Below are 111,258 nucleotides of genomic sequence, written 5' to 3'. Positions count from 1 at the left end.
GCCCGCATGGCGCTGACTGTAACTGGAATGGGCGGGTTGGCAATGATCGGTGGCATGCTGATCCTTGGTCAGATTGTCGGCAGCTATGACCTCAGCGTGATCTTGCAGAACCGCGAATTGATCCAAAGCTCGCCGCTGTATCTGCCAGCGTTGTTGTTGATCCTGCTTGGCTGTTTCACCAAGTCCGCACAGTTTCCGTTCCATTTCTGGCTGCCGCACGCCATGGCCGCGCCCACGCCGGTCTCTGCCTATCTGCACTCTGCCACCATGGTCAAAGCCGGGATTTTCCTGATGGCCCGGATGTGGCCTGTGCTCGCGGGCACGCCAGAGTGGTTCTTGATCGTCACCACGGCAGGCCTGATCACCATGGTTCTGGGTGCGGTGATCGCGCTCTTTAAACATGATCTGAAGGCGCTGCTGGCCTTTTCCACGGTCAGCCATCTGGGCCTGATCACCATGCTTTTGGGCACCGGCACTGCCTTTGGCGCCATGGCGGCGGTGTTCCATATTCTCAACCACGCCACGTTCAAAGCCGCGCTGTTTATGTCCGCCGGGATCATTGATCACGAGACCCATACCCGCGACATTCGCAGGCTGGGCGGGCTGCGCCATTTGATGCCTGTGACCTTTGTTATTGCCACGCTGGCGGCCCTGTCGATGGCGGGCATTCCCCTGCTGAACGGGTTCCTGTCCAAAGAAATGATGCTGGAAGAGGCGACGCATACCGCGTTGTTCAACACACCATGGCTGGTGCCAGCGCTGGCAACGGTTGGATCGCTGTTCTCTGCGGCCTATTGTTTCCGCCTGATCGGCCATACTTTCCTTGGTCCAAAGCGCGACGATTATCCCAGTGCGCCCCATGATCCCGGCCCTGGCCTGTGGCTGCCGCCTGCCATCTTAGTGGTGTTGGTCGTGGCCATCGGAGTAGCACCGTTTCTGGCGGAGCCGCTGGTCAAACTTGTGACCTCTGCCGTTCTGGGTGATGCTGCTGCCCTGCCCAAGGCGCATCTGAAGATCTGGCACGGGCTGACGCCGCCGCTCTATATGTCGGTTGTCGCGGTGCTGGGTGGTCTCATTCTTCTGATGCTTTACCGCCCGGCCTTGCGCCTGTGGGATGCCGCGCCCCGGCCCGAAGCCAAAACGATCTTTGACGCAACCATCGCAAGCGCGGTTTCGCTTGCACGCGGCATCATTCACCCGCTGCACAACGGCGCGTTTTCGCGGTATGCGGCCCTTATGGTCGTGACCGTCATCGCCGCGGGCTATCATGCATGGTCGACCGGCACATTGGGCGCGGCCACCCGTACCGTGCAACCTGCTGGCGCGGTTGAGATTGCCGGTTGGGTGATGCTGGTCGCGGCGACGGGTGGCTTGGTGTTCCTGCATCGCAATCGTCTGCTGGCACTGATCCTGATCGGCATTGTCGGCCTGATGGTTTCGGTCGGCTTTGTGTTCTTCAGCGCACCGGATCTGGCCATGACCCAGATCACGGTTGAGGTTGTCTCCATCATCCTGCTGTTGCTGGCGTTGAATTTCCTGCCCAACCGCACCCCGGTTGAAAGCACGGTCCTGCGCCGCACCCGCGACGCCCTTGTGGCCATCGCGGGCGGCCTGGCGACACTGGCGATGTCTTATCATTTCCTACTGCGAGAGGCTGTCACCTCGCCGATCTCCGAATATCACCTCGCCAATTCCTACAAGGGCGGCGGCGGCACCAATGTGGTGAACGTGATCTTGGTGGATTTTCGGGGCTTTGACACCTTTGGCGAGATTATCGTGCTGGGGATTGCCGCCTTGCTGATTTATGCACTGACCGAAACGTTGCTGGATGGCCCCGTCCGGGCGCGGCTGTTGAACCGCACACCGGATCAACCCCGCGCGGGCGATATGCATCCTACGATGATGGTGGTCCTGACCCGCGTGATGATGCCCGTGGTCCTGATGGTGGGCTTCTACATCTTCTGGCGCGGCCACAATGAGCCGGGCGGCGGGTTTATTGCCGGGCTCGTGGTCTCCATCGCGGTGGTGATGCAATATATGGCCAGCGGTTTTTCCTGGACCTCGGCGCGGCTGCGCTATCCCTATCACGGAGTGATTGGCGCGGGCGTTCTGACGGCGGGCCTGACCGGGATCGGATCGTGGTTTGTCGGCAAGCCGTTCCTGACGTCCGATTTCACCTATGTGCGCATTCCGCCCTTTGAGAAATTTGAATTGGCCACAGCGGCCCTGTTCGATCTGGGCGTATTCCTAGCCGTTGTGGGCGCGGTCATGTTGTCGCTGGAAAGCTTCTCAAGACTGGCACGGCGCGCCGATGCCCAAGACAGCGAACACCCGATGGATATTGACCCTTCGCGCGATCCCGCAGACGTCACCAACCCCGCGAAAGAAGGAGCATAACATGGAACTTCTTGTTGCCTCCGCCATCGGCATTCTGACCGCTGCGGGTATCTATCTGGTGCTGCGTTTGCGCAGCTTTCCTGTGATCATCGGTATGTCCCTGCTGACCTATGCCGTGAACGTCTTTTTGTTTGCCTCGGGCCGGTTGACCGTTGGCGCACCGCCAATCCTGGGCGATGCCGCCAGCTATACCGATCCGTTGCCGCAGGCGCTTGTCCTCACCGCGATTGTGATCTCCTTTGGGATGACCGCCGTTGTGGTGATGATTGCGCTGGGGGCGTATCTGGGCGCCGATGACGATCACGTAGACGATCAAGCCCCGCCCGAAGCGGACCTCAAAGCGGAGGACGCGACATGACCCATTGGATCATTGCCCCCGTTGTCCTGCCCGCGCTGCTGGCCCCGTTCATCGTGCTGGCGGCACGCTATCACATTGGCATCCAGCGGGTGTTTTCTGTGGCGGGGGTGCTGTCGCTGATCGCGATTGCCGCCGGGCTGGCGTGGCAGGCCTCAGACGGGACGATCATCCTCTACCAGCTCAGCGATTGGGCCGCGCCCTTTGGCATTGTGCTGGTCGGCGACCGGCTTTCGACACTGATGATCTTGCTCACGGCAGTACTGGCACTGTTTGTGATCCTCTATGCTATCGGATCAGGCTGGGACAAACGCGGGTGGCATTTTCACGCGCTCTTCCAGTTTCAGCTGATGGGGATCATGGGTGCCTTTCTGACCGGCGACGTCTTTAACCTGTTTGTGTTTTTCGAAGTGTTGCTGATCGCTTCCTACGGGCTGATGATCCATGGGGGCGGCAACCTGCGCCTGCGGGCTGGGGTGCAATATGTGCTGTTCAACCTGCTTGGCTCGACCCTGTTCCTCTTTGCCCTTGGCGCGATTTATGCCGAAACCGGAACCCTCAATATGGCCGATCTGGCCCAACGTGTTGCGCTGGTTGATCCCGCAGAATCCGTTGGTATCCGCATTGCCTCGGTGATGTTGCTGCTGGTGTTCGCGATCAAGGCGGCGGTCGTGCCGCTGCACTTCTGGCTCCCTTCAAGCTATGCCGAGGCACCCGCCCCCGTTGCCGCCCTGTTTGCGATCATGACGAAGGTTGGCGCCTATGCGATTATCCGGGTCTATACCATGGTCTTTGCCCCTGATCTGGATGTCACGGCGGGCCTGCATGGGCTGTGGCTGTTGCCCGCTGCGCTGGTCTCGCTGGCGCTGGGGATGATCGGCGTGCTGGCGGCCCGCAAGCTGGACCGGTTGGTGGCCTTTGCGGTGATCGGGTCGATGGGGATGGTGATGATCTCCATCTCGTTGTTCAGTCAGGCGGGCATTGCCGCTGCGCTGTATTACATCGTGCATTCGACATTGGCGGCAGCGGCGTTGTTCCTGATCTGCGATCTGGTGCGCGCGGGCCGCGCCCATCTGAACCTCACAGCAGCGCCGCCTGTCTCGGGTGCCGCGTTGACCGCTGCACTGTTCTTTGTCGCGGCAATTGCGATGACGGGCCTGCCGCCTCTGTCAGGTTTTGTTGGCAAGCTGATGATCCTCGATGCCGCCTTTGACACGCCATTGGCGGTCTGGACCTGGGCGATCATCCTGTCCGCGAGCCTGATCAGCGTGGTCGGTTTTGCCCGCGCGGGCAGCGTCCTGTTCTGGAAAGCCAGCGCCGAAACCCTGCCCGAGCACGAAGGTCAACTGCCCAGCCCGCGCCCAAGCGTGCTGTCCTATGCCGCAGTGGGCGGGCTGCTGTCGCTACTAATCTTGCACACGGTTTTTGCCGGACCGGCCTATCGCTATGCCGATGCCACCGCCAAACAGCTGTTTGATCCAGCGCCCTACATTAGCAAGGTATTGGGCACACCGGGCAAGTTGAGCACACCGAAGGAGGGCCATTAACATGCTGATGCGCGCCTATCGCTGGCTGTTTCCACATCCGTTGTTGACGCTGCTTCTGGCGTTGATCTGGATCCTACTGCAAAATGAGTTTTCTGCCGGTATGGCCGTCTTTGGCCTGATCCTTGGTGTTCTGATCCCGCGTCTGACTGCTGTGTGGTGGCCGGACCGTCCGGTACGGTTTCACCTTGGCAATATGGCGACCTACCTGATCATTGTTCTGTGGGACATTCTGGTGGCCAATGTGCAGGTGGCATGGATCGTCCTGACGAAACCCAACTCAAAACTGCGGCCTGCCTGGATCATTATCCCGCTTGAGCTGCGCCAGCCCGAGGCGATCTCGGTTCTGGCCGGCACGATCACCCTGACCCCCGGCACCGTCTCCGCTGATCTGTCCGACGAAGGGCACAGCCTGCTGGTCCATGTGCTGCACACCGACGATCCTGACAGTGTCCGGGACGAGATCAAAGACCGCTATGAGCGCCGCCTGAAGGAGATTTTCTGATGGAAACCGCGATGCAATTCATGGATGCCGCCTTGGTCATCGCTTTTGTGCTGGTGGCCTTGTCGCAGGTCCTGTCGATGGTGCGCCTTGTCATTGGACCAAGCACAGGCGATCGCATACTGGCGCTGGATACGATGGTGGTGAACGCCATCGGCTTGATCATCCTGCTGGGTATTTCCCAAGGCAGCCGGATCTACTTTGAGGTGGCCTTGATCATCGCCATGCTCGGCTTTGTCTCAACCGTTGCTTATGCGCGGTTCGTCCTGCGGGGGGATATCATCGAATGACACTTGAAGTGATCGGAATATACGCCGTTGGCATTTGCCTGTTGATCGGCGCGGCCTTTGCCCTGATCGGGACCATTGGCCTGCTCAAGTTCAACGATTCCATGACCCGCCTGCATGCGCCGACCAAGGTTGGAACCATCGGCATTGGCGCATTGCTGTTGGCCTCAATGATCCACAGCTATGTCTTTGCCGAAGGGTCACTGCATGAATTGCTGATCATGGCGTTTCTGTTTGTGACTGCGCCAATTTCGGCCAACTTCATCGCCAAGGTGAACATCCACAAACGTACTTGCGACACGCCCCCCGCACCGCCTCAGGACGACACATGGTCCACGCTCAACGTGCCAGAGGCCGACCGCGAGATCGCCAAGGCAGACTGATCGGTAGGCCCGGCAGCAGCCCGGCCCACCCTTTGCCTGCTGTTTACCGGGGTGCCATGCGGATCGCGCCATCAAGGCGGATCACTTCACCGTTCAGCATCGGGTTGTCCAGAATGTGACACACCAGTTTGGCGTATTCCGCAGGCTGGCCAAGGCGGGACGGGAACGGCACCTGTGCGCCGAGTGAATCCTGCACATCTTGCGGCAACCCTTCCAGAAGCGGCGTCAGGAACAGGCCCGGTGCAATGGTGCAAACCCGCACGCCCTTGTCCGCCAGATCACGCGCCATTGGCAGGGTCATACCCACAATACCGCCCTTGGAGGCGGCATAGGCCACCTGCCCCACCTGCCCTTCATAGGCCGCAACGGAGGCCGTGTTGATGATCACACCGCGCTGGCCGTCAGGGGCCATCGGTTCGGCCCCGACCATGCCCGCTGCCGCCTCGGAAGCACATTGGAACGATCCGATCAGGTTGATGCCGATCACCTTGGAAAACAGCCCCGCATCATGGGCCTCGCCGCGCGACACGGTCTTGGCCGCCGGGCCGATCCCTGCGCAATTGACCAACACACGCGGCGCGCCCAATTGTTCCGTCACAGCGGCAAAGCCCGCCTTGACGCTGGCCGCATCCGACACATCAACCTTTTGAAAGATCCCGCCCAGCTCGGCAGCTTTGGCCTGCCCCTGCTCTTCGTTCAGATCAAAGATCGCGACCTTCAGGCCAGCATCCGCCAGACCCTTTGCGCTGGCCGCGCCGAGACCTGACGCGCCACCGGTAACAACCGCCACTGCATTTGCCCAGTTTTCCATATTCATACTCTCCTTGCTTTGCCGATGTTGTGTGGCCCTGTGCCGCCAAAAGCAAGAGCAAGCCCTACCGCCGCGACAATAAGGACGCCAATCCAAGGATCGCGGAAACCACGATCAACAGCAGCGATACCGCATTCAGCACGGGCGTTGACCCCTGTTTAAGCCGGTCAAACATCGTCACCGTCAGCGGCGCATCCGATCCAACAAGCATCAGCGTTGTGTTGAAATTTTCAAAGCTCATCAGCACCGCCACAACCGCCGCCGCAATCATCGCAGGCAGCAGGAACGGCAGCGTCACCTGACGGATCGCGCCCCATTTGGTCGCGCCAAGGTTCAGCGCGGCCTCCTCCAGCGATGTGTCAAATTTCTGCAACCGGGCAGAGATCACCAGTGTTGCAAAGGTGGTGATAAAGGAAAACTGCCCGAGGATGACTAGGATCAAACCGGGGCGCAGCCCGTCAAACCACAGGCCCGTTGCCTCTTCCAGAGTGTTGGCGATACTGCTTGAGAACACGAGGATCGAAATCCCGAGAATGATCCCCGGAATGATCAGTGGCAGCAGCATCAGGATATAGAGAAAATCCTTGCCCGCAAAATCATGCCGCACAAACAAGAAGGCATTGCAGGTCCCCACAAGAACCGCCAGCCCCGACACCCAAACTGCAACAAAGGCCGACGTGCCAATGGACCGCAAAATGGGTCGCTCATGAAACACACCCAGACGCGGCGCTTCGGTGCCAAAGAACCAGTCCCATGTGAACCCGTCCCATGGCAACGAGGGAAAGACGCTGTCGTTAAAAGCAAAGACACAGACCGTGATCAGTGGCAGCGCAAGATAGACAAAGAACAGCGTCACATAGGCCCGGTAAGTCCATTTGAAACCCGACGATTGTGGAATACCCGTGATCATCTCAGCGCCCCATCGTCTTGCCCAGCGATTGGCCGGACAGTTTCAATGCCAAGAACACAATCAGCGAGGACAGCCCCAACAAAAGGAAGCCAAAGGCTGATCCCAGCTCCCAGTTAAAGCGGGTGATAAACTGATCATAAATCAGCCCCGTGAACCAAAGGCTGTCTTTCCCGCCCAACAGGATCGGCGTCAGATAATTACCCAGGGACAACATGAAAACCACGATACAGCCTGACACGATACCGGGCATGGCATGGGGGATCACGATCTCGCGCAGGATGCTAAAGCTGCTGCCGCCAAGGTCATAGCCGGCCTCGATCAGGCTGTCATCGAGGCTGTCCAGCGTGGTCACCAAAGGCACCACCATGAACAGCATCGACGTATAGACCAGCCCCGTCATGATCGCGGCATCGTTATATAGAAACTCAACCGGGCCAGCCAACACGCCGATATATTGCAGGAATGACGACAAAACTCCGGTCTCGCGCAGCAGGATCATCCAGCCGAACGTGCGCACCAGCTCGCTCACCCAAAAGGGGATCAAACACATCAGAAACAGCGTTGTTTTGGTCCGGCCCCGTGTCAGTTTGGCAATGTAGTAGGCCACCGGAAAACCGATCAGCAGGGTCAAAACAGTTGCGGTGATCGACATATAGGCGGTGCGGGCAAAGGTGTTCCAATAGAGTGGCTCGTTAAAGAACACCGCATAATTGGCAAGGCTGGTCTCATACTGCCGGATACCGACCTTTTCCTGCAAAGACACCAGAAACATGCCCACATGCGGCAATACAATCAGCGTCATCAGCCAGATCGCGAGCGGGGCCATCAGCAGGATCAGCCCAAGGCGGGATTTATCCGAGGCCATCACCCGGCGGCCTGTCTGTAACAACGTGTCTGGTCAGGCTCCCACCCGAAAAAGATCGGATCGCCCTTGGACAGATCACGGAACTCGCTGGTCTGCGGCAAGGCCACGCTCATCTCGCTGCCCGTGGCGCTGTCACGCAGGATCAGCTGGCTGTTGGCACCGTTGAATAACACGCTTTCTACCGTGCCGTTGCCGGTGTTGCCCAGATTGCCAATGTCCTCTTGGCGGCGCGACAAACGCACCGCTTCGGGGCGGACAAACACCTGTGTCATGTCGCCCTCTTTCAAACCTTCACCCGCATCAACGCCCTGCAACGCGACCCCATCACGGGTCAGCAGTTGCAAGCTGCCCGCACCTGCCACCTGCACCTTGGCCTGATACTTGTTTGCCTCACCGACAAACCCGGCGACAAAGGCTGTCGTGGGGTGATAATAGAGTTCTCGTGCGGTGCCGACCTGTTCAAATACACCGTGGTTCATCACCGCGATCTGGTCGCTCATCACCAGAGCCTCGGATTGGTCATGGGTGATATAGACAAAGGTTGTGTTGAACTCTGATTGCAGCTTTTTCAGCTCAATCTTCATATGCTCGCGCAGTTTCAGATCCAACGCGCCCAATGGTTCGTCCAAGAGCAGCACATCGGGTTCCAGCACCATACAGCGGGCAATCGCCACACGCTGTTTCTGGCCGCCAGACAGGGAATCCACCGGCCTGTCCGCCACGCCGCCAAGGCCGACGCGTTCCAAAACACGTTCAACCTGTTTCTTGATATCCACCTTGTTCACGCCGCGTTGGCGCAGGCCAAAGCCGACATTCGCGCCGATGCTCATCATCGGGAACAGCGCCAGATGTTGAAACACCATGGACACGGGCCGCTTGTTTGGCGGCACGTTCAGCATGCTCTTGCCCTTGATCAACAGATCGCCGCCGCTGGGCGCCTGAAACCCCGCGATCATCCGCAACAGCGTTGTCTTGCCACAACCGGACGGGCCAAGAATGGAAAAGAACGTGCCGGGCGGCACGTCAAAGCTCACCTCTTTCACGGCCTGAAAATCATCAAAACTCTTTGAGATCGCACGGCATTCAAGATCAGCGTTATCAGGCATCAATTGGGTCTTTCACACATTGAAGTGGAGCGCGAAAATCGCGCTCCAACCATTGTTTTGCCAGTTTGGCTTACTTGGCCGCGTTGATCCGGTCCAATGTGGCACCTTCCAGCGCCTCAAGACCCGCAGGCACCGCAGGATACCATTTGATGTTGTCGATTGCCTCTTGCGGGAAGCTGGCCTGATACTTGGCCTTCAGCGCATCTGCCACACCGGCATCACCACCTTGAGACGCGGTAAAGTTGCCCGCCGCTGTGGTGATCATCGCGGCAATCTCGGGCTGCATCACAAAGTTGATCCAGGCATAGGCGGCATCATCTGCGCGGCCACGTGCGGGCATTGCGAAGGTGTCGATCCAACCTAGCGCACCGGCCTTGGGCGCAACAAAAGTGATGTCGGCGTTATCATCATTCAACTGCCATCCGCCTGTGTCCCACGCCATTGACGCGGTCACTTCGCCGGAACGCAGCAGGTTCTTGATCTCGTCACCGCCGCCCCAATAGGTTTTGACGTTGGATTTACAGTCGATCAACTGGGCCTCAACCTTGTCGAGGATCGCTTGATACGCATCGGCATCCGCATAAGCGGCAAAGGGGTCCATGCCCATGGAGAAGGCAAAACCGATCAGCGTTGGACGCTTCAAACGGTAAGACACCTTGCCTGCAACGGATGGATCACACAGGTCCATGTAGTCTTGCACCTGACCCGCCATCGCAGTGTTCACCACCAGACCGGAGGTGCCCCAAACGTGCGGCACGCCATAAACCTCGCCATCGACCATGGTGTTGCCCTTGGTCGCGGTCAGCATGGACGGGATGAACTGGCTGGTGTCGATCTTGGACATATCCAGTGGCTTGTAGATGCCAAATTCTGCCTGTGCACCGGCAATCCGGTCTTGGCTCGGCTGGGCCAGATCAAAGCCGCCGCCATTGGTTGCACGCAGCTTGGCAACCATTTCTTCGTTGTTGGATTTGGTCACCTCAACCGTGTGGCCGGTTTCCGCCTCGAACTTGGCAACCACGTCTTCGGGCGCATATCCGCCCCATGTCAGCAGGCGCAGCGTGTCTGCCTGCGCCGAAAATGTCGTCAGCGCCAGCGCAGCGCCGGTCGCAAATAATACAGTCGATTTCATGTCACTCTCCCGTGGACGCAAATTGATTTTGCATTGGATGTTGGCGCATCAGCCCCACATGGTCGCCACCAACATGGCATATTGGTAGGGACAGTCCGGGCAAAGGACAACTCTTTTCGAATTGTTTTTTGTCCCGAAGGTCAAATTTTTTGTTACAGTTTTGTGACGATAAACGATTTTAATTCAATAACTTACCCGCTCATTCGCGCACAAACAGTTGTTCCTCTGGAAGCTTTCGACGGGTGCCGCACAGGCCTGCACAACGTCAAATTGCGGGCAAACTGGCGCAAGAATCTGCACCCGTTTCACCCGTCAAGGACTTCAAAAATCAAGTTAAATTCGGTTGGCCTGCCATCCCCCATGTCGCAAAGAGACAACAGGTGGGATCACAGCACCTTCTTCTGACGCAGGATCGCATCATGGTTTTTACAAAAGTTTGGCGGCTCATCCGCAACGGGATGACGGGCCAGCCAAGCCTGGCAATCGGCCTCGCTGTCGCAGGCGCAGCAATTCTGGACGCTGGCGCGAATATCCTTTTGTGTGGTCGGCCAAGCGGACCCTTCGCCAAGAGCCGCACCCGTGGACTGAAGCATCCGGCGGCGCAAGCGCATCCGGTCCTCGAATTTCTCGATTGTCATCTCTGAAAACTGCAATGCCATCACGGTTCCTCCATGCGCCCTCAAAGGGACATTAACATAGAGATTGGGCCCGGCATTTGATCTGGAACAAATCCGGGGCCGTCGAAAAGGTGACCGATATTCCGCGCTCAGGCGACTTCAGCGGCCTTTTCGCGGGTACCGGATAGCCAAGCGCCCAATGCGCCCACCTCTGGCGCAACCTGCACCGCCAAACCTTCGGAGAACTCCAAAAACGCCTCTCGGTTCAGGGCATTGACGCCCGCAATGACCGGAATATCCTGCGCCAGCGCGGTTGCAATGACGCTGCGCATACCGCGGCCCGAGGCCTCGTGCTTGCCGAACTTGTTGATAATCAACACATCAACATCCGCGCCCAATCGCGCCGACACTTCGCCTACAGCGGTCTCCAGCGCGGCGGGGTCCAACCGGCATCCCTTGGCCTCAGCCCCCAGCGATTGCGAAATGCGGATCACCGGACCATCAGGCAGAACCTGCACATCCATATCGCAGGGGTGACACGTTTCGCGCTCAGAATTGATCTGAACGATCCCGGCGGTTTTCATCCCTTTCGCAGCCAGTTCGTCGGCCAAGCTGGCCAACAGCAAGTCGAGGTCGCCTTTGTGTTCGGTGATAGTATAGGCAAGGTTCATCATCATCAGCCTTCAAATGGTAAGAATTCCAACATGCTGCCCAAAGGCAGCTCTTTCACGTCGCCGGGCAGGCGCACCAGACCGTCACAGCCGACAAGCGGCGCCAGTTGTGCAGAATGCACCTGAGGGCCCAAGTGTACAACCTCACGGCCCTGATCATCCCGGCCAACAATCGTGGCCGGGCGGTATTCGCAACGACCAATTTTGTGCTGCAACGGCGTATCGGCCCGCACCAATCGGGCCGTGCGCAGGCCGTCCGTCGCGCCAGACAAACGATGGCACAACGGTTTCGCAAACAAGGTCCAAATGACAAAGGCCGCCACGGGGTTGCCCGGCAGACCAAGGAACAAGGCCTGCCCGATGCGCCCGAAAGACAACGGCTTGCCCGGCTTGATCGCGACGCCAGCAAATTTCAGTTGTCCGCCTGCCTGAACGATTGCGGCATGCACATGATCCTCTTCGCCCACCGACACGCCGCCCGTGGTGATCACAAGATCGGCAATTTCCGAAGCGTCCACCATGGCGGCCGCCAGCGCTTGTTTGGTGTCAGGGCATTCACTTTGATGCACCAGTTCCGCACCAATGGCCGCAACGGCAGATTTCAACATTGGCCCGTTCACGTCATAGATCTGACCCGGGTCGAGGGTCTCTCCGGCGCGGGCCAACTCTGACCCCGTGCAGATCACAGCGATACGCAGCTTGCGAACCACCTGCACCTTGGCCAGCCCCGCGCCAGTGATCGCGGCCAGCTCGCGGGTGGTGATCACCTGCCCTGCGGGCACGATCACATCGCCAAGTGCCACGTCCTCTCCGGCGCGGCGAATGTTCTGGCCCTCGCTGGGTGCGCGGTCAAAAACGGCCATCCCGCCGTCCAGCTGCACTTGTTCCTGCATCACCACCGTATCGGCACCCGCCGGGATCGGTGCGCCCGTGAAAATGCGCGTACATGTGCCCGGCTCTAGGGGGGCTTGTGCCGCCTGCCCCGCCGCGATCCGCTGGACCACGGGCAAACGGAAAGGCCCCTCCTGCGGGCAATCGTCCCGGCGCAGGGCGTAACCATCCATGGCCGAATTGTCGAAAGGCGGCATCATGATCTGCGCCTGCACATCCCGTCCCAGAACCCGGCCAAGCGTCTCATCAACTGGCAATTCTTCAAGCTCGAAAATGCGGTCCGTGGCCTGCCGGATCTGCTGCAAGGCCTCTGACACAGGCAGCAATGATTTGGTCTGCGGCGCGTCTTCACAGCCGCAGCCGGGCAGTTCAAGTATCTCGTGTTTTGTCATGTCGCGCCCTTTCAGCAGCGCCCAAACGGCCAATCGAGCGACCATCGGTCAGCCCGCATGATACCCACCTCCGGGCAAGCCGCGCCGGTCCAGCATATGCTCAAGCATCTGGCGCAGGTCCGTTGTCATCAATCGCGCCCGTGCCAGTGGCAGCAAGATCGCGTTCTCTAAAATCAGATGGCGGCGTTTCTTGTCTGCAAATCCGCGCAGCACCGCCCGCTCGTCCCTCGTCAGATCAGACCTTTGCGCGTGCAGGCCATCCAGAATGACCAGACAGGATTTGGCGCCTTCCAAATGGCTGGCATGATCTTTGCTAAGCCTGTCCAAAGTCTTGTCCACCTGGTCTTCCGGCTCGCATCTTTTGCGCAGCATCGGAAATAGGTCTTCCTCTTCGTCGGCAATATGCGCCGACAGTTCCCTGCGCAGAAATCCGCGGGTTTGTTCCAGATCCACAGGTTCCCGCGAGGGTTTTCCAGACAACCGGTCCAGCACGGCACAAATATGCCGCAGCCGATAGTGATCTTCATTAATCAGGTCGAGCGGACTGCCAAGCCGGGCCATTTCAGCCGGGCTTAACCAGTCTCCCCTCTGGGAAGGATTGAGGCGCATATTCATCTCCCTTCCAACCGTCAAAATGCCTTTAGGTCGATCCCCACAATTTCCGCCGCATCGGTCAGACGTTGGGTCAGGGCCTGCACTTCGTGAACCCAGGCGTTCTTTTCCATCGCTGCGCGTAACTTGGGCGCAACCGCATCGAAGGGCAGCACGGCACCTTCGGCCACAGCGTCCATTCGCACGATGTGAAAACCAAACCGCGAGGCCACGGGGTCTGCGGTGATCTCACCTTCGCTCAGATCGCGCAGTGCGGCCTCAAACTCCGGTACGGTATCTCCGGGTGACAACTGCCCCAAAAGGCCGCCGTTCTGGGCAGAGGAACAATCGCTGTCGTTCTTGGCGAGGCGGCCAAAGCATTTGGGATCGGCCAAGACCTGCTCGGTCAGCGCCGCCGCTTTGGTCAGGGCCTTGCCGCGGGCCTCGTCATCTGACGGGTCCGCAGCGACCAGAATATGCGACACTTCCCAAAGCGGCGGGGCGCGGTAACGGTCCGGGTCTTTGCTCCAGACCGCGCGCACTTCGTCCTCGGTGGGCGGTGCGACCTTGATCGCGGCATCAATAACACCGCGGATCAGTGCCTCTTCTTGGGTTTCCACAAGTCCGTCGCCCATGCTGCGCGGGGTCTCAACCACGCCCAGCTTTCCAGCCTCTTGCAGCAGCACCTCGCGGACGATCAACGCCCGCGCCGCCTGCCGCCATGCCAGACCCGGCTTGTTCTTTGGCGCGTTGTGGTTCTGTGCCTCTGCCGCGATTGCGGCAGAAGCGATTGTAACACCGTTGACGATCACATCAGGGAAAAGCGCTTTGGTCATCACTTGGCCCCTTCATTGCGTGCTGGCAGCGGGGTCTGACGGCGCGAGCGCACCACCTGATAACCGGGACGCCACAGGTAACGGATCGGGGCGGACACCATGTGAACCAGCCGTGTGAACGGGAACAGCAAGGTGATCAGCAGGCCAAGGAAGATATGCGCCTTGTAGAGCCAATGCACATCCACAACCATCGCCCAGGCGTTGAGGTTCAGCAGAACCACACTTTGCGACCAGGTCATAAAGCGCACCATTTCCGCGCCATCCATGTGTTGCAGCGTCAGGAAGATGGTGCCGATACCGATCAACAATTGCAGCCAGATCAGCGCCAGTATGCCAATATCAGCAAAGCTGGAGTGGCGGCGAATGCGCGGATCGGTCAATCGGCGGTGCAACAGAATGGTCGCACCGATCAGCGCGATCACACCTGCAATGCCGCCAATGATAACAGCCATCCACTGCTTGAGCGCATAGGGAATGCCAAGCGTGTCGAGAATCCAGACCGGTGTAAACAGACCCGCAAGGTGGCCAAAGAACACTGTCAGAATGCCGACGTGAAACAACACTGATCCCAGGATCAGCTGTTTGCGCCGCAAAAGCTGGCTAGAGGAAGATTTCCAGGTGAACGGATCACGCTCGTACCGTGCGATACACCCCACAACCAGCACGGTCAGCGCGATGTAGGGCATGATCCCAAAGATGAAGTAGTCTAAGTCAAAGTTGGTAAACATATCTGTGATCCCCTTACTTGGCCGCGGCTTGCGGCGCTGGGTTTATCGGTGTGTCCATCTGTGCAAGCATATCGCGCACCTGCGGGCAGCCGGCGTTTGGATCAGGACCAAAGGTCACTTCGGATTCTTCCCAAACCTCGTCCAGCGCCTTGAGATCGGTTGGATCATCATCAGGCTGGGCCAGCATCGCCTCGACCACCTCTTTGTTGGCCTTGGCACCCGCGATCTGAATGAGCGCTGCAAAAACCGCCGCATAGGGGCTTTCGCGCCGCTCAAGACGGGCTTGCAGGGCCTCAAAGATATGCGCCGCATCGCTCAGCGTTTCGCGCACTTCGCTGGATGGACGGGTCGACAGAAACTCTAGCAGAACCGGCAGATGGTCCGGCAGTTCTGATGTGGCCGGATCAAACCCTGCATCGCGGTAGGTTTCGATCAGCGAAACCATCGCGCCGCCCCGGTCGCGGCTTTCGCCGTGAACATGTTCAAACAGGTTCAACGACAAAGTCCGCGAGCGGTCGAAGAGCAGAACAAACTGCTCTTCGAGGTCATAGATGTCGCGCCCGGCTAGCCCCTCAACCAGCGGGCGCAACGCCCGACGTGCTGCTGCTGTCAAACGCGTATCCGAGGCAAGGACGCCTCCGATCTCGGACATCGCATGCTGCAGCTCGCGCGTCGGGTAGCTCAGAAGTAGGGAAAAGGATTTGAGTGTACGGTCCATTTTACTGCACCTCCTGTGGCATTTTCAGCGGTTTCTTGGAGCCGCCAAAAAGCGATCCTTTGGAGATACCGGTGGAACAGCCGTTGCCATCAGTGAACCCGCAACCACCCTTGAGATCATAGGCCTCTTCGACCTGTTCACGGTGGGTTGTTGGGATCACAAAACGATCCTCATAATCGGCCAAGGCCATGATTTTATACATGTCTTCGATCATCCGCGGCTCAAGGCCCACACGTTTGGCGATGCCTTCGTCGATCACGCCATCCACAGTTTTGGACCGCATGTAAGACCGCATGGCCATCATCCGTTCCAGCGCGGTGACAACCGGGGCTTCGTCCCCTGCGGTCAGCATGTTGGCGAGGTATTTCACCGGAATGCGCAGGGATTGGACGTCCGGCATTGCGCCGTCCATGCCAATTTTGCCCGCTTCGGCCGCGTTCTGGATCGGTGAGAGCGGCGGGATGTACCAAACCATTGGCAGCGTGCGATATTCTGGGTGCAGCGGGAACGCTACTTTCCATTCCATCGCCATTTTCCAGATCGGGCTTTCTTTCGCACCTTTGATCCAGTCTTCCGGCACACCATCGCGGCGGGCCGCTGCGATCACTTCGGGATCGCTCGGGTCAAGGAACACGTCCAACTGTGCATCATAAAGGTCGGTCTCGGCAGGCACATTCGCCGCCTGTTCGATCTTGTCCGCATCATAAAGCATGACACCCAGATAACGAATGCGCCCAACGCAGGTTTCCGAACATACGGTCGGGTTGCCGCTTTCGATCCGGGGATAGCACAGGGTGCATTTCTCGGATTTGCCGGACTGCCAGTTGTAGTAGATCTTTTTGTAAGGACAGCCGGACACGCACATGCGCCAGCCGCGGCATTTCTCTTGGTCAATCAGAACGATGCCGTCTTCTTCACGTTTGTAGATCGCACCGGACGGGCAGGATGCCGCGCAGGCCGGGTTCAGACAGTGTTCACACAGACGGGGCAAATACATCATGAATGTATTTTCATATTCCCCGTAGATCTCCTTCTGGATGCCTTCGAAGTTGTAGTCTTCGCTGCGCTTGGCAAATTCACCGCCAAGGATTTCTTCCCAGTTTGGACCTTTTTCGATCTTCTCCATCCGTTCGCCGGTGATCTTGGACCGTGGGCGCGCGGTTGGGAACGCCGTCATTTCAGGCGCCGATTTCAAGTGGTCATAGTCGAAATCGAACGGTTCATAATAGTCGTCGATTTCCGGCAGATCCGGATTGCCAAAGATGTTGGCCAAGATCCGCCATTTGCTGCCCTGCTTGGGCTGCAATTTACCGGATTTGGTCCGTTCCCAGCCACCTTTCCAACGCGCCTGGTTTTCCCAGTCGGTTGGATAGCCGGTACCCGGTTTGGTTTCGACGTTGTTGAACCATGCGTATTCAACACCATCGCGGCTGGTCCAGACGTTTTTGCAGGTAACGGAGCATGTGTGGCACCCGATACATTTGTCCAGGTTCAGCACCATGCCGATTTGTGCGCGAACTCTCATTCTGCTGCCTCCACTTTGGCGGGTGTATCGAGCCAGTCGACCTTCCGCATTTTTCTGACGATGACGAATTCATCCCGGTTCGATCCAACGGTGCCGTAATAGTTAAAGCCGTAGGATTGATGGGCATAACCGCCGATCATATGGGTTGGTTTGAGCGTGGTGCGGGTCACCGAATTGTGGATGCCGCCACGGTTGCCGGTCTTTTCAGAGCCGGGCGTGTTCACGATCTTTTCCTGCGCGTGGTACATAAAGAGCGTACCGTCTTTCATGCGCTGGCTGACAACCGCACGGGCCGTAAGCGCCCCGTTGGTGTTGTAAACCTCGACCCAATCGTTATCCGCAATCCCCGCTTTGGCCGCATCGACCTCGGACAGCCAGACCACCGGACCACCCCGGTTGAGCGTAAGCATCAACAGGTTGTCCGAATAGGTGGAGTGGATGCCCCATTTCTGGTGGGGGGTGATGAAGTTGAGCACAAGGCTGTCACCATCATCCATCACATCGCTGTTGATGGTCTTCAGATCGACCGGTGGGCGGTAGGTTGTGAACCCTTCGCCAAAGGCACGCATCCACAGGTGATCTTGATACAGCTGCTGACGGCCCGTCAGGGTGCGCCATGGGATCAGCTCATGCACGTTGGTATAGCCTGCGTTGTAGCAGACATGTTCACTTTCGATGCCGGACCATGTGGGCGAGCTGATGATTTTGCGCGGCTGTGCGGCAATATCACGGAAGCGGATTTTCTCGTCTTCCTTCGGCAGCGCCAGATGTCTGTGGTCAATGCCGGTGGCTTTGCCCAACTGTTCCCAGGCTTTCACAGCCACTTCGCCATTGGTTTCCGGGGCCAGCATCAAGATGACCTCGGTGGCATCAATGTCTGTCACCAGTTTCGGACAACCCTTGGCAGGGCCATCTTCCCACTCGCCGTTGAGTTCCCGCAGATGCTGCACCTCAACTTCGGTGTTCCAGTTGATGCCTTTGCCGCCATTGCCCAGCTTATCAAGCAGCGGACCAACAGCCACAAACCGGTCATAGATCGCGGTATAATCCCGCTCAACCGGCACATAGTTTGGTGCGGTCTTGCCGGGGATCAGTTCGCATTCGTCTTTCTTCCAGTCGCGGACCTGATCCTGTGCAATCTCTGCCGGTGTGTCGTGCAGGATTGGCAGGGCAACCACATCGGTTTCCTTGCCCAGGACCTCCGGTGCAACCTCCTGGAACTTCTTGGCAATCGCCTTGAAGATTTCCCAGTCCGATTTGCTTTCGTAAGCCGGATCAACCGCCGCCTGAAGCGGGTGGATGAACGGGTGCATATCCGATGTGTTCAGGTCGTTCTTTTCGTACCAGCTTGCTGTGGGCAGAACGATGTCGGAATAAACCGCTGTGGTGCTCATCCGGAAGTCGATGCAGACCAAGAGGTCCAGTTTGCCCTCGGGCGCTTCTTCATGCCACTTGGCTTCGGCTGGCATTTGGCCGCCCTCAACACCAAGGTCATGCCCCAGCACACCATGGTCGGTGCCAAGCAGGTGCTTGAGGAAATACTCGTGGCCTTTACCCGAAGACCCCAGCAGGTTGGAGCGCCAGATAAACAGGTTACGTGGCCAGTTTTCGGGCGCATCAGGATCTTCGCAAGACATTTCCAGATCGCCGGACTTCAGCTGCTCTGCGATGTAGTCCTTGATCTCTTTGCCAGCCGCCTTGGCCGCTTTGGTCACTTCGAGCGGGTTGGTCTTGAGCTGCGGTGCCGATGGCAACCAGCCCATACGCTCAGCACGGATGTTGTAGTCAATCAGATTGACGTTCCAATCGCCCTCAGGCGCGGTTGGCGACAGGATCTCATCCGCCGTCAGTGTCTCATAACGCCACTGATCGGTATGGGCATACCATGCCGAGGTTGAGTTCATGTGACGCGGTGGACGGTTCCAATCCAGCGCAAAGGCCAGTGGCTGCCAGCCGGTTTGCGGGCGCAGTTTTTCCTGGCCCACATAGTGGCTCCAGCCACCGCCCGACTGACCGATACAACCACACATCACCAACATGTTGATAATGCCGCGATAGTTCATATCCATGTGATACCAGTGGTTCAGACCGGCACCGAGGATGACCATGGATTTACCATTGGTCTTTTCGGCATTGGTGGCAAACTCACGGGCAACCGCAACGATCTTGTCGGCAGAAACACCGGTGATCCGTTCGGCCCATGCAGGGGTGTAGGGTTTGTCGTCAGCAAAGTCTTTGGTGACCCAATCGCCGCCCAGACCGCGATCAAGGCCGTAGTTGGCGCAGAAAAGGTCAAACACGGTCGCAACCTGTACATCGCCGTCTGCCGTTTTCACGGTTTTCACAGGGATGTTGTGGGTCATGACATCGGGGAAGTCGCACTGTGCAAAGTTTTCAGTGGCTTGACCGCCAAAGTAGGGGAAATCAACGCCAACAACTTTGTCGTGGTCCTCTTCGAGCACCAGCGAGGTCATCAAGTCGGTGTCTTTGCCGCTTGCACGTTCCTCAAGGTTCCATTCGCCGTCTTCGCCCCAGCGATAGCCGACCGAACCGTTTGGCGCGACCAGACCGGCCTTGCGATCCAGCGCGACAGTCTTCCATTCGGGGTTGTTGTCTTCGCCCAGTTTGCCGTCCAGATCATCAGCCCGCAGGAAGCGGCCCGGCACGAAACGCCCGTCTTTCTCTTCCAGCTTCACCAGCATTGGGAAGTCAGAGTATTTGCGGGTGTAATCTTCGAAGTACTCGGCCTGACGGTCGAGGTGATATTCGCGCAGGATCACGTGGGCCATGGCCATGGCCAACGCGCTGTCGGTACCCTGTTTCGGGGCGAGCCAGACATCGCCAAACTTGGCCGCCTCAGAATAGTCGGGACAGATGACGGCGGATTTGGTGCCGCGATAGCGTGCCTCGGTGTAGAAGTGCGCATCCGGCGTCCGTGTCTGCGGCACGTTGGAGCCCCAAAGCAGCAAGAAGCCAGCATTGTACCAATCGGCACTTTCCGGCACGTCGGTCTGTTCGCCCCATGTCATCGGAGAGGCAGGTGGCAAATCGCAATACCAGTCATAGAAGGACATGCAGACGCCCCCCATCAGGCTCAGATACCGTGAACCGGCGGCATAGCTGACCATCGACATCGCCGGAATGGGCGAGAAGCCGAAGACGCGGTCAGGGCCATAGGTTTTCGCCGTATAGGCGTTGGCAGTCGCGATGATTTCGGTGCTTTCATCCCATGTTGCGCGGACAAAACCGCCCTTGCCACGGGATTTGACATAATTGGCCCGCAGGATCGGGTCATTCTGAAGCTTGGTCCAGGCCTCGATCGGGGTCATGGTCTTGCGCATTTCGCGCCAGACTTTCAAAAGCTTGCCGCGGATCAGCGGGTTCTTCACCCGGTTCGCGGAATACAGATACCAGCTGTAGGATGCGCCACGCGCACAGCCACGCGGTTCGTGGTTGGGCAGGCCCGCACGGGTGCGCGGATAATCCGTCTGCTGGGTTTCCCATGTGACGATCCCGGATTTGACGTAGATCTTCCAGCTACAAGAGCCGGTGCAGTTCACACCATGGGTCGAGCGCACGATTTTGTCGTGGCGCCAGCGGTTGCGATAGGTCTCTTCCCAATCGCGGTTCTCGCGGGTCACTTGCCCGTGGCCGTTCGAGAATTTTTCCAGTTCTTTCGACTGGAGAAAGTTCAATCTGTCGAGCAGGTGGCTCATCTTGCTAGCTCCTCTCCTGAGGTATCGTTAAGGGGGGATGGGTCTGCGCCGGAAGGCCGGCGCAAACCGTCAATCGCTTGGGTTTATGGGTTCTTCACGTAGGCGCCGGGGCGCAGGTAGAACCACCAGTTGATCGCGATGCAGACCGCATAGAAGACAGCGAAGCCATACAGAGCGTATTCTGGCGATCCGGCCTTGAGCTGTTCACCAAACACTTTGGGGATGATGAATGCGCCGTAGGCGGCCACAGCAGCGGTCCAACCCAGCGCAGGACCGGCCTGCTCTTTGTCGAACACCACAGCGATGGTGCGGAAGGTGGACCCGTTGCCGATGCCTGTGGCGGCGAACAAGATCAGGAACAGGCCCAGGAAGGGGTAGAAATACTGTTCAGGAGTTGCCGACGCATAGGCCTGCTGGATGAAGTAGGCGACGCCGAGTGCAGAGGCGACCATCACGATCGAAATCCACTGTGTTACCCGCGCACCGCCCAGTTTGTCGGCCATCATGCCGCCAATTGGCCGGATCAAGGCGCCGATGAATGGGCCCATCCAAGCGAACATCAAGGCCGATGGGCCGTTGGGGTTCACGGTGTCGTGGGTCAGCAAGCCGTCTACTTCGAGGTGGCTGAAACCGAACACAACCTTGATGGTCAGTGCCAGCGCGGCGGAGTAGCCGATAAAGCTGCCGAAGGTCATGGTATAGATGACAGTCATCGCCCATGTGTGCTTGTTGCCAAAGATCCGGTACTGACGCGACAAGTTTTGACCCACCGCACCGGGGATCATTTTCAAACCCAGAACGGTCAGCGCAATCACGATAGGCAGCACGATCCATTTGGACACCATGAAGCCAGAGCCGCCAACAGTGGCAGGCAGCAAAAGCCACAGACCAAAGGCCGCAGTGACAAAGCCGATGAACAACATGCCCGAGATGGTGGCAAACGCGCCAACAGGGTTCGGAATGTCAGGCGAGACGTGTTCGTCGCGGATGTTGTTCATACCGAACCAGCCAAGGAAGGCCAGCGGCACAAGGAACAGCAACCAAACAAAACCAGCATTGTGGATGAATGTTTCGGTACCCGCAGGGATTTTCCCGATGAGCGTGCCGGAGGTGTTCACCAAAGTCCGGCTTTCGCCGCCAAACAGACCAAACGTCATCACCAGCGGGATGAGGATTTGCATGGTGGTCACACCAAAGTTACCCAGACCCGCGTTCATACCCAGCGCATAGCCCTGCACCTTTTTGGGGTAGAAAAAGCTGATATTCGACATCGAAGACGAGAAGTTACCGCCACCGATACCCGACAAGAACGCCAGGATCTGGAAGTGCCAGAGCGGCGTATCAGGGTTTTGCAGCGCAAACCCCGCACCGACCGCCGGGATCATCAAAAGGGCGGTGGTGAAAAAGATGGTATTCCGTCCACCCGCGATACGGATAAAGAACGTGGATGGGATACGCAGGGTCGCCCCTGTCAGACCGGCAATCGCGGCCAGTGTAAACAGCTCGGACTTTTCAAAGCCAAAGCCAAGGTTGATCATCTGAACGGTGATGATGCCCCAGTACAGCCAGACCGCAAAGCCGCAGAGCAAGCTGGGGATCGAAATCCACAGGTTGCGCGTGGCAATCGCCTTGCCGGTGGAGGACCAATAGCCTTCGTCCTCGATGTTCCAGTTTCTTAGATCTTGTCCCACTTGATACCTCCAAGATGAGCGTGATGGCGGGCCGATGTTGGCCCGCCGTATTCAGTGATTAATCGGCGGCCGGTGCCTGGCCCTCTTTGCGGGCAATGGCGGCAACGCCTTCTTCGAGCGCGGCATTGGCCTTGGCGGCACGGGCACGCAGTGTGTCGATATTGGCGGCGGCAAAGTTGGCCCGCTCTTCATCTTCCTGCCGGGTCGAGAACCGGACAAAGAAGGCCATGAAGGATGCGCAGGTCACGATGATACCAAGAATAAAGAACGCCTCGGACCAGTCGATTGTGTTCTTGAACAGGAAGCCCGCCAGAACCGCGCCGGCGTTGCCGCCCGCGCCCACAACACCGGCCACAGCGCCCAATGCCTTTTTGTTGATGAATGGCACCACCGAATAGGTCGCCCCTTCGGCCATCTGAGTGAACAGCGAGAAGACGATCAGCGCTGGCAGCGCCAGAAACAGAACGCTCATCTGGCTGAACATCATCAGCGCCAGACCTTCACAGAAGATACAGACAAACAGCCAGAACGCGCGGCCACGCAGGCCCCAAAGCGATCCGAAGTTGTCGCCGAAGATCCCGCCAAGGGTCCGTGCAAACATGTTCATCAGACCAAAGGACGCGGCCACCAGACCGGCGGTCACAAGTGTCAGGTCAAAGTAATCCATGAAGTAAAGCGCGGCGACGTTGTTGACCGTCAGTTCGATACCAAAGCAGGCACCGTAGATGACAAACAAAACCCAGACGCGCGGATCGGCCAGTGCGGCCATATAGTTGCCGGTGACTTTCTTTTTCTCACCCATGCGGCCTTGGGCACGCAGATCATCAAAGTTGCCGTCAGGCGCATCCTGCGTGAGGAAGTAATAGGCGATACCGGTGACAAAGATGATCGCACCAACAACCATCATCGACGCACGCCAGCCAACGGCCTCTGAGAAGCCAAAGCCGATCACGAACACCGAGAACAACAGCGGCATCACAAACTGTGTCACACCGCCGCCAAGGTTGCCCCAGCCCGCCGAAGTGGCGTTGGCCTGCCCGACTACGTTGGGCGCGAACATAACAGATGTGTGGTATTGGGTGATCACAAAGGATGCACCGATACAGCCGATCAGAACCCGGAACAAAAGGAATGTTTCAAAGGTCTGAGCCAGACCAATCCCCATCACCGGAAGCGACCCAAGGAGCAGCAACCATGTGTAGGATTTCCTTGGCCCGATCCGATCGCAGAGCCAGCCGATGAACAGCCGCGCAAAGATCGTCGCGGACACCGAACCAATAATGGCCCAACCGATCTGATCCTTGGTCAGCTGCAATTCATCGCGCACAACCGACATCAGCGGCGCGATACCAAACCATGCAAAGAAGCACGAGAAGAACGCAAACCACGTCATGTGGAACGTTCTGATCTGCACCATCTTTACGTTAAAGAAATTGCCCCAAAGACTTGTGGCCTTGTTTTGAAGCTCCATTGGTCTCTCCTTCCGATCCCCAGACAGGCCCGTATTGGCCGTCCTGAGCTGCTTTTGGAGGAACCTGTGCCCTTTCAAGGGAGCCGGTTTTGATCTGGATCAAGTCTTTAACAAATTGGGCCGAAACAAGGCATTCTCAGAAATTTGTCAGTCGCGGCGGTGTATCACGCAAATTCGCTGATCAAAGAATTTCCGGAATGGGTTTGACATATATCAAGTAGACGGATGATAACTGTCCGAACTTCGCTTGGGTGAACATTGACTATGAATGAGTCGGAAACCACGGATATTCGGGCTTTGCCGATCTTTGCCGAGATGGCCGACGAGAACTTTGAATCGCTCATGCGCGGTTCTTACGTCCAGAATTTCCCGCCCCAGATCGAACTGATTTCCGAAGGCGAGCCAAGCGATTTTTTGCATGTGATCATCTCTGGCGCGGTCGAATTGTTTGCCAGCTGGAACGACCGCGAATCCACGATGGCCATTGTTCGGCCGGTTTCGACCTTCATCCTGGCCGCAACGATCAAAGATGCGCCTTACCTGATGTCGGCCCGCACATTGGAGAAAAGCCGCATCGTCTTGCTGCCCTCCACCGACGTGCGGCAGATCTACGATATCGACAACGGATTTTCGCGGGCCTTGGTGACGGAGCTTGCACAATGTTACCGCGGTGTCGTCAAGAACAGCAAAGACCTCAAACTGCGCACCTCGATTGAGCGGTTGGCAAATTACCTGCTCAAACAGCACAGCCGCGCCAACGGAAATTGTGCTTTTGAGCTGAACATCGAGAAGCGCAAAATTGCCTCACAAATGGGGATGACGCCTGAAAACCTGTCTCGTGCCATCAAAGCGCTGAAGCCCTATGGCGTAACGGTGACCGGGACCAACGTGCATATCGCCGATGCCGATGATCTGGCCTCGCTGGCCAAACCTGATCCGTTGATCGATGATCCGCTGAGTTAAACCGCCGTCTTTTGACAGAATTGCAAAGCCCCATTCAAAACCTTAATGTCCGGCTGTGGCACATTCCTTAATTCATAAGCTCCTTTGAAGTCCGTCCGGCTACGCCTTTTGACACTGGCTTTGCTGCCGATGGTCGTGCTGATGCCGCTGATGCTGCTTCTGGGCATGAACCGCTGGACGTCGGAATATGACAACATCCTGATTGCCAATGTAGCCAGCGACCTGCGCATCGCTGAGCAATATCTGGGCCGGATCTTGGACGGCACCGGCACCAATATGACCGGGATCACCGAATCCGCTGAGTTTCTGGCAGAGCTGGATCAGAACCCAACCCAACTGGCCGCGTTTCTGGGGGCCAAGCAGCGCGCACACCAGCTGGATTTTCTTTACTACCTTCCACCGGATCAAATCGCCGGACCGGCGCACCAGTGGCCTGTGATCGCATCGGCCAAACGGGGCCGTCCTGCCACCGCGATCGATATATTCTCAGCTGCGGATCTACGCGCCCTGCCCGGCGATCTGGCCACCCGTGCGCGCGTGCCGCTGATTGAAACCCAAGCCGCCGTGCCCACCACCCGCACGGTTGAGGACCGCGGCATGGTTGTTCACACCGCCAGCCCCGTGGGCCAAGACGGCAATCGCGGTATTCTGGTCGGCGGCATCCTGTTGAACCGGAACCTGGGTTTCATTGATACAATCAACGCATTGGTCTACCTCAATGCCGCCACCGGGGGCGACCGGCAAGGCACCGCGACCCTGTTTCTGGAGGACGTCCGGGTTTCAACCAACGTGCGCCTTTTTGAAGATGTCCGCGCCCTGGGCACGCGGGTCTCTGCCGTGGTTCGGGGTAAAGTGCTGGATGATGGCAAGACATGGCTCGACCGCGCCTTTGTGGTGAATGATTGGTATATTTCCGGCTATCTGCCGATCTCCGACAGCTTTGGCGAACGGGTTGGCATGCTTTATGTGGGTTTCCTTGAGGCGCCTTTTGTCGCCGCGAAACAGCAGGCCTATCTGGTGCTGTTTATCGCATTTCTGCTGCTTCTTGCGGTGTCGATCCCGTTTTTCCTGCGCATGGCCAAGGGGATCTTTTCGCCGCTCGAACGCATGATCCAGACCATGACGCGGGTCGAAAAGGGCGATCTGAATGCGCGCAACGGTGATGTGGGGTCAAACGATGAGATTGGCCTTGTCGCCAGCCATCTCGATACCCTGCTCAATCAGGTTCAAGAACGAGACCAAGCGTTGCGGTCCTGGGCGGATGAGCTGAATGAACGGGTCGAGGATCGCACCGCCGAGTTGAAAGAAGCCAACTACAAGCTGGAGGAAACCTTCAAACAGTTGGTGATGTCGGAAAAGCTGGCCTCGATTGGCGAGATCACCGCAGGTGTCGCCCATGAGATCAACAACCCCGTTGCGGTGATCCAGGGCAATGTCGATGTGATCCGCCAAACCCTCGACACACGCGCCGAAGAGGTGGCGACCGAGCTGTCTTTGATAGACCGGCAGGTGCAGCGGATCGGGGCCATCGTTGGCAAGCTGTTGCAGTTTGCCCGCCCCAGTGAGTTCAGCAGTTCTGAGGAAACCGTGGATATCGGCCGCGTCACCGAAGACAGTCTTGTTCTGATCGGGCACACGCTGTCCAACACCCAGATCACTGTTGAAACAGATCTTATCGCAGCACCGTCAGTTCGGATCGACGAGGGGGAGTTGCAACAGGTGATTGTGAATCTGCTGGTGAATGCCGTGCAAGCGATGGAACAAGATGGCAGGCTGACGGTCTCGCTGTTTCCCGAAGAATTTGAAGGCAAGGCAGGGACTTGCCTGCAAATTGCAGACACTGGTCCGGGCATTCCGGACGAGAACCTCAACACGCTCTTTGATCCGTTTTTCACAACCAAATTGGCAGAAGGCACCGGGCTGGGCCTGTCAATCAGCCAGACATTGATCCAGCGCGCGGGCGGATTGATCCGCGTGCGCAACCGGCGCAAGCGCGGTGCGGCCTTTTCGATCTGGCTGCCCGAAGCCCCCGACGGCCTTTAACCGTCACACGCCCCAAGCCGCGCATTTGCGATCAACGGTCTTGCGTGAAACGCCCAGTCGCCGTGCTGCCTCTGCACGGTTGCCTTCACATTCATCCAGAATGTGCATGATGTGGCGCTGCATCACCAGATCAAGCGATTCAATCGCGCGGGTGCCGGTGATCTGCCCGCCCCCGGCAAACTTGTCAGGAAAGGTGCCGAGGATCACCGAGCGTTCGATCAGGTTGCGCAACTCCCGTACGTTGCCCGGCCAATCATAGCGGGCAAATTTCAGCAGCGTTTCTTCGTCCAGCTCAATCGCCGGCAGGCCCAACGTCTTGGAAAATTGCCGCAAGAACAGCGCCGCAAGCTCCGAAATATCCCCCGCGCGGTCGCGCAACGGCGGCATCTCAACCTTCATCACGTTGATACGGTGATAGAGATCGGCCCGGAACCGCCCTTCGGCGACGGCCTGATCCAGATCGGCGTTGGTGGCGAACAGGAACCGCAAGTTCAGCGGGATCTCGCGCTCTGCCCCGACGGGGCGAATGCGCTGTTCCTCCAGAACCCGCAACAAGGCGGCCTGCACCTGTTCAGGCATCTGCACCACTTCATCAAGGAAAAGCGTCCCGCCCTCGGCGTGCAGGAACAGCCCATCACTGCGGCGGTCCTGATTGTCCACCAGACCAAACAATTCCTGCGAAATCCGGTCAGGAGAGATCACCGCGCAATTCACCGCAACAAAGGGTTTGTCGGCCCTGTCCGACAGGGAATGCAGGGTCCGCGCAGCCACTTCTTTGCCTGTGCCGGTGGCGCCCGTGAACAAGACTGAGGTCGGCAAAGGCGCAAGCCGTTCCAGAATATCGCGCACTTCGCTGATCGCGGCAGAATTGCCCAAAAGCCGCCCCCGCGCATGGCTGCCTTCGCCAGCAAGCTCATGTTTGAGCAGAAAATTCTCTCGGCGCAGGTTCTGCCGGTCCAGCGCCCGAGCCGCAGCATTCAGGATCTGGTTGGCGCGAAATGGCTTCAGCACAAAGTCCGCGACGCCCGTCCGCACGGCTTTGATCGCGGTTTCCAAATCTGCATAGGCGGTGATCAAAATCGTATCGGAAAACAAGCCAACATTGCGCTGCTCGCGGACCCAATCCAGCCCGGTTTTGCCTGGCATGATGTTGTCGAGGATCACCAGATCGAAAAAACTACGATCCAAAAGCGCGGTAGCTTCGGCGGTCGAGGCCGCTTGTTCCACCCGCTTGCAACGCGGCTTGAGGATCTTCATGAGGAAATTGCGCATGCCCGGTTCGTCGTCGATCACGAGGATCGAAGCATGGGCAAGGCTTTCGCCGTATTCGTCGGTGTCGGCAGATTTCATTGGCTGTCTTTGCCCAATCTGACCGATGCGCCTGCGTTGACCTCTTCAGAGGAGAACCCGGCCCTTTCCAATCCGAAGCTGGCAACAACCGCGATCACAATGATGGCGGCGAAACTGGTGAACATCGCTTTCATGGCTTTGTCTCCTCTTTTTTGGAATAGGTCTTGAGAAACTCTATCAAATCCCGCCGGTCCTGCGGCGCGGCGATGACCTGCATCGGCATTTTCGATCCCGGAATATAGTGATCAGGCCCCAGATCGAACAATTGGTCAATTGTCGCGTCTGACCAGATGATATCCGATCCGGCCAGCGTTGGCGAATAGGGATACCCCGGCAAACGCCCGGCAGATCGGCCAAAGACCCCGTGTAACGTTGGCCCGGCCTTGCGCGAGGCCCCCGCCTCAAGCGCGTGGCAGATCGAACATTTGCGCATGAACTGCCGCTCGCCGTTGGTCATCTCACCCGCATCTTTGAGAAAGGATCGTTCCTGCCCCATCGCAGGATCAAACTGATCCATCAGCGCAATCGGCCAGCCATAGGCCACGTCATCAAGACCGCCCGCCCAGACAGCAGCCCCGTCCGGCGAAAACGCCAGCGCCCAGATCGGGCCTTGGCGTGTGGCCCGAAAATCCTGCCGGATGCGCCAGGTCTTGGTGTCCACCAGCATGATATAACCCTGCCCATCGCCCACAGCCAAAAGGCCAGTTGCGGCATGATGCACCATGGATAGGATCGGTTTTCGATCAAGCGTAAAGTCAGCCAAAGCAGCCCCGGTAACTGCATCCAGAATGCGCGTGCCACCGTCCACCGCGCCGTAAGCCAGCCAGCGGCCCTGCGGCCCCAGCGCCAGTTCATTCACACCAAATCCGTGTTTCACCAATGGCCGCGGCGGTGCGTCTTTTGTCAGGTCAAACAACAGCACTTCGCCCTTGGTGGTGGCCGAAAACAGGCTGTCGCCACCATTCCCGAACACGATATCGTTCACACCACTGTCGCGCAATTTGATGACACGGCCACTGCCCTCTGCCAGCGGCCAAAGGCCGATGGTCCCATCCCAACTAGCAGAGGCGATCATCCCTGTATCCGGCGCAATTGCCAGCGCGGTCACTTTGCCTTTGTGCTGTCCGATGATCCGGCTCTGCGCATCCTCCCAAAGCCGCACAGTGAAGTCATCCCCGGCCGAGACCACACGGCCATCTGGCAGGAACGCAACCGCATTCACCGCCGCCTCATGCCCTTCCAGCCATCGCGGGGTGCGCCCGTCCCAAAGACCAACAGAATTGTCGAAACTGGCAGTGGCCACCTGCCCCACGCCCGATACGGCAAGCCCCATAATCGGCCCGCCATGCCCTTTGAGCGTGGTAAAGCTTTGCGCCAAAGCTGAACTGGCGCAAAGCGTCACAATCAAAGACATCGTTGCAAAAAGCCGCATCGCCTATTCTGCCGGATGGGCCTTTTGCGGAGCATCATTGCCCGCCTCTTTCATCTCATCCAGCCAGATCGAGTGGTGTTGATGCGCCCAGGCTTCGTCCACCTCGCCAGTGCCCATGGCGTCATAGGCACCTTCCATCCCGACAGAGCCGATGTAGATATGCGCCAGAATGATCGCCATCAGGACAAAGGCCATGATCGCGTGCCAACCTTGGGCAAACTGCATCTCTTCCTGCGGCGACAGTAGCACCGGCAACGGCTCCATACCGACCAACCCGGGCAAGCCGAGATCATTCAGGATCGCAAAGGTTTTGGCAAAAAGCGGCAACTCATATGGAAACAGCAGTGACACACCTGAAATAGCAATCGAGGTGCCAAAAACGATCACCGACCAGAAAATCATCTTTTGCCCGGCGTTGAATTTTTTCGCAGGCGGGTGGTCCTTGCCGATGATGCCGCCAAACTGGCGTAGCCAAGTGATGTCGCTCCGGTTCGGGATATTGTGTACTACCCACATCACAAAAATCATCACCAGCCCGATGATGAACGCCCAAGCCACGTTGTTGTGGATCCACTTGGACGCATTCAGCAAGGTCGCATTCACCTCGCGGCCCAGATAGGGCGCGATAAAGACCCGCCCGAACAAGGACACCAGCCCCGTCAACCCAAGCAGGACAAACGACCCTGCCAGCAGCCAGTGACCAAAGCGTTCAACCGCCTTGAACCGGGTCACAGTGCGGCCTGTCATCTCTTCGTCAATGCGGATACGACCCCGCAGCAGATAGAACAGCACCAACGCCCCCAACGTGCCGAGCAAAAGCCAACCGCCATAGGTCCGCAAAGGCCCGTCGCGCCAGCTCAGCCATTTCATGCCGCCATCCTGTACCAGCACGCTGGCCACCTCGCCGCCCGCAGACACGCGGGTCTCGGCGGAGCCATAGCGGATCGCGCGCCAGACTTCCGGGTCGGACGTGCCGCCCAACGGGCCAAGCTGCGCCGCGCCAGCGACATCTTCCGAATTGCCGGTATCGTTGCGCATCGCGGTGTCATCCACCGGCTCGCCGCGCTGGCGGGCCAGAATATCGGCAAGGGTCTGCGCGCCGCCGGTGGCGCTGCGGTCAGGGGTTGTCTGTGCTTGGGCCGTCAGGCCAAGCATCAGGGAAAGGACGAGTGCGAGTGCCACGCGAAGCATGGGCCCACCTCCCAAATCTGAAAGGGTTAAAATCAAGGTCGGGTGGCCCGCCGGATAAGAAGACCGCGGGCCACCCTATTGGTTCAAAACCAAAGGAGCGGCTTAACCACCCTTTTGGTCGTAGGCTGTGCCCCAGCCCCATGCGCCGGAGCCAAAGCCGCGTGCGACGACGCGCTCGCGGTAGATTGCCGACACAACGTCACCGTCTCCGGCCAAAAGCGCCTTGGTCGAACACATCTCGGCGCAGATCGGCAATTTGCCTTCTGCGATCCGGTTGCGCCCGTACTTGGCAAACTCGGCGGTGGAGTGGGTTTCTTCGGGACCGCCCGCGCAGAAGGTACATTTGTCCATCTTGCCACGGCTGCCAAAGTTGCCCGCCTGCGGATACTGCGGCGCGCCAAACGGGCACGCATAGAAGCAATAGCCGCAACCGATGCACAGATCTTTGGAGTGCAACACGACGCCTTCTTCGTTCTGGTAGAAGCAATCCACCGGACAGACGGCCATACATGGTGCGTCCGAACAGTGCATGCAGGCCACCGAAAGCGAACGTTCACCCGGCTTACCGTCATTGAGGGTTACCACACGGCGGCGGTTGATCCCCCAGGGCACCTCATGCTCGTTCTTACAAGCGGTGACACAGGCGTTGCATTCAATGCAGCGTTCGGCGTCACAGAGGAACTTGGATCTTGCCATTTCTCGATCTCCTTATGCTGCGCTGATTTTGCAAAGAGTGGTCTTGGTCTCTTGCATCTGGGTTACGGAATCATAGCCATAGGTCTGGGCTGTGTTTGAACTTTCGCCCAAGACATAGGGGTCTGCACCGTCGGGGTATTTGTCCCGCAGATCCTGGCCCTGGAAATGTCCGCCAAAGTGGAACGGCATAAAGGCAACGCCTTCGCCAACCCGCTCTGTGACCATCGCCATCACCTTGACCTTGCCGCCCTCCGGCCCTTCGACCCAGACCTGTGCGCCGTCCCGCAGCCCGATGTTATTTGCATCGCGCGGGTTGATCTCGACAAACATGTCTTGCTGAAGTTCGGCCAGCCAGGGGTTGGAACGGCTTTCCTCACCGCCGCCCTCATATTCGACCAACCGGCCGGAGGTGAGGACAATCGGATATTCCTTGGAAAAGTCGTTCTTCTGGATCGAGGCATAGAGCGTCGGCAGGCGATAATCCTGACGATCCTCATAGGTCGGATAATCCGCCACCAGATCGCGCCGCGGCGTATAAAGCGGCTCGCGGTGCAACGGCACCGGATCGGGGAAGGTCCACACAACTGCACGCGCCTTGGCATTCCCGAAGGGCGCACATTCATGCATGATCGCAACCCGCTGGATCCCGCCCGAAAGGTCGGTTTTCCAGTTGGTCTTGGGACCCGCCACCGCGTCAATGGCAGCACGTTCATCATCCGTCAGGTCACTGTCCCAACCCAGATCCATCAGCATTTGCATCGTGAATTCGGGATAACCGTCCTGAATTTCCGAGTTCTTGCTGTAGACCCCTTCGGCCAAAAGGTTATCGCCATCGCGTTCCACACCAAAACGGGCACGGAATGTCAGGCCACCCTCAGACACTGGTTTGGACATGTCATACAGGTTCGGCGTGCCGGGATGGTTCATCTCGGCGGTGCCCCAACATGGCCATGGCAGACCATAGTAATCACCATCTGCCGGACCACCGATGGCCTGCAACGTGGTGCGATCAAAGGTATGCTGGTTGGCCATGTGCATCTTGAGCCGTTCCGGGCTTTGCCCGGTATAACCGATGGTCCAAAGACCGCGGTTGAACTCACGTGTGATGCTTTCGACATTGGGCGTCACATCGTCTTCCATTTCGATATTGCGGAAGAAACGATCGGACCAGCCGAACTTTTTGGCGAACATGCCCATGATCTCATGGTCTGTCTTGGATTCGAACAACGGATCCACAACCTTGTCGCGCCACTGGAAGGACCGGTTTGAGGCGGTGACAGAGCCACGCGTTTCAAATTGGGTACAGGCTGGCAGCAGGTAAACGCCATCCGTGCGATCATGCAAAACAGCAGAAACCGTTGGATAGGGGTCAACCACGACCAGCATATCCAGCTTTTCCATCGCTGTTTTCATCTCAGGACCGCGCGTCTGGCTGTTCGGGGCGTGACCCCACAGAACCATGGCCCGCACCTTGTTGGGCTGGTCCATGTTGCCTTCGTCCTCAAGAACGCCGTCAATCCAGCGCGAGACCGGAATGCCCTTGAGATTTTGCAGGCTCTTGTCCTTGCCATCGGCACCTTTAAGCGTGTCGAACTGACCCGCCAGCCATTCGGGATCTTCCTCCCAAACGCGGGCCCAGTGACCCCAAGCGCCTTTGGACAGGCCATAATAGCCCGGCAAAGTGTGGGACAGAACACCAAGGTCGGTTGCACCCTGCACGTTGTCGTGACCGCGGAAGATGTTGGTGCCGCCACCGCTTGTGCCCATGTTCCCCAGCGCCAGCTGAAGGATGCAATATGCACGGGTGTTGTTGTTGCCATTGGTATGCTGCGTGCCACCCATACACCAGATCACGGTGCCGGGGCGGTTGTTGACCAATGTCCGCGCCACACGGCGCAGCTGAGAACCCGGCGTGCCAGTGACACGTTCGACTTCTTCGGGGTTCCATTTGGCCACTTCTTCGCGGATTTGGTCCATGCCCCAAACACGGGTGCGGATGAACTCTTTGTCCTCCCAGCCGTTTTCGAAGATGTGGTAAAGCAGACCCCAAACCAACGCCACGTCCGTACCGGGACGGAACCGCACATATTCGTCGGCATGGGCCGCCGTGCGGGTAAAGCGCGGATCGCAAACGATCAGCGGTGCGTTGTTCTGTTCTTTGGCTTTCAACACGTGCAACAGCGAGACGGGATGCGCCTCCGCCGGGTTGCCACCGATGATGAAAATCGCTTTGGAATTGTGGATGTCATTGTAGGAGTTGGTCATCGCGCCATAGCCCCAGGTGTTGGCAACACCGGCAACTGTGGTCGAGTGACAAATCCGGGCCTGGTGATCCACGTTGTTGGTGCCCCAATAGGCAGCAAACTTGCGGAACAGATAGGCCTGTTCGTTGTTGTGCTTGGCCGAACCCAGCCAATAAACACTGTCAGGGCCGCTTTCTTCGCGGATGTCCATCATGCCGTCGCCGATCTCGGTGATCGCCTGTTCCCAGCTGATGCGCTTCCACTCACCGCCCTCTTTTTTCATCGGATACTTCAGACGGCGTTCGCCGTGCGCATGTTCGCGCACCGAAGCCCCTTTGGCGCAATGCGCACCAAGGTTGAACGGGCTATCCCAGCCGGGCTCTTGCCCAACCCAAACACCGTTTTGCACCTCTGCGACGACCGTACAGCCGACCGAACAATGGGTGCAGACCGATTTGATCGTTTCAACAGCCGCGCTCGCGGCGGATGCCGCGCTGGCTTGCGTCACCGTACCGCCGGTGGCGCTGATTGCGGCAAGACCACCAATGGCCAGACCGCTGCCGCGCAGGAATGCACGGCGGTCGACGGATTTCTCCGCGACGTCAGACAGGATACTTGTCCGCTGGGGGCGTCTCGCTACCCCGTTGGTCTTTTTCCTAAGCATTTAAACCTCCCTTGCTGTCCGTTTCGGACTGAGCTGGGTTAACGAAATCCGCAGGCAGTCGGGCCAATCGCAACCAGTCGCCTGTGGCAGTTCACATCGTCCGTTCCTTGTTAAAAACGGGCGCTGTCGTAGTAGGCGCGGGTGTGCGCGGTATCCTGCATCTTTTCCAATGACAGGTCGGGTTCTGCGGCCTCGGCCGCGCCCCCGGTGGCAACAACAGCAACTGCCGCAGCAGGTGCGCCGGTCGCCGCCAGCTTGAGAAAATCGCGTCGGCTTGTGGCCTCCTCGTTTTTCTTGGTCATGAGAGTCCTCCTCTCTGGTGGGTGGCGGTTGCCCGCCGAAAATGCGGGGGCTAACCCGCGCTCATCCGAAAGCCTTCGCTCTCGATTTCCATGAACACGCGGCCAACAGCGCCGACCGCAGCATAGAAAACCGAGTTTTTCGCAGCTTCCAAATCCGAATAAAAATGCCCTGCCCAAGGGGTGATGTGCCGGTTAAAGAACACCTTTTGATCGTCCAGCGGCGCAGGCGACCCAAAGCGGCCCACAACCATTGCGCCCATCAGCTCCATCAAAGACGCGATGTTGTCTTCAGGCTCATAAACATTGGGTGCGCGGCGCATTCCGCGTGCCGCCATATCGCGGCGCAGGCTGGCCAGTGGCTTTTCATTAAGAAAACCGGTCAAATAATAGCTGGCATAGGGCAACAGCTCACCCCGTCCCAAACCGATGAACAGCTTGTTGAATTCGCGTTCCACCTGCGCGGGTTTGGACAGATTGGCAATCTTGGCCAGCGCATTGATCGCGGTGCCAAGGGGGCCCTCATCGCCGCCGAGATCCGCACATTGTTCCAGCAACATTTCGCTGGGTGGTCCGGCCAAAAGCAGACCCAGGAAATTGTACAAATCGGCCCGCTGCCGGTCTTCTGGCGCGATGGTGATCTGTTCTGCTGTGGCGGTCATATCGGTCTCCTTGGTCACGCAGACACCTGCTGGGGCGTGTCGAACACAAACCGCATCCGCCGGGGCGCGGCGGCCAGTTCAGGTTCTTGTGTTTCTTCGGTTGCACTTGGCTGCGGCTCAGCTGCGGCGATCAGATCATCCTCTGGCACGGCATCCGGCACGGGTTCATCAGCCTCGGCTGGAAGCTCGTCCTCAAGCGGGGCCGGCTCGTCTGCGGCGGTTTGCTCTGCCTCGGCTTGGCGGGCCAGCTCCTCAACATGGGCGGTCATGCCCTTGCCGACCTGATAGGCGGTCTGCAAATTGCCCAGCAAAAAGGACGCATCGGTGAAATCCTCACCATAATCGACCAAGCCATCGATATTGGCCAAAACCGGATTGCTGATCCAAAGGCGGCGCAAAGCACGATCACGAATGCGGGCTGGAACGGTCTGAGCCAGAAACACCTTGAAATCATCACCTTCGTTCAATGTGTCCGGATCTGGCAGACCCAACTCTTCAAGGATCTCTGCATCGGTCTTCTCCGCCAAAGCGGCTTCTTGCACCTCGGCCTCAACCTCCAACAATGCCTGCGCATCGCCTTCGGCTTCAGCCTCAACCGCGGCCTTGCGGCGCGACCAGAAATCACTGCGGCTCATTGAAGACGCTCCTTCTTGGCCTTGCTCGGTGCGCGATAAACATCCGCCATCTGGGCAATTCGCGCATCTCCAATGCCGTCTTCGACCAGACCGATGTCTTTCTTGTCGCGGCGACGTTTTTTGAAAATCTCTTCGATGTGGAACTGCTGTGCAAAGGCTTCGACCCAGCCGATCACAACCGGCGGCATCGCGATCTTTTCCACCACGTCCTCGCCGTTGTCCGCATAATCCTGCGCCTCGTAAGGCGAGGCGGTGATCAGAACCAAATCAAAGGGCCGCGCCGGATCATCGGTTTCCCGCATCACCACATAAAGGCAAGGCACCTGTGCGCTTAGCCCATGCAGATAGGCGTCCGTTTCGGCGCCATGCAGTTCAAGCATCAGGGTTGCCGCGTGAAATTCAGTGACTTCGCCATCCTTGCGCAGGGCGGCCCAATTGGCCTCTGCCGCGCCCGGCAACACGCCAACAGCCCGCCACGACCATTTCGCCCAGCGGGTCACACCCGGTGTGCGGCGCAGCACAACGCCCATCGGCATCGTCTCATACTGTTTCGGATTGTGGATCACTTGGCCCCGGAGAATTCGATATTGCCGGTTCAGCCTGCCCTAACGTCGCTCTTGGACAAAGCGGGAATTGGGATTGGCGCAAGCTTTGATCAGATTGCGGACAATTTGGGCAATTGTGAAAGTCGGCCATAAGCCCTGCGGACTTATTGTCTATCTCGACTAAAACAATCGGAAATCAGCTCACCCAATGAAGAGCCGAATCAATCCAACTGATTCGCCCCTGATCCAGCCAAAGCACCGCCAAAAAGCCGGTTTACGGGCCAAAAGAATCATGCCTACTTAGAATGGCTTCGGGGCGCAAAACGGACCTTGAAACAGACTGGAATTGGGGCGGGAAATACATGTCTAAATCATTGATTTTATGCGATTGTGCTGGCACCCAAACCATAGACACGGAGGGTCTCAAATCGGCCACCGGCCTGCCTTGCTCAAAGGTGCATTCCGCCCTTTGTACAACCCAGTCAAATGCCGCTGCAGAGGCGATCTCGACCGGGGATGCGATTTTTTGCTGTGCCCAAGAATCGGCCCTTTTCGAAGAGCTCGCAGACAGTCTGGACGCCCCTGCCCCCGCCACCCTGGACCTGCGCGACCGGGCAGGTTGGAGCAAGGACAAGGCCCCGAAACTACCCAAAATGGCCGCGCTGGTGGCAGAGGCAACATTGCCCGCCGCAACGGCCAAGACGCTGGATGTCGTTTCTGAAGGGCTTTGCCTGATCCTTGCGCGGGATGAAACCGCGCTGCAAGTTGCCACGCAGCTTTCCCAGTATCTGAGCGTCACCGTCCTGCTGCCGGCCCCGCCAGAAGGCCTGGAAAGCCGCGATTTTGATGTTGTTGTGGGCCGCTTGAAAACCGCCAAGGGATCGTTGGGCCAATTTGACGTCACCATCGATGCACTGCAAATTCCCGATCCTGCCGGTCGCGGTGATATTGCGTTCTCTGATCCGCAAAACGGCGGGCGGTCACAATGCGATATCCTGCTGGACCTGCGCGGCGAGACACCGCTGTTCCCGGCCCATGAAAAACGCGAAGGTTACTTGCGCCCTGACCCCGGCAACCCGTTGGACGTGGCCGCATCGGTGCTTGACGCTTCCCATCTGACCGGCACCTTTGAGCAACCGCTTTATATCAAAGCCGAACCCTTGCTGTGCGCCCATTCGCGGGCGGAGCAGACCGGTTGCACGCGCTGTCTGGATGTCTGCCCAACCGGGGCGATCACGCCGGACGGCGACCATGTGACGATTGATCCGTTGGTCTGCGCGGGCTGCGGCGCTTGCGCATCGCTTTGCCCCTCCGGCGCGATAACCTATGACGCGCCGCCTGCAGATCTGACGTTCCGCCGCATTCAGACACTGGCCAAAGCCTATCTGGATGCGGGCGGGCAAGATCCGCGCCTGCTGGCCGTGAATGAAACCGGCGCCGAGATGATCCGCCTCGCCGCGCGGTACGGCAACGGCCTGCCGGCCAATGTGATCCCGCTGGAGGTCGACGCCCTCGCCACCATTGGCCATGCCGAGATGTTGGCCGCATTGGCCGCTGGGTTTGCGGAGGTGACTGTCCTGCTCACACCAAAATCAGACCGCGATGTTATAACCGGCGAAGCTGCCCTTGCCCGCGCCATGGGCGGCGACCGGATTACCCTGATGGACACCAGTGACCCTGACATGTTGTCGGATCAATTGTTCGCTGCACAAATCACCGCCAACGATGTGACCCCGCAGCGCCCCATGGGCACGCGCAGGCAAATCGCTCGCACCGCCGCAAAGGCGCTGAACCCGGAGGCGACACAGATCGCCTTGCCGGGCGATGCCCCCTACGGCGCGGTATTGGTTGATACGGATGCTTGCACGCTTTGCCTGTCTTGCATTTCTTTGTGCCCCTCAGGCGCATTGGGCGACAATCCCGACCTGCCGCAGCTGCGGTTTCAGGAGGACGCCTGTTTGCAATGCGGGCTTTGCGCCAATGTCTGCCCCGAAGATGCGATCACTTATGAGCCCCGCATGAACCTTGAAAACAGCGCCTTGGAACAGGTGATCCTGAACGAAGAAGAACCCTTTGCATGTGTGGAATGTGGGGAATTGTTTGGAGTGAAATCCACCATCGAAAAGATCACGGAAAAGTTGGCTGGCAAACATGCGATGTTCAAAACCAGTGATGCAGCGCGGATGATCCAGATGTGCGACAACTGCCGTGTGAACGCGCAATACCATGCGGAAAACAGCCCCTTTGCAGGCGCTGAACGTCCGCGCCCCAGAACCACGGCGGACTACCTTAGCAAACGCAAGGATCACTGATGATCAAGCGGCGCCCCAAGATCGGCTGGCTCCAACGCGGCCACATAGGCGATGATCGCCTCCAGATCGTCCAAGGTCAGTGCAACCGGAACGATGGGCGACGGGCGATCCACCGGGAAGGGGTCAGTGACGTCCTCGACCTGCGTAAAAGCCGGGTGCGGGTTGAGGGCAAAGAAGGCGGCAAATCGGTCCTCCCAGTTGCCCAAGCTGCGCAGCGCAAAGAAAGACGGCGTCGATCCGATGGCATTCATCCGGTCCGCCGCAACCACCACGTGACAACGCCCACACAGTCCACGCGCCTTGATCCGGCCCGCCACCGCATCCCCGTCATAGGTCGCGGCTTCGGCAGCGGCTTGGTCTTGCGACGGCAGGCTGAACAGGGCTGTACCGTCCACCTCAAAGCCTACCACGGTCCGGCGACCAACCTCAGAACCGATCCACTCGCCAAACCGCAGCGCACCGGGATGACCGCCATCCGGCACCGCAAAATGCCAGCGCTGGCCCAGCCCTTGAAAGACCGGAATGCCCTCCGTGCCAAAGCTGGCATCGGCCTGTGCGGGATCATCAACCAGATCAATACGCACCTGAGTTTTGAGGGAAAAACGCGGCAACATGTATTTCAGCACCCCGCTTTCGATCAGGGCGGGCGGCGCATAGAGGCGAAATTCCCTTTCATCTGCAATGGCTTGCCCGGCGCAGATGGCAACGGCAATCAGGGCCAGAAGGAAATGACGCAGGCGCAAAAACATATAGGATGTTAGGAACTCCTGACTTCTTTCGTCAACACCAACAGGAAAGATCAAAAAATGAGCGATGATTTCAACATGTCGATGCGCAAGTTTCTCAAGCAGGTTGGCGTGACCTCGCAGCAGGCCATCGAAGAGGCGATGCGCAGCGCGGAAACCGGCGGCAAAGAGTTCACCGCGCGGGCCGTTGTCACCATCGACGGGCTGGACATGGAACATGTCGTGACCGGCACCATCAAAGGGCAGGACTAACCCTTGAGCGTGACACGTGAGGCGGTCCTTGAGACCCTGAAAACCATCGAAGACCCCACCGGCAAAGGCGATATCGTCGCGGCCGGTGTGGTGCGGGCGTTGAACATTGACGGCGGCAATGTCCGCTTTGTGCTTGAGATTGATCCGGCCCGCGCTGAGGCCTACGGGCCGATCCGCGATCAGGCCGAGGCATTGGTCAAGGCCGTAAAAGGCGTTGAAAACCTGTCCGTTGTTCTGACCGGCCACAGCGCCCAACCTGCACCGCCCGACCTGAAACTTGGCCATAAATCCGAACCCAAAGGCCCGGAAAAAATTCCCGGGGTGAACAACATCATCGCCGTGGCCAGCGGCAAGGGCGGCGTGGGCAAATCCACTGTTTCGGCCAATCTGGCCTGCGCCTTGGCCGCGCAGGGCCGCCGTGTTGGTCTGCTTGATGCGGATGTTTACGGGCCCAGCCAGCCGCGCATGTTGGGCGTATCTGGACGGCCCGCCAGCCCTGATGGCAAGACCATTCTGCCGATGCGCAATCACGGGGTCACAATGATGTCGATTGGTCTGATGACCAATGATGATCAAGCGGTGGTCTGGCGCGGGCCGATGTTGATGGGCGCCTTGCAGCAAATGATGATGCAGGTGCAATGGGGCGCCTTGGACGTGCTGCTGGTGGATCTGCCACCCGGCACCGGCGATGTACAGATGACGCTGGCCCAAAAGGCGCAAGTAGACGGCGCGATCATTGTCTCGACACCGCAGGATGTTGCCCTGATCGACGCCCGCAAAGGCATCGACATGTTTCAGCAGTTGAACGTGCCGATTGTGGGGATGATCGAAAACATGTCCACGCATATTTGTTCCAACTGCGGGCACGAGGAACATGTCTTTGGTCATGGCGGTGTCGCGGCTGAAGCGGCCAAGTTGAATGTGCCACTGTTGGCAGAAATCCCTTTGCATCTCGATATCCGGCTGGCCGCAGATGGCGGTGCGCCGATCGTTGTCTCCGCGCCGGACAGTGCGCAGGCCAAAGGTTTTGCCGATGTGGCGCAGGCGCTTATTGCCAAAGGCATCGCATGACCGAGGTGATTTTCCCTCCTTTGATGTCTGGTCTTGCTGTCACCGGCGGTGAAGATCCGTTTCACACCGCCTGTCTGCAAGCGGCGGTGGGATGTGACGCTGGCCTTGTGGTGCACAACCTGTCGCCAGATAGCCTGAGCGCGGCCATCGTCTTTGCCCCTGAAGTGGCTTTGCAGGACGCCATGGCGATGTTGCCGGTCTGCGGCGTTGGCTTTCAAAACGCGCTTGGTGCGCTGGCCCCGCCGGAGGTTGCCGTGCATCTGGAATGGGGCGGCGGTCTGCGGATCAACGGCGCAAAATGCGGGCATATGCGCGTCGCAGCCAGCACAAAAAACCCGGATGAAATGCCCGATTGGCTGGTTGTCGGGCTTTCCCTGCCGCTTTGGCCCAAAGACGATGAAACCGGCCACAGCCCCGATGACACCGCCCTTTATGCCGAAGGCTGCGCCGACGTGGAGGCGCCAAGGCTGCTGGAAAGTTGGGCCCGTCACACATTGAACTGGATCGCCCGCTGGAGCGAGGAAGGCGTCAAGCCGGTGCATGGGGAATGGCGCGGCTTGGTGCATGGCATGGGCGAAGAGGCCACGCAAAACGGCCAGACCGGGAGCTTTCTCGGCGTCGATGAACGCTTTGGCATGTTGCTGCGCCAAGGCGATGACACCACCCTTATTCCGCTCACCACCTTGTTGGAGGATCTGTGATGCAACTGGCCCGCGCCATTCATTTTGACGAAAGCGATACCCGTGTTTATGCCAACGCTGCCCGAACGGGCGAATGGTGTATCTCGGGTGGTTTTGAATTTTCAGACTGGTCAGAGGCCGATCTGTCCGGCAAAGCGCGGCAAGCCTTTGCAAACGGATGGTTCGGTTTGGAAACCTCGGGCCGGGTGACGTTTGTCGCGGTGACGCAGGTTGAGGCGGCGGAGATTGAAACGCTCACTGATCTGCTCGCCCAGCATTTTGTTACATATTATGGCGCCCCGGATGCCGCTGCCGCCCGCCCCGTGGCCGCAGAGGAAATTCGCCAAATGTTGGAGCTGTGTGATGAGCACGATGCCAACACCCTGCTGACTGTCGCGCGGGAGCTGACCCGATCAGGCGTGCGCGAAGCCTACCGCGTGATCGAACCCCAAGGTGCAGGGCTTGAGCAATTCGCGGTGCACGGGGATCTGGAGGAGTAGAAAAGCGCAACACCCGGTTGCGCTTTTTGTCTTTTGAGAGTGTCAGTTCTGGCTCCGGATCGTCACTGCACCGCATTGAAAACGAACAATGTCTCGCCATTGATTTTGTAATCGTTGATCAAGGCCTTTGCGGTGTCTGACACCAGCCATCCTTCGAGCCTTAGCGCCAGATCATGTTTCACATGGGCATGTTTGTCCGGGTTCACCGGCAGATAGGCGTATTGGTTAAACAGCACCGGATCGCCAGCGTAAACCAACGCCAGATCACCCTTGTTGCCAAAATTGAGCCAGCTGGCCCTGTCCGACATGATATAGGCATTCATGCCCGCCGCCGTGTTCAGCGCCGCCCCCATGCCTGCGCCGACAGCTTTGTACCAGTTGTCAAAACCTGCCGGATCAAGGTCCGCCACGTTCCAGAGGCTCAATTCCTTTTTATGGGTGCCGCTGTCATCGCCGCGGCTCACAAAAGGGGCCTTGGCATTTGCGATACGGGACAGCGCCTCTGCTGCGGATGCCGCGTTGCCTGCGCCCGCCACATCTGATTGGGGGCCGATAAAGACAAAATCGTTATACATGATTTCGCGGCGATGGGTGCCGTTGCCAGCGGCCAGGAATTTCTCTTCGGCTTTGCGCGAATGCACCAGAATGGCATCCACATCCCCCGCGGCCCCAAGTTTGAGAGCCTGGCCTGTACCGACCACCAGCAATTGCACCTCAAGATCCAGATCGCGTTTGATCGCTGGCACCAGAACATCAGACAGCCCGGAATTGTGAAAGGAGGTCGTGACCGCCAACTTGATCTCGTCGGCCCATGCCGCGCCTGTCATTGCCAATGTGGTCATCGCCGCCATCATCAGGGTCTTCATTCTACAATATCTCCTCTTAGAAACGCGCGGGCCTGCGCGGTATTTGGGCTGTCAAAAAACGTATCTGCGGGGCCACGGTCGTGGATCTTGCCGCCCAGAAGGAAGACAACTTCGCTGGCCAACCGCCGCGCCTGTCCCATGTCGTGGGTGGACATTACCAACCGCGTGCCTGCCTCCGCTGCGGATCGCAAGATGGCCTCGACGTCGCGCATCGCACGCCCATCAAGGGACGCACAAGGCTCATCCAGAAACAACACATCAGGCGCACGGATCAACGCACGGCCCAGCGCCAGCTTTTGCCGCTCGCCACCCGACAATGCGGTGGCGGGACGCGTCAGAGCATCGCCAAGGCCGACTTTCTCCGCCCAGACCTCGGCCTGTGTCCGCGCGGTCTTGCGATCCACACCGGTCAGGCGCAAGGGATAGGCCAGATTGTCCCGCACCGAGCGGCGCAGCATCACCGGGGTCTGGAACACAAACGCCTGCCTGCGCCGGGCCTCGCCCTCATCACAAGCCCAAGTCACTTGGCCTGCGGAGATCCGCGCGATCCCGTGCAGCAACCGCAACAATGACGTTTTGCCTGCCCCGTTTGGCCCGATCACCATGGTGATGCCTTCGGCCTCAAGCCGCAGATCGACGGGACCAACCAGCACTTTGCCGCCACGCCGGGTCATCGCACCTTCTACAATCAGAGGGAACATCGCACTCACCAGCGGCCCTCCTTCTCGGTCTGGGTCAACCAGTGGATCACCAGATTAACGGCAATCGCCATCGCGATGAGAACAAAGCCCAATGCCAGTGCCAGCGCAAAATCACCCTTGCCGGTTTCCAACGCAATTGCGGTGGTCAAAACCCGCGTATGGTGGTCGATGTTGCCGCCCACCACCATGATCGCACCGACCTCACCAATGGCGCGGCCAAACCCTGCCAATGCCGCCGTCAGCAGCGCCCGGCGTCCATCCCAAAGCAGAGTTTTCATCCGCTGCGCATGAGTTGTGTTCATAGAAATCAGCAGGTCGTGATAGTCTGACCACAACTCGCGCAGGGCCTGATGCGCGATGGACGCAATCAGCGGCACAATGATGATGACCTGCGCAATGATCATCGCCGTTGGCGTGAACAACAGGCCAAAGACCCCAAACGGGCCAGATCGGCTGAGCATGATATAGACGATCAGGCCAACCACCACCGGCGGCAAGCCCATCAGTGCGTTGAGTACCGCAATGGTCAGTCGCCGTATCCGAAACCGGCGCACCGCCAGCAAGGCGCCCAGCGGCAATGCAATCAACGAAGCAATCACCAGGGCCGTCAACGTCACCTGAAGCGACCGCAAGGTGATCTCAACCAGGTCCGCATCGAGCGAGAAAAGCATATAGAAAGCCTGGGACAACCCGCCCCATAAATCCGACATCTATGTTTGCCTTTCCCCACATCGTTCGGCCCCGAACGCAGGTACAGTAAACACGCCAAACGAACGGGCAAAATACCAAAAGCGGCATTTTGCAGAAATCGGCCAAAATGACCTTGCCCAATTGTGACGTCATGCCGCCGATAGTCAATTTGACCTAAGACGCAGAGCCTAAAGTCCGATCACCTCGTCCTCACGGATCACGGCAGGATCATAGGCTTTTCGGGCGAACACTTCGCGCACCATCGGCTCAAAATGGTCCAGAGATCGTGACGGATATTCCGGATCAAAGGAGGCCTGATCCCAACGCTCACAAAACGCCGCGCAGGTGGCAAAGCAAGGGTGATCCCTAAACCGGTCCCGCGCATCTTTGTCCCAGCCATAGTGGTGCGCGTAATAGACCATCTGGAAAATCCCGTGATGCTCCACCGTCCAGGCCACCTCCCACCGGACAAAGGGGCGGATCACCTCGGCGGAAAAGCGGTCATGGTTCTGCGGGGCCAGCCCATCACCGATATCATGTAAAAGCGCCCCAACAATCCAGTCGATATCCGCGCCTTCGGCCTCTGCCCGGCTGGCCGATTGCAGGCCATGTTCCAGCCGGGTGATTTGATAGCCTTCCAAGGTTGCCTCGCCTTGTCGGCGCAGCTCATCCAGAATGCGATCGGCGGTCAGGCCCAGATAGGGCTTCTCCAATTCGTGCAACAGCAGGTATTCGTCTTTGGTGCCGTCCTTCATCTGAGTGAAAGACACCTTTGGATTTGAATCGGTCATTGGCTCGCTCCCTCTTTTCCTGTTGCACCGTACATGGACACATCTCCCGTCGCCCCTGCCGCCAGTGTGGCAGATTGATCCGCCATGACACGATCATAAAATGCAAGGTCCGGCGCGGCGAAAAGCCCGCGCGGTCCTGCAACGTTGATCCACCCGCGCGCCGCATCCACACCGCGCACCAGCATCGCGTAATCCCTACCCGGCGCATCATCGCGCACCTCGGGGGTAACATATCTGATCGCAAGTCCGATCCGGCGGTCACTTGATCTATTTGCACCAGATGCATGGAAACAGCGCCCGTGATGCAAAGACATCTCACCGGGGCGCAGCGGCCCATGGACGGCATCGGCCTCGTTCACATCGGCAATCTGTTGGCCGCGGGACAGCAGATTGTCTGCGCCAAAGGTATCCTCATGATTCACAATCCGCCCGTGATGGCTGCCGGGAATGAACCGCATACAACCAGCCTCAATCGACACATCGCTCAGCGCGATCCACGCCGTGACCTCGCCGTCGGTTTCGCCCATACCCCAATAGGTCAGATCCTGATGCCAAGACACGGTTTTGTCCGATCCTGCCTCTTTGATAAAAAGCTCGACCGACCAGACCAACAGGTTGGGGCCAAGCACCCCTTCGACCGCGTCCAGTATCGCAGGCGTCCGGGCCAAATCCGCCAAAAGCGGGATCACCAAATGACCGTTCACGCGGAAGAACTGGTTCAAGTCATGCCCGCCCCCGCCATTTGCATGGTCACGCTCCAAGGTTTCAATTTGATGCCTGGCTTCGGCGACATGTGCCGTATCGAACACACTGACGCCGGCTAAGAACCCGTTTCGGTGATAGCTCTCCTGCTGTTTGGTAGTCAGTGCCCCGCCCATCGCGCATCCTTTCTCTGTGGTGAAGTTTCCCAGTTGGTCTGCTGTTCCATTTCTGATGGTGGCGCGGATCTGTTCCGGTTCCGCATACAAACGGCCCAAAACTTGCCCAAAAACGACGGATTTCCCTTGGGTCAACCATATGAACCACGCCCCGCGTGATCAGCGAATTCGCGCCGAGCCACGCTTGACACGCATACGTTGAACATTAAGGAGGCAAAAACAACGCAGGCGTTGATGCGCCGATTCTCCGATTTGCAAGGACACGTAGCCGATGACCACTTATACAATTCCCGCGCAATTGATCCGTAGCAATGCCTATACTGGCAGTCTTGTTGGTGTAGCCATCACAGATCTGGTATTGGTTTCCGCCGACACTGAAACCGGATTTTCCTATTCTGTCGAATACGATTCCATTGGGAATTACTCTCACACCAACATTGACATGAACGTATTCTCGGCCACCTATCTAGAGGGTGCAGGGCGACTCTATGCAGACGACCTGGGTCTGGTCTTTGATGTCAAATGGGGCGACAACAACTTTTCCACACTCTTCCTCGCCCAGACATTCACAGGCGGGGAACTGCAAGAGGTGCTTGTTCTGCTTGACGGCGCGGCCTTGCCACAATTCACCTCCGTTGCGGTTGCAGAAGCATGGGCAAACTCAATCTTGGAGTCTGCTATTCCACGAAAAGGCGCCTTCACACCGGGCCAGCACATCGCATTCGATGCCCCCGCCGGCACTCAGGTAACCGAAGACGACTTTATCGTCGGCTCACCCGGACCTGACCCGATCAACGCAGGCATTGGAAGTGTCACGATTGATCCCGGCGCAGGCCACGACACGATTGACGGCGGCGCAGGGGATGACACGGTTCTCTATTCCGGCGATCAAAACAGCTACACCCTGACGCTGTCACCTGAGGCCACGACGATCACCAATCGTCTGTCCTCCGGCACGGATATCGATACCCTTGTTGATGTGGAGTTTCTGGATTTTGGATCAGAAATGGACGTTTTTGGCGGGCAGCCCATGCATCTGGATATCTTTGACGGACCGGCCAGCCTAAGCGCCGATGCGTTTTCAGAAATTGTCGAGCTGTATGTCGCCTATTTCAACCGCGCGCCCGATGCGCTTGGCCTGTTCTTCTGGGCCAGCAAGTTTGCCGAAGGGCTGAGCATTGCTGATATGGCCGCGAGCTTTTTCACCCAGCAAGAAACGCAGGAAACCTACGCAGGTGTGATGGATGACGCGGGCAACCTGACCGATGTCAGCGCCTTTGTGACGGCTGTCTATCAAAACGTGCTGGGCCGTCAGGCCGACGATGCGGGCTTTAACTTTTGGGTCGACGTGTTGGAAAACAGCGCCGATGTGACCCCGCCAAACTTTATCCTTGCGATCATTCAGGGGGCCAAGTTCCCTGCCAATCCTGTGCCGCAATCCTATGTCGATCAGGCCTATCTCGAAGACAAAGCTGATATCGGTGCCTATTTCGCGGTGATCAAAGGCATGTCAGAGGTGGGAAATGCCAGCACAGCCATGCAATTGTTTGACGGCAGCGAAGACAGCCTTCTGGCTGCCAAAAACGCCATTGACGCCTTCCACATCGCCGCAACAGGGCCAACTGACGGCGCGTTTTTGATGCCTCTGGTGGGCGTCATTGATGACCCGTTTGCCTTTGTCTGATCATGGATGCCCCTCCGTCGCCAGCGCCGGAGGGGCAATCCTTAAATCTCGATCGACACCTTGCCCATTGGGTGTGAACAACAGGCCAGAACATATCCTGCCTCGATGTCATCTTCCGAGATGCCACCGTTGTGGACCATATGCACATCGCCGCCGGTCTTTTTGACCTTGCAGGTGCCGCAGACCCCGAAGGTACAGCCCGACGGAATATTCAGCCCTGCCGCCCGCGCCACGGCCAGAACGGTATCGGTTTCGGTGCATTTGTGCCGTACGTCTGACTGCGCGAAGTAGACCTCAGCTGTGCTTTCTTCATCTGGGACCACATCATCCAGATCCGGCTGATCCGCCTCCTCTTCAACAGGCGCGCCAAAGCTTTCCTGATGATAACGGTCCATATCAAAGCCAAGCCCCGTCAGCGCGTCACGTACCGCTTGCATGAACGGCTCCGGCCCACAGCAATAGACTTCGCGTTCCAGATAATCGGGCGCCATCAGACCCAGCATCAGCTGGTTGAACATTCCCTGATATCCGGTCCATGGCGCATAGGGATCGGGTGCCTCAACCACAAATTTCACCTCAAGCCCCGGTGCGCGGCTGGCCATCTGTTCAAGGCGCTCCCGAAAGATAATTTCCGAAGGCACGCGGGCGCAATTGATGAAAACGGCATCCAGATCGGTGCCTTCATCCCACAGACAGGTTGTCATCGACATCATCGGCGTGATGCCGGAGCCTGCCGAAATAAACAGGTATTTGTCCGCGTCACTGGCCGCATTGGTGAAAAGACCCACCGGACCAAACGCCTTGAGCCGCACGCCGGGCTTGAGGTTATCGAGCATCCAACGGGTGCCGATGCTGTCACTTTGCGCTTTGGCGGTGATCGTGATCGAACGTGGCCGCGATGGTGAGGACGAGATCGTATAGGTCCGATGCACCGTGCCGCCCGGCACAGGGATTTCAAGGGTCAGGAACTGGCCCGGCTGATAGTCAAACAGCGCACCAGAAGGTGCACGAAAGGTAAAGCTGGCCACATTCGGCATTTCCGGAATGACCGAAACGCATTCCAGCATTTCATCGTCTTTCCAAGTGCCGCGCATGGGTTTGTTGCTCATATCATTCATTGCGCCTACTCCGCCGCAAGTGATTTAGGGGCCAGCCGCGCGGACAGTGTCGCGCAATACCAATCGACAAACTGCGCCACGCCGGATTCCTGCGTGGGCGAATACGGGCCGGGCGTATAGGCGGGCGAATTGATGCCCTTTTGATTGTCCTCAACCACGCGGCGGTCTTCGTCATTGGTGGCCATCCAAACCTCAGTCAAACGTTTGAGGTCATAATCCACGCCCTCAACCGCATCTTTGTGCACCAGCCATTTGGTGGTGACTTCGGTTTCCGTGGGGCTCACCGGTGTCACACGGAACACGATGGAATGATCCGGCAAAAAATGGTTCCACGTTGAGGGATAGTGAAACTTGAGCAAGGTGCCAGCATCATCAAATGGCACGCGGCCCAACCAGCGGCGCACCGCGGTCTTGCCATCCAGCGTATAACTTTTCGCGCCTTCCTTGAGCGGCATCCGCGCAAGCCGGTATTGGCCCTCTGCGTCCAACTGGAAATCAGACCGGATGCCCGCCGCCTCGCAGCGTTCAAAATGTGCCGCCAAAAGGGGCGGCGTCTCGCCGCTTTCGATCCCTGTGACCGATGGATCATCCGGGAATGTCCGGCACAAAGACGGATGGTTGCCGCCACAATGATAGCATTCCCGGTTGTTTTCCCAGACCAGCTTCCAATTGCCGTTCTCAATGATCGAGCTTTCGAACGCCACCTTGGCATTGCCCAGATCATGCGGCTCAAGATAGGGCGCGGCCAGTTCGGCAAAGCTGTCAAAATCGGGCGCATCATCAGCAAGGCAGATATAAACCAACCCGGCCAGTTCACGGCAATGCACAGATTTCAGGCGATGTTTGGAGGGGTCAAAGTCCGGCCCCATATCCCGCGCCCAAAGGAGCGAGCCGTCCAACTCATAGGTCCACTGATGATAAGGGCACACCAGTTTTGGCGCATTGCCCTTGGCAGCCGTGCAGATCACAGACCCGCGGTGGCGGCAGGAATTGTGGAACGCACGGATCTGGCCATCTGCACCGCGCACGATGACCACCCGGTATGCACCAACTGTGTGAGTGACATAGCTGCCCGATTTCTCCAGCTCACAGGCCGCTACAGCAAACAACCAATCACGGTAGAATATGGTTTCCATATCCGTCTGAAACACCGCCGGATCAGTATAGAAAGGTTGCTCCAACGCGTGACCGATCTGGCGTCCCGCAAGCAATACATTGATATCGTTATTCATCTTGTGCTTCCCGGCCGCGATCTGCGGCGTTGCTGGAGCGATTGACGGCAAAGCGCAGGGGTGGGCGCCACGGGGAGGACGTGCACCCAAACCAGCGCCTGCACCGCCGCCCGCGGATTGACGTTCTGCAAGGCTGGTTTCCGGGCTTTGAAGGTGCCAATGGCACAGTCGCAACGCCTTCCCGAGGTCCTCTCTCAGTGGCGTTTGGTTGCGACCTTCCCTTCGTTACCGTTGCGGGGGCAGCGCCGGATTTGCACCAGCTTCCCAATTCTCCGCCTCTCCCAAGGCTGGGAAAAGCAGCACCTTACAGGGTGCAAATAATCCGGCTCGGCACGTCCAGTCGTTTCAAATTGCGACCAATCCTGATCTTGAAAAGACACCCAAGCGGGTGTGACAGGTTTTGACAAAACCCCACTTGAACAAAAGCGACGAGAGCGAAAAATCTACCAGATGTTGTGCTCATCGAGGCACGAAATCCATATTTAGAGCGGCCCTAAAACAAGAACGGCACTTTGACGATCAACCAGCGACACGTCTGCTCGCTACCTCCCTTGGTTGGTCGGTGAATGACAATTTGTGCAACGCGGGCAAGGGATTCTCTCGTGGTGCGGCGCAACCTTCGTTCGGACCTCTGCATCGGGATCAGAGGTCGTGCGCCCTGCTTTTGACATTGGATACGCCTCGGGCACACGGGGATTCGGGGTGCGCAATGGAGCATAATGATGGACGAATCACAAAACTTGATGACCGATATGTGCGCCAACACATCCAATTAATGTACTATTATTAAACATGAATTCTACGCCTTCTCTTGGCTTTCCACATCTTTCAAGACAAAATGATTGACGATCATCATTTTTTGAAACAGCCTGAACACCACGATCACCAAGCTTTCGGTGGTCAGGGGAGGAACAATGAAAAGCCCGACGCTCCATGACGTCGCGCGGCTGGCTGGTGTCAGCTCTGCGACTGCTGATCGCGTATTGAACCGGCGTGGTAACGTGGCAGAGAAATCTGTTCGCAAGGTCGAAGAGGCCGTCAATCAACTTGGTTATGTGCGAAATATAGCCGCTGCCAACCTGTCCAAAAAACGCGGTTATCATCTGGCTTTTGTCCTGCCGCGCCGGTCTCACGCCTTCTTTGGCCGAATGCACGAACAGTTGCAAAAAGCAGCGCTGCACCTCAAATCCGCCCGTGTCTCTATCGATGTGATTGAATTTGAAGCTTTTGACATTCACGCGCTGGAGGCCGCCTTATCAGGGCTGTCAGAAACAAATTATGATGGCGTGGCCTTTGTCGGGCTGGGCCAAGAGGCTGCGCTGAAGCCTTTGGAAGCGTTGCGCGCATCCGGTGTGAAGGTGGTTTCACTGGTCTCTGACGGACCACAAGACTGCCGCGACCATTACATCGGCATCGACAACGAAAAAGCCGGACGCACCGCCGCGCGACTGGTCGGTATGGCTCATGCTGGCAACATTGGCCGCTTGATTGTCGCTGCCGGATCGCTTGATGCCCGAGACCACTCCGACCGGATCAAAGGGTTCAGGGCTGTGCTGAAACGCGATTTTCCAAACATCGAAATCACACCCGTGATCGAAACCATGGACCAACCCCGCCAAATGCGCGAATTGTTGTCCGAACGCCTGCGCAATGACGCTGGCAACACTGCGATTTACAATGTCGGCTCGGGTAACGAAGGGTTGGTGGATGCCATTCGGATGAATGGCCGCGATGGCCTGTCCGTCTGTGTGGTTCATGAACTTTCGACCTGCACCCGCGACGCATTGGAAGACGGCACCATCGACGTGGCGATCGACCAACGCCCCGAAATTGAACTCAACCGCGCCCTAGCCCTGTTGCAAGCCATTGTGGACGATCTGCCGCCGCCACCGGCGCCAGAACTGATCCCGGCGATCTACCTGCGCGATAACCTCCCAAATGAGTAGCTTTGACAGAAAGGCCCGCCAAGAATGACCAACTTTTTCGAAGACCTAAGCCCCCTGCGGTTTGATCCAGATGCCGATGGTCTTGCCTTTCGTCACTACAATCCGGACGAAATGATCATGGGCAAACGGATGGAAGATCATCTGCGCTTTGCCGTGGCCTATTGGCATTCCTTTGCGTGGCCCGGCGGCGATCCCTTTGGCGGCCAGACATTTGAGCGCCCCTGGTTTGGCGACACTATGGATCTCGCCCGGATGAAGGCAGATGTTGCCTTTGAAATGTTCGATCTGCTGAACGTGCCGTTCTTTTGCTGGCATGACACCGACATCCGCCCTGAAGGCGCAACCTTTGCCGAGAGCCGCCGGAATTTCGAGCAGATGATCGACTATCTGGTGGGCAAGATGGAAAGCAGCAAAACCAAGCTGCTGTGGGGCACTGCCAACCTGTTTAGCCACCGCCGGTTTATGGCCGGTGCTGCCACCAACCCCGATCCCGAGATTTTCGCATGGCCTGCGGCCACGGTGAAGCTGTGCATGGATGCGACCCATAAAATGGGCGGCGAGAACTATGTACTTTGGGGCGGGCGCGAGGGTTACGAAACCCTTTTGAACACCGACCTCAAACGTGAACGACAACAGGCGGGCCGGTTCTTGCAGATGGCTGTCGAGTACAAACACAAGATCGGGTTCAAAGGTGCGATCCTGGTTGAGCCGAAACCTCAGGAACCAACCAAGCACCAATATGATTTCGACGTTGCCACTGTCTATGGCTTCCTCAAGGAATTTGGACTGGAAGGCGAGGTTCAAATGAATATCGAACAGGGCCACGCGATCCTTGCCGGTCATTCGTTCGAACACGAGCTGGCCCTCGCGTCGTCCTTGGGCATCCTTGGGTCGATTGACATGAACCGCAACGATTACCAATCCGGTTGGGACACGGACCAGTTTCCCAACAACGTGCCCGAGGTCGCACTGGCCTATTACGAGGTGCTTAAGACAGGTGGATTCACCAAAGGCGGCACCAATTTTGACGCCAAATTGCGCCGCCAATCCCTTGATACTGTTGATCTTATTGCCGCGCACGCCGGTGCGATGGATGTCTGCGCACGCGGTTTCAAAGCAGCCGCAGCAATGCTCGAAGATGGCGCGCTGGAGGCAATGCGCAACGACCGCTATGCCGGATGGGACAAAGCCGGGCACAGCGCACTGTTGGACAGTGACCTGGCATCCATCGCCGCACAGGTCGAGGCCGATGGCATCGACCCGCAGCCACGTTCGGGCCGTCAGGAAATTTTGGAAAACATCGTCAACCGCTTCGTCTGAAGCCGCAAAACCGCGAGGATCAACAATGAATCCGATCCCCCGACCGCGCCTGTACAGGCTGTTGCTGACTACGGCGCGTGGGTCTCCGTAGTGGACCGCCGCCAGTTCAATCCAGCCATCGAAGATCTTTACGTTGCGGGCGACACCTCCGGTTTTGGCAAGGTTTCAGGTGAGTCTATGACGTCGCAGATGCCAGACGGTGGTGCCATCGTGGTGCTCCGCGGCATTCCCACCGCGATTGAACTGACCGCCGTTGGCCTGACCTCGACTACTATTCTGACAACCCGCTCTAAGCGGCAACCGATACCATCTTGGCCGGACAGTCCGTACCGGCCAAGACACCCTTAAAAGAAAGAGATTAGTTATGTTTTTGGGGCTGGACCTCGGCACTTCTGGTGTCAAAGCACTTTTGATTGATGACGCACAAAGCCCGATTGCCGAAGGCCATGCGCCTCTGACGGTCGAGCGCCCGCACTCCAATTGGTCAGAACAAGATCCCAACTCTTGGATCACCGCCTGCAAAGCCGCCATCGCCGCCGTTCGTGCAGAGGCTCCACAGGCATTTGCCGCCCTCAAAGGCATCGCTGTTTCCGGCCAAATGCATGGCGCGACCTTGCTGGACGAAGCCGACAATCCGCTGCGTCCGGCAATCTTGTGGAACGATGGCCGCTCAGCTGCGCAATGCGAGGCGCTGGAAGCCCGCGCTGATTTTCGCGGGATTGGCGGCAATATCGTCATGGCTGGTTTCACCGCGCCAAAACTTGAATGGGTGCGCCAGAACGAGCCCGAAGTTTTCGCCAAGACCCGCAAGGTACTTTTGCCCAAAGACTACGTCGGTTTGTGGCTGACCGGACGGCATATGTCGGAAATGTCCGACGCCGCTGGCACCCTTTGGCTTGACGTCGGCAAACGAGATTGGTCCGATGCACTGCTTGCTGGCACGGGCCTTGATCGCAGTCATATGCCGCAGCTTGTCGAAGGGTCTGAAAGCGCCGGAAACCTGCGGCCGGAGCTGGCCAAAGCGTGGGGCGTTGGCTCCGTTGTGGTGGCGGGCGGCGCGGGAGATAATGCCGCGACAGCCTGCGGGCTCGGCATCACCAAACCGGGTGATGCCTTTGTCTCACTTGGCACCTCGGGTGTCTTGTTCACCACCACAGATCACTATGCCACCAACACCGAATCCGCCGTCCACAGCTTTTGCCATGCGCTGCCGGACACATGGCATCAAATGGGGGTTATCCTATCGGCGACCGACAGCCTCAATTGGCTCGCCGATCTTGCGGGACGGTCCGCCAAAGACCTGACAACCGGCATCGATAATCTGCCCAGCGCCGCCTCGCCCGTAACGTTCCTGCCCTATCTGTCGGGGGAACGCACCCCGCACAACGCCCCCGATGCATCCGCCAGCTTTCTTGGCCTCAAACGCCAGCACGGGCTGACCGAAATGACCCAAGCCGTGATGGAAGGCGTGGCCTTTGCCTTGAACGACTGCCGCCGCGCCATTGATCAAAGCGGTGCCCCACTCACAAGCGCATGGGTGGCCGGCGGTGGCAGCCAATCCAGAGCATGGCTCAACATGATCGCGGCGGCAACCGGGCTGACCCTCAAAGTACCAGCAAGTGGATCACAAGGCGCGGCCCTCGGCGCGGCGCGCCTCGCCATGGCGGCAAGTGGTATGACGGATGTGTTCGGCACTCCGGACTTGCAAGAAAGCATTGCGCCAGACCCAGCGTTGGCAGCGGCCTATGCAGAACGGCAAAAACTGTTCCGCAACGTCTATCCGGCGCTACCATAGCGGCAGGTCAAGGAAGGCTCCGAACAAAGCGGCATCGCCGCTGGCCTGTCAGGCGAAACTTTGGGTTGAGCCCACCTTTAACCCCAAGCGGGCAAATGTGTCCTGGGCAAGCGCTGCGATCTCATCCTCGCTATAGGCGTCCGCGTCGTATCTGAATTGCAACGCACTACGCTCCGGCTCAAATTCGGCCCGCAGAACCAGCTCGTCAAAATCACCCGGATAATGCGGCATCGCGATTTCGCTCAGCTCCATCGACCAAATGCGAACGGTCCCGTCTTCCGAAGGCAGCGCCGCGGCGCCTGAGGATTTCCGATTGCCGTTTAGGGGCATCCGGCTGCCAGTTGTGATCTGCCGGGGATAACTGCCTGCGTCGAGCAACCTGCGATCCCATGTCCCTTCGCGCCGGGCGGCAATTGCCGGCAGATGATCCAATGTCTCACGCCATTGCTGCGCATGATTTTGCGCCGCATCGACGACAGATTGACCCTCACAATGTCGAAACCGCATCAACGGGTGCAGCGCATGATGACCCGCGTATTGGAACAAGCGGTTGTCGTGGCGTCCGAGGGTCAGCGAGTAAAGCACGTCATCGACCTCCCCGGCCTGCGCCACGGTCTGGATAAAGGCCGTATTGGCCAACATGAATGCCGTTGTGCCCGCAGCCTGCGCCTGCGTACTCAGCTGGGCAACTTGCCCCGCAGTGAGATCACAATAATAGTCTGCCCCGGTTTGCCACGTCAGCCCTCCCTGCAAGATCGGCATACCGCGTTTGACCCGCCCGATCTGCGGAGGTGGCGGTGCAGGCAATAGCTTGTCCTCCCAAAACCGCTCTGCCAATACGCCGCTCATGGCACGGTCCCTGCCCCACCCTTGATAATAGGCGCCATAGCCAACAGCTGAGGTCACGATGGGTATCTGAAAATAGAACTTCATCAGATCATCGCGCATCAAGGTCATGCCAAAACCGTCTGTCAGGCAGGCATGCACCCGGAAAACCACAACATCGCCAAGGTCGCCAAACATCAGCAGATCAAGCTGCACCAGTTCATGCCCGATCAGCGGCAGAAAGCTGCGTGCATGCTTATGGGTGATCGCTTCGATGTCTTTTTCGGCGGCGCCGGCATAGTCATGAACACCCATCTGCGAGGCGCGCGATTCCAGAATGCAACATTTGGCCTCTGATCCATTTCGGTCGATCACCAGACGGGTGACGTCATGGCGGGCACAAAGCTGTGCAAAAGCCCGGCGCAATCGCCGTTCGCTCAACCCAGGGCGCACACGCATGGCAATAGAATGGGTCGTGTGGGTCAGGAAATTGCGATTGGCCTTTGGATGTTGTTCAAGCAACAGGCTGGAGTGCTGCCACGCCGTCAGCGGAAAGGTCTGCATGCGATGTTTAGAGCCTGTGAACAATCAGAGGTTATTTAGAACGGATTTACGTATCAAACGCAACCGCCCGGATCTCATGCCCATCAGTGTCCAATATCTTGAGAGATCAGCCTGTTGAACTTAGTTTCTGGCCTGATGGGTAGTCCCCGCGAGGTGCTGCGGGAAGGTAAATTGCGCCCTGCAACGGGCCCCAGATTCCCGATTTGGTTGGCATTGTTTGCCGATTTAAGTGATGAAATGGAAAGCCTTTTGATGACCGGACCCATTCTCTTATGGCAACACATGCTTCCAACAAAGAACTCAACCTGAAGGGATTGGAGCTTTTTCAGACCTATGCGCGCACGCATTCGTTGCAGGACACCGCTGAGGAATCCGGATTGTCGATCAGCACAGTTTCTCACCATTTGCGCAATCTCGAAAACCATCTGGGTGTGGATCTGTTTGACCACAGCCGTAGACCGATGATCCTGACACCAACAGGGCGTAATTTTCTGCGCAATATCGCGCAGGCCATGCAGGCCATCCGAAAGGCAACCGCCGAAGCATCCGCCGGCAATGTTGCAGATGCATCTTACCTGCGGATCGGCACCATCGAAGATCTGGACAGCGACGTATCACCTGAACTTGCGGTTTACCTGTCCCAGAAAATGCCGGACTGCAATTTCCTCTACCACACCGGCGCCAGCCACGAGATCATCAAGATGCTGCGCCACAGGGAGTTGGATCTGGGGATCGTGACAACACCGGCAAAATCCACCAATGACTTGATAGAGTGGCCGCTACTGCGCGACCCTTTTGTTGCCGTGCTGCCTGTGTCAGCGGAATCCTCACTGCCCGATATCGTCGCAGGAAAGGCCAAGCTGCCATTCCTGCAATTTTCAAGCGATTTGATTATTGCTGCCCAGATCGAAGCGCAACTGCGCCGATTGGGCGTGCAGTTGCCAAACAAATTCAAATGCGGCAACAACCAGACGCTGATGGCCATGGTTGCGGCGGGTGCGGGCTGGACCATCACAACGCCGCTGTTGTTTTCCCGCGCAAGACGGTTTCAACCCAAGCTGCGCATGCACCCCTTTCCCGGCAAAAGCTTTGGGCGCACCCTGTCCTTGATCACCAGCCCCGATTGTGCGCAATCCGTGATCGACCTTGTCAGCTATAAGGTGCGTAGCGAATTGAGCCGGCAGGCGATTGCAGAGACCCATCGCATAACGCCGTGGCTCAAAGATCAGTTTGCCCTCATCGACTAGCGCGGAGCCTTGTCCTAACGGGATATTCACGCGTGCGTTAATCCCGCGTTTCAAATGCGGCGGCGGAGTCTCGGACTTCGCCGAGGCCCGCCCCTCTCCAGACAATATCTTGTGTGACTTGCCCCAATATCGGCAGTATAAGTTTCAAAAAATGGGAATTTATTTCCCAACTTTTGCGAATAGATACCCATTCCTTGAACCCAAAGCGCAAGTCTTGCTTTGGTAAGCGAACCATTTCTGAGGGGAACGTAAATGAAATCACGCACAAAGGTTGTAGTCATCGGTGGCGGGATCGCCGGCTGCTCAACATTGTATCACCTGACCGAAGAAGGTTGGAGCGACGTTGTTCTGATCGAACGGGATGAGCTGACCTCAGGCACCACATGGCATTCTGCGGCGCAGGTGACGAATTTTGGGATGAACCAGACGATGGTGGGGCTCAAGACCCACTCCATCAACCTTTATAAGAAGTTGCGTGACGATCCAGAATATCCTGTCGGCTATCACCATGGTGACGGCGGCATCCGGCTGGCCAACACCGAAGAACAGATGCAGGGCTATCGCCACTTTGCGTCGATGGCGCGGGGCATGGGAGTGACCTTTGAAGTCATCGATGCAGAGGAATGCGCCCGTCGACACCCTCTGATCTCAACAAACAACCTGCTGGGCGGCCTTTGGGATGGCGAAGACGGTGATATTGATCCGGCGCAACTGTGTCAGGCACTTGCGTTTCATGCCCGCAAGGCTGGTGCGGAAGTGTACCGCCACACCAACGTTACCGCGCTGACCCAGCATGCCGATGACACATGGACGGTAGAGACCGACAAAGGCAGCATCGACGCCGATATCGTTGTGAACGCCTGCGGTTATCGCGTGAACGAAGTGGGCGGCATGATGGGGGTGCATCACCCCGTTGCATCCATGGAACACCAGTATTTCGTTACCGAAGACATTCCAGCCATCGCCGAGGCCGGTCACCGCATGCCGCTGTTGCGTTGCCCGATCAGCGATTATTATTCGCGGCAGGAAAAGAATGGCCTTTTGGTGGGGTTCTACGAACAGGACTGCAAAACATGGGGCATGGATGGCATCAGCCCGAGCTTTGCCAATGATCTGTGCCCCGATGATCTGGACCGGGTGATGGACGTACTGGAGGGGGCGTTTGAGAGGATGCCTGCCCTGACCGAAGTTGGCATCAAACGTGTGGTCAACGGCCCGATCACCTATACGATTGACGGAGCGCCGCTTGTTGGCCCGATCCCCGGCAAACGAAACGCATTTTGCATCATCGGCCTGCGGGCGGGTGTGGGCGAAGGCGGCGGCCACGGCTGGCTGCTTGCGCAGCAGATCGTGCATGGCGAGGCGCAGTATGACACGTGGTGCATCGATCCACGGCGGTTCACCGGGCATACAAATGTCGAACTGACCGCGCTCAAGGCAATCGAAGACTACCAGAACGAATTCCGCTTTCATTTCCCTCACGAACATCGCCCCGCCGGACGCAACGCCAAGACAACACCGCTCACGCCGATCATGGCCGCCGAAGGTGCAGAATTTACCGTCGTGAATGGATGGGAGCGGGTGGATTACATCAAGCCGTCACCGGATTTCCACCCGAGCTTGAGCTTTAACTTCGACGAGACCTTCGACATTGTCGGTGCAGAGGTCCGCAACGTGCAGGAAAACGCTGGTCTATGCGAGGTGAACGGCTTCAACCGCTTCGAGATTACCGGCGCGGACCGGCACAGTTTTCTTGACCGGATGTTTTGCGGGGCCGTCACCAAAAAGGATGGCCGCGTGGGCCTTGGGTATCTGCTGAACCATCACGGCATGATCAAAGGTGAGGCAACGATTGCGAATATCCCGGCCTCGGATCGCGGCCCGGCCCGCTGTTGGTATGGATCGGCAGCGGCTTCCGAATATCACGACATGGATTGGCTGACCCAGCATCTGCAGCCGGACGAAGACGTCCAGATCCACAGCATGACCAACGATCAGACGATCCTCGTTCTGGCCGGACCCAAAGCACGCGATGTGCTATCGGACTGCGCCCGAGGCGACTGGTCCAAAGAGGCCTTTCCTTGGCTGTCAGTGCGCGAATGTTTCATCGATTTCTCGCCCGCGACCGTGCTAGGTGTCAGCTTTTCTGGTGAACTGGCGTATGAAATCCACGTGGCGAACGCCTCTCTTTATGCGGTCTATCTTGCCCTGCGCGAGGCGGGCAAAGCACATGGCATGAAACTCTTCGGCGCGCGCGCGGTGGATTCCATGCGGCTCGAAAAAGGCTTTCTGCATTGGAAGGCCGATCTGCTGACCGAATTTGATCCGTTTGAGACAGGGCTGGACCGCTTTGTTCGCCCGGACAAGGGGGCGTTCATCGGACAGGATGCCTTGCGGCAGCGAATGAAGAACGGGCCGGCACGCCGCCTCGTGACGCTCAAGGTAGACAGCACAACCGCGCCTGCGCATGGTGGTGCATCCTTGATGCAAGGTGATGCGGTAGTGGGCACGGTCACTTCGGGCGAATGGGGGCATCGTGTAGGCATGAACCTCGCCTATGCCTTTGTCCTGCCAGAACTGGCGGCGGTCGGCACCGCAATGCAGTTGGACCTCTGCGGTGAATTGGTGACGGCAGAAGTGATCACGCCCTCGCCCTATGACCCGGAGTATGCCCGCATGCGCGCCTGACCTTGCACAGGGGTCAGGGATTTCTGGCGATGTTGGTCGTTACGTTCCGCGTGGCGCGGCTTCGTGTCAGAACGATTGCGATGATGACCAACGCACAGGCACTGAGCTGCGCAATCGTCAGGGTCTCGCCAAATGCGAACATGCCGACAAGGAACATGGTCGGCAATTCAACGCTGCCAATCACAGCGGTGCGCGACGCGCCAATGATGGGAGAGCTGACAGTATAAATCAGCTGTGGGACAAGCGCGGAGACAACCGCAATTCCCAAAATCATGATCCATGTACTTGCGTCAGCGGGCAAAATTTCCGCCGCTGTCGACGTCGCAACAAGAGGCGACAGCGCCAATACCGATCCCAGTGAAACAGACGCGATCCTCGCGAGCGGTGGGATGCGCGAAAGGCGATGCACAAGGACGCATATGCCAAAACCGAACCCCAAAGGCGCCGCCAGCGAAAAGATCAATGCCGGCAAGTCTTGAGAAGGAACCGCAGCTGGATTTCCGGCGATAACGGCGGCCAGAAAGATCAGGCCGGAGGCAAGCAAGGCCCTGCGGGATGGTGGATCGGCAAACATTGCCCATGCAATGACGACCGTGAACACAGGGTAAGTCATATAGAGAACACCAACTGTCGAAGCAGGGATCGTTTCAACCGCCCTTACATATCCGATCCAACCCAGCCCCATACCTGCGCCTGCACAGAGGCCCCAGACAAGTTCGCGCCATGCCTTCAACTGGCTCAGAAACGCGGGCAACAAAATCACTGCGGTGATGACATATCGGTAAAAGGCCACCGAATGTGCGGCCAGCCCTTGGTCGGTCAGATTTCTGCTGAAATAGGGGACGATACCAAAACAGACCGACGCAAAAAGCACCCCAAGCGCGGCCATTGTTTGCTTGGTATCCAGTGCTTTTGCATCTGAAAGGGAATCTGTCATGCCCAAGGCCTATCACAGCCTTGGCCTTCTCCTATGCTCTTCGTATCGCACAGCGGATCTTGGACCCGGACCCTAGCTTGGAAACCCTTCATGCGCTTCGACCTGGTCGAGGGTGGATGACCACAACGGTTGCTCGCTGATAAATGTCCGGTACATCTGCGCAACCTCCGGTTCCCCCTGCAAAGACCCCGCAGGAACAATCATTTTGGTTCCGTCGCCGCTGGACCACGGAACGCCGGAGCCGCAGGTGCGGCAGAACGATTTGGAAATGTCCCGGCCCGGCATCTGGTAGTTGGCGATGTCATCGCCTCCGGACCGCCATTTGAATTGATCTGCGGCGGTGAACAAGTTGGATGCGAAGGCCGATCCGGTGATCTGTCTGCACTGATCACAACTGCACAAGAACATTTTGTCAAAGCTGGACGCGACCTCAAAGGAGACCTTACCACACAAACAGCTGCCTTTTAGTTTTGACATTCTCTCATTCCTTTTGATGGGATCGACCATTTGGCTGAGGTGCCGCAAACGCTCTTCGGCTTGCGACATCATTCTTTGTAGGATCACATGCGCAGGTTCGCGGCGGTGTACCAGATCCGCCGCCTCGCCGACGATCACCGGGGCGATATCGGTATCCCCCGCTGCCGTGGCCGCGTTGAAGCGGGCTTGCTCGGCTTTAAGGTTCTGTCGCAGGCCGCTGATGTCCGCGCTCCAACGATGGGTGAAGCCATTACGCAACGTACGGATGTTCCAAGTTGCAGGCCAGTCCAGCCCGCGTGCAACATCATAAACAGAGCTGCGTTCGGTGTTGTCACCACTGCCACCAAGAGCGGCCTCTTTGGCGGCGCCACTGGCGAGAGATTCGTCACTGGCAAAGAACCCAGTGCCGCACAAAACGCCCGCAGCGCCCAGCGCAAGCGCTGCCGCCAAACCGCGCCCATCCGCAATGCCGCCTGCGGCGATGACGGGTGTGCCTTGCGCAATATCAATCACGGCCGGAACGAAGGGCATCGTCGCTCTTGCCCCGCCATGCCCCCCAGCTTCGGTGCCTTGCGCCACCATGGCATCAACGCCAGCCTCGACCGCTTCACGCGCTTGATCCAGGGTCTGCACCTGCACGATCAGCTTGACCTGCGCCTGCCTGATTTGCGGTAGGAACGGCCCAAAATCGCCAAACGACAACATGAGCGCGGCAGGTTTGCGGGCCAAAGCCAGATCCAGCAGATGAGGCTGGCGTGCGAGCGACCAGGTGATAAAACCCACCCCTACCCGCGCATCGCCTGCTGCATCGAATTCCTGTTCGAGCCAAGCCGCATCGCCATAGCCGCCACCGATCAGACCCAAACCGCCTGCCCGACTGACTGCCGCGGCGAGCGCCCCGCCGCTGACACCTGCCATCGGTGCCAGCAAAACGGGATGCTCGATCTCGAACAATTCACAAAGAGATGTGCGCATAGCCATTTGAATCAACGGGCCAATGCGTTGCGGTATTGTTCAACTGGCAGGCCGCCAATCCCCCAATCTTCAAGCGCAACTTCGTCGATGACAACAAAAGTTGTTGCCGGGCTTTTATCGAGAACCCGCACCAGCAAATCGGTTACGCCGCTGATCAGCTCAGCCTTTTGATCGGGAGTGACGCCCTCGCGCGTCACCTTGATGTTTACATAGGGCATTTCAAGTCCTTTCAGCTTTCACGTTCCGTGATCTGGAATATTTTGGCCATGATCCACCATGCCCCATCGGCCCGCACAAGGGTCAGGAAATCGACAAAATCCTTTGAGCCGATGGAACAGCGCACGCGGGCAAAGGCGGTGTTCTCGCCCGCGAACTCAATCGATTCAATCACATCACGCCGTGGTTCCCCCCGCGAGGCGGGGGATTTTCGCCCCGCCACCACCGGAAGATATTCGTCCATCGTACGATAAAGCAAAGGCGTCTCATCCGCCGTTGCATAGATCGCCCTTGGGTGAAAAACGGTGGCCAGCTTGCCAGCGTCGGCGTGGTAAAGACCATCGAAATAGGTCTCGATCACCCCCGTGACTGCAGTAAAGTTGGTCATGCCGCTTGCTCCATCAAACCTTCGGCGATCATCGCCTTGATCGAGGCCGGACGCGCGGCGATACGGGCCACATAGGCTTGAGTTTTGGGATAACCATCGAGGTTGACCCCAACAAAACCAGCCCAGTTGAGCACCACAAAAGCATAGGCATCCGCAACGGTGAACGTATCACCCAAGAGGAAGTCGCGCCCGTCTGCAAGTCTGCTTTCGATATAGGCCGCGCGGCGCTGAACACCTGCCTCAGCCTTTTCGCGCCGTGTATCATCCATCTCAACACCTGAGAAAAACGGGCTGAAAGACTTGTGCAGTTCGGATGAGACGAAGTTGAGCAGTTCCTGCAGGCGAATGCGGGCCAAAGTGCCATGCGCGGGGGCAAGGCCGGCATCCGGCGCCTGATCGGCCAGATACTGCAACACGGCAGGGTTTTCTGTCACGATATCGCCGCCGTTTGTGACCAGCGCCGGAACATAGCCATTTGGGCTGATCTGGCGGAAATCATCGCCCGCTTCGGTCGTGCCCGCCTCTGTGTCGGTCTTGTCCAGGTCGAACGCAACGCCAAGCTCGTTCAGGATAATATGTGACGCCATCGAGCAAGCACCGGGTTTGTAGTAAAGTTTCATTGTCATAACTCCAATCGGTTGGTGTGGTGGATTAGAGATGGTAGATTGGATAACCGTTGACAACTTGGTTTCCACTGGTTACCTCATTATCCAGTTACCCCATGGAAACCTAGTCACCTGAAATGGCGCTCAAAGTTCGCAAAAACCACAGCCCCGACCCGCCGCAGCCTTGTATGCTGACCCATTGCATGGCCGTGATCTCCGGTGCCTGGGCGGCCAATGTGATTTGGTCACTGCGTGCCGGCCCGCGCCGCTTCAATGAATTGCGCATGGACATTCCGCCGATCTCGGCCAAGGTGCTGTCGACCCGTTTGAGCGAGCTTGAGCAGCGCGGTGTACTGTCGCGCAATGTGCAGCCAACCTCACCTCCTTCGGTGGAATACGCCCTAACAGATCTGGGCAGCGAACTTGTCCCAGCGCTTGAGGCGATCGTTGAAGTTGGTCACAGGCTCAAGATGCGCGAAGCGGGCAAAGGCCCGGATCTTCGGCAATAGAATGGCAGATCGCGCGTTTTTTGGCTCAGCTCAATCAACGCGACGGACCGTGTGAAACCCGGAGGCCCCTCAAGATTCGCACTCGCTTTGCCACGCCCGCATCAGCGTTATGACACTTAGGTCAGGACCGCGTGATATTCGGTATTTAAGGGGTAGTGGCGGACCGAGGAGAATGACACATTGCGTTGAAATATAAAGGAAAATCAGAACCTGAACAAAACTTTAGCGCCAATGCATATCAATGACTTAGATCTATTGTTCAGGTTTTTCGAACACTCGACTCATCGGAAGGAGGTGGTGAACGGCGTTGCTGTACAACCAACCTTCAACGCTCACTGCGCACACGAACCATACAAGGTTTGGTAGATGCCTAGTTGGAGCACATTCCCACCTCAAGCGAGCTGCGGCGTGCCGCCGACACATTCGGCGGTTTGCAGCCCAAAGCTGACATTTCCTTTCTATGGAACAGAGGATCTTCGGTAAGCTGGTATCAAAGGGGACTGAGTAAGTCGTACCAGTCGCTGAAAAGCAATTGGGCATGCAGACGTTAATCCCGAAGTCACTTCCTTGGCCCAGCTTTCCGTTTCTTTGCCGCCTGCTTCCGCCTCTGCTTTCGATTGGACGTCACCATTCTAGGGGGGGCCTGGCGTTCAATAATTATCTGTGTCAGTTCAGGATACTCTTCATCTTCCACACGCCGCATCTTCAGTGGCTGTTGTAGAACTCCGAGTTCCCTGCAGTTTTCTCTTATCTGCTGGCGCTCCTCGTCGTTCCAGTCCCCCTGTTCAGCATAAATCAAATCTTCAGATACACCGCGGCCTTGTTTTGGTGGTTCACGGGATATCCCAACGATCCTCTTCAAATGTGGGTACTTTTCCAGAAGGCCATGGGCGTAAATCATTGCCCGTTCCGTACGCTTTCTTCGATATTGTTCATAACCGCCTTTGTCCTCCATCCAGGCCTGATACTTGAATGTCATAATAAAAAAAGCGGTTTCGTTGTCCCTCGCGCCGGCGGGGGACAGCATCATGCGGAAGAAGGCGTCTTTGGTTCTTCCCTGCTCCAAGGCCCCCATGATGGCTTCGCCATGACTTCGTCTGCTGAAACGCATTTCCAGAGCCATGAACCTAACGCCGAGCTCGTTCCTACTCAGCTCAAATTCATGATCGTCAAGAGTGATGGACGTACCATTAAGCATATGCTCTGTGAACAAGGTAATGAACTTGTCCCAGACATAGGAGATTTTGTCGGCTTCCTTTTTTGCGAGGTACTGGGGATCAGAAACCCAGTTTCTGTAGTGGTCACGATCAATCGTTATTGGAGCAGAGCGTCATCAACGACAAAATCGTGGTCGCCGTCCTCATTAATCCTGATGGCATAGTAAGCAAGCAGGTTTTCTTCACCTTGAGCGGATAGAAGTTGCCCGGATCGAACAAACTCTTCCTTCTTTCCAAGGTAATCCGTGAAGTCTCGAACGGTATCCAACTCATTCATTACGATATCAAGAGACACGTCATCGAGAACATGAACGAAGGAGCCATCAGGGTTCACATCCCCAATGGCAAATGGGGTCGCTTCGCCTGGGTCCCTTGGACAGTGCATGTTTCCTTTCAGAGTTGGCTGAATGTTTAGGCTGCCGGAGTGGCCTGCGAAGTGTTTCTTGCACTGAACTGATGCACCGCGTGCGACAATTACATGGTGGAACTTGCGCTTCTCTTGAGGGGGCAGGTTAATTGGGAAGGGGTTTTTGCAGTCCCGATCCAGGAAGATGCGGTTGGGATGCTCTTCTATCCATCTCTCTGCGCCCTTGGCTTGCTTGGCTGCAGCCAACACCGCCCGCTTAACCCATCGCGCCCAGGCAATGGGTATTTCACCAGTTGGCCACTCAATGCTCTTTTCCGAGAAAACGATGATATGATCGCCGCAAACCACGAGCAGATCGCATAGTTCTTTGCCATCACCTCGTCCCTTTCCGCCAGTTTTTTGGTCTCTGTAAGGACTTGGATAGGACCAAAGGTTCAGGAAGGACTTTTCCGCGAGGATTGCCAAGTACCTTTCGCTTTCAGTAACACCGACCTCTTTTAAAACAGGTGGGCGAAGCTGCTCAGGGCGATCATCTATTCCAGAAGGCTTTTTCATTTTCCACTGCGCTCAAAATTTGGGTTTTGCTCTACTATAATGTGTAGGATGTGGCATACAAAAGCTCTTAAGGTTGAGGCGGCGAAAAACGAAATATACCTGCTTCAGATTTAGAGAGTAATTTTTGAACCAGTTTGAAGCCATAGGCAGCAACGGACCGCGCGTTAGACTTTGCAAAGCTCACTTTCTGCGCACCGCCGACCTTGCCCCCAGAGACCGGGTTGCGGCCAAGGGCAGCCATATCCGCTCTTGCGGGTCCTCCAGACTTAAGTGCCGTTTCGCTCGATTGCAGGTCGCTTTAGCGTATTGTCGAACTAAGAAGAATTCTTGCTCAAAGCAGATCTCTAGCCCGACTCGCGCCTTGAGGTTATGCGCCTGTGTCCAGCTATCCGGGTTATCTGCTGTTCAGATACATGATTTTGCTCAGAAAAGCGCCATAAGCACTTGATAAATAACGAAATTTTTGGAAGTGGCGGACCGAGGAGGATTCGAACCCCCGACCCCTTGATTCGTAGTCAAGTACTCTATCCAGCTGAGCTATCGGTCCACTAGGGCGCGGTTTAGTCGGCCCGCTCAGGGTTTGCAAGTCTGTTTTCGCGACTTTTTGCGATTACGTCACTTTGCGTCTCAATCGCCGTGGGGCGGGCGAATGAAACGTCATATTTCTATGGCCGGGCGCGGCTTGCCCGCATCCAGATCATATCGCGCCATCGCCTTTTGGCAGCGTCACCCGGAAACAAGTGCCATCCGCACCGGTGCGCAACAGCTGCAATGATCCGCCGTGGCCCTTCACCAGCTCAGCCGCAATCGCAAGGCCCAAACCGGAACCACCTTTGCGAGCCCCGCCTTGGAAAGGGGTAAAGAGATGCTCCTGTGCTTTGGGCGGCAGCCCCGGCCCCGTGTCAGAAACATCAATGTGCCAGGCGGCGTCATCTTCGTGGGCGGTCACACCGATTTCGCCCTCCTGCCCTGTTGCCATCAAGGCTTGGCGGGCGTTGCGAACCAGATTGGACAAAACGCGATACATCTGTTCGGGATCGGCCCGCAGGTGCATGCCCGCAGGCACATTCACAGCAAAGCTCAGGTTCTGATCGCGGCTCGCCAATCGTTCGGCATCAATGGCGTCCTCTATCAATTCGGCCATGGCCATCATGGTCAGGGTCGGCCCCGGCTCTTCGGCCTTGCCGAAGGCCAGCGTCGATTCGCACAAATGCACCGCACGGGTAATGGAGCCAACCAGCTTGGGGGCAAGCCGCCGCACGGTCGGATCTTCGGAGGTCTCGATACGGTCCGTAAACAACTGCGCCGCGGCAAGGATGTTGCGCAGATCGTGGCTGATCTTGCTCACAGCAGAGCCAAGCTGCGCCAGACGTTCCTTTTGCTTGAGCGCTTGGGTCAGATCGGTCTGCATCATTTGCAACGCCACCTCCGCCTCGCGCAACTCAGTCACGCTGGCCGAAGGCTCGATAATCCCCCGTGCGTCTTCGGGCGCGCGTGCATAGCGTTGCATATGCCCAACCACACCTTTGATGGGTTTGAGCAGCAAGGCCCGCATCGCCAGAAAAAGAAGTAAGGCCGTGATCACCGAAATCACTGCCGACAAAACCAGAATGCGCAGGCCATAATCGATCATCGCCATACGCATCGGCGCGGTTTCCATGGTGATCTCGATCAACAACCCGGCCTCGCGCACCGGCTCGCCCATCACCCGGACCACCTCGTTTTGGGGGCGGAAGAGGCGGCGCATTGCGTCGCGGATCAGCACCATCGCGGTTGCATCACGCAGATCGACAGTCGCGGCAATGGTTTGCGGCATATCGGAGGACAACATCAGCTGCCGCACCTCATCGCGGCGCAGCACCACGTTAAACACCTCGGCATTCTTGAGCAGCTCATCCTCAAGCGCCGGATCAAGCATATCATCCGCCAGCAACGCCAGCGAGGCGATCTGCGCCCGTTCAAGCCGGTTGAGCATGTAGTCTTCGCGGAACCGCGCAATGGACGGCACAAAGATCATCACTTCGGCCACCATCACAAAGATTGTGGTCAGGATCAGCAGTCGCCCAGACAGGGAGTTGATCATCGTGGTCTTCACCCTCTAACCGTTCGCACAAAACACCCCACAAGGCAGCCCTAGGGAAGAAACCGTTGCACCAGCCGCACCACCCGCTTGACCATTGGGCTTTCAAACAGGCGCGGGCTGAAATAGGCGCCCGCGGCACGTTTGTTGATCTCGCCAATGGTTGGATAGGGAGCAACCATAGCGGCAATCTGGCTCATTTTCATATTGTTGGCCAGCGCCAAGGCCCAGAGGTTGATCAACTCGCCCGCCTGATAGCCGGCAATCGACGCACCGACCGGGCGGCCCTTGACCACCATCACTTTGATCAGGCCCTTTGTCTTGCGTTCAGCAATGGCGCGGTCGTTGTGGTGATAGTGAAACCGCACGACTTCCGACTTATCGCCGTGTTGCTCTTTCGCTTGCGCCTCGGTTAGGCCCACCTGAGACAGCTCAGGGTCAGTATAGGTGGCCCAAGGGATATGGGCCGTCTTGGCCTTGCTGGGCAGGCCAAACAACATCGACCGAATGATCACCCCGGCATGATAGCCCGCCAAATGGGTGAATTGCAGGCCGCCCGCGACATCACCAATGGCATAGACTTTGCGGTTGGTGGTGCGCAGGGCGTCATCCACTTTGATCCCGTTGCGTATGGGTTCAATACCCGCTTTTTCCAGATCCAGCTTATCGGTGTTGGCTTTGCGCCCCACCGCCATCAAAAGGTGCGAGCCTTTGAAAGACCGGCCATCTTCGGCCAGTACCTCAATTGCGCCCGCCTTGCCGCGCACTTCGGAAACTTTCGCGCCTTCCTCGATCACCACACCTTCATCGCGCAGCGATTGCAGTACGATTTCGGCCAGTTCCGGATCATCCTTGCCCAGCGCGGTTGCCCCTTCGATGACAGTGACCTTGCAGCCCATGCGAATATGCGCCTGCGCCATCTCCATGCCAATCGGGCCGCCACCCACAATCAGCAGATGCGCGGGCTTTTCACGCAACTCGAACAGCGTTTCATTGGTTTCGTAAGGCACCTGGTCCAGACCGCTGATCGGCGGCACAAAGGGCGAAGATCCTGTGGCGATTACGATCCGCCGCGCAGAGATCACGGCATCGCCCGCCTGCACCTCGGTTTCAGAAATGAACCGGCCATATTCCTCAATCACCCGCACGCCAAGCCCCTCAAACCGCTCAACGCTATCGACCGGAGCGATCTGTGCGATGACATCGGCCACGTGATCCTTGGCGGCCGCGTAATCCACCGTGCCGGGCGCATTTGCGACACCGTATTGCGCCGCGTGGGTTTGCCCATGGGCCGCCTTGCCCGTCGCAATCAGAGCCTTGGAGGGCACACAGCCATAATTCAGGCAATCACCGCCCATCTTGTGCCCCTCCAAAAGAGTGACATCCGCCCCCATTTGCACGGCACCTGCCGCCACAGACAACCCGCCAGAGCCCGCGCCGATGACCAACACATCTGTTTTGATCCGCTTCATTTCAGCAGCTCCTTCTTGCCGGTCACGGCCTTGATGATGATGGGCAAAACTGAAAGCGCACAAAGGCCAAGGATCGGCAGCAGAATATGTGGCTCAAAGATAATCCCAAGATTTGGCGTTTCACCTGCGGCAAACACCGCGCCCAACCCCGCACCAACCGAAGTATAGACAACCGCCCCCGGAATGATTCCTAGAAACGTCGAAACCGCGAACCGGTATAGCGGTACGCCAAGAAACGCCGGCAACAGGTTGGCCACAAAGAACGGCACCGCAGGCACCAGCCGGATGAAGAACAGCATCGACCACTGGTTGTTATCAATCCCCTGCTTGATCTTGCGCACCATGCCATCTGAGGCGTCCATGCGCGATTTGAGCCGTTCTCCAAGGCCCATGCGGGCGGCCTGAAAGATCACGATGGCGCCAATCGTCGCCCCGGTGACGTTGAAGACCGTGCCCAGCACTGTGCCAAACAGAAAGCCGCCCGTGAGCGTGGCAATGGTCGCGCCGGGGAGGGAAAAGGCAACGATCAGCACGTAAAACAGCACAAATATCAAAGCGGTCAGCAGATAGTTACTGTCGCGAAAGGCAATCAACGCCTCGCGGTTGTCACGCAGCGTGTCAAAGCTAAGGTAATCGCGCAGGGTGAATGCGCCGATCGCCGCAACCACTGCAATGGCGATGAGCGGCGCATAACGGGCCACGGCGGATTTTTCATCATTAGAATCAGTCATCAGGCTCATGTCTCGGACCACGGAATAGGGAACTGGGTATCGTTCCTATCTAAATGGACTGTTGCGGCGCATGACGACAGGTCTATCACGGGCGCTTGATCATCGGTGTGGTTTTTGGCATCTGGCACCCGTCCAAACCCCCGCTTTGAAACATATGCGGCGTGTTTTTTGGAAATTGTTGCAAGACTCGCAGATTTCCGCTCCAGAGGGTTTGACTTGCCGCGCCAGCAGCTTTAGAGGACGGGCTTGAATTGACGCTGGCCGGAACGATTCCGATGATCCAGTAAGTATTAAGTGGAGACGGAGCGATGAAACGCACCTATCAACCTTCGAACCTTGTGCGCAAGCGCCGCCACGGTTTCCGGTCACGTATGGCTACCAAAGCTGGCCGTAAGATCATCAACGCACGCCGCGCCCAGGGCCGGAAATCGCTGAGCGCATAATCGCGCCAGACGGATTGACGTAACATGACACCGCCGGAGGCACCCAAAGATGGCACTGACGCCATGCTGCGGGATACGCCGCCGGCGGTTTCGTCATGTCTGACGGTCCTCACCAAACGCCCGGATTTCCAACGCGCCAGCCGCGCGGCCCACACGGCAACGCCCGGCTTTGTTGTGCAAATGCGCAAGCGGCGCGATGGCGAAATACCAGATGCGCCAGAGATGGTGCGCGTGGGTTTCACCTGCTCCAAGAAGGTCGGCAATGCCGTGGCCCGCAACCGCGCCAAACGGCGGCTGCGCGAGGTGGCCCGCCTGACCCTGCCGCAGCAGGGCAAACCCGGCCATGACTACGTGTTGATTGGCCGCAAAAACGCCACCGCCGATCTGCCATTTGCGCAGTTGCTCGCTGACTTTGAAAAAGCGCTTGGCATCCTGCACGGCAAGCGACGATGACCCTCCTCGCCCGCGTTTTGTCTTGGCCCGTGCTGGCTTACCGCGCTGTATTCAGCCCTTGGGTCGGCCACAACTGCCGATACCACCCGACTTGCAGCGCCTATGCCCTCGAAGCCTTGCAAAAACATGGCGGCCTAAAAGGTGGCTGGCTGGCTGCACGGCGCATAGCCCGATGCCATCCCTGGGGCCGCAGCGGCATCGACAACGTCCCCGATTAAAGCGCAATCGCCTGATTTTGGGTGAAGCAACGGAGATTTCTCGCAAGAGATCACCCCTACATTTCACCGTTCCAGCACAAATTCATCCGTGCTGTCGGCAGCTGGAGGTCGCCAACGGCTGCCTAGGGCGAAATGCTCTCTGGCGAGCCGGGCAAGCTGCGGCGAGCGGCGCGCATGGGTTGCCATCTTGTCCCCGATCATCCGGCGGGTGCCACGCGGGCCGTTGCGGTATTGCAGCGCCAGCGCCTGCACCAGACGAGCTTGCGTGCTTTCGGGCAGATCGCCCCGCTCTAGATATTCCTCAAAAATTCGCTGAACCCCAGGCTTGCCGTTTAGCTCAATCAACGCCACCGCATAGGCACCAAGGTAAGGCAGATCCTGCCCCACCGCCTTGTCCAGTTCGGCTGTGAGATACCCAGCATACGCGCGGTCTTTGGACAGGCCCGCAAGCAACACACGGATCGGCAGAAGCTCTTCATCGCCCGATGCCAGATCCTGCGGCAGCCGCTGCACCTTGGCTAGCGGCGCGGCGCGCAATGCGGCGTATGGCACGCGGTCCAGCTCTTCCAAGGCCAGCTTCCGCACTTGAGGGTTGGGGTCGTTGATTAACCGGGCAAAAAACCGCAGGCGTGGCCCGTCATCTCCGTAGATCCAGTTGGATTGCTGCGCCATCACCTGAGTGAGCACATGGGCAAAACCGTCCTCCATCACCGCCAGCGGCAGCCAATGGCCATAGGCTCCATCCCGCGCCAGCAGCACCAGATCAGCCTGCGGGGTTGTCAATCGCCAGCCGGGTGGCACCTCAACCTCTGTCAGGGACGGTCCTGCCAGTGTCTGCACCACCTTGTACTGCCCTGCTCCGCCCGCCACCGGGTGGCCCAGCGCCACCTGTTCGGTCGCCAGCAGGACATCAACCAAGGTTGGATTTGGTGTATAGCCGTGGAAGGCACAAGCATGCGCACCGCCTGAGCCCAGCGTCAGCGCCGCAGCCAGCGCCCACGCCAGATGCCATCTGCATTTTCCCATGACAGGCCCCATTCTTTGGCGGTTCTTGCCTTTACCCCAAGGTGTGCCGCCCCGCGCCAAGGGTCAAGACACACTCACGTCAGCAACTCCCGATCCAGATGATCAGATTGCCCGCCGCCTGCACATCTATTCGGTGCGCTTCCTGCCCATGATCAACCTCACATCCTCATTGAAGCGCCATGAGCGTCGCGCAAAGCTGCCAATGGCCCCAATCCATCTTATTCGGCGGATTGTGCAGCGCCCCGCCAGCAGCTACAGAAAGCCCATGCTTGATCAACCAGATGAAATTCACGCCCTGTTTCAAGGCGCCCCGCAGACCACGGAGTTCAAAAAGCTCCGCAAGCGCATCGTTCGTTACACCCGCGAGGCGATTGAGCAATACGGCATGGTCCCGCCCGAGGCCCACGACGCGGGTGCGACCAAGCCAAAGTGGTTGGTGTGTTTGTCCGGGGGCAAAGACAGCTATACCCTGCTTGCTGTCCTGCACGAGTTGCAATGGCGCGGCCTTCTGCCTGTCGATATTCTGGCCTGCAATCTGGATCAGGGGCAGCCCGGCTTTCCCGCCACTGTGCTCCCCGCATTCCTTGAGAAAATGGGTGTACCGCATCGGATTGAGTATCAAGACACTTATTCGATCGTGATGGACAAAGTGCCCGAAGGACGGACATTCTGTGCCCTGTGTTCGCGCCTGCGGCGCGGCAATCTCTACCGCATCGCCCGCGAGGAAGGCTGCTCTGCCGTTGTGCTGGGCCACCATCGCGACGACATTCTAGAGACATTTTTCATGAACCTGTTTCACGGCGGGCGACTGGCCACGATGCCTCCAAAACTGGTGAACGAAGAGGGCGATCTGTTTGTGTTTCGCCCCCTCGCCCATGTGGCAGAGGTTGATTGCGAGAAATTTGCAGCTGCGATGAACTATCCGATCATCCCTTGTGACCTTTGCGGATCGCAAGATGGCCTGCAACGTCAACAGGTTAAGGCCATTCTTGATGGTTGGGAACGCAACAGCCCCGGCCGCCGGCAAGTGATGTTTCGGGCGTTGATGAATGCCAGACCGTCGCATTTGCTGGACCCCAAACTGTTCGATTTCACCGGGCTTTCCCTCAAGACCTGAAAAATTCTAACTAAATCAAAATCAAAAAGCTGTGGGTCGTTAACCCGTGCCTGACCGGCGATGGCTTAAGCACTGGTCATGGCAAGAAAACAGATCTCCCTGTTGACCCGCATGCACCAGTTTTGGGCGAGGGCGCTCGCTTGGCCGCCGCTGCTTGCCTTTCTTCCGGCAATTTCTCTCATTGTGTTCTGGTTCGGTGGTGAACGGGCCCTGATTATGATTTCGGCGCTTCTGCCCCTGATCTATCTGGCCAGCGGACGAATGCAAAAGGGGTTCCTTCACCCCCGTGACGCGATCAGCGGTCTGCTGCAACGCAGCGCGTTCGAAGATCTTGTCGAGCAAACCTATCTGGCCGTTGAGGCCAAGGGGCAAAACGCGGCAATCCTCTGTGTGATCCTCGACGAATACGATCAGGTTGTCGAACGTTATGGCCAATCCGCCGCAGATCTGGTTGTCCGCCGGGTAGGTGAACGTATGACCTCTGCCTTGCGGGCAGATGATGCAATCGGTCAATATGATGAGGCGCAATTTGCGATCTGCACGTCCTCGGTCCGCCAGTTGGATCTGGAGCTATGCATCCAATTGGCGGGCCGCATTCAATCTGCTATCGAAGATCCGATTTCCGTCGAAGGGTTCAGCATCTATGTCTCTGCATCCGTTGGCTTTTGCCACATCAAACGGGCACCGGGACACACCGGCGCGGCATGGCTCGACGCGGCGCTGATCGCACTGCGCGACGCGGGTCGGCACGCCCCTTCAGCAATCCGCGCCTATTCAGATCAAATGAAAAAGGAAACCCGCACCCGCGCCGAGCTGCGAGAGGAAGTTGCCGCCGCACTGGAGGCAGGACAGATCCAGCCTTGGTTCCAGCCGCAAATCTCAACAGACACCGGGCAAATCACCGGTTTTGAAGCACTGGCACGTTGGTCACATCCCATTCGCGGATTGATTTCGCCGGCAGAGTTTTTGCCAGCGATTGAGGAGGCCGGATTGCTTGAACGACTGGCCGAAGTGATGATGTACCACGCCTTTGCCGCGCTCAAAGCATGGGATGGCGCATCCCTTGATGTGCCGCAAGTTGGCGTAAACTTCGCCGGATCGGAGCTGAACAATCCGCGCCTGACAGAGAAAATCAAATGGGAGCTGGACCGCTTCGATCTGACCCCGGACCGTTTGGCAGTCGAAGTTCTGGAAACCGTTGTCGCAAATTCCCCCGATGACGTGATCACCCGCAATATCAACGCCCTGGGGCAATTGGGGTGCCGTATTGATCTGGATGATTTCGGAACCGGCCATGCCTCCATCGCGTCGATCCGGAGGTTTTCGGTCAGCCGGATCAAAATCGATCGTTCCTTTGTCATGAAGGCGGACCGCGACCCGGAACAACAACGCATGATCAGCGCCATCCTGACCATGGCCGAAAGACTGGGAATCGAGACGTTGGCGGAAGGTGTCGAAACCGTTGGCGAACACGTGCTCTTGGCGCAGTTGGGGTGTGATCACGTGCAGGGTTTCGGCATCGCGCGGCCCATGCCGTTTGAACAAACTTTGGACTGGATCACCCGCCATACAGCCAAGCTTGAAGATGTGCCGCGCATCATGGACGGCAAAGGAAAGTAGCACGCCCGCAAGCCCCCGATTGGCCCGCATTCGCGCTCAAAGCCACAAAACCACGCTGTTGCGGCCCTTGGACCCGCCCGGCAGACCCGAATCTGCTTGACCTTTAGGTCTGCACTCTGTTCAACCCACGCTGATATTAAGAGACATTAGGTGGCTGTCCCAATGGACGAACAGAACAAGAATCTAATCCTTGCAACGGCACTCAGTTTCATCGTGATCCTTGTTTGGTTCGTGTTTTTCCCGCCGCCCGAGCCGGATACGCCCATCGACGGTACGGTGCAAACCACTGAGGCAGACGCCACAGTTCCGGCCGCCCCTGCCGATACGGCTGCCACGCCGATCGCAACCGACACTGGCGCAGCGGCCCCGGCATTGGCCGAAGCGCCGCGCGTCCAGATCGAAACACCGCGCATCATCGGTTCGATTTCGCTTTTGGGTGGCCGGATCGATGATCTGAAACTCAAGGACTACCGCACCACTCTGGACGACGACGCACCGATCGTCACCATGCTGTCCCCGCAAGGGTCCGCAGATGCATATTACGCGCTGCAAGGCTGGGCTGCCGGCGCAGGCATCGACCCCTCTGCTGTACCCGGCCCGGAAACGTCATGGACATTGGCCAGCGGTGACATGCTTTCTGTTGGCACTCCCGTCACCCTGACATGGGACAATGGCGCAGGTCAGGTATTTGGCCGCACCATCGCAGTGGATGAAAACTATATGTTCACCCTGACCCAAAGCGTCACCAACAATGGCGGCGCGCCGGTCAGCATCGCGCCATACGGCATGATCGTGCAACACACCCTGCCCGACGATCTGGAAAACTTCTTTATCCTGCACGAAGGTGCGGTTGCCGTCGCCGACGGTGAGCTCAGCGAAACAGACTGGGACGACATCGCCGAGGCGGACCTGAACCAGAAATGGGGCCGCCAAGCCATCGTACAAGAAGACGTGCAAGAAGGCTGGATCGGCTTTACCGACCACTTCTGGCAGGCCATCATGATCCCGTCCAATGGCCAGACCTTTGATCAGGCGCTGACTTATGACGCACGGTCCGAGGTTTACCGCGCTGTCACGCGTCTGCCCACGCAAACCATCGCCGCCGGCGCTTCCAGCGAAGTCAGCACACAGTTTTTTGCAGGGGCCAAAGAATGGGGCATCCTGCGGGAATATGAATCCGCAGGCGTGGCCAAGTTCATCGACAGCATCGACTGGGGTATCTTCTTTTTCCTCACCAAGCCAATTTTCTGGTTGCTGCACGAATTGAACAAACTGATCGGCAATATGGGCTGGTCGATCATCGGCCTGACCCTGATCATCAAGGCGATCCTGTTCCCGCTGGCCTATAAATCTTACGTCTCGATGGCCAAGATGAAAGAGCTTCAGCCGCAGATGGAGAAGCTCAAGGCGGAAGCTGGCGAAGACCGCCAGAAGATGCAGCAGGGCATGATGGAGCTTTACAAAAAGGAAAAGGTGAACCCCGCCGCGGGTTGTTTGCCGATCCTCTTGCAGATCCCGATCTTTTTCTCGCTCTACAAAGTGATCTTTGTGACCATCGAACTGCGCCACGCACCGTTCTTTGGCCCCTTCCAGGATCTCTCCGCCCCTGATCCAACCTCGCTGTTCAACCTCTTTGGCCTCTTGCCCTGGAGTGGTCCAGAGGCAGGCAGCATCATGGCGCTGGTCTTTATCGGTATCTTGCCGCTGCTTTTGGGCATCTCCATGTGGCTTCAGCAAAAGCTGAACCCGGCGCCCACGGACCCGACACAGCAGATGATCTTTGCATGGATGCCTTGGGTGTTCATGTTCATGCTGGGCAGTTTTGCCAGCGGTCTGGTCGTCTACTGGATTGCCAACAACACCATCACCTTTACGCAGCAATACCTGATCATGCGCAGTCAGGGTTACAAGCCTGACCTGCTTGGCAACATCACGGGCAGCTTCAAGCGTAAACCAAAGGCGGATGCGGACAAGTAATGCAGGTTTCCGCGCTTTATCGTCATCCGCTCAAAAGTCATGGGCGCGAAGCCCTTGATGCGGTGACGCTGAGCGCGGGGCAATCCATGCCTTTTGACCGCACCTGGGCCGTTGCCCATGACGCGTCCCGGGCCGATGGCACCGAATGGGCGCCCTGCGCCAACTTCAGTCGCGGCTCCAAAGCGCCCAAACTGATGGCGATCAATGCGGTGCTGAACGATGGCACAGGCCAGTTGACACTGACCCATCCAGAGCGACCTGACCTGACATTCGCACCAGACACCGAAGGCGACAAACTGCTCGACTGGGTTGCGCCGCTGGTCCCACAAGACCGTGCCCTGCCCGACCGCATTTTGCGATTGGATAACCGCGGATTTACCGACACCGATTTTGCCTCGATCAGCCTGTGCAACACGGCCTCTCATGCCGCCGTTTCCGACAAGGCTGGGCGAGACCTGTCGCCGCTGCGCTGGCGTGGCAATATCTGGTTTGATGGTGCCGAGCCTTGGGAAGAGCTGAACTGGATCGGCAAGGAACTGGCCCTGGGCGAGGCACGCTTGACAGTGCGCGAGCCGATCCTGCGCTGCCTTGCCACCACAGCAAACCCTGAGACGGGCGTGCGCGATGTCGACACATTGGCCCTTCTGAACGGCCATTGGGACCATCAGGATTTTGGCATTTATGCCGAAGTAACACAGGCCGGGCGTGTGGCGCTTGGCGATACATTGGCGGTGCTCTGACATGCAGATGACCTTCACTTTGGCCGAAGAACCGGACGCACAGACCGCCGAACGTGGCCGGCTTTTGTTTGCGGGTGAAACCGACTTTGTCAAAGGCGTGGTGGCGATGTCCGGCCTGCCGGATCCTGACCGGATGGAGGTTTGCTTTGCCGGGCGGTCCAACGTTGGTAAATCCAGCCTGATCAACGCGTTAACTGGCACCAAAGCCTTGGCACGGGCGTCCAATACACCCGGACGCACCCAAGAGATCAACTTTTTCACCGCTGGTGAAAGCCACTACCTCGTGGATTTGCCGGGCTATGGCTATGCCAATGCGCCCCTGCCCTTTGTCGAAAAGTGGCAACGTCTGCTCAAGCAATATCTGTCAGGGCGTCAGACCCTGCGCCGGGCGTTTGTGCTGATTGATGCACGCCATGGCGTGAAAAAGGTCGATGACGAGATCATGAGCCTGCTCGACAGCTCTGCCGTGACCTTTCAGGTGGTGCTGACCAAGGCCGACAAGGTCAAGGAAAAGGAACGCGAAAAGATTTTGGAACAGGTGCGCGGCGCCCTAACCAAACACCCCGCGGCCTATCCTGAAATTGTCGTCACCTCTTCCGAAAAGGGCTGGGGCATTCCCACGTTGCGTGCCATCATCGCCACGCTGGAATGATCTGAATCAGGCACCTATGCTGTCTGGACCAAAGGCCGAAGATGAGAAAACAAGACATGAACCGCGATTGGATTTCCACCGCCCAGACGCTCAGTCAGGCGCTCCCCTATCTGCAACGCTATGCCGATGCCACTGTGGTGATCAAACTGGGCGGGCATGCCATGGGCAGCGATGAGGCGATGCAAGAATTTGCCCGCGACGTGACCCTGATGCGGCAGATTGGCGTGAACCCTGTGGTGGTGCATGGCGGCGGGCCGATGATCAACGCCATGCTCAAGCGGCTTGATATCCAGTCGGAATTTGTAGATGGCAAGCGCGTGACCGATGCCGCCACCATGGAAGTGGTGGAAATGGTACTGTCCGGTCTGGTCAATGCACGGATTGTGCAGGCGATCACAGAACAGGGCGGCCGTGCGGTCGGCCTGTCGGGCAAGGACAGCGGTCTGATTCTGTGCGAGCCTGAGAACCCCGCTTTGGGCCTTGTTGGCAAGCCAAGCAAGGTCGATCCGCGGGTGCTGCGTGATCTGGCGGACAAAGGCATCATTCCCGTGATTGCACCGCTTGGTATGGGCGCGAACGGCGAGACATTTAACATCAATGGTGACACGGCAGCGGGGGCCATTGCCTCGGCGCTGAAGGCGGATCGTCTGTTGCTTTTGACGGATGTGGCTGGCGTCAAGAATGGCGATGGTGAGGTTCTGACTGAGCTAACGCCAGATCAGATCCGGGACATGGTGGCCGATGGCACCATCGCAGGCGGCATGATCCCCAAAACAGAAACCGCGCTGGCCGCGATTGACGGGGGTGTTCGCGCCGCCGTGATCATTGATGGCCGTGCGCCCAATGCCTGCCTGCTTGAGCTGTTTACCGAACACGGTGCAGGCAGCATCATCCGCAAGGGATGACACTGGCGCGGCTGCAGCAGGCCGCGACTGCGCGGCAACTCACGATCCTTGGCGGTTTTCACCCCACGGCTGACGATGCCGCCCCGGAGGGCTGCGCCACCTTGATCCTGCTTGGCCCGGATGAACCTGCGTTCTGGCCCGCCCTCACCCAAAGCCCTGAATGGCAAGACGGCTCTCCTGATCCGGTGGATCGTTGGTCGGAACGGGTGATTGGCGACTGGGCCGCAGAACTGGGCGCAACACCGCTGTTTCCCTTTGGCGGCGCCCCCTTCCTACCATTCTATAGCTGGGCGCTACGCACGGGCCGCATTCACAGCTCTCCGGTGCAATTTCTGGTTCATGATCAGGGGGGGCTTTTTGTATCCTTTCGCGGTGCATTGGCCCTGCGCGAACACATCGACCTGCCGCCGCCCCCGGCAAATCCCTGTGACAGTTGCGCAGCGCAGCCCTGCCGCACCGCCTGCCCCATCGGGGCGCTGGTGCCGTCCGGATACGACACGGCACGCTGTCGGGCCTTTCTGGGCACGCCAGAGGGCGCAGACAGCCTGCAAAATGGATGCGGCGTGCGGCGCAGTTGCCCGGTCTCGCAACGCTTTGGCCGCCTGCCCGCGCAATCAGCCTATCACATGCAACAATTCAAAGGGGACTAAGATGAAACGCCTGATTTTGATGCGCCACGCCAAATCCGATTGGTCCGGCGGCGCCAGCAGCGATCATGACCGCCCCCTGAACCCGCGTGGCCGCAAGGGTGCTGCAACCTTGGGGGACTGGCTGCGCCGTGAGGGGCTGATCCCCGATCAGGTGCTGTGCTCCTCTGCGATCCGCACGCGTGAGACCTTGGTCCGGTTGGATCTGCCGACAGAGATTGAAACCACGTTTGCCCGCACACTCTATCTGGCAACCCACCACGAGATCCTCAAAGAACTGCGCAAAGCCGAAGGTGACTGCGTTCTGGTGATCGGCCACAATCCGGGCATTTCCATTGTCGCTGCTGAAATCGTGGCGCAGATGCCAGATGATCCCGACTTTCAGCGATATCCAACGGGTGCAACGCTGGTTGCGGATTTTGATATCGACCTTTGGGCAGATGCCGACTGGGGACAAGCAAACGCGCGACACTTTGTGGTGCCGCGCGCGCTTTGATCTGTAGGGCGGGGTTTAACCCGCCACAGCTTAGTGACCCAAAATCTGGCTCAAGAACAACTGTGTCCGTGGGGACTGCGGGTTGTTAAAGAACTCTTCTGGCTCGTTCTGTTCGACGATCTGACCTTCATCCATAAAGATCACGCGGTTCGCCACCTGACGGGCAAAACCCATCTCGTGCGTTACGCAAAGCATGGTCATGCCTTCTTCGGCAAGCTCGATCATGGTGTCGAGAACCTCTTTGATCATCTCAGGATCAAGCGCCGATGTTGGTTCATCGAACAACATGATCCGCGGCTTCATGCAGAGCGAGCGGGCAATCGCCACACGCTGCTGCTGACCGCCGGACAACTGACCGGGGTACTTGTTCGCCTGATCCGGGATTTTCACCTTTTCGAGGTAATGCATCGCCACTTCTTCGGCTTCTTTCTTGGGCGTTTTACGCACCCAGATCGGAGCCAAAGTCAGGTTTTCCAGAATGCTCAGATGCGGGAAGAGGTTGAAGTGCTGAAAGCACATGCCGACCTCTGACCGGATCTTGTCGATGTTTTTCAGGTCCGAAGACAGCAAGGTGCCATCCACGGTGATCGACCCTTTCTGGTGCTCTTCCAATGCGTTGATGCAACGGATCAGCGTTGATTTACCGGACCCGGAAGGCCCGCAAATCACGATGCGCTCCCCCTCATATACGGTCAGGTCAATGTCACGCAGCACATGGAAGCTGCCGTACCATTTGTTCATTTGTTGGATGGAGATCGCGACTTCGTCGGATACTTTCATCTGTGCGGTTTCGGCCATGCCTAAACCCTCCCTTTAACGATGGTCTGTCGCAAGACGGCGTTCCAGCCACTGCGAATATTGTGAGATGCCGTAGCAAACGACGAAGAACAGAAGTGCGGCAAAGCCCAAAAGCTCCCAGTACACCCCGTTCCAATCTGTGGACGCAAGGATCGGACCCCGGATCATGCCGACGAGGTCGAACATGGAGATCACCGAAACAAGTGTGGTGTCTTTGAACAGACCCACCGCAATGTTCACGATGCCCGGAATGGAGATCTTGAGCGCCTGTGGCAGGATGATCAGCCGCATCGCTTGCGGATAATCAAGGCCCAGACTGTCGGCCGCTTCATACTGTCCTTTGGGAAGGGCCGCGAGGCCACCCCGGATCACTTCGGCGATATAGGCCGAAGAGAACATGGTGATCATGATCACCACACGCAGGAACAGATCCACACCGGAACCGGGTGGGAAGAAGTACGCCAGCATAACGTTTGCCACAAACAGCAAGGTAATCAGCGGCACGCCACGAATAAATTCGATGAAGACCACACAGATCCACTTGATCAGCGGCATGGAGGATTGACGACCCAGTGCCAGTGCAATGCCAATCGGCAAAGACAGCGACACACAAGTCACACCAAGCATCATGTTGAGCATAAAGCCCCCCATGTCACGGCTTGGCACAGCTTCCAGAAACGGCGTTTCCGAGGCCAAAGCACCCGTCAGATAGCTGCCGACCACCCAGGCGATGATCGCGGCAGCGATACCACCAAAGAACCCGATCGCAAAACTGCGATGCACCAGATGGCTGTAGACGTAGTAACCAACACCAAAACCGGCCAGTGCAAACAGTGGCGCCCAGATCGTGCCGCCCCAGATCAGGTAGTAAGCGATAAAGGGGTAAAGCGCCGTCACGATCAGCAGCTTGCGCGGCAGATCAAAGAACAACACCGGTGCAGCGGCCACAAACAGCAGCACAAAGGCCACTGTTGGACGCCAGTAAAGATCAACCGGATATTTGAACCCGAACAGCAACTGGTTCCAGCGGTCCGTCAGAACCGAGAAACAGGCCGCTGATCTGCCCTGAAGCACCTCACGGCATTCAGCCAAGGACGAAGTTGTCCAAAGCCCGCCAAAGATCCAAGGCAGAGTTGCCGACAGGACCAGAAAGATCACATAGATCGCGGCAACGGTCAGAAGGGCATTTGCCCAAGTGGCGAACAGGTTATCGCGCATCCATTTTACCGGGCCTGCCGCATTGGCAGGAGCCGGGGATGGCGGGATCGCAGTGTCGCGCACGAAGGCGACGGACTGTGCATGTGTATCTGACATCTCAGCGCTCCTTCAGTTTCATGGCGTTGTTGTACACGTTCATCACCGCAGAGATCACCAACGAGATCACAAGATAGAACAACATCAGCAGCAGGATGCATTCAATCGCGCGGCCTGTTTGGTTCAATGTGATACCGCCCAGCGTCGCTGTAATGTCTGCATAGCCAACAGCGATTGCCAGAGACGAGTTTTTGGTAATATTCAGATATTGTGAAATCAGCGGCGGAATGATCACCCGCAGGGCTTGAGGCAAAACAACAAGGCTCATCACCCGGTTGGAGCGCAGACCCAGCGCAGAGGCTGCTTCTGTCTGACCTTTGGACACCGCCTGAATACCCGCTCGCACGTTTTCTGCGATAAAGGCGCCGGTATAGATCGACAAGGCAAACCACAGCGCAATCAGCGGACCACCGATTTTGATCCCACCTTTGAAGTTAAAGCCTTTCAGCTCTGGTACTTCCCAAGTCAGCCCAAGGATCGTCAGCAAAACGATCACCGGCACAAACCAGATTGCCAGATTGACCCAAAGCGTTTTGGGCCGCACGCCTGTTTCAGCTTGTTTCCGATCAGCACTGGCCGCGACAGCGCGAGTGGCAAAGAGCGAGGCCAAAAGAACCGCGATTACCAAAAGCCAATCTATTGCGCCGCCAAACCCATTGGTGAATTGCGGACCAGGCGTGTAAACACCCCGATTGGTAAAGGCAAACAAATCCAGGAACATCGACGACGTCGCATTGTCGCCGCGGAATTCTCGCGGACCAGGCAGAACGGCCGTCATGATCGTAAAGATAATGATAACCCAGATCAGCACCGGAATATTGCGGAAGATCTCGACATAGAATGCCATGAGCTTGCGCACGAGCCAGTTGTTCGACAGGCGCAGGACACCGGCCAGAACACCAAAGACGGTTGCGGTGATACAGGCCAGAGAGGCAACCAGAAGGGTGTTCAGAATGCCGACAATTGCGGCCTGAAGGTTGCTAGATTGACTGTTATAGTCGACCAGCGTCTGGTTGATGTCATAACCTGCAGGGCTTCCCAAGAAGTCAAAGGAGATGTTAAGCCCCGCCGCTTTCAGGTTGGCCGAGAGATTTGAGTAAAGGTAGAACAAGGCAAGTGCCAGCAGGATCGCGGCAATGGCTTGCATCGTTCCGGACCGATAGCGGGTATCGTTCAGCAGCATAGATAGCCGGAACGACTCCGTAGGAGGGTCGGTAAATGTTGTCATGAAGCTGTTCCCCGTGTCCCGGACCTTGTTATTTGCCACTTTGAGCGTGACGTGGTTCCGGGTCATTATTGGTCGCTGCTATGAATTGTACAGCGTGGTCGTGATAGACAAAGGGCGCAGGATGATCCTGCGCCCTTTGGTATTGGTTCTTAGCGGAAAGGAGGCGAGTACAGCAGACCGCCGTCTGTCCACTGAGAGTTCAGACCACGGGCCAAACCGATTGGTGTCTCTTCGCCGATGTTCTTGGCAAAGATTTCACCGTAGTTGCCCTGTGTTTCGATTGCGCGCTTGGCCCAATCTGCGTCCAAGCCGAGCATTTCACCAAGTGTACCTTCGGTACCCAGCAAACGGGCGATCTCAGGGTTGTTGGTAGAAGCCGCCATTTCGCCAACGTTGGCGGAAGACACACCCAGCTCTTCAGCTGTGATCAGTGCGTTCAGTGTCCAGCGGACAACGTCACCCCATTCGCTGTCGCCGTGGCGAACAAGCGGGCCGAGTGGCTCTTTGGAGATGATCTCTGGCAGCAGTGTGTGGCCGGCAGGATCTTCGAATGTCGCACGTGTCGCGGCCAGACCGGACGCGTCCGTTGTGTAAACGTCGCAAGCGCCAGCAAGGTACTGCTGTTGTGCTTCGGCGTTTGTTTCGATTGGCACCGGCTCATAGCTGATGTTGTTAGCGCGGAAGAAGTCGGCCAGGTTCAGTTCGGTTGTTGTACCGGTCTGAATGCAGACTGTTGCGCCATCAAGATCTTTCGCGGAGGAAACACCAAGGTCTTTTGGAACCATAAAGCCCTGACCGTCATAGTAGTTCACGCCAACAAAATCGAACTTCAGATCGACATCGCGGGAGAACGTCCAAGTGGTGTTACGTGCCAGCATGTCGATTTCGCCGGACGCCAACGCGGTAAAGCGTGTTTTACCGGTTGTTGGAACGAATTCTACAGCTGTTGCGTCACCCAGAACGCCAGCTGCAACCGCGCGGCATACCGCAACGTCAAAGCCTTTCCATTCGCCGTTCGCATCGGGGGCAGCAAAGCCCACCAGACCCGTGGTCACGCCGCAGTTCAGTTTACCGCGTGCTTTCACATCGTCCAGTGTACCGGCCGCTGCTGCACCGGCAGCAAGACCCGCAACGGTCAGTGCGCCGAAAATTACAGATTTTTTCATGTTAACCTCTTCCTGATAGTCCGCCACGTTTTGGGCGGTTATACCGACCCGTTGATCGGGCCGGAGGCGATACGTCGCAGGGCAAGCCTGCTCAGTGCATCGCAGTCTGCTCGAAATCGGGCTGCAAGGTCAAGGGTGGGTTGTGCAAAAAGCAGGCGCAAACTGGTGCGAATCTATGGGTGAACCCTGCTTCTCTAAGTCAACCCCAGTTAGACATCGCAACAAAGGGTGAACATACGCTCGGCATGTTGAAAACTGGACTTTTTCAACGATGTTAGCGCCTCAGCTTCATCATCGACGCCCCATTGTTCGATCTGCCAGATCTCATCAAGCCGCGATATGTCCCACAAAGTTTCGATATCGTGCAGTTTTTCGATCGCGGCAAAGCCAAGGACAAGCGAGCCTGACAAGCTCACCAGATCGTGAAATGCCGCCAGCTTAAAGGCATCAAGAGCATGGGTTCGCGCACTGAGCGCCGCCAGTGCGTGCTCGTCTTGGGGTTTGTGTATCACCCCTGTGCGTGGCTCCAGCCGAGCGCCAAGCGTTTCAGCAGCCCAGTCAAGAATCGGATCCCATTGCGCCTCTTGCCGCGCAACCAGTTCTTCTGGGGTATCCGCGCGGTAGCACAGCAGATCGCTATCGCCATAGGCCGCCAGCATATCCGCCACTTCGCCATGTTGGATCAAAACCTTGTCCAAGGCGGCGTTGGCGGTCTTTGTCACCGGCATTGTCTCGGGCTTGATCTCGCCCTCTTGAGCATCCCATTCCAATGCGACCGCCTGCGCCATGGCGCGGGTCGGCAGGATCAGGCTGCGCTTGGCCGGTGTCTTGATGGATCGCCCATCAAGCAGAACCGCAAATCCGCCCTCTGCATGATCCGTAACCTGCGCCTCTTTCCAAAACCGCTTGGCCTTCCAGTCGCTCATCCCGGCATATTCCAGATACGCTCAAGCACTGGTGCCAGTTCAGCATAATCGTCGATCACCACATGGGCATCGCCAAGCCGTTCGGGTGGATGATAGCCCCAGTTGACGCCAATGCCCCGCACCCCTGCGGCGCGGGCCATTTCCATGTCAAAACTGGTATCGCCCACCATCACAGTGTCTGCCGGTTCCACACCCGCGTCCTGCATGGCCTGCAAAATCATCGAAGGGTGCGGCTTGGAGGGATGAAAATCCGCAACCTGCTGGGTCATGAACAACCCGTCCAGCGCGTGACCCTCAATCAACTTATCCAAACCCCGCCGGGATTTCCCCGTGGCAATCCCCAACAAAAACTCCGGCACCGCCTGCAAGCTGCGCAAAGCATCCATCGCGCCCGGATACAGCGGCGAGGATTGCGCCACACCGAATTGCGCCCGCAGCTCCATAAAAGCCGCCTTGTAGCTTTCAATCATTTTCTGGAGCGCGGCCTCTGTCTGATCAGGTGCCAGTGTTGGCATCGCGACATCCAACGACAACCCGACGATGCTGAGCAACTTCGCCCGCTCCGGCAGTGGCGCATCGACCGCCGCAAAGGCGCGGGTCATGGCCGCGACAATATCGCCCTGACTGTCAACGAGCGTTCCATCGACATCAAAAAGCACCAATTTCAATGTGGAGCTCATCCCCAGTCCTCCTCGAACGGGTCGGCAGGCACGTCGCTTGGCGACCATTGAAAGGTCTCCCACGTCCGCTGCATGTGATCCGGCAATGGCGCCACCAGATTGAGGCTGGCCTTGGTCACGGGATGCTCAATGGTCAAAGATCGCGCATGCAGGTGCAGCTTTTTGGAGATATCACCCCCCAACTGCGCGCCCCAGCCGTCGCCCATGTTGTCCTGACCCGATCCGCCGTATTTGCCATCGCCGACAATCGGATGACCAATCTCCGCCATATGCGCCCGCAATTGATGTGTCCGGCCAGTAACGGGAATGAGGGCCGCCCAACAGGTCCGCGTGCCAGCCTGCGCCAGAACCGCATAATCCGTGGTCGCCCGTTTGGCCCCTTCGGTTGAATCGACATCACGCGGATGCACCGCGACCATCTTTTCGCCTTCGCCGCGCGCGCCGTGACCGCCCGCTTTCATCAGGCCAAACTTGATCTGCCCGTTCTTGGGGTGCGGCACACCGGCAACAGCGGCCCAGTAAATCTTGCGGGTCTCGCGGTGCCGAAAAGACGCTGTCAACGCCGCCGCCACACTGCGGGTCCGCGCCATGATCAGGACACCCGATGTATCCTTGTCCAGCCGGTGAACAAGCCGCGGCTTTTCATCCAGATCAAACATCAACGCCTCGGCGAGCGCATCGACATGCCGATCAGATTGCCCCGAACCGCCCTGCACAGGCAGGCCCGGCGGCTTGTTCAGCGCGATCACTTGATCATCGCGGTAAATCACGCATGAACGGATAAACTTGGCATCCGCATCGGTGACGCGCGTGCGTTTTGGTGGCGGCGGCGCTTCGACATCCGGCAATGGCGGGATGCGCACCTCGTGCCCCACTTCCAACCGAGTCGATCCTTTGACCCGCCCGCCATTCACCCGGATCTCGCCCTTGCGGCACATCTTTTCTATGCGCCCCTGCGAGATCAACGGGAACATACGTTTGAACCAGCGGTCCAGACGTTGATCGCCATCACCTTCTTCTACAATCAGGGTCTGAACACGGCTCATACCAAAACTCCTCTGGCCATCCAAAGGCCCAACATCAAACCCGCCACAGACAGGCACACCGACAACGCTACATAAAGCCCTGCCGCACCGATCTGTCCCCGTTCCATCAACGTCACCGTCTCAAGCGAGAACGCCGAAAACGTGGTGAACCCGCCCAAAAGCCCGGTCATCACCAAGGGGCTCAGATGGGTCAAACCGCGATGCGCGGCCACCACCACAAACACGCCCATCAAAAACGACCCGATGACATTCACCGTCAGAATCGCCAGCGGGAATTCTTGCGGGCCAGTCAAGCGCATCATCGCCACACCGGACAGATACCGCAGCGCGGCACCAACAGCACCGCCAAGCGCAACAAGGGACAGGGTTGAAAACATCTGGGGTCTGTCACGCTTTGGGCCCGGATTGTCAAGTTTTGCAGGCCGCGACGCGCCGTTATTCCCGATCACCCCGTTTGAGGCGCAGTTTCGCGAAATACTCCAACCGCTTTTTCAGCTCACGCTCAAATCCGCGCTCGACAGGCGCATAAAGCACAGGCCGTTTCATGGTTTCAGGGAAATAGTTCTGCCCCGAGAACCCGTCTTCGGCGTCATGATCATAGGCATAGCCATCGCCATACCCCTGCTCTTTCATCAATTTGGACGGTGCATTGAGGATATGTTTTGGCGGCGGCTCTGATCCGGTCTCCTTGGCGGCGCGGCGGGCGCCCTTGTAGGCCACATAGGTCGCATTCGATTTCGGCGCCAAGGCCAGATAGGCCACCGCTTGGGCCAAGGCCAATTCGCCCTCGGGGCTGCCCAGCCGCTCATAGGTCTGCCACGATTGCAAACAAACCGCTTGCGCCTGCGGATCGGCAAGTCCGATATCCTCGACCGCCATCCGCGTGATGCGCCGCGCCAGAAACCGTGGATCTTCGCCGCCTTCCAACATCCGCGCAAACCAGTACAGCGCCGCATCCGGGTCCGACCCGCGCACCGATTTGTGCAGCGCGCTGATCAGATTGTAATGGGCATCGCCGCTCTTGTCGTATTGCGCCGCCCGCCGCATCAACCGCTGTGACAATGCAGGTGGATCAAGCTTGCCCTCCACCTTCCAGGCGCTGACCTGTTCAATTAGGTTCAGCAAGGCCCGCCCGTCACCATCCGCCATCTCAAGCAGGGCCTCTCGCCCAGGGCCATTCAGCGGCAGCGTTTTATCCAGCTCCTTTTCCGCCCGTTGCGCCAACAGCTCCAGATCGGCTAGGGGCAAACGCTCCAGCACAAGCACCTGCGCGCGGCTCAGCACAGCGGCGTTCAACTCAAAACTGGGGTTCTCAGTCGTGGCCCCGACCAACAAGATCGTGCCATCCTCCATATGCGGCAGAAACCCGTCCTGCTGCGCCTTGTTAAAGCGGTGGATCTCATCGACAAAAAGCAAGGTGCCCTGCCCGTTTTGCCGCCGGATCTTGGCCGCTTCAAACACCTTGCGCAGCTCCGGCACACCGCTGAAAATCGCGCTGATCTGAACAAAATGCAGGTCCGTTTCATCCGCCAGAAGCCGCGCAATGGTGGTCTTGCCCACACCGGGCGGCCCCCAGAACACCAGCGAGGACAACGCGCCAGAGGCCAGCATCACCGTGAGCGGCGCGTCCGGCCCCAACACCTTTTGCTGGCCGATCACCTCCGCCAAGGCACGCGGGCGCAACCGGTCCGCCAACGGGCGATGCGCATTATCCGGCATGGCAGCACTGCCATCATCAAAGAGATCAGCCATGGGTTTACACCCTGAACCGCAAGCGCGTGCGTCGATCACCGCGCTGCAAAGTCATTTCAATCCAACGCACTTTACCGCTCAGCAATTCGGCAGCCTCTTCAGGGGCGATGATCTCAGTCTCGTTGATATCTACAATCACGTCCCCGCGCCGCAGGCCAACCTGCTGTGCAAAACGGCCCGCTTCCATCACCACCACGCCAGAGGTTTCCAGCGGCAGATTCATTTCCGAGATCACCGCTGGATTGATCCGCGCCAGCACCAGACCGGGCAGCAGGCTACGCTCGGTCATCACGATCTGATCGCGCGGCGGATCGTCCGGGGCAGCGATCAACGAGACCTGAACCTCAAACCGTTTGCCGCCGCGCAGGTATTGCACCGGCGTTTCTCGGCCAAGGCCCGCCACACTCATCCTGTAGACCATTTCGGCTGGTGTGTTCACCGCAGCACCGCCAACTTCCAGAATAACATCGCCAACGTCCAATCCCGCCTCCAGAAACGGACTGGCCGCATGCAGGCCCGACACGATGATACCGCCCGACCGGTCCAATCCCAGTGTCGCCGCCATGTCGCTATCGACCGGCTGCCCACTGATCCCCGCCCAGGGTCGGTCAAATTCTGTCGCGCCATCCCGCGCCCGCGCGACAAAGGCCGCAACCAAATCCGCCGGAATGGCAAATCCGATACCATTGCTGCCACCGGACCGCGTGAGAATGGATGTGTTGATGCCAATCAGCCTGCCAGCCATGTCAATCAATGCGCCGCCTGAATTGCCCGGATTGATCGGCGCGTCGGTCTGAATGAAATAGCCAAGACCAGAATTGCCGCCCCCCGCGCCGCTGCGCGCCAGGCCAGAGACAATACCACTGCTCACAGTCTGTCCCACCCCAAAGGGGTTCCCGATGGCCAATGCCAACTCGCCCACTTCAACGGATTCACTGCCGCGCAATGTCAGAAACGGCAGATCTTCTTCGGCATCAATCTTGAGTATCGCCAGATCCGCATCCCGATCACCAAGCAGAACCCGCGCGTTGTATTCCCGCCGGTCATTCAGAACCACGCGGATCTCGGTCGCCATGCCAACCACATGATAGTTCGACACCACGATCCCATCCGCAGACAGGATCACCCCTGAGCCAAGCGAGTTTTGTACACGCGGCTTTTCCGAGAACGGATCACGAAAGAACCGCTCAAAAAACGGATCGCGCTGTAGCGGGGTGCGCTGCGCCTGCGTCATTATCTTGGCGTAGATATTCACAACTGCCGGCGTTGCCTCCTTGACCAAAGGCACAAAGCTGAGTTGCATCTGCGCCGCGCTTTGCGGCACCTGCTGCTGTGCGGCCAAGGGGGCTGCGAACAGCGCGAAAATTAGAACAAATATCTTCATACCCCAGATATGCGCAGCCGTAATCAAATGCGCAACTCCCCTGCCCTTTTTGGCCCTAAATACTCACTGCACCCCCGTTCAAACAAAAAACCCCGCCAATGGCGGGGCTTTCCGGGTCGCAATCTGCGGCCTTAACTTATTCTGCGGCTTCTTCTGCTGCCAGGCGGGCTTTGTCGCCAGCGCCTTTTGCGTCGCGGTCACGATCAACAAATTCGATGATCGCCATGGGCGCCATGTCACCATAACGGAAGCCCGCTTTGAGAACGCGCACATAACCACCCTGACGGTCTTTGTAGCGTGGCCCAAGGATGTCGAACAATTTCGCGACATACTGGTCCTGCTTGAGCTTGGACGCGGCCTGACGGCGGGCGTGCAGATCGCCGCGCTTCGCCAGTGTGATCAGCTTCTCGATGATCGGGCGCAGTTCTTTTGCTTTTGGCAAAGTTGTTTTGATTTGCTCATGTTCGATGAGCGAGCCGGCCATGTTTGCCCAGAGCGCCTTGCGGTGCTCATGTGTACGGTTCAGGCGGCGATATCCACGTGCGTGACGCATTTTCTAGTCTCCAATTTGGTGCCCTCTACGGGCTGTTTTGCTTTGTCTGGCTGCTGATGCGTGTCAGCGGCTCTCCTTGGGGCAGGATGCCCGGTCGTTTTGGGTAAGGTGGGGTTCACCCCACATCACGTTTTTTAGAACGAATCCTCGAACTTCTTGGCAAGGTCTTCGATGTTGTCCGGTGGCCAATCTTCGACGTCCATGCCGAGGTGCAGCCCCATACCAGACAGCACTTCCTTGATCTCGTTCAAGGACTTGCGGCCGAAGTTCGGCGTGCGCAGCATTTCGGCTTCGGTTTTCTGGATCAGATCGCCGATGTAAACGATGTTGTCGTTCTTGAGGCAGTTTGCCGAACGTACGGAAAGCTCCAGCTCGTCCACTTTCTTCAGCAGCAGCGGGTTGAATTCCAGACCATCATCATCGTCCTGACGGGACGCGGATTCAGGTTCGTCAAAGTTCACGAAGATGCCCAGCTGGTCCTGCAGAATACGCGCAGCAAAGGCCACGGCGTCATCTGGTGTGATGGACCCGTCTGTTTCCACTTTCATAGTCAGTTTGTCATAATCCAGCACCTGACCTTCACGGGTCGGCTGCACGTCATAAGACACTTTTTTGACCGGTGAATAGATCGCATCAATCGGGATCAGGCCAATGGGCGCATCTTCCGGCTTGTTCTTTTCGGCAGAGACATAGCCTTTGCCGGTGTTGACGATCAGTTCCATGTAAACGTCGGCACCATCATCGAGGTGGCAGATCACATGATCCCGGTTCAGAATTTCGATACCAGCGGATTCGCTGATGTCACCGGCGGTGACAACACCCGGACCTTTGGCCGAAATCGACAGGCGCTTGGGCCCTTCAACTTCCATGCGCAGCGACACGCCCTTGAGGTTCAAGATGATGTCGGTCACGTCTTCACGCACACCGGCCACCGAAGAAAACTCATGCAGTACGTTGTCGATCTGTACGGATGTGATCGCGGCGCCCTGAAGGCTGCTCATCAGCACCCGGCGCAGGGCGTTGCCCATTGTCAGACCAAAGCCGCGCTCAAGCGGTTCTGCCATCACGGTCGCCTGACGTGCAGGGTCATTGCCCGGCTTGACGTCCAGCTGTTGTGGTTTGATCAATTCAGCCCAATTTTTGTGGATCATGCGTCCCTCCATCCTTGTTTGTGCCTCATGTCCAAAAGGCCCAAACGCTCGAGGTTTCAAAAATGCTTTTGGGGCCGCGTGGCTCACGCAGCCCCAGATAATATTGTGCCCTCTTAAACGCGGCGGCGCTTAGGTGGACGGCAGCCGTTGTGGGCCATGGGTGTCACGTCACGGATCGACGTGATGTTAAAGCCTGCAGCCGCCAGAGCGCGCAATGCGCTTTCACGGCCAGAACCCGGACCCTGCACTTCGACTTCCAGCGTTTTCACGCCGTGTTCCTGTGCTTTGCGGCCTGCATCCTCAGCAGCCATCTGGGCGGCATAAGGTGTCGATTTACGCGACCCTTTGAAACCCATGGTGCCGGCAGAGGACCAGCTGATTGCGTTGCCTTGAACATCCGAGATCAGGATCTTGGTGTTGTTGAAGGAACTGTTCACATGCGCCACACCTGCGGCGATGTTCTTGGAGACCTTACGCTTGGTGCGTTTTGCGTCGCGTGCCATCTGTCAGATCCTCCCTTATTTCTTCTTACCAGCAATGGCCTTTGCGGGGCCTTTGCGAGTACGAGCGTTGGTGTGAGTACGCTGACCGCGAACCGGCAGGTTACGACGGTGGCGCAGGCCACGGTAGCAACCAAGGTCCATCAGACGCTTGATGTTCATCTGCGTGTCACGACGCAGGTCACCTTCGACGGTGTAGTTTTCGTCGATGTGCTCACGGATCTTCAGCACTTCGGCGTCAGACAGTTCGTTGATGCGACGGGTTTCGTCGATACCGACAGCTTCGCAAATCGCTTTTGCGGAGGTGTTACCGATACCTGTGATATATGTGAGGGCGATTGGAACCCGCTTTGCAGTCGGGATGTTTACGCCGGCAATACGTGCCACGTGTTATCTTCCTTTTCGTTGCGGGTCCGTCATACCAGACCCTTTTTTCACAACGTGAAGCCCGAGGCGTGGTGCCATCGGGCTACAGCTGATCAGGTGATCTTGCGGTTTGGGCGCTACCCGCCCCGCAATTTGATTCTCTTTCGAGATAGCGCTGACTATGGGGTTTTTGCAGACAGGTCAAGACGGTGATCGCTGCATCGGCGGGAATGGGGGCCAGCCCCCAAACCCCCGGAATATTTAGGGCCAAAAAGGCGGGGGCTCAGGTGTCCAGAACCGCCGCGATTTCGCTTTGGACCTCGTCGATGGCGCCAAGACCATTGACCACGCTCAAAGTGTCCTTGGCATAGTAGTACCCGATGAGAGGCGAGGTCTGTTTGTAGTAGGCCATCAGCCGAGTCTTAAGGCTTTCTGCGTTGTCATCGGCGCGGCGTTTGAAATCGCTGGCACCGCAGTTGGTGCATTTCTCATCAGCCGGGATCGGTTTGGTGTTGTCGTTGTAGACCTCACCGCAGCCGCCGCAAGTGGATCGCGCTGTGATACGGTCCACCAAAGCTTCGTCATCCACACGCATTTCAATCACGGCATCGAGGGTCTGGCCCTCGTCTGCCATCAGCTTGGCCAGCGCATCGGCCTGCTCAAGTGTGCGGGGGAAGCCGTCAAAGATAAAGCCGCCCTTGTTGTCGCCTGTCAGCTTTTCGCGGATCAGGCCGATCACGATTTCGTCGGTGACCAGCTCGCCGCGAGCCATGACGCCAGCAACCATATTGCCCATCTCGGTGCCGCTGTCCTTGGCTTCGCGCAGCATATCACCGGTGGACAGCTGAACCATGTTGCGGCCATCGACCAAGCGACGCGCCTGTGTGCCTTTGCCTGCGCCCGGAGGCCCTAGAAGAATAATGTTCATCGGCGAATTGGGCTCCGTTTCTTGCGTTGACCTTTGCCTTTGCCACCGGATTTGCCGCGCAGCTGGGATTTCTCCAGCAGCCCCTCATATTGGTGGGCCAGCAGATGGCTTTGGACCTGTTGGATGGTGTCCATGGTGACGGATACAACGATCAGAACCGAGGTGCCGCCAAAGTAGAACGGGATTGCGAACTGGCCGCGCAGAATCTCTGGCATCACACAGACCGCCGCGAGATAGGCCGCGCCCAGTGCCAGAACGCGGTTCACCACATACTCAAGGTATTCCGCCGTCTTCTTGCCTGGGCGGATGCCCGGCACAAAACCGTTCTGGTTCTTCAGGTTATCCGCAACATCGTCGGGTTTGAAGCTGACGTTGAAGGTGTAGAAATACGCAAAGAATACGATCATCGCGATAAAGAACAGCAGATAGAGCGGCTGGCCGGGGCCGAAGTTGGCCAGCAGAACCGACATGATCGGACCAGTGCTGTTGCCGGAGAACGTGCTGATTGTTACCGGCAGCAACAGCAGGGAAGAGGCAAAGATTGCCGGGATCACGCCCGCTGGATTCACCTTGACCGGCAGATGCGAAGAGCCACCGTCATACATTTTCATCCCAACCTGACGGCGCGGATACTGGATATGGATCTTGCGCAGGGCGCGCTCCATGAAGACCACAAACATGATGGTGGCAATCACCATCACCAACACCCCGACAATCACTGCAGGGCTGATCGCGCCGGACCGGCCGGAGGCAAAGAACTGTGCGATGGCCGCAGGAACCTCGGCGATGATGCCGACAAAGATGATCAGGGAGATGCCGTTGCCGATGCCGCGTGCGGTAATTTGTTCACCCAGCCACATCAGGAACATCGTGCCGCCAACCAGCGTGATCATACAGGCAATGCGGAAATACATGCCTGGATCTGCAGCGATATCGCCGGCCTCTAGTGAAACCGCCAGACCGTAGGACTGCACTGTTGCCAGCGCCACGGTGCCATAACGGGTGTATTGGTTGATTTTCTTGCGGCCCTGCTCGCCCTCTTTCTTGAGCTGCTCAAGCGCGGGCACCATCGAGGTCATCAACTGAACGATAATCGAGGCCGAAATATAGGGCATGATGCCCAGAGCAAAGATCCCCATACGGCCAAGCGCGCCGCCGGTGAACATCGAAACCATACCGCCGATACCCTGACCGGCGCTTTCCATAAAGTCGCGCAGGGCCTGACCATCAATACCGGGAACCGGAATAAATGTGCCAAGGCGGTAAACGATCAGCAAACCAAGGGTGAACAGGATCCGGTTGCGCAGATCAGTGGCCTTGCCCAATGCGGACCAGCTGGTGTTGGCGGCCATATTTTCGACGGCAGATACCATGTTGGGTCTCTTTTATTGTTATGAAAACGCCGCCCGGGCCGTTTTCCGGCGGGCGGCGTTCAGGAAAACTAGAAAACTATGTAAGCGGGACAGGCCCCGCTCACAAGTCTTTAGGCTGCGTTACTCAGCCGCTGCTGCCGCTTTGGCTGCAACTGTGATGGAACCGCCTGCTTTTTCGACCGCTTCAACCGCACCTTTGGAGGCGCCAGTGACCTGCAGATCAACCTTGGAGGTGATTTCACCTTTGGCCAGAACGCGGATGCCGTCCAATTCGCGGCGCACGAGGCCGGATGCCACCAGTGCTGCACCATCAATCGGCTTTTTCGCGTCCAACTTCTTGGCGTCGATGAATTTCTGGATCAGGCCCAGGTTCACAACGGCGAAAGACTTGCGGTTCGGCTTGTTAAAGCCACGCTTTGGCAGACGTTGGTAGAGGGGCATCTGGCCGCCTTCGTAGCCATTGATCGCCACACCCGAGCGGGATTTCTGACCTTTGATACCACGGCCACCCATTTTACCGGTGCCGGAGCCAGGACCACGACCAACGCGCTTGCGTTTTTTGGTTGCGCCTTCGTTATCGGACAGTTCATTCAGTTTCATGTCGCTTCTCCTTTTGCCGGAACTGACCCCCAGCGACGGGAGCGGTCAAACACGGCGTTACGATTCGTTCATGGCGCACAGAATGCGGGCCACTGGGGGCGTATAGATTGGGTTGGGAGTGGGATCAAGAGTTGAGTGATAACTTCGAAAGCAACACTGCTGTCGTCAGGTTCCACCATTGACCTTTCTTCAAATTTGTCGTCGATATTAACAGATTACTGTTTTCCCTATTTGGTGAAAAAATTGGAGGCCAGCCTTTTTGTTTCGCGTTTTCGGTGTAGTTCTACTTTTATGTGCGCTTCTGGCAATTGCCAGATGTGTTCCCATTTGAGGGGAGGGCGCTGAATGGATACTTTAGCAAAAAACCTCATCCAGATGATGATCATTGTTGTGATCGGCGCTGCCGGATTTCTAGTTCTCGGTCCCGAAGGTTCGCTCACGATACCCAAGGCTCACAACAAAGTTAGCCATGAAATGGTGCGGATTTTGGGAACCGACCGAATTGTCACTCAGATCGTGGTGGAGGATGACAAGAGCAGTTTTCTAGGGGGTACTGATCGAGTTATCGCAGCTGGCACTGTAACCATGTTGATAGGAGTAGATGTAGATAAAGCAGAGAAATCCGTCCCTGACACTGCTAACCCTACGGTGCTAGTTCGTCTCCCTGATTCCGAGATCTTAACTACAGAACTGGACGAAGATTCTATTGTATACTTTAGGAAGGCAACAATTGTCCAAAGACTTACAGAACTTGACGATCAAGAAAGGCAATCACGAATTCGGCAAAAAATCAAAGTATCGGCGGCGGAATTTGTAAAGATCAACGGCTTACTGCCTTCTATGGCAGAGATAGAGAAGCGAGTTCGAGAAATCTGGAGCGAAACTGGCACCAGAACCGCAATAGAATTCCAAAGTCTGACAAATTAGAAAAACGCCCCGCAGTTTCCTGCGAGGCGCTCAATCCTTAGGCACGCGAAGTCTTTGAAGACTTCGGCCCGATTTCTTTAAAGAAATCGCTTAGCCTTTTTCTTCCACAATCTCGACCATGTGCGGGATCTTGTTGATCATGCCGCGCACGGCTGGGGTGTCTTCCAGCTCGCGGGTTTTGTGCATTTTGTTCAGGCCCAGGCCAATCAGCGTCTGACGCTGTTTTTCGGGGCGACGGATCGGGGAACCGATCTGTTTTACAACAATAGTCTTCGCCATGATTTAGGCCTCCTCAGCTGCCGGCGCAGGGGCGTCGGTCTTGGGCAGAATGTCGGCAACTTTCTTGCCGCGGCGCTGTGCCACGGAACGCGGTGAAGATTCTTTCTTCAGGCCGTCCATGGTGGCGCGGATCATGTTGTACGGGTTCTGCGAGCCGATGGATTTGGACACAACGTCCTTCACACCCAGCATTTCGAATACGGCACGCATTGGACCACCGGCGATGATACCGGTACCTTCTGGCGCTGTGCGCATAACCACTTTACCGGCGCCGTGACGGCCTTCCATGTCGTGGTGCAGCGTGCGACCTTCGCGCAGCTGAACGCGGATCATCTGGCGTTTGGCCTGCTCGGTTGCCTTGCGGATCGCCTCAGGCACCTCTTTCGCTTTACCTTTGCCAAAGCCGACGCGACCTTTTTGGTCACCGACAACGACCAAAGCAGCGAAGCCAAAGCGCTTACCACCTTTTACGGTTTTGGACACGCGGTTGATGGCGACCAGGCGGTCGGCAAATTCCGGTGCTTCGTCACGATCGCGGCGTGGGCCGCGACGGTTTTCACGTTCTGCCATGAGAACATCCTCTGATTGGGTGGCTTGCGCCATTTGGATCAACCCTGGTGGACCATCGCGGCCCCCGGATCATCGAGAGGGCGCATCGCACGCCCTCTTCGTTTTCTGTGATGCGCCAGGGGACAAGCCCCTTGGGCGACTTAGATCTTCAGACCGCCTTCGCGGGCTGCGTCTGCAAGGGCCTTTACTTTGCCGTGGAACAGGAAACCGCCCCGGTCAAAGTATGCTTCTTCTACGCCGGCCTTCTTGGCACGTTCCGCAATCGCGGCACCAACCTTGGTTGCTGCTTCGATGTTGTTTTTGCCAATAACACCCAGATCTTTTTCGAGCGTCGATGCGGCGGCCAGTGTTTTGCCGTTCACGTCGTCGATCAGCTGGACCGAGATGTTTTTGTTGGAGCGGTGAACGGAGAGACGCATGCGCCCCGCGTTGACCCGGCGAAGTTTGTTCCGAACGCGCAGGCGGCGTTTCAGAAACAGAGTTCTTTTGCTGTTTGCCATCTGAGCTATCCTTACTTCTTCTTGCCTTCTTTGCGGAAGACGAACTCGCCCTTATAGCGGATGCCTTTGCCCTTGTAGGGCTCGGGCTTACGCCATGCGCGGATGTTCGCGGCGACTTGACCAACAAGCTGTTCGTCAATGCCTTCCACAACGATTTCGGTCTGCTTGGGCGCGGTTACGGTCACACCTTCAGGTGCAACATAATCCACGTCGTGGCTCAGGCCGAGGTTCAGTTTCAGTGTGTTGCCGGTGATCGCTGCACGATAACCAACACCCTGGATCTCAAGCTCTTTCTTAAAGCCTTCGGTCACACCGGTGACCAGGTTTGCGACCATTGTGCGGGACATGCCCCACTGCTGGCGCGCGCGCTTGGATTTACCGCGTGGCGTGATGGAAACAACGTTGTCTTCAACGGACAATGTCACATCATCTGTGGCTTTAAAGCTCCGAGTACCCTTAGGGCCCTTCACTTCGATGGTCTGGCCGCTGACAGAGGCGCTTACGCCGCTGGGCAGTTCGACCGGTTTTTTACCAATACGAGACATGATCTACTCCTTAGAATACGGTGCAGAGCACTTCGCCGCCAACGTTCTGGCTGCGTGCACTTTGATCCGACATCACACCCTTTGGGGTGGAGACAATCGACACACCCAGGCCCTGTCGGACAACCGGAATGTCATTGACGCCCATGTAGACGCGGCGACCAGGCTTTGAAACCCGCTTCAGCTCACGAATAACAGGTTCGCCCTCGTAGTACTTGAGGCTGATTTCGATGGCTGGGTGGCCATCTGCGCCCGTGGTTTTTTCATAGCCACGGATGTAGCCCTCATCTGCCAGCACATCCAGAACCCAGGCACGCAGCTTGGACGCTGGTGTGGACACTGTGGATTTGCCGCGCATGGAAGAGTTACGGATGCGTGTCAGCATATCTGCGATAGGATCGTTCATCTGATGCGCTCCTTACCAGCTCGACTTGACCATGCCGGGGATCTGGCCTGCTGAGCCGAGATCACGCAGCGCGATACGCGAGATTTTCAGTTTACGATAATAAGCGTGTGGACGGCCTGTCAGCTGGCAGCGGTTGTGCAAACGCACAGCGCTGGAGTTGCGAGGCAGTTTCGCCAGCTTCAGGGAGGCGCGGAAACGCTCTTCCATTGGCTTGCTTTCGTCGCTCACGATCTCTTTGAGAGCGGCACGCTTTGCTGCGTATTTCTTGACCAGTGCTTCACGCTTTTTCTCGCGTGCGATCATGGATTTCTTAGCCATATCTAATCCTTCCCGCGCTTATTGGCTGAAAGGCATGTTGAACGCTGTCAACAATGCTTTCGCTTCTGCGTCGGTTTTCGCCGTGGTGGCGATGACGATGTCCATACCCCAGTTTTCATCAACTTTATCAAAGTCGATTTCTGGGAATACGATGTGCTCTTTCATACCCATGGCATAGTTGCCACGGCCATCGAAAGACTTGCCAGAGATACCGCGGAAGTCGCGGATACGAGGCATTGCAATCGTGATCAGACGGTCAAGGAATTCGTACATGCGTTCGCCGCGCAGGGTCACTTTCGCGCCCAGTGGCATTTCTTCACGTACACGGAAACCCGCGATGGATTTCTTGGCAATTGTGGTCATCGCTTTTTGGCCGGCAATCGCGGTCAGGTCTTCCTGAGCGGATTTGGCTTTCTTGCTGTCACGAACAGCAGCAGCACCACAACCGATGTTCAGCACGATCTTATCAAGACGTGGGATCATCATGTCGTTCTTGTAACCGAACTCTTCTTTCATCTTGGCGCGGATCTCGTCGCGATAGACGTTCAGAAGGCGGGGTGTGTAGTTTGCAGTATCAAGCATCAATCACGTCCCCCGTGGTTTTTGCAAAGCGCACTTTCTTGTCGCCTTCCATTTTGAAGCCTACGCGTGTCGCTTTGCCGTTGGCATCCACGATGGCGAGGTTCGACAGGTCGATCGGCATCGCTTTTGGGATGCGGCCGCCCTGGCTTTCTTGGGATTGGCGTGTGGCGCGGATGGCGATCTTAACGCCGTCTACGATGGCTTTGCCGGACTTTGGGTCAACAGAGGAAATCGTCCCTGTTTTGCCCTTGTCCTTACCGGCAAGCACGATGACCTTGTCACCTTTGCGAAGTTTAGCAGCCATTACAGCACCTCCGGCGCGAGCGAGATAATCTTCATGAAGTTTTTGCCGCGCAATTCACGAACAACTGGCCCAAAGATACGTGTACCTACGGGCTCATTGTTGTTGTTCAGAATGACTGCTGCGTTGCGGTCAAAGCGGATGGCGGTGCCATCATCGCGACGAACTTCTTTGGCTGTGCGAACAACGACGGCCTTGCGGACGTCGCCTTTTTTCACACGACCGCGTGGGATGGCTTCCTTAACCGAGACAACAATGATGTCGCCTACGGATGCGTACTTACGCTTGGAACCACCCAGGACCTTGATGCACTGAACACGGCGCGCGCCGCTGTTGTCAGCAACATCCAGGTTGGTCTGCATCTGGATCATTTGGTTTCTCCCGACCTGTAGGGGGCGATGCGTGCCTGATCCCTAGGGTTTCGATTAAGTTGGTTAGATCTGGTTACGCCTCGGCGGTCAGAACTTCCCAACGTTTGGTCTTGGACTTTGGTGCACATTCAATGATGCGAACGCTGTCGCCCACTTTGTATGCGTTGTTCTCATCGTGGGCCCGGTATTTCTTGGACTTACGGATGGTCTTCTTCAGAACCGGGTGCGTAAAGCGACGCTCTACGGATACGGTGACTGTCTGTGCATTGGCGTCCGATGTTACGGTGCCTGTCAGGATACGCTTTGGCATTATTCAGGCTCCTTATTCAGCGGATGCCGCGGCAGCGGCTTTTTGGTTCAACACAGTGTGGACACGTGCCACGTCGCGCTTGACGCTGCGCAGACGCGCAGGGTTTTCAAGTTGGCCGGTCGCCTGCTGAAAACGCAGGTTAAAGGCTTCTTTCTTGAGGTTCACAAGTTCGTCACGGAGCTGGTCCGGCGTCTTGTCATGCAGTTCGTTGGCTTTCACGGCCTTGTCCTTTCAACATCACCAGCAGGCCCCGAGAGGGTGACCATGATTCTGGTGGAGTTCATGATGAAGGGTGCCAATACGCCCTGCCCGTTCATAATGCAAGCCCCTAGGGTCACCACTAGCCGAAACCGCAATTTTTCTTCTATGCTTGGCCCATTATCACGATGAATAGGAGAGATCATGTTTCGTTTGTCCTTTGCCCTACTTGCCCTCTCATCATTCCCTGCCCTCGCCGACGTTTGGACCTTCAATACCCCCTCGGGGAATATCGAATGTTCCGTGGGCGAAGGCTTTGACGGCTCTGACATCATTTGCAGTATTTTTAAACGCAGCGGCCCGTCCTCCGTTCCGCAGATGGCAGGGTGCCCGCTAAGCCGCGGGATCAAGGTCGAGATGCTGCACCACGGCTATGTCAGCATGACCTGCCTTGCTGCGGGTGAGCGGGGCTATGGCGGGCAGTCTGTGGCAGAATATGGGGTGACCGGCAATTTCAGCGGCATCACTTGCCATTCCTCAACCAAAGGGCTCGATTGCCGCAATCAGGATGGGCACGGCTTCTTTCTGTCCCGTGCGGTTCAGAACGCCTGGTAGCGGCTTCCCCTCTCGCCTCCGGTTCTCAGCTGCGTTAAGAACGGGCCATGTCAGATATCAAATCACTGTTTGTGACCCGCCTTTATCACGCCGCGCTGACCGAGCATGGCACACCCGTTGATCAAGCCGAGCTTGAGGCATCCTGCTGGTCTATCGCCGAGGACGACGAAGCGGGGCAGCAATGGTGCGAGGACAACGGATACCCCGGTTACACCTCCTATGCGTCGCTCACCGATCTGGGCTGGCGGTTTCCGGTGTTCGAGGCGCTGATCAAAGTGCTGGACGCACATGTTGCGGCCTTTGCCAAGGAGCTGGCCTTTGATCTGGACGGCAAAGAGCTGAAGCTAGAAGACATCTGGATCAACATCCTGCCCGAGGGTGGCATCCATACCTCGCATATCCATCCGCATTCAGTGATCTCCGGCACCACCTATGTGGCACTTCCGGATGGATCTGCTTCGATCAAATACGAAGATCCGCGCCTGCCGATGATGATGGCCGCACCGGGCCGAACCAAGGACGCGCCGGATGATTTGCGGGCGTTCTTTTATGCCAAACCGGCGGTTGGCGATGTTTTGCTCTGGGAAAGCTGGCTGCGCCATGAGGTGCCGATGAACATGGCCGAAGATGACCGCATCTCGGTCAGCTTTAACTACAGCTGGGGCTGAACCAGACAGCAGGCAAGCAATGGCCCGGTGCCTGCGATGTGTTCCGGGCCAATCGCTATTTCTTAGCGGCCTTCTTGGCCTCTTCTTCCTGCGCTTTCACTGCCGCCTTTTCTTCTTTGGTCAGCTTGTTGCCCCACTGATTGTTGCTGAGCCCCAGATCAGCAGGCATCGGCTTTGTCTTGCCCTTTTTGACGGACCCGCCCTTATCAAGAAATTCCTTGATCAGATCTGCATCAGTGGTGGGCTTTGGAACATGTTTCATGGCAGCGACCTTTGCTTGGAATGGCTGATACTGATGCTAGTGTGGATTGGGAGGGATAGCCAGACAGCCCGGCATGGGGATATTCTTGGCATATCGAGATGAAGCCACCGCTCCCACGCGATTATTGACTAACCGTCGTCTTTCGATTTCGCCAATGATTTTGCCAAGGCAAATACTATCGCAAAAGCAATCAATCCCAGGCTGCTTGCTCCAAGCGCAAAGATCCAAGACAGCAACAATGCCGGGCCGCTCCAAGCCGGATCATTTGGGCTCATGATTTGCCAAACATGCCATTGAGAGGCAAATGAACCGACCACGAAAATAGCGATAACCAAACCCAGTGTTGCAACCGAAGAAAGGTTCGCGCGTGCGCTGACAACACGAACAATCACCCCGGCAAGACTGCCAGCAACGACTGCAGATAGTAGCAATGGCTCCATTATCCCATCTACCTCAAAAGTAGAGTCTCGCTCAAGTGGACTCAAGTTAAGATAGATTAAATGACTCCGCCGCGCTTGAGAACCCATGCTTTTCAATGGGCGTTGGGTTGGCAGGTTCTGCTGTCCCCACATGCACGGTGAAGCGATAGCGCGGCTTCAAACAAAAGCCCCCCGCTGATCACTCAGCGGGGGGCTTCTTCTTAAACCGTAGGGTGCGCATTTGCTGTGCACCGAAGATCAGCAACCGGGGCCGGAACGGGCATTTCTGCGAAATACCCTGCCTCCGGCTGGCCAGCACCGGCGGTGCCGGTGCGACCTGCTTACCAGTCTTCGCGGACCACGACGCGTGTTTTGATTGGCAGCTTCATCGCCGCCAGACGCAGCGCTTCACGCGCGATGTCATCATTCACACCATCGATCTCGAACATGATACGGCCCGGCTTTACCTTGGCCGCCCAGAAATCCACGGAACCTTTACCTTTACCCATACGCACTTCGACGGGCTTGGAGGTTACGGGCACATCTGGGAAGATGCGGATCCAGACACGGCCTTGACGTTTCATGTGACGCGTCATGGCACGACGTGCAGCTTCGATCTGGCGTGCAGTCACACGCTCAGGCTGCAGAGCCTTAAGGCCATAGGTGCCAAAGTTCAGGTCAGACCCGCCCTTTGCCAAACCCTTGATCGAGCCTTTGAACTGCTTACGGAACTTCGTACGCTTTGGTTGAAGCATCTTTCAGCCCTCCTTAGCGACGACCGCCGGCACCGCGAGGTGCTGGGCCGTCTTGGATTTCTTGTGCCTTGCGGTCACGTGCTGCCGGGTCATGCTCCATGATCTCGCCTTTGAAGATCCAGGTCTTGATCCCGATGATGCCGTAAGCGGTTGTCGCTTCAACATGTGCGTAATCAATGTCAGCACGCAGTGTGTGCAGAGGCACGCGGCCCTCACGGTACCATTCGGTACGCGCGATTTCTGCACCGCCCAGACGGCCGGCAACGTTCACACGGATACCCAGGGCACCCATACGCATGGCGTTCTGTACCGCACGCTTCATGGCGCGGCGGAAAGACACCCGGCGCTCCAGCTGCTGTGCGATGCTCTCACCAACCAGTGCGGCGTCCAGTTCGGGCTTGCGGACCTCAACGATGTTCAGGTGCAGTTCCGAAGAGGTCATCTTGGCGATCTTCTGACGCAGACCTTCGATGTCTGCACCTTTCTTGCCGATGATGACGCCAGGGCGGGCTGTGTGGATCGTGACGCGGCACTTTTTGTGCGGACGTTCGATGATCACACGGGCCACACCGGCCTGCTTGCACTCTTCTTTGATGAAGGCACGGATGGCCAGATCTTCCAGCAGAAGATCACCATAGTCCTTGGTGTCGGCGTACCAGCGGCTGTCCCATGTGCGGTTCACCTGCAGGCGCATGCCGATCGGGTTTACTTTGTTACCCATTATGCTTGCTCCTCAACTTGACGCACGACGATTGTGACTTCCGCGAACGGCTTCATGATCTTGCCGAAACGGCCACGCGCACGTGGACGGCCACGCTTGAGTGTCATGTTCTTACCGACATAGGCCTCGGCCACGATCAGCTCGTCCACGTCAAGGTTGTGGTTGTTCTCGGCGTTGGCGATCGCGGACTGAAGGCATTTCTTCACGTCTTGTGCGACACGCTTTTTGGAGAACGTCAGGTCCGTGAGGGCCTTGTCCACCTTTTTGCCGCGGATCAGGCCAGCAACCAGGTTCAGTTTCTGCGGCGACGTCTTCAGCATGCGCAGTTTTGCGCGTGCTTCGTTGTCTGCCACGCGGCGGGGATTTTTATCCTTGCTCATGGCTTATTTCCGCTTCGCTTTTTTGTCGGCGGCATGACCGTAATAGGTCCGTGTTGGCGAGAACTCACCAAACTTCTGACCAATCATGTCTTCGCTGACGTTTACAGGGATGTGCTTGTGACCATTGTAGACACCGAATGTCAGGCCAACAAACTGGGGCAGAATTGTCGAACGACGCGACCAGATCTTGATCACTTCATTGCGACCGCTTTCGCGGGATGCTTCGGCCTTTTTGAGGACATAAGAGTCAACAAAAGGACCTTTCCATACTGAACGAGACATTGATTAACGCCCCTTCTTCTTGGCGTGCCGGGACCGTACGATAAGACGGCTGGACGCTTTGTTCTTGTTGCGGGTCTTTGCACCCTTTGTCGGCTTACCCCAAGGCGTCACTGGGTGACGACCACCGGATGTACGGCCTTCACCACCACCGTGCGGGTGATCGATCGGGTTCATCACGACACCACGTACAGAAGGACGGATGCCCTTGTGACGCATGCGGCCCGCTTTACCGTAGTTCTGGTTGGAGTTGTCAGGGTTGGACACGGCACCAACGGTGGCCATGCATTCCTGACGCACGAGACGCAATTCGCCGGAGCTCAGACGGATCTGAGCGTAGCCACCGTCACGGCCCACGAACTGGGCGTATGTACCGGCGGCACGGGCGATCTGACCACCCTTACCGGGCTTCATCTCGATGTTGTGGATGATTGTACCGATAGGCATGCCAGAGAAAGGCATTGCATTGCCTGGCTTGATGTCGGCCTTGGCGGAGGCGATGACCTTGTCACCCACAGCCAAACGCTGCGGTGCGAGGATATAGGCCTGCTCACCATCTTCGTATTGAATCAGGGCGATAAACGCGGTCCGGTTCGGGTCATATTCGATCCGAGCCACAACAGCGGACATGTCCAGCTTGTTGCGCTTGAAATCAACGATACGGTAAAGGCGCTTTGCACCCCCACCTTTGCGACGCATTGTGATCCGTCCGGTGTTGTTCCGTCCGCCGTGTTTTGTAAGACCTTCCGTGAGGGCCTTAACAGGGCGACCTTTCCAAAGCTCCGAACGGTCGATCAGTACCAGCCCACGCTGGCCCGGCGTCGTCGGTTTGTACGACTTGAGTGCCATGTTGTCTGTCTTCCGTTTAGCTGTAGTGCCACCCCGAAAGGTGACAATGGTTATAGGGCCCCGAAGGTCCCCGGTGGATGTCTGCTTGATGGGCTATCGCCCCGCAATGCAAACAACAACAAAGCCCCAGACGAATCTGGGGCTGTGCCGATGGGGTCGTTTAGGGCGTGTGGGGAGTGGGGTCAAGGGCAGTCACCCACAATTAGCAGTCCGCCTCAGTGCGTCATTGGGGCTATGTTTGATGCAGGGCTTCCTTACCCCTTCTTGTTTCAAACCCAGAGGCCGCTGCCTCTGCGCGATCTAGATAGCTACACTCAAGATCGAGCACCCCCAATGATCCCTTTTGCGCTGGAAATTGCTATCACTTAATCGCCGAAAAACGAAAAGGACGCAGCCCCAAAGCCACGCCCTTCCAAATCTCTACCCCCCCAAAAGGGGACGCCAGCTTACGCCAGCTGGATGTTTGTCGCGGACTCACGTCCGTCGCGACCCGCTTCGATGTCGAAAGTCACTTTCTGATCATCGGACAGACCTGTCAGGCCTGCTTGCTCAACGGCGGAGATGTGTACAAACACGTCTTTGCTGCCGCCATCAGGAGCAATAAAGCCGAAGCCTTTAGTTGTGTTGAACCATTTGACTGTACCAGTGGCCATGTCATTATTCCTTAAGTAATTCTGCCCGCAGGATAGCGGCAGCTTGGCTAAGTCAGCGATGATAGATCCTATGACTGGGCCCAAAAGGAGCAGTGATGCCGATAGATATTGTAACGTCGCCCCTCCCCATGCGCTTTATCTCTCCGCAGAGCAAGCCTTATTCTAAGCCCCCCCACCGCAGATGTGCCGCGCAGCGGAGGTTTGCCTTTGCCCCTCGATTTCCAATCCACCCAATCAAAAAAGCCCCCCGCGTTTCCGCGAGGGGCTTTTCTATCTTTAGCGTGGCGGGGTAAACCCCGCCCTGTGGTCTTTACAGACCGGTGCTCACGTCGATCGTGTTGCCTTCTTCCAGCGTCACATAGGCCTTTTTCACGTCTTTACGCTTACCAATCTGGCCGCGGAAACGTTTGACCTTGCCTTTGGTGATGGTCGTGTTCACGGCCTTCACCTTGACACCAAAGAGCGCTTCAACAGCTTCTTTGATCATCGGCTTGTTGCTTTCCATCGCCACTTCGAAAACAACGGCGTTGGCTTCGGAAGCCATGGTTGCTTTCTCGGTGATGATCGGCTTGCGGATCACGTCATAGTGGTTGTGCTTGGCGCTCATTTCAAACGGGCCTCCAGTGCTTCGATACCCGCTTTTGTGATCACCAGAGTGTCACGCTTCAGGATATCATATACGTTTGCACCCATTGTCGGCAGGATATCCAGACCTTCAATGTTGCGGGCAGCCTGAGCGAAGTTTTCGTTCACGGATGCACCGTCGATGACCAATGCACGCTTCCAACCGAGGCTGGAGATCTGCTTGGCCAGTGCGGCAGTTTTGCCTGCGGATGCGGCTTCGTCGATGATGACCAGCTCGCCCGCTTTGGCTTTGGCGGACAGCGCATGGCGCAGGCCCAGCTTGCGGAACTTCTTGGTCAGCTCGTGGCCGTGGCTGCGCGGGGTTGGACCCTTGTAGATACCACCTTTACGGAAGATCGGCGCGTTGCGGTCACCGTGGCGTGCGCCGCCGGTGCCTTTCTGGCGATAGATCTTCTTGGTCGAATAGGAGGTCTCGGACCGGGTCTTTACCTTGTGCGTGCCAGCCTGCGCATTGTTACGCTGCCAGCGCACAACACGGTGCAGGATGTCGGCGCGTGGCTCAAGACCGAACAGGGCCTCGTCCAGGTCTACCGAACCGGCTTTGCCGCCGTCGAGTTTGATGACATCGAGTTTCATGCGTCACCTTCTTTCTTGTCTGCATCGTCACCGGCTGGTGCTTCTGCGGCTTCCATCGCGGCCTGCTCTGCTGCGGCGGCCTCGGCTGCTGCTGCTTCTGCTTCGGCCTCTGCGGCGGCGGCTGCTTCTTCAGCGGCTTTCGCAGCTTCTTTGGCAGCGGATGCCAGCGCGGCTGGTACAATCGCATTCTCAGGGAACGGCTTTTTCACCGCGTCCTTGATTGTCACCCAACCACCTTTGGAGCCAGGAACCGCACCTTTGACCATGATCAGGCCGCGGGCTGTGTCGGTTTTCACAACTTCAAGGTTCTGGGTTGTCACGCGGGCAGCGCCCATGTGACCGGCCATTTTCTTGCCTTTGAAAACCTTACCGGGATCCTGACACTGACCAGTTGAGCCGTGCGAACGGTGAGAGATCGAAACACCGTGTGTCGCACGCAGACCGCCAAAGTTGTGGCGCTTCATCGCACCGGCAAAACCTTTACCGATGGATGTGCCTGCAACGTCAACATACTGACCTGCGAAATAGTGATCCGCGATGATCTCTTCGCCAACCGGCAGCATCGCATCCGCGTCAACGCGGAATTCTGCAACTTTGCGCTTTGGTTCAACCTTTGCTGCTGCAAAGTGGCCGCGCATCGCCTGGGACGTCCGCTTGGCTTTGGCTGTACCGGCACCCAGCTGAACAGCAACATAGCCGTCCTTCTCGATGGTACGCTGTGCAACAACCTGCAGGTTATCGAGCTGAAGAACGGTCACAGGGATCTGCTTGCCGTCTTCCATGAACAGACGGGTCATGCCCATCTTTTTTGCAATAACGCCTGAGCGCAACATGATATTACCCTCCTACGCTTATGACTGCAGCTTGATCTCGACGTCCACACCAGCGGCGAGGTCGAGCTTCATCAGCGCGTCCACGGTCTGGGGGGTCGGATCAACGATATCCAGCATACGCTTGTGCGTGCGGATCTCGAACTGGTCACGGGATTTCTTGTCCACGTGTGGGCCACGCAGAACAGTGAATTTTTCGATCTTGTTCGGCAGCGGAATGGGGCCACGAACAGAAGCGCCTGTGCGCTTTGCGGTGTTGACGATTTCCTGGGTGGAGGCATCAAGCACCCGGTAATCAAACGCCTTCAGGCGGATGCGGATGTTTTGGCTTTGAGCGGCCATATGCATATCCCTTACTTGGGGATTTTAACGGAGAGGAAGATATACGCTCATCGCAGACCTTCATCGCGTCATATGTCAACTGAAACGGGGCGCGTATGAACGCACCCCGAGGCAGTGGGGCTGCTATAGGGGGAGTCGCGGGGCATGGCAAGGGGGTTTTGAAAACGTCTCTGTTTTCAAAACCGGTGCGCAAGGTCACTTCTCTTGGGAAGTGACAGCGCACACCGTCTGCGTTCAACCAAAGCAGATGCGGTACCCGCCCGGAGTGATACCTCAAACAATGGCCTCCGCCCCCATATCCCGCTTTCTTTAAAGAATGCGCTCCGGTGTTTTTGAAAACACCGGGCAGTGCGGTGCAGTTGACCCGATGTCTCTAAAGACCCCGCACCGGACCTTTTGAACGGTCCGAGGGGGTGTGCCGCAGATCGGGGTTCACCCCGGCACAGCACGGCCCAACGCAAAAGGCCGCCCCGGTGAGGAGCGGCCTTCTGTTTTTAGTAGCACCTGTATGCCGGTACCTTGCTCTCGTGATCTTTTCCTCAAGGGGAAAAGACACCGCCACAAGGCGCCGCACGCGGCAGGCTTTGCTTACTCAGTGATCTTG

Annotated in this window: 121 protein-coding genes, 1 tRNA gene and 1 riboswitch (1 of these 123 only partly in view); of the genes, 35 read left to right on the top strand and 87 right to left on the bottom strand. The window is 57.5% G+C overall.

The genetic code is table 11. The features are described from left to right. The 6 genes in view from C8N31_RS07815 to C8N31_RS07790 are tightly spaced (at most 4 nt apart) and all read left to right on the top strand, a layout consistent with a single transcriptional unit that may run on beyond the window. Positions 1-2,397, top strand: the 3' portion of a protein-coding gene (locus C8N31_RS07815; RefSeq protein WP_025047986.1) for a monovalent cation/H+ antiporter subunit A. Its footprint begins 477 nt before the window's first position; 2,397 of the gene's 2,874 nt are visible here — the last part of the coding sequence; the start codon falls outside the window, past its left edge; its stop codon occupies positions 2,395-2,397. Between the two features lies 1 nt (position 2,398). Further along, a complete protein-coding gene (locus tag C8N31_RS07810; RefSeq protein WP_025047987.1) occupies positions 2,399-2,755 on the top strand; it encodes a Na+/H+ antiporter subunit C in 357 nt (118 codons plus the stop codon). Next, positions 2,752-4,299 (top strand): monovalent cation/H+ antiporter subunit D, encoded by a 1,548-nt coding sequence (locus C8N31_RS07805; RefSeq protein ID WP_025047988.1) that lies wholly within the window; start codon positions 2,752-2,754, stop codon positions 4,297-4,299. The genes C8N31_RS07810 and C8N31_RS07805 overlap by 4 nt, the downstream gene beginning before the upstream one ends. A 4-nt stretch (positions 4,300-4,303) precedes the next feature. Next, positions 4,304-4,801 carry a Na+/H+ antiporter subunit E gene (locus tag C8N31_RS07800; protein WP_025047989.1) on the top strand — a complete coding sequence of 166 codons (498 nt, stop codon included), beginning with the start codon at positions 4,304-4,306 and terminating at the stop codon, positions 4,799-4,801. Then, a complete protein-coding gene (locus tag C8N31_RS07795; RefSeq protein WP_025047990.1) occupies positions 4,801-5,088 on the top strand; it encodes a K+/H+ antiporter subunit F in 288 nt (95 codons plus the stop codon). Before C8N31_RS07800 ends, C8N31_RS07795 begins: the two co-directional genes overlap by 1 nt. Beyond that, a complete protein-coding gene (locus tag C8N31_RS07790) occupies positions 5,085-5,468 on the top strand; it encodes a Na+/H+ antiporter subunit G (RefSeq protein ID WP_025047991.1) in 384 nt (127 codons plus the stop codon). Before C8N31_RS07795 ends, C8N31_RS07790 begins: the two co-directional genes overlap by 4 nt. 43 nt (positions 5,469-5,511) lie before the next feature. Here C8N31_RS07790 and C8N31_RS07785 read toward each other — a convergent pair whose 3' ends face one another. The 16 genes from C8N31_RS07785 to C8N31_RS07710 form a co-directional block, all read right to left on the bottom strand. Then, entirely contained in the window at positions 5,512-6,279 is a 768-nt protein-coding gene (locus C8N31_RS07785) for an SDR family NAD(P)-dependent oxidoreductase (RefSeq protein WP_025047992.1), read from the bottom strand. 64 nt (positions 6,280-6,343) lie between these two features. Beyond that, positions 6,344-7,189 (bottom strand): ABC transporter permease, encoded by an 846-nt coding sequence (locus C8N31_RS07780; RefSeq protein ID WP_025047993.1) that lies wholly within the window; start codon positions 7,187-7,189, stop codon positions 6,344-6,346. Between the two features lies 1 nt (position 7,190). After that, the gene (locus tag C8N31_RS07775; RefSeq protein ID WP_025047994.1) at positions 7,191-8,054 is read right to left on the bottom strand and encodes an ABC transporter permease; all 864 of its coding nucleotides are present in this window, start codon (positions 8,052-8,054) and stop codon (positions 7,191-7,193) included. Further along, a complete protein-coding gene (locus C8N31_RS07770) occupies positions 8,054-9,160 on the bottom strand; it encodes an ABC transporter ATP-binding protein (protein ID WP_025047995.1) in 1,107 nt (368 codons plus the stop codon). The genes C8N31_RS07775 and C8N31_RS07770 overlap by 1 nt, the downstream gene beginning before the upstream one ends. 70 nt (positions 9,161-9,230) lie before the next feature. Beyond that, entirely contained in the window at positions 9,231-10,292 is a 1,062-nt protein-coding gene (locus C8N31_RS07765) for an extracellular solute-binding protein (RefSeq protein ID WP_025047996.1), read from the bottom strand. Between the two features lie 386 nt (positions 10,293-10,678). Beyond that, positions 10,679-10,951, bottom strand: coding sequence for a DUF6455 family protein (locus tag C8N31_RS07760; RefSeq protein WP_025047997.1), 273 nt, complete (start codon positions 10,949-10,951; stop codon positions 10,679-10,681). Positions 10,952-11,058: 107 nt separating this feature from the next. Beyond that, positions 11,059-11,580, bottom strand: coding sequence for a DUF2478 domain-containing protein (locus C8N31_RS07755; protein WP_025047998.1), 522 nt, complete (start codon positions 11,578-11,580; stop codon positions 11,059-11,061). A gap of 5 nt (positions 11,581-11,585) precedes the next feature. Then, positions 11,586-12,863, bottom strand: a complete 1,278-nt coding sequence (locus C8N31_RS07750; protein WP_170116156.1) for a molybdopterin molybdotransferase MoeA — start codon at positions 12,861-12,863, stop codon at positions 11,586-11,588. A gap of 48 nt (positions 12,864-12,911) precedes the next feature. Next, complete coding sequence (locus C8N31_RS07745; RefSeq protein ID WP_160168869.1) at positions 12,912-13,472, bottom strand: hemerythrin domain-containing protein; 561 nt, start codon at positions 13,470-13,472, stop codon at positions 12,912-12,914. A 20-nt stretch (positions 13,473-13,492) separates the two neighbouring features. Beyond that, the gene (locus C8N31_RS07740; protein ID WP_025048001.1) at positions 13,493-14,290 is read right to left on the bottom strand and encodes a peptidylprolyl isomerase; all 798 of its coding nucleotides are present in this window, start codon (positions 14,288-14,290) and stop codon (positions 13,493-13,495) included. Then, positions 14,290-15,018, bottom strand: a complete 729-nt coding sequence (narI, locus tag C8N31_RS07735; protein ID WP_025048002.1) for a respiratory nitrate reductase subunit gamma — start codon at positions 15,016-15,018, stop codon at positions 14,290-14,292. The genes C8N31_RS07740 and narI overlap by 1 nt, the downstream gene beginning before the upstream one ends. 13 nt (positions 15,019-15,031) lie before the next feature. Further along, on the bottom strand, positions 15,032-15,736 hold the full coding sequence (gene narJ / locus C8N31_RS07730; RefSeq protein ID WP_025048003.1) for a nitrate reductase molybdenum cofactor assembly chaperone: 705 nt from the start codon (positions 15,734-15,736) through the stop codon (positions 15,032-15,034). Position 15,737: 1 nt separating this feature from the next. After that, entirely contained in the window at positions 15,738-17,261 is a 1,524-nt protein-coding gene (gene narH / locus C8N31_RS07725) for a nitrate reductase subunit beta (protein WP_025048004.1), read from the bottom strand. Beyond that, positions 17,258-20,977, bottom strand: a complete 3,720-nt coding sequence (locus C8N31_RS07720) for a nitrate reductase subunit alpha (protein WP_025048005.1) — start codon at positions 20,975-20,977, stop codon at positions 17,258-17,260. Before C8N31_RS07720 ends, narH begins: the two co-directional genes overlap by 4 nt. Positions 20,978-21,060: 83 nt before the next feature. Next, the gene (locus tag C8N31_RS07715) at positions 21,061-22,668 is read right to left on the bottom strand and encodes an MFS transporter (protein ID WP_025048006.1); all 1,608 of its coding nucleotides are present in this window, start codon (positions 22,666-22,668) and stop codon (positions 21,061-21,063) included. A gap of 58 nt (positions 22,669-22,726) precedes the next feature. Further along, positions 22,727-24,139: an MFS transporter gene (locus tag C8N31_RS07710; RefSeq protein ID WP_025048007.1), complete on the bottom strand. Its 1,413-nt coding sequence runs from the start codon at positions 24,137-24,139 to the stop codon at positions 22,727-22,729. Positions 24,140-24,403: 264 nt separating this feature from the next. On the opposite strand from C8N31_RS07710, the gene C8N31_RS07705 reads away from it, so the two are divergent. After that, positions 24,404-25,102 (top strand): cyclic nucleotide-binding domain-containing protein, encoded by a 699-nt coding sequence (locus C8N31_RS07705; RefSeq protein WP_025048008.1) that lies wholly within the window; start codon positions 24,404-24,406, stop codon positions 25,100-25,102. A gap of 129 nt (positions 25,103-25,231) precedes the next feature. Then, positions 25,232-27,145 carry a sensor histidine kinase gene (locus C8N31_RS07700; protein ID WP_231476787.1) on the top strand — a complete coding sequence of 638 codons (1,914 nt, stop codon included), beginning with the start codon at positions 25,232-25,234 and terminating at the stop codon, positions 27,143-27,145. Between the two features lie 3 nt (positions 27,146-27,148). Here the strand turns inward: C8N31_RS07700 and C8N31_RS07695 are convergent, their stop codons facing one another. From C8N31_RS07695 to C8N31_RS07655, 10 genes are all read right to left on the bottom strand, one after another. Then, positions 27,149-28,495: a sigma-54-dependent transcriptional regulator gene (locus C8N31_RS07695; RefSeq protein ID WP_025048010.1), complete on the bottom strand. Its 1,347-nt coding sequence runs from the start codon at positions 28,493-28,495 to the stop codon at positions 27,149-27,151. Beyond that, positions 28,492-28,629, bottom strand: a complete 138-nt coding sequence (locus tag C8N31_RS20335) for a hypothetical protein (RefSeq protein ID WP_162933422.1) — start codon at positions 28,627-28,629, stop codon at positions 28,492-28,494. Before C8N31_RS20335 ends, C8N31_RS07695 begins: the two co-directional genes overlap by 4 nt. Further along, on the bottom strand, positions 28,626-29,927 hold the full coding sequence (locus C8N31_RS07690) for a c-type cytochrome (RefSeq protein WP_025048011.1): 1,302 nt from the start codon (positions 29,925-29,927) through the stop codon (positions 28,626-28,628). Before C8N31_RS07690 ends, C8N31_RS20335 begins: the two co-directional genes overlap by 4 nt. Positions 29,928-29,930: 3 nt before the next feature. Then, positions 29,931-31,118, bottom strand: coding sequence for a formate dehydrogenase subunit gamma (locus tag C8N31_RS07685; protein ID WP_025048012.1), 1,188 nt, complete (start codon positions 31,116-31,118; stop codon positions 29,931-29,933). 102 nt (positions 31,119-31,220) lie between these two features. Then, a complete protein-coding gene (gene fdh3B / locus C8N31_RS07680; RefSeq protein ID WP_025048013.1) occupies positions 31,221-31,814 on the bottom strand; it encodes a formate dehydrogenase FDH3 subunit beta in 594 nt (197 codons plus the stop codon). A gap of 12 nt (positions 31,815-31,826) precedes the next feature. Beyond that, the gene (locus tag C8N31_RS07675) at positions 31,827-34,721 is read right to left on the bottom strand and encodes a formate dehydrogenase subunit alpha (protein ID WP_025048014.1); all 2,895 of its coding nucleotides are present in this window, start codon (positions 34,719-34,721) and stop codon (positions 31,827-31,829) included. Between the two features lie 110 nt (positions 34,722-34,831). Further along, positions 34,832-35,023: a twin-arginine translocation signal domain-containing protein gene (locus C8N31_RS07670; protein WP_025048015.1), complete on the bottom strand. Its 192-nt coding sequence runs from the start codon at positions 35,021-35,023 to the stop codon at positions 34,832-34,834. Positions 35,024-35,073: 50 nt separating this feature from the next. Next, positions 35,074-35,682, bottom strand: coding sequence for a TorD/DmsD family molecular chaperone (locus C8N31_RS07665; RefSeq protein WP_037918283.1), 609 nt, complete (start codon positions 35,680-35,682; stop codon positions 35,074-35,076). Positions 35,683-35,696: 14 nt separating this feature from the next. After that, complete coding sequence (locus tag C8N31_RS07660; RefSeq protein ID WP_025048017.1) at positions 35,697-36,317, bottom strand: DUF3306 domain-containing protein; 621 nt, start codon at positions 36,315-36,317, stop codon at positions 35,697-35,699. Beyond that, a complete protein-coding gene (locus tag C8N31_RS07655; protein WP_025048018.1) occupies positions 36,314-36,853 on the bottom strand; it encodes a DUF3305 domain-containing protein in 540 nt (179 codons plus the stop codon). Before C8N31_RS07655 ends, C8N31_RS07660 begins: the two co-directional genes overlap by 4 nt. Before the next feature lie 371 nt (positions 36,854-37,224). Here C8N31_RS07655 and C8N31_RS07650 point away from each other — a divergent pair, with 371 nt between their 5' ends. After that, complete coding sequence (locus C8N31_RS07650; protein WP_025048019.1) at positions 37,225-39,174, top strand: 4Fe-4S binding protein; 1,950 nt, start codon at positions 37,225-37,227, stop codon at positions 39,172-39,174. On the opposite strand, the gene C8N31_RS07645 is transcribed toward C8N31_RS07650, so the two are convergent. Further along, complete coding sequence (locus C8N31_RS07645; protein ID WP_037918285.1) at positions 39,168-39,923, bottom strand: hypothetical protein; 756 nt, start codon at positions 39,921-39,923, stop codon at positions 39,168-39,170. The two genes, C8N31_RS07650 and C8N31_RS07645, sit on opposite strands and share 7 nt — an antisense overlap. 57 nt (positions 39,924-39,980) lie before the next feature. Between C8N31_RS07645 and C8N31_RS07640 the strand changes: the two genes are divergently transcribed. Genes C8N31_RS07640 through C8N31_RS07625 form a run of 4 tightly spaced genes read left to right on the top strand, consistent with a single transcriptional unit; the run spans position 39,981 to position 42,423 of the window. Next, positions 39,981-40,172 (top strand): DUF6494 family protein, encoded by a 192-nt coding sequence (locus C8N31_RS07640; RefSeq protein ID WP_025048021.1) that lies wholly within the window; start codon positions 39,981-39,983, stop codon positions 40,170-40,172. Positions 40,173-40,175: 3 nt separating this feature from the next. Next, entirely contained in the window at positions 40,176-41,243 is a 1,068-nt protein-coding gene (apbC, locus tag C8N31_RS07635; protein WP_025048022.1) for an iron-sulfur cluster carrier protein ApbC, read from the top strand. Continuing rightward, positions 41,240-41,944 carry a biotin/lipoate--protein ligase family protein gene (locus C8N31_RS07630; protein ID WP_025048023.1) on the top strand — a complete coding sequence of 235 codons (705 nt, stop codon included), beginning with the start codon at positions 41,240-41,242 and terminating at the stop codon, positions 41,942-41,944. Before apbC ends, C8N31_RS07630 begins: the two co-directional genes overlap by 4 nt. Beyond that, positions 41,944-42,423 (top strand): DUF6505 family protein, encoded by a 480-nt coding sequence (locus tag C8N31_RS07625; RefSeq protein ID WP_025048024.1) that lies wholly within the window; start codon positions 41,944-41,946, stop codon positions 42,421-42,423. Before C8N31_RS07630 ends, C8N31_RS07625 begins: the two co-directional genes overlap by 1 nt. 62 nt (positions 42,424-42,485) lie before the next feature. Here C8N31_RS07625 and C8N31_RS07620 read toward each other — a convergent pair whose 3' ends face one another. From C8N31_RS07620 to C8N31_RS07600, 5 genes are all read right to left on the bottom strand, one after another. Next, positions 42,486-43,289, bottom strand: a complete 804-nt coding sequence (locus tag C8N31_RS07620; RefSeq protein ID WP_025048025.1) for an ABC transporter substrate-binding protein — start codon at positions 43,287-43,289, stop codon at positions 42,486-42,488. Continuing rightward, complete coding sequence (locus tag C8N31_RS07615; protein WP_037918288.1) at positions 43,286-43,990, bottom strand: ATP-binding cassette domain-containing protein; 705 nt, start codon at positions 43,988-43,990, stop codon at positions 43,286-43,288. Before C8N31_RS07615 ends, C8N31_RS07620 begins: the two co-directional genes overlap by 4 nt. Positions 43,991-43,995: 5 nt before the next feature. Further along, a complete protein-coding gene (locus tag C8N31_RS07610; RefSeq protein WP_025048027.1) occupies positions 43,996-44,700 on the bottom strand; it encodes an ABC transporter permease in 705 nt (234 codons plus the stop codon). A 168-nt stretch (positions 44,701-44,868) separates the two neighbouring features. After that, entirely contained in the window at positions 44,869-45,471 is a 603-nt protein-coding gene (locus C8N31_RS07605; protein ID WP_231476779.1) for an HD domain-containing protein, read from the bottom strand. Beyond that, entirely contained in the window at positions 45,468-46,349 is an 882-nt protein-coding gene (locus tag C8N31_RS07600) for a phytanoyl-CoA dioxygenase family protein (RefSeq protein ID WP_037918331.1), read from the bottom strand. Before C8N31_RS07600 ends, C8N31_RS07605 begins: the two co-directional genes overlap by 4 nt. Positions 46,350-46,620: 271 nt before the next feature. On the opposite strand from C8N31_RS07600, the gene C8N31_RS07595 reads away from it, so the two are divergent. Then, positions 46,621-48,033, top strand: a complete 1,413-nt coding sequence (locus C8N31_RS07595) for a DUF4214 domain-containing protein (RefSeq protein WP_025048030.1) — start codon at positions 46,621-46,623, stop codon at positions 48,031-48,033. 41 nt (positions 48,034-48,074) lie between these two features. Here the strand turns inward: C8N31_RS07595 and C8N31_RS07590 are convergent, their stop codons facing one another. Both C8N31_RS07590 and C8N31_RS07585 read right to left on the bottom strand, forming a co-directional pair. Next, positions 48,075-49,151 carry an FAD-binding oxidoreductase gene (locus tag C8N31_RS07590; RefSeq protein ID WP_051544598.1) on the bottom strand — a complete coding sequence of 359 codons (1,077 nt, stop codon included), beginning with the start codon at positions 49,149-49,151 and terminating at the stop codon, positions 48,075-48,077. A 5-nt stretch (positions 49,152-49,156) separates the two neighbouring features. Beyond that, positions 49,157-50,383 (bottom strand): aromatic ring-hydroxylating oxygenase subunit alpha, encoded by a 1,227-nt coding sequence (locus C8N31_RS07585; protein ID WP_025048032.1) that lies wholly within the window; start codon positions 50,381-50,383, stop codon positions 49,157-49,159. Between the two features lie 114 nt (positions 50,384-50,497). Further along, positions 50,498-50,705, bottom strand: a riboswitch (cobalamin riboswitch). Between the two features lie 592 nt (positions 50,706-51,297). Between C8N31_RS07585 and C8N31_RS07580 the strand changes: the two genes are divergently transcribed. The 4 genes from C8N31_RS07580 to xylB all read left to right on the top strand — a co-directional run bounded on the left by C8N31_RS07580 (position 51,298) and on the right by xylB (position 55,444). After that, the gene (locus C8N31_RS07580; RefSeq protein WP_025048033.1) at positions 51,298-52,329 is read left to right on the top strand and encodes a LacI family DNA-binding transcriptional regulator; all 1,032 of its coding nucleotides are present in this window, start codon (positions 51,298-51,300) and stop codon (positions 52,327-52,329) included. A 24-nt stretch (positions 52,330-52,353) separates the two neighbouring features. Further along, entirely contained in the window at positions 52,354-53,649 is a 1,296-nt protein-coding gene (xylA, locus tag C8N31_RS07575; protein WP_025048034.1) for a xylose isomerase, read from the top strand. 90 nt (positions 53,650-53,739) lie between these two features. After that, the gene (locus C8N31_RS20330; RefSeq protein ID WP_170116155.1) at positions 53,740-53,997 is read left to right on the top strand and encodes a hypothetical protein; all 258 of its coding nucleotides are present in this window, start codon (positions 53,740-53,742) and stop codon (positions 53,995-53,997) included. A 16-nt stretch (positions 53,998-54,013) separates the two neighbouring features. Next, positions 54,014-55,444, top strand: a complete 1,431-nt coding sequence (gene xylB, locus C8N31_RS07570; protein ID WP_037918291.1) for a xylulokinase — start codon at positions 54,014-54,016, stop codon at positions 55,442-55,444. Positions 55,445-55,492: 48 nt separating this feature from the next. On the opposite strand, the gene C8N31_RS07565 is transcribed toward xylB, so the two are convergent. Continuing rightward, positions 55,493-56,833: a condensation domain-containing protein gene (locus C8N31_RS07565; RefSeq protein ID WP_025048035.1), complete on the bottom strand. Its 1,341-nt coding sequence runs from the start codon at positions 56,831-56,833 to the stop codon at positions 55,493-55,495. 272 nt (positions 56,834-57,105) lie between these two features. Here C8N31_RS07565 and C8N31_RS07560 point away from each other — a divergent pair, with 272 nt between their 5' ends. Both C8N31_RS07560 and C8N31_RS07555 read left to right on the top strand, forming a co-directional pair. Beyond that, positions 57,106-58,080, top strand: coding sequence for a LysR family transcriptional regulator (locus tag C8N31_RS07560; RefSeq protein ID WP_025048036.1), 975 nt, complete (start codon positions 57,106-57,108; stop codon positions 58,078-58,080). A 252-nt stretch (positions 58,081-58,332) separates the two neighbouring features. Further along, the gene (locus C8N31_RS07555; RefSeq protein ID WP_025048038.1) at positions 58,333-60,768 is read left to right on the top strand and encodes a GcvT family protein; all 2,436 of its coding nucleotides are present in this window, start codon (positions 58,333-58,335) and stop codon (positions 60,766-60,768) included. A gap of 13 nt (positions 60,769-60,781) precedes the next feature. Here the strand turns inward: C8N31_RS07555 and C8N31_RS07550 are convergent, their stop codons facing one another. The 5 genes from C8N31_RS07550 to gstA form a co-directional block, all read right to left on the bottom strand. Further along, positions 60,782-61,705, bottom strand: coding sequence for a DMT family transporter (locus C8N31_RS07550; protein WP_025048039.1), 924 nt, complete (start codon positions 61,703-61,705; stop codon positions 60,782-60,784). A gap of 72 nt (positions 61,706-61,777) precedes the next feature. Further along, positions 61,778-63,157, bottom strand: a complete 1,380-nt coding sequence (locus tag C8N31_RS07545; protein ID WP_197021512.1) for a nitronate monooxygenase — start codon at positions 63,155-63,157, stop codon at positions 61,778-61,780. Between the two features lie 11 nt (positions 63,158-63,168). Next, positions 63,169-63,375: a tautomerase family protein gene (locus C8N31_RS07540; RefSeq protein WP_025048041.1), complete on the bottom strand. Its 207-nt coding sequence runs from the start codon at positions 63,373-63,375 to the stop codon at positions 63,169-63,171. A gap of 11 nt (positions 63,376-63,386) precedes the next feature. Then, positions 63,387-63,761: a nuclear transport factor 2 family protein gene (locus C8N31_RS07535; protein ID WP_025048042.1), complete on the bottom strand. Its 375-nt coding sequence runs from the start codon at positions 63,759-63,761 to the stop codon at positions 63,387-63,389. Then, positions 63,758-64,381, bottom strand: a complete 624-nt coding sequence (gene gstA, locus C8N31_RS07530) for a glutathione transferase GstA (protein WP_025048043.1) — start codon at positions 64,379-64,381, stop codon at positions 63,758-63,760. Before gstA ends, C8N31_RS07535 begins: the two co-directional genes overlap by 4 nt. A gap of 122 nt (positions 64,382-64,503) precedes the next feature. Between gstA and C8N31_RS07525 the strand changes: the two genes are divergently transcribed. Continuing rightward, positions 64,504-64,875 carry a winged helix-turn-helix transcriptional regulator gene (locus C8N31_RS07525; protein ID WP_025048044.1) on the top strand — a complete coding sequence of 124 codons (372 nt, stop codon included), beginning with the start codon at positions 64,504-64,506 and terminating at the stop codon, positions 64,873-64,875. Positions 64,876-65,434: 559 nt separating this feature from the next. On the opposite strand, the gene C8N31_RS07520 is transcribed toward C8N31_RS07525, so the two are convergent. From C8N31_RS07520 to C8N31_RS07495, 6 genes are all read right to left on the bottom strand, one after another. Beyond that, a complete protein-coding gene (locus tag C8N31_RS07520) occupies positions 65,435-65,998 on the bottom strand; it encodes a hypothetical protein (RefSeq protein ID WP_146173114.1) in 564 nt (187 codons plus the stop codon). A 191-nt stretch (positions 65,999-66,189) separates the two neighbouring features. Continuing rightward, on the bottom strand, positions 66,190-67,014 hold the full coding sequence (locus C8N31_RS07515) for a hypothetical protein (RefSeq protein WP_025048046.1): 825 nt from the start codon (positions 67,012-67,014) through the stop codon (positions 66,190-66,192). 470 nt (positions 67,015-67,484) lie between these two features. After that, positions 67,485-67,561, bottom strand: a tRNA-Arg gene (locus C8N31_RS07510). 150 nt (positions 67,562-67,711) lie between these two features. Further along, on the bottom strand, positions 67,712-69,097 hold the full coding sequence (locus C8N31_RS07505; protein ID WP_025048047.1) for a sensor histidine kinase: 1,386 nt from the start codon (positions 69,095-69,097) through the stop codon (positions 67,712-67,714). 50 nt (positions 69,098-69,147) lie between these two features. Continuing rightward, positions 69,148-70,566, bottom strand: a complete 1,419-nt coding sequence (locus C8N31_RS07500; protein ID WP_025048048.1) for a dihydrolipoyl dehydrogenase family protein — start codon at positions 70,564-70,566, stop codon at positions 69,148-69,150. Continuing rightward, the gene (locus tag C8N31_RS07495; protein ID WP_025048049.1) at positions 70,563-71,297 is read right to left on the bottom strand and encodes a TVP38/TMEM64 family protein; all 735 of its coding nucleotides are present in this window, start codon (positions 71,295-71,297) and stop codon (positions 70,563-70,565) included. The genes C8N31_RS07500 and C8N31_RS07495 overlap by 4 nt, the downstream gene beginning before the upstream one ends. 308 nt (positions 71,298-71,605) lie before the next feature. On the opposite strand from C8N31_RS07495, the gene rpmH reads away from it, so the two are divergent. Genes rpmH through yidD form a run of 3 tightly spaced genes read left to right on the top strand, consistent with a single transcriptional unit; the run spans position 71,606 to position 72,411 of the window. Beyond that, positions 71,606-71,740 (top strand): 50S ribosomal protein L34, encoded by a 135-nt coding sequence (gene rpmH, locus C8N31_RS07490; RefSeq protein ID WP_025048050.1) that lies wholly within the window; start codon positions 71,606-71,608, stop codon positions 71,738-71,740. Positions 71,741-71,764: 24 nt separating this feature from the next. After that, a complete protein-coding gene (gene rnpA / locus C8N31_RS07485) occupies positions 71,765-72,193 on the top strand; it encodes a ribonuclease P protein component (RefSeq protein ID WP_025048051.1) in 429 nt (142 codons plus the stop codon). Continuing rightward, a complete protein-coding gene (gene yidD / locus C8N31_RS07480; protein ID WP_025048052.1) occupies positions 72,190-72,411 on the top strand; it encodes a membrane protein insertion efficiency factor YidD in 222 nt (73 codons plus the stop codon). Before rnpA ends, yidD begins: the two co-directional genes overlap by 4 nt. A gap of 63 nt (positions 72,412-72,474) precedes the next feature. On the opposite strand, the gene C8N31_RS07475 is transcribed toward yidD, so the two are convergent. Next, positions 72,475-73,437: a hypothetical protein gene (locus C8N31_RS07475; protein WP_107992357.1), complete on the bottom strand. Its 963-nt coding sequence runs from the start codon at positions 73,435-73,437 to the stop codon at positions 72,475-72,477. 265 nt (positions 73,438-73,702) lie between these two features. On the opposite strand from C8N31_RS07475, the gene ttcA reads away from it, so the two are divergent. The 8 genes from ttcA to C8N31_RS07435 all read left to right on the top strand — a co-directional run bounded on the left by ttcA (position 73,703) and on the right by C8N31_RS07435 (position 81,591). Next, positions 73,703-74,554 (top strand): tRNA 2-thiocytidine(32) synthetase TtcA, encoded by an 852-nt coding sequence (ttcA, locus tag C8N31_RS07470; RefSeq protein WP_037918345.1) that lies wholly within the window; start codon positions 73,703-73,705, stop codon positions 74,552-74,554. Between the two features lie 78 nt (positions 74,555-74,632). Next, positions 74,633-76,174, top strand: coding sequence for a putative bifunctional diguanylate cyclase/phosphodiesterase (locus tag C8N31_RS07465; protein ID WP_025048054.1), 1,542 nt, complete (start codon positions 74,633-74,635; stop codon positions 76,172-76,174). 162 nt (positions 76,175-76,336) lie between these two features. Further along, entirely contained in the window at positions 76,337-78,151 is a 1,815-nt protein-coding gene (yidC, locus tag C8N31_RS07460; protein ID WP_025048055.1) for a membrane protein insertase YidC, read from the top strand. After that, a complete protein-coding gene (locus C8N31_RS07455) occupies positions 78,151-78,891 on the top strand; it encodes an MOSC domain-containing protein (RefSeq protein ID WP_025048056.1) in 741 nt (246 codons plus the stop codon). Before yidC ends, C8N31_RS07455 begins: the two co-directional genes overlap by 1 nt. Before the next feature lies 1 nt (position 78,892). Beyond that, on the top strand, positions 78,893-79,543 hold the full coding sequence (yihA, locus tag C8N31_RS07450; RefSeq protein ID WP_025048057.1) for a ribosome biogenesis GTP-binding protein YihA/YsxC: 651 nt from the start codon (positions 78,893-78,895) through the stop codon (positions 79,541-79,543). Positions 79,544-79,584: 41 nt separating this feature from the next. Then, positions 79,585-80,448 carry an acetylglutamate kinase gene (gene argB / locus C8N31_RS07445; RefSeq protein ID WP_025048058.1) on the top strand — a complete coding sequence of 288 codons (864 nt, stop codon included), beginning with the start codon at positions 79,585-79,587 and terminating at the stop codon, positions 80,446-80,448. Next, entirely contained in the window at positions 80,445-81,098 is a 654-nt protein-coding gene (locus C8N31_RS07440) for a hypothetical protein (RefSeq protein ID WP_025048059.1), read from the top strand. The genes argB and C8N31_RS07440 overlap by 4 nt, the downstream gene beginning before the upstream one ends. Before the next feature lies 1 nt (position 81,099). After that, positions 81,100-81,591: a SixA phosphatase family protein gene (locus tag C8N31_RS07435; protein ID WP_025048060.1), complete on the top strand. Its 492-nt coding sequence runs from the start codon at positions 81,100-81,102 to the stop codon at positions 81,589-81,591. 30 nt (positions 81,592-81,621) lie between these two features. On the opposite strand, the gene C8N31_RS07430 is transcribed toward C8N31_RS07435, so the two are convergent. From C8N31_RS07430 to rplO, 17 genes are all read right to left on the bottom strand, one after another. After that, complete coding sequence (locus C8N31_RS07430; protein WP_025048061.1) at positions 81,622-82,389, bottom strand: amino acid ABC transporter ATP-binding protein; 768 nt, start codon at positions 82,387-82,389, stop codon at positions 81,622-81,624. Positions 82,390-82,404: 15 nt separating this feature from the next. Continuing rightward, positions 82,405-83,703, bottom strand: coding sequence for an amino acid ABC transporter permease (locus C8N31_RS07425; RefSeq protein ID WP_025048062.1), 1,299 nt, complete (start codon positions 83,701-83,703; stop codon positions 82,405-82,407). 1 nt (position 83,704) lies between these two features. Further along, a complete protein-coding gene (locus tag C8N31_RS07420) occupies positions 83,705-84,931 on the bottom strand; it encodes an amino acid ABC transporter permease (protein WP_025048063.1) in 1,227 nt (408 codons plus the stop codon). 149 nt (positions 84,932-85,080) lie between these two features. Continuing rightward, positions 85,081-86,097 carry an amino acid ABC transporter substrate-binding protein gene (locus C8N31_RS07415; protein WP_025048064.1) on the bottom strand — a complete coding sequence of 339 codons (1,017 nt, stop codon included), beginning with the start codon at positions 86,095-86,097 and terminating at the stop codon, positions 85,081-85,083. Positions 86,098-86,306: 209 nt separating this feature from the next. Beyond that, positions 86,307-87,023 (bottom strand): ATP12 family chaperone protein, encoded by a 717-nt coding sequence (locus C8N31_RS07410; protein ID WP_025048065.1) that lies wholly within the window; start codon positions 87,021-87,023, stop codon positions 86,307-86,309. After that, positions 87,020-87,703, bottom strand: coding sequence for an HAD-IA family hydrolase (locus C8N31_RS07405; RefSeq protein WP_025048066.1), 684 nt, complete (start codon positions 87,701-87,703; stop codon positions 87,020-87,022). Before C8N31_RS07405 ends, C8N31_RS07410 begins: the two co-directional genes overlap by 4 nt. After that, positions 87,700-88,749 carry an RluA family pseudouridine synthase gene (locus C8N31_RS07400; protein ID WP_025048067.1) on the bottom strand — a complete coding sequence of 350 codons (1,050 nt, stop codon included), beginning with the start codon at positions 88,747-88,749 and terminating at the stop codon, positions 87,700-87,702. The genes C8N31_RS07405 and C8N31_RS07400 overlap by 4 nt, the downstream gene beginning before the upstream one ends. Then, on the bottom strand, positions 88,746-89,126 hold the full coding sequence (crcB, locus tag C8N31_RS07395; RefSeq protein ID WP_025048068.1) for a fluoride efflux transporter CrcB: 381 nt from the start codon (positions 89,124-89,126) through the stop codon (positions 88,746-88,748). The genes C8N31_RS07400 and crcB overlap by 4 nt, the downstream gene beginning before the upstream one ends. A 58-nt stretch (positions 89,127-89,184) precedes the next feature. Continuing rightward, entirely contained in the window at positions 89,185-90,501 is a 1,317-nt protein-coding gene (locus tag C8N31_RS07390; RefSeq protein WP_025048069.1) for a replication-associated recombination protein A, read from the bottom strand. A gap of 4 nt (positions 90,502-90,505) precedes the next feature. Beyond that, positions 90,506-91,885 carry a trypsin-like peptidase domain-containing protein gene (locus tag C8N31_RS07385; protein WP_025048070.1) on the bottom strand — a complete coding sequence of 460 codons (1,380 nt, stop codon included), beginning with the start codon at positions 91,883-91,885 and terminating at the stop codon, positions 90,506-90,508. Between the two features lie 136 nt (positions 91,886-92,021). Next, a complete protein-coding gene (rplQ, locus tag C8N31_RS07380) occupies positions 92,022-92,438 on the bottom strand; it encodes a 50S ribosomal protein L17 (RefSeq protein ID WP_025048071.1) in 417 nt (138 codons plus the stop codon). A gap of 134 nt (positions 92,439-92,572) precedes the next feature. After that, positions 92,573-93,589, bottom strand: coding sequence for a DNA-directed RNA polymerase subunit alpha (locus C8N31_RS07375; protein ID WP_025048072.1), 1,017 nt, complete (start codon positions 93,587-93,589; stop codon positions 92,573-92,575). Between the two features lie 113 nt (positions 93,590-93,702). After that, entirely contained in the window at positions 93,703-94,092 is a 390-nt protein-coding gene (gene rpsK, locus C8N31_RS07370; protein WP_025048073.1) for a 30S ribosomal protein S11, read from the bottom strand. Between the two features lie 15 nt (positions 94,093-94,107). Beyond that, complete coding sequence (gene rpsM / locus C8N31_RS07365) at positions 94,108-94,476, bottom strand: 30S ribosomal protein S13 (protein ID WP_025048074.1); 369 nt, start codon at positions 94,474-94,476, stop codon at positions 94,108-94,110. Positions 94,477-94,738: 262 nt separating this feature from the next. Then, positions 94,739-95,383 carry an adenylate kinase gene (locus C8N31_RS07360; protein WP_025048075.1) on the bottom strand — a complete coding sequence of 215 codons (645 nt, stop codon included), beginning with the start codon at positions 95,381-95,383 and terminating at the stop codon, positions 94,739-94,741. Then, complete coding sequence (secY, locus tag C8N31_RS07355) at positions 95,380-96,756, bottom strand: preprotein translocase subunit SecY (RefSeq protein WP_025048076.1); 1,377 nt, start codon at positions 96,754-96,756, stop codon at positions 95,380-95,382. Before secY ends, C8N31_RS07360 begins: the two co-directional genes overlap by 4 nt. 120 nt (positions 96,757-96,876) lie before the next feature. Continuing rightward, complete coding sequence (rplO, locus tag C8N31_RS07350; protein ID WP_025048077.1) at positions 96,877-97,356, bottom strand: 50S ribosomal protein L15; 480 nt, start codon at positions 97,354-97,356, stop codon at positions 96,877-96,879. A 345-nt stretch (positions 97,357-97,701) separates the two neighbouring features. Here rplO and C8N31_RS07345 point away from each other — a divergent pair, with 345 nt between their 5' ends. Beyond that, positions 97,702-98,283 (top strand): DUF4230 domain-containing protein, encoded by a 582-nt coding sequence (locus tag C8N31_RS07345; RefSeq protein ID WP_025048078.1) that lies wholly within the window; start codon positions 97,702-97,704, stop codon positions 98,281-98,283. A 90-nt stretch (positions 98,284-98,373) separates the two neighbouring features. Here the strand turns inward: C8N31_RS07345 and rpmD are convergent, their stop codons facing one another. The 11 genes from rpmD to rpmC form a co-directional block, all read right to left on the bottom strand. Further along, complete coding sequence (rpmD, locus tag C8N31_RS07340) at positions 98,374-98,562, bottom strand: 50S ribosomal protein L30 (protein ID WP_025048079.1); 189 nt, start codon at positions 98,560-98,562, stop codon at positions 98,374-98,376. A gap of 3 nt (positions 98,563-98,565) precedes the next feature. Next, positions 98,566-99,132, bottom strand: a complete 567-nt coding sequence (gene rpsE / locus C8N31_RS07335; protein ID WP_025048080.1) for a 30S ribosomal protein S5 — start codon at positions 99,130-99,132, stop codon at positions 98,566-98,568. A gap of 140 nt (positions 99,133-99,272) precedes the next feature. After that, positions 99,273-99,632: a 50S ribosomal protein L18 gene (rplR, locus tag C8N31_RS07330; protein ID WP_025048081.1), complete on the bottom strand. Its 360-nt coding sequence runs from the start codon at positions 99,630-99,632 to the stop codon at positions 99,273-99,275. Between the two features lie 11 nt (positions 99,633-99,643). Continuing rightward, positions 99,644-100,177 carry a 50S ribosomal protein L6 gene (gene rplF / locus C8N31_RS07325; protein WP_025048082.1) on the bottom strand — a complete coding sequence of 178 codons (534 nt, stop codon included), beginning with the start codon at positions 100,175-100,177 and terminating at the stop codon, positions 99,644-99,646. Between the two features lie 10 nt (positions 100,178-100,187). Next, complete coding sequence (rpsH, locus tag C8N31_RS07320) at positions 100,188-100,580, bottom strand: 30S ribosomal protein S8 (protein ID WP_025048083.1); 393 nt, start codon at positions 100,578-100,580, stop codon at positions 100,188-100,190. A gap of 12 nt (positions 100,581-100,592) precedes the next feature. Further along, on the bottom strand, positions 100,593-100,898 hold the full coding sequence (rpsN, locus tag C8N31_RS07315) for a 30S ribosomal protein S14 (protein ID WP_025048084.1): 306 nt from the start codon (positions 100,896-100,898) through the stop codon (positions 100,593-100,595). 18 nt (positions 100,899-100,916) lie between these two features. After that, on the bottom strand, positions 100,917-101,480 hold the full coding sequence (gene rplE, locus C8N31_RS07310; protein WP_025048085.1) for a 50S ribosomal protein L5: 564 nt from the start codon (positions 101,478-101,480) through the stop codon (positions 100,917-100,919). Further along, on the bottom strand, positions 101,473-101,784 hold the full coding sequence (gene rplX, locus C8N31_RS07305) for a 50S ribosomal protein L24 (protein ID WP_025048086.1): 312 nt from the start codon (positions 101,782-101,784) through the stop codon (positions 101,473-101,475). Before rplX ends, rplE begins: the two co-directional genes overlap by 8 nt. Then, the gene (gene rplN / locus C8N31_RS07300; RefSeq protein WP_025045929.1) at positions 101,784-102,152 is read right to left on the bottom strand and encodes a 50S ribosomal protein L14; all 369 of its coding nucleotides are present in this window, start codon (positions 102,150-102,152) and stop codon (positions 101,784-101,786) included. Before rplN ends, rplX begins: the two co-directional genes overlap by 1 nt. Before the next feature lie 73 nt (positions 102,153-102,225). Next, a complete protein-coding gene (gene rpsQ, locus C8N31_RS07295; protein WP_025048087.1) occupies positions 102,226-102,462 on the bottom strand; it encodes a 30S ribosomal protein S17 in 237 nt (78 codons plus the stop codon). 12 nt (positions 102,463-102,474) lie between these two features. Then, the gene (gene rpmC / locus C8N31_RS07290; RefSeq protein WP_025048088.1) at positions 102,475-102,681 is read right to left on the bottom strand and encodes a 50S ribosomal protein L29; all 207 of its coding nucleotides are present in this window, start codon (positions 102,679-102,681) and stop codon (positions 102,475-102,477) included. 183 nt (positions 102,682-102,864) lie between these two features. Here rpmC and C8N31_RS07280 point away from each other — a divergent pair, with 183 nt between their 5' ends. Together C8N31_RS07280 and C8N31_RS07275 are read left to right on the top strand one after the other, a co-directional pair. After that, positions 102,865-103,275 (top strand): DUF6636 domain-containing protein, encoded by a 411-nt coding sequence (locus tag C8N31_RS07280; protein ID WP_025048090.1) that lies wholly within the window; start codon positions 102,865-102,867, stop codon positions 103,273-103,275. Between the two features lie 47 nt (positions 103,276-103,322). After that, on the top strand, positions 103,323-103,943 hold the full coding sequence (locus C8N31_RS07275; RefSeq protein ID WP_025048091.1) for a TIGR02466 family protein: 621 nt from the start codon (positions 103,323-103,325) through the stop codon (positions 103,941-103,943). Between the two features lie 55 nt (positions 103,944-103,998). On the opposite strand, the gene C8N31_RS07270 is transcribed toward C8N31_RS07275, so the two are convergent. The 12 genes from C8N31_RS07270 to rpsJ form a co-directional block, all read right to left on the bottom strand. Further along, complete coding sequence (locus tag C8N31_RS07270; protein WP_025048092.1) at positions 103,999-104,205, bottom strand: hypothetical protein; 207 nt, start codon at positions 104,203-104,205, stop codon at positions 103,999-104,001. 128 nt (positions 104,206-104,333) lie between these two features. Further along, on the bottom strand, positions 104,334-104,645 hold the full coding sequence (locus C8N31_RS07265; protein ID WP_025048093.1) for a hypothetical protein: 312 nt from the start codon (positions 104,643-104,645) through the stop codon (positions 104,334-104,336). 320 nt (positions 104,646-104,965) lie between these two features. Then, positions 104,966-105,379, bottom strand: coding sequence for a 50S ribosomal protein L16 (gene rplP / locus C8N31_RS07260; RefSeq protein WP_025048094.1), 414 nt, complete (start codon positions 105,377-105,379; stop codon positions 104,966-104,968). A gap of 13 nt (positions 105,380-105,392) precedes the next feature. Continuing rightward, positions 105,393-106,100, bottom strand: coding sequence for a 30S ribosomal protein S3 (rpsC, locus tag C8N31_RS07255; protein WP_037911140.1), 708 nt, complete (start codon positions 106,098-106,100; stop codon positions 105,393-105,395). Next, the gene (gene rplV, locus C8N31_RS07250; RefSeq protein ID WP_025048096.1) at positions 106,100-106,480 is read right to left on the bottom strand and encodes a 50S ribosomal protein L22; all 381 of its coding nucleotides are present in this window, start codon (positions 106,478-106,480) and stop codon (positions 106,100-106,102) included. Before rplV ends, rpsC begins: the two co-directional genes overlap by 1 nt. Before the next feature lie 3 nt (positions 106,481-106,483). After that, complete coding sequence (gene rpsS, locus C8N31_RS07245; RefSeq protein ID WP_025048097.1) at positions 106,484-106,762, bottom strand: 30S ribosomal protein S19; 279 nt, start codon at positions 106,760-106,762, stop codon at positions 106,484-106,486. Positions 106,763-106,765: 3 nt separating this feature from the next. Further along, positions 106,766-107,608, bottom strand: a complete 843-nt coding sequence (gene rplB, locus C8N31_RS07240; RefSeq protein WP_025048098.1) for a 50S ribosomal protein L2 — start codon at positions 107,606-107,608, stop codon at positions 106,766-106,768. 446 nt (positions 107,609-108,054) lie between these two features. Next, positions 108,055-108,261, bottom strand: coding sequence for a cold-shock protein (locus C8N31_RS07235; RefSeq protein WP_025048099.1), 207 nt, complete (start codon positions 108,259-108,261; stop codon positions 108,055-108,057). A 310-nt stretch (positions 108,262-108,571) separates the two neighbouring features. Beyond that, the gene (locus tag C8N31_RS07230; RefSeq protein WP_025048100.1) at positions 108,572-108,868 is read right to left on the bottom strand and encodes a 50S ribosomal protein L23; all 297 of its coding nucleotides are present in this window, start codon (positions 108,866-108,868) and stop codon (positions 108,572-108,574) included. After that, the gene (rplD, locus tag C8N31_RS07225) at positions 108,865-109,482 is read right to left on the bottom strand and encodes a 50S ribosomal protein L4 (RefSeq protein ID WP_025048101.1); all 618 of its coding nucleotides are present in this window, start codon (positions 109,480-109,482) and stop codon (positions 108,865-108,867) included. Before rplD ends, C8N31_RS07230 begins: the two co-directional genes overlap by 4 nt. Beyond that, positions 109,479-110,315, bottom strand: coding sequence for a 50S ribosomal protein L3 (gene rplC / locus C8N31_RS07220; protein WP_037918300.1), 837 nt, complete (start codon positions 110,313-110,315; stop codon positions 109,479-109,481). Before rplC ends, rplD begins: the two co-directional genes overlap by 4 nt. 18 nt (positions 110,316-110,333) lie before the next feature. Further along, positions 110,334-110,654, bottom strand: a complete 321-nt coding sequence (gene rpsJ, locus C8N31_RS07215) for a 30S ribosomal protein S10 (RefSeq protein WP_025048103.1) — start codon at positions 110,652-110,654, stop codon at positions 110,334-110,336. Positions 110,655-111,258 lie beyond the last annotated feature (604 nt).

It is taken from the genome of Sulfitobacter mediterraneus (genome assembly GCF_003054325.1).
GTDB classification, from domain to species: domain Bacteria; phylum Pseudomonadota; class Alphaproteobacteria; order Rhodobacterales; family Rhodobacteraceae; genus Sulfitobacter; species Sulfitobacter mediterraneus.
Note: the sequence above shows the minus strand (reverse complement) of the source record. Positions and strands in the feature narration are given on the sequence as shown.

Bases quoted from the DNA above. Each gene is read 5' to 3' on its own strand.
- C8N31_RS07810 (WP_025047987.1), top strand. From the start codon at position 2,399: ATGGAACTTCTTGTTGCCTCCGCCATCGGCATTCTGACCGCTGCGGGT.
- C8N31_RS07805 (WP_025047988.1), top strand. From the start codon at position 2,752: ATGACCCATTGGATCATTGCCCCCGTTGTCCTGCCCGCGCTGCTGGCC.
- C8N31_RS07795 (WP_025047990.1), top strand. From the start codon at position 4,801: ATGGAAACCGCGATGCAATTCATGGATGCCGCCTTGGTCATCGCTTTT.
- C8N31_RS07790 (WP_025047991.1), top strand. From the start codon at position 5,085: ATGACACTTGAAGTGATCGGAATATACGCCGTTGGCATTTGCCTGTTG.
- C8N31_RS07785 (WP_025047992.1), bottom strand. From the start codon at position 6,279: ATGGAAAACTGGGCAAATGCAGTGGCGGTTGTTACCGGTGGCGCGTCA.
- C8N31_RS07780 (WP_025047993.1), bottom strand. From the start codon at position 7,189: ATGATCACGGGTATTCCACAATCGTCGGGTTTCAAATGGACTTACCGG.
- C8N31_RS07775 (WP_025047994.1), bottom strand. From the start codon at position 8,054: ATGGCCTCGGATAAATCCCGCCTTGGGCTGATCCTGCTGATGGCCCCG.
- C8N31_RS07770 (WP_025047995.1), bottom strand. From the start codon at position 9,160: ATGCCTGATAACGCTGATCTTGAATGCCGTGCGATCTCAAAGAGTTTT.
- C8N31_RS07765 (WP_025047996.1), bottom strand. From the start codon at position 10,292: ATGAAATCGACTGTATTATTTGCGACCGGCGCTGCGCTGGCGCTGACG.
- C8N31_RS07760 (WP_025047997.1), bottom strand. From the start codon at position 10,951: ATGGCATTGCAGTTTTCAGAGATGACAATCGAGAAATTCGAGGACCGG.
- C8N31_RS07755 (WP_025047998.1), bottom strand. From the start codon at position 11,580: ATGAACCTTGCCTATACTATCACCGAACACAAAGGCGACCTCGACTTG.
- C8N31_RS07750 (WP_170116156.1), bottom strand. From the start codon at position 12,863: ATGACAAAACACGAGATACTTGAACTGCCCGGCTGCGGCTGTGAAGAC.
- C8N31_RS07745 (WP_160168869.1), bottom strand. From the start codon at position 13,472: ATGCGCCTCAATCCTTCCCAGAGGGGAGACTGGTTAAGCCCGGCTGAA.
- C8N31_RS07740 (WP_025048001.1), bottom strand. From the start codon at position 14,290: ATGACCAAAGCGCTTTTCCCTGATGTGATCGTCAACGGTGTTACAATC.
- narI (WP_025048002.1), bottom strand. From the start codon at position 15,018: ATGTTTACCAACTTTGACTTAGACTACTTCATCTTTGGGATCATGCCC.
- narJ (WP_025048003.1), bottom strand. From the start codon at position 15,736: ATGGACCGTACACTCAAATCCTTTTCCCTACTTCTGAGCTACCCGACG.
- narH (WP_025048004.1), bottom strand. From the start codon at position 17,261: ATGAGAGTTCGCGCACAAATCGGCATGGTGCTGAACCTGGACAAATGT.
- C8N31_RS07720 (WP_025048005.1), bottom strand. From the start codon at position 20,977: ATGAGCCACCTGCTCGACAGATTGAACTTTCTCCAGTCGAAAGAACTG.
- C8N31_RS07710 (WP_025048007.1), bottom strand. From the start codon at position 24,139: ATGGAGCTTCAAAACAAGGCCACAAGTCTTTGGGGCAATTTCTTTAAC.
- C8N31_RS07705 (WP_025048008.1), top strand. From the start codon at position 24,404: ATGAATGAGTCGGAAACCACGGATATTCGGGCTTTGCCGATCTTTGCC.
- C8N31_RS07700 (WP_231476787.1), top strand. From the start codon at position 25,232: ATGGTCGTGCTGATGCCGCTGATGCTGCTTCTGGGCATGAACCGCTGG.
- C8N31_RS07695 (WP_025048010.1), bottom strand. From the start codon at position 28,495: ATGAAATCTGCCGACACCGACGAATACGGCGAAAGCCTTGCCCATGCT.
- C8N31_RS20335 (WP_162933422.1), bottom strand. From the start codon at position 28,629: ATGAAAGCGATGTTCACCAGTTTCGCCGCCATCATTGTGATCGCGGTT.
- C8N31_RS07690 (WP_025048011.1), bottom strand. From the start codon at position 29,927: ATGCGGCTTTTTGCAACGATGTCTTTGATTGTGACGCTTTGCGCCAGT.
- C8N31_RS07685 (WP_025048012.1), bottom strand. From the start codon at position 31,118: ATGCTTCGCGTGGCACTCGCACTCGTCCTTTCCCTGATGCTTGGCCTG.
- fdh3B (WP_025048013.1), bottom strand. From the start codon at position 31,814: ATGGCAAGATCCAAGTTCCTCTGTGACGCCGAACGCTGCATTGAATGC.
- C8N31_RS07675 (WP_025048014.1), bottom strand. From the start codon at position 34,721: ATGCTTAGGAAAAAGACCAACGGGGTAGCGAGACGCCCCCAGCGGACA.
- C8N31_RS07670 (WP_025048015.1), bottom strand. From the start codon at position 35,023: ATGACCAAGAAAAACGAGGAGGCCACAAGCCGACGCGATTTTCTCAAG.
- C8N31_RS07665 (WP_037918283.1), bottom strand. From the start codon at position 35,682: ATGACCGCCACAGCAGAACAGATCACCATCGCGCCAGAAGACCGGCAG.
- C8N31_RS07660 (WP_025048017.1), bottom strand. From the start codon at position 36,317: ATGAGCCGCAGTGATTTCTGGTCGCGCCGCAAGGCCGCGGTTGAGGCT.
- C8N31_RS07655 (WP_025048018.1), bottom strand. From the start codon at position 36,853: ATGCCGATGGGCGTTGTGCTGCGCCGCACACCGGGTGTGACCCGCTGG.
- C8N31_RS07650 (WP_025048019.1), top strand. From the start codon at position 37,225: ATGTCTAAATCATTGATTTTATGCGATTGTGCTGGCACCCAAACCATA.
- C8N31_RS07645 (WP_037918285.1), bottom strand. From the start codon at position 39,923: ATGTTTTTGCGCCTGCGTCATTTCCTTCTGGCCCTGATTGCCGTTGCC.
- C8N31_RS07640 (WP_025048021.1), top strand. From the start codon at position 39,981: ATGAGCGATGATTTCAACATGTCGATGCGCAAGTTTCTCAAGCAGGTT.
- C8N31_RS07630 (WP_025048023.1), top strand. From the start codon at position 41,240: ATGACCGAGGTGATTTTCCCTCCTTTGATGTCTGGTCTTGCTGTCACC.
- C8N31_RS07625 (WP_025048024.1), top strand. From the start codon at position 41,944: ATGCAACTGGCCCGCGCCATTCATTTTGACGAAAGCGATACCCGTGTT.
- C8N31_RS07620 (WP_025048025.1), bottom strand. From the start codon at position 43,289: ATGAAGACCCTGATGATGGCGGCGATGACCACATTGGCAATGACAGGC.
- C8N31_RS07615 (WP_037918288.1), bottom strand. From the start codon at position 43,990: ATGTTCCCTCTGATTGTAGAAGGTGCGATGACCCGGCGTGGCGGCAAA.
- C8N31_RS07610 (WP_025048027.1), bottom strand. From the start codon at position 44,700: ATGTCGGATTTATGGGGCGGGTTGTCCCAGGCTTTCTATATGCTTTTC.
- C8N31_RS07605 (WP_231476779.1), bottom strand. From the start codon at position 45,471: ATGACCGATTCAAATCCAAAGGTGTCTTTCACTCAGATGAAGGACGGC.
- C8N31_RS07600 (WP_037918331.1), bottom strand. From the start codon at position 46,349: ATGGGCGGGGCACTGACTACCAAACAGCAGGAGAGCTATCACCGAAAC.
- C8N31_RS07595 (WP_025048030.1), top strand. From the start codon at position 46,621: ATGACCACTTATACAATTCCCGCGCAATTGATCCGTAGCAATGCCTAT.
- C8N31_RS07590 (WP_051544598.1), bottom strand. From the start codon at position 49,151: ATGAATGATATGAGCAACAAACCCATGCGCGGCACTTGGAAAGACGAT.
- C8N31_RS07585 (WP_025048032.1), bottom strand. From the start codon at position 50,383: ATGAATAACGATATCAATGTATTGCTTGCGGGACGCCAGATCGGTCAC.
- C8N31_RS07580 (WP_025048033.1), top strand. From the start codon at position 51,298: ATGAAAAGCCCGACGCTCCATGACGTCGCGCGGCTGGCTGGTGTCAGC.
- xylA (WP_025048034.1), top strand. From the start codon at position 52,354: ATGACCAACTTTTTCGAAGACCTAAGCCCCCTGCGGTTTGATCCAGAT.
- xylB (WP_037918291.1), top strand. From the start codon at position 54,014: ATGTTTTTGGGGCTGGACCTCGGCACTTCTGGTGTCAAAGCACTTTTG.
- C8N31_RS07565 (WP_025048035.1), bottom strand. From the start codon at position 56,833: ATGCAGACCTTTCCGCTGACGGCGTGGCAGCACTCCAGCCTGTTGCTT.
- C8N31_RS07560 (WP_025048036.1), top strand. From the start codon at position 57,106: ATGGCAACACATGCTTCCAACAAAGAACTCAACCTGAAGGGATTGGAG.
- C8N31_RS07555 (WP_025048038.1), top strand. From the start codon at position 58,333: ATGAAATCACGCACAAAGGTTGTAGTCATCGGTGGCGGGATCGCCGGC.
- C8N31_RS07550 (WP_025048039.1), bottom strand. From the start codon at position 61,705: ATGACAGATTCCCTTTCAGATGCAAAAGCACTGGATACCAAGCAAACA.
- C8N31_RS07545 (WP_197021512.1), bottom strand. From the start codon at position 63,157: ATGCGCACATCTCTTTGTGAATTGTTCGAGATCGAGCATCCCGTTTTG.
- C8N31_RS07540 (WP_025048041.1), bottom strand. From the start codon at position 63,375: ATGCCCTATGTAAACATCAAGGTGACGCGCGAGGGCGTCACTCCCGAT.
- C8N31_RS07535 (WP_025048042.1), bottom strand. From the start codon at position 63,761: ATGACCAACTTTACTGCAGTCACGGGGGTGATCGAGACCTATTTCGAT.
- gstA (WP_025048043.1), bottom strand. From the start codon at position 64,381: ATGAAACTTTACTACAAACCCGGTGCTTGCTCGATGGCGTCACATATT.
- C8N31_RS07525 (WP_025048044.1), top strand. From the start codon at position 64,504: ATGGCGCTCAAAGTTCGCAAAAACCACAGCCCCGACCCGCCGCAGCCT.
- C8N31_RS07520 (WP_146173114.1), bottom strand. From the start codon at position 65,998: ATGGCTCTGGAAATGCGTTTCAGCAGACGAAGTCATGGCGAAGCCATC.
- C8N31_RS07515 (WP_025048046.1), bottom strand. From the start codon at position 67,014: ATGAAAAAGCCTTCTGGAATAGATGATCGCCCTGAGCAGCTTCGCCCA.
- C8N31_RS07505 (WP_025048047.1), bottom strand. From the start codon at position 69,097: ATGATCAACTCCCTGTCTGGGCGACTGCTGATCCTGACCACAATCTTT.
- C8N31_RS07500 (WP_025048048.1), bottom strand. From the start codon at position 70,566: ATGAAGCGGATCAAAACAGATGTGTTGGTCATCGGCGCGGGCTCTGGC.
- C8N31_RS07495 (WP_025048049.1), bottom strand. From the start codon at position 71,297: ATGACTGATTCTAATGATGAAAAATCCGCCGTGGCCCGTTATGCGCCG.
- rpmH (WP_025048050.1), top strand. From the start codon at position 71,606: ATGAAACGCACCTATCAACCTTCGAACCTTGTGCGCAAGCGCCGCCAC.
- rnpA (WP_025048051.1), top strand. From the start codon at position 71,765: ATGACACCGCCGGAGGCACCCAAAGATGGCACTGACGCCATGCTGCGG.
- yidD (WP_025048052.1), top strand. From the start codon at position 72,190: ATGACCCTCCTCGCCCGCGTTTTGTCTTGGCCCGTGCTGGCTTACCGC.
- C8N31_RS07475 (WP_107992357.1), bottom strand. From the start codon at position 73,437: ATGGGAAAATGCAGATGGCATCTGGCGTGGGCGCTGGCTGCGGCGCTG.
- ttcA (WP_037918345.1), top strand. From the start codon at position 73,703: ATGCTTGATCAACCAGATGAAATTCACGCCCTGTTTCAAGGCGCCCCG.
- C8N31_RS07465 (WP_025048054.1), top strand. From the start codon at position 74,633: ATGGCAAGAAAACAGATCTCCCTGTTGACCCGCATGCACCAGTTTTGG.
- yidC (WP_025048055.1), top strand. From the start codon at position 76,337: ATGGACGAACAGAACAAGAATCTAATCCTTGCAACGGCACTCAGTTTC.
- C8N31_RS07455 (WP_025048056.1), top strand. From the start codon at position 78,151: ATGCAGGTTTCCGCGCTTTATCGTCATCCGCTCAAAAGTCATGGGCGC.
- yihA (WP_025048057.1), top strand. From the start codon at position 78,893: ATGCAGATGACCTTCACTTTGGCCGAAGAACCGGACGCACAGACCGCC.
- argB (WP_025048058.1), top strand. From the start codon at position 79,585: ATGAGAAAACAAGACATGAACCGCGATTGGATTTCCACCGCCCAGACG.
- C8N31_RS07440 (WP_025048059.1), top strand. From the start codon at position 80,445: ATGACACTGGCGCGGCTGCAGCAGGCCGCGACTGCGCGGCAACTCACG.
- C8N31_RS07435 (WP_025048060.1), top strand. From the start codon at position 81,100: ATGAAACGCCTGATTTTGATGCGCCACGCCAAATCCGATTGGTCCGGC.
- C8N31_RS07430 (WP_025048061.1), bottom strand. From the start codon at position 82,389: ATGGCCGAAACCGCACAGATGAAAGTATCCGACGAAGTCGCGATCTCC.
- C8N31_RS07425 (WP_025048062.1), bottom strand. From the start codon at position 83,703: ATGTCAGATACACATGCACAGTCCGTCGCCTTCGTGCGCGACACTGCG.
- C8N31_RS07420 (WP_025048063.1), bottom strand. From the start codon at position 84,931: ATGACAACATTTACCGACCCTCCTACGGAGTCGTTCCGGCTATCTATG.
- C8N31_RS07415 (WP_025048064.1), bottom strand. From the start codon at position 86,097: ATGAAAAAATCTGTAATTTTCGGCGCACTGACCGTTGCGGGTCTTGCT.
- C8N31_RS07410 (WP_025048065.1), bottom strand. From the start codon at position 87,023: ATGAGCGACTGGAAGGCCAAGCGGTTTTGGAAAGAGGCGCAGGTTACG.
- C8N31_RS07405 (WP_025048066.1), bottom strand. From the start codon at position 87,703: ATGAGCTCCACATTGAAATTGGTGCTTTTTGATGTCGATGGAACGCTC.
- C8N31_RS07400 (WP_025048067.1), bottom strand. From the start codon at position 88,749: ATGAGCCGTGTTCAGACCCTGATTGTAGAAGAAGGTGATGGCGATCAA.
- crcB (WP_025048068.1), bottom strand. From the start codon at position 89,126: ATGTTTTCAACCCTGTCCCTTGTTGCGCTTGGCGGTGCTGTTGGTGCC.
- C8N31_RS07390 (WP_025048069.1), bottom strand. From the start codon at position 90,501: ATGGCTGATCTCTTTGATGATGGCAGTGCTGCCATGCCGGATAATGCG.
- C8N31_RS07385 (WP_025048070.1), bottom strand. From the start codon at position 91,885: ATGAAGATATTTGTTCTAATTTTCGCGCTGTTCGCAGCCCCCTTGGCC.
- rplQ (WP_025048071.1), bottom strand. From the start codon at position 92,438: ATGCGTCACGCACGTGGATATCGCCGCCTGAACCGTACACATGAGCAC.
- C8N31_RS07375 (WP_025048072.1), bottom strand. From the start codon at position 93,589: ATGATCCACAAAAATTGGGCTGAATTGATCAAACCACAACAGCTGGAC.
- rpsK (WP_025048073.1), bottom strand. From the start codon at position 94,092: ATGGCACGCGACGCAAAACGCACCAAGCGTAAGGTCTCCAAGAACATC.
- C8N31_RS07360 (WP_025048075.1), bottom strand. From the start codon at position 95,383: ATGAACATTATTCTTCTAGGGCCTCCGGGCGCAGGCAAAGGCACACAG.
- secY (WP_025048076.1), bottom strand. From the start codon at position 96,756: ATGGTATCTGCCGTCGAAAATATGGCCGCCAACACCAGCTGGTCCGCA.
- rplO (WP_025048077.1), bottom strand. From the start codon at position 97,356: ATGAAACTGAATGAACTGTCCGATAACGAAGGCGCAACCAAAAAACGC.
- C8N31_RS07345 (WP_025048078.1), top strand. From the start codon at position 97,702: ATGGATACTTTAGCAAAAAACCTCATCCAGATGATGATCATTGTTGTG.
- rpmD (WP_025048079.1), bottom strand. From the start codon at position 98,562: ATGGCGAAGACTATTGTTGTAAAACAGATCGGTTCCCCGATCCGTCGC.
- rpsE (WP_025048080.1), bottom strand. From the start codon at position 99,132: ATGGCAGAACGTGAAAACCGTCGCGGCCCACGCCGCGATCGTGACGAA.
- rplR (WP_025048081.1), bottom strand. From the start codon at position 99,632: ATGGCAAACAGCAAAAGAACTCTGTTTCTGAAACGCCGCCTGCGCGTT.
- rplF (WP_025048082.1), bottom strand. From the start codon at position 100,177: ATGTCTCGTATTGGTAAAAAACCGGTCGAACTGCCCAGCGGCGTAAGC.
- rpsH (WP_025048083.1), bottom strand. From the start codon at position 100,580: ATGAACGATCCTATCGCAGATATGCTGACACGCATCCGTAACTCTTCC.
- rpsN (WP_025048084.1), bottom strand. From the start codon at position 100,898: ATGGCTAAGAAATCCATGATCGCACGCGAGAAAAAGCGTGAAGCACTG.
- rplE (WP_025048085.1), bottom strand. From the start codon at position 101,480: ATGCTTGATACTGCAAACTACACACCCCGCCTTCTGAACGTCTATCGC.
- rplX (WP_025048086.1), bottom strand. From the start codon at position 101,784: ATGGCTGCTAAACTTCGCAAAGGTGACAAGGTCATCGTGCTTGCCGGT.
- rplN (WP_025045929.1), bottom strand. From the start codon at position 102,152: ATGATCCAGATGCAGACCAACCTGGATGTTGCTGACAACAGCGGCGCG.
- rpsQ (WP_025048087.1), bottom strand. From the start codon at position 102,462: ATGCCAAAGCGTATCCTGACAGGCACCGTAACATCGGACGCCAATGCA.
- C8N31_RS07280 (WP_025048090.1), top strand. From the start codon at position 102,865: ATGTTTCGTTTGTCCTTTGCCCTACTTGCCCTCTCATCATTCCCTGCC.
- C8N31_RS07275 (WP_025048091.1), top strand. From the start codon at position 103,323: ATGTCAGATATCAAATCACTGTTTGTGACCCGCCTTTATCACGCCGCG.
- C8N31_RS07270 (WP_025048092.1), bottom strand. From the start codon at position 104,205: ATGAAACATGTTCCAAAGCCCACCACTGATGCAGATCTGATCAAGGAA.
- C8N31_RS07265 (WP_025048093.1), bottom strand. From the start codon at position 104,645: ATGGAGCCATTGCTACTATCTGCAGTCGTTGCTGGCAGTCTTGCCGGG.
- rplP (WP_025048094.1), bottom strand. From the start codon at position 105,379: ATGCTTCAACCAAAGCGTACGAAGTTCCGTAAGCAGTTCAAAGGCTCG.
- rpsC (WP_037911140.1), bottom strand. From the start codon at position 106,100: ATGGGTAACAAAGTAAACCCGATCGGCATGCGCCTGCAGGTGAACCGC.
- rplV (WP_025048096.1), bottom strand. From the start codon at position 106,480: ATGAGCAAGGATAAAAATCCCCGCCGCGTGGCAGACAACGAAGCACGC.
- rpsS (WP_025048097.1), bottom strand. From the start codon at position 106,762: ATGTCTCGTTCAGTATGGAAAGGTCCTTTTGTTGACTCTTATGTCCTC.
- rplB (WP_025048098.1), bottom strand. From the start codon at position 107,608: ATGGCACTCAAGTCGTACAAACCGACGACGCCGGGCCAGCGTGGGCTG.
- C8N31_RS07235 (WP_025048099.1), bottom strand. From the start codon at position 108,261: ATGGCCACTGGTACAGTCAAATGGTTCAACACAACTAAAGGCTTCGGC.
- C8N31_RS07230 (WP_025048100.1), bottom strand. From the start codon at position 108,868: ATGAGCGCCAAGCACAACCACTATGACGTGATCCGCAAGCCGATCATC.
- rplD (WP_025048101.1), bottom strand. From the start codon at position 109,482: ATGAAACTCGATGTCATCAAACTCGACGGCGGCAAAGCCGGTTCGGTA.
- rplC (WP_037918300.1), bottom strand. From the start codon at position 110,315: ATGTTGCGCTCAGGCGTTATTGCAAAAAAGATGGGCATGACCCGTCTG.
- rpsJ (WP_025048103.1), bottom strand. From the start codon at position 110,654: ATGGCCGCTCAAAGCCAAAACATCCGCATCCGCCTGAAGGCGTTTGAT.